The sequence below is a fragment of the Shimia sp. R9_1 genome (genome assembly GCF_017743775.1).
GTDB lineage: Bacteria > Pseudomonadota > Alphaproteobacteria > Rhodobacterales > Rhodobacteraceae > Shimia.
In genome coordinates this window covers 1,190,091-1,305,137 of record NZ_JAGHRN010000001.1, presented here as the reverse complement: position 1 = coordinate 1,305,137, position 115,047 = coordinate 1,190,091, and the positions used below count along the sequence as shown (strand labels likewise).

Here is a 115,047-nt window from a genome sequence, read left to right as displayed (position 1 = left end):
GCTCGACCCGTTTGGCGTCAAAATGCAACGCCGCTGTCCCGTCTTTGACGGCCACGGTCATCGCTGCGCCTCCAATGGGTCCGCCGCCCAGATGTACCGCTATATCGGGCACTTGCAGGGCGGAAAGCGCAGGATCGCGTGCAATCAGATCGCGGGCAAAGCCACCGCTGTCGTCCGCTTTGGTCACCAGCGCAGCCATCCGCGCATCTGCTTCTGCGGTGGTATCGCTCATTAGATCGCTGGGCAGCCGCATTGGTACCCATGGGCAAACCAAAGCTGTCGCAGACAGTGTCGGGCCGCGATAGGCCACGCCGCAGACCTCTGCAACGCCTGATCTCAGCGCCCATACCGCCACAGCTGTCAGAACGCTTTCGGCAGGTGTCTCGGACAGATTGAGCGTCAGGCTTTGCATCTCCGCTTTCGCATTGGCATCGCTTGCCATAGGCAGCGTGGCGGGCACAAATTCCGCCAGGCGTTCGCGCCAGTATGGCTCCGCCTTTGCCACCGGCATCATGGCGGCGGTCCAGGCCTCGCGCGCCTTAAGGTCGAGCGAAGACAAAACCTCGCCCCCCCGCAACACAGACGAGAGGCTGAGCTGCGCGCCGTCCAGATCTGTCAGCCCGCCCAGCCGCACCGCGCCTTCACCGCAAGCGATGGTCAGGGTGTCGTTGTCAAAAGCGAGCACAGTGCCCGCGGCAGCGGCTGTCGGGTTTGCAACGGGATCGGCGGTGCTGACCAACAGGATGCGATCCACAGCCGCGATTTTCGGGGCCCAGAGCGGATTGTAGTAATCCCCGTGATCCAGTGCCCGCACCAACGCCACAATCGCCTGCGCGCTGTTTGTGAAATCAAGCCGTCCGCCCGCTTCAGGGCGCGCAGTCCGACCAAAATAGCTGCGCGCGCCCAGATCCTGCGCCTCTGCATCCGGCAGCCCCGCTGCCAGAGCGTGCACCACATCCGGAAAACTCTCCATCGCTGCGGTGTAGCATTTGGTGTTCAGCGTCAGCGCAGTGTCACTCTCGGCGACATCAAACAGGCGCTGGGCCACGATTTTGCCGGTGTCGGCCTGCGCCTCCATCGTGTGCCAGGTGATGCCGTGACGCGGCTCCTGATGGATGCGTGCCCAGACCGGCGCATTCAGGCCAGCATATTGGGGCAGCGGCCCATCGTGAAAATTCACAGCGCCCTGAGAGGGCAGATCCAAAACCGCTTGCGGCAGCATATCCAGATTGGCGACACTCAGCAGCCAGTCAAATTCAACGCCGCTCAGCGCCGCCACCAAATCCTCATCTGAGGAGAGCATCCGCAGCCCTTCGGCCTCGGCCCACTGGCGAATGTTTGCTGTCCTTGTGACCACCGCCTCAAGACTGTGTCCCATGTCCCGCCAAAGGCTCGCGCATTGCACAAGCAGGCTCTCATTGCCAATCATGACGCCGCGCATGGGCGGGCGATCCATCAGCCGATCAAGGCTCATTTGACAGCCTCCTCAATTGGGGGCAGGGCCGGTGTCTTGGCATCTGCCGCGCCCGGTGCGCTTGGCCACATCCGAACTGCATGGGCGATCAAATCCCGCAGAAAATACTCAGGGTCACGGCGCGGCTTGCGCCCGACAGCGCGCCGCAGTTTCCAAAGCAGGCTGCCAAGCACATGGGCCACCGTCGCCGCTACGGCGTAGGCGGTGCCGTGGTTCTTGCGGAAATAATGCTGCCTGCTGTCAAACCAATACTGCGGCATCCGCTGCCAGTTTTTCATTCCGGTGGAGACCGAGCCGATATGCGTGACCTCACTCGCGCGCACATAGTCCACATGCCAACCGGCCCGCCGCGCGCGCAGGCACAGATCGGTCTCCTCAAAATAGAGAAAAAACGTCTCATCAAAGAGGCCGATGTCTTCCAGAACCTGCCGCCGCATCATCATCGACGCCCCCGCGAGCCAATCCACCCGCGTGGTTTTTGTCGGGAGGGGCAGCGGCACCACATGGCGCGCAAACAGCCGCGTGATCAGGCCGACCCGCGCAGCGCCCTCAAGCTCGCTCCAGACCGACGGGAAACGGAACGCCGTGATATGCGGCGCTTGATCTTCGCCATGGATGTAGGAGCCGGCAAAGCCGCACTCCGGTGTTTGATCCAGATGATCCACCAGCGCCGCAATGCTCCCCGCGTCCGGGAAAGCGTCAGAGTTCAGGATATAGATGTAGTCAAAGCGGCGCTGGGCCAATCCATGCCGCATGCCAAAATTATTGCCCGCGCCAAAGCCCCCGTTGTGGCCGGATTGCACGACCTCAACGCGCCCCTGCGCCCAATTTGCCGCCGCAACCGCGTTGCGCATCTGTTCAAAGGAGCCATCACCGCTGTCGTTGTCGACAATCACGATATGCCCTTCAAGCTGCGCCATTTCCCGTGCCGCAGCCTGCGCCGCCTGCAGCGTCATCTCCGGTGTGCGCCAGTTGAGGATGACAGTCAGCACAGAGGAGGGCATACTCATTCCGCGGCCTCCCGAAGCATTTGCGGCGCAGCCTCAGCTTCCGCCGCTGCAATCACCGCCTTCAGCCGCGTTGCCAGCACCCGCACATTGGGTTCCAGCACCATGGAATCATGATCGCCCGGCACCTCAAAGACCTGCACATCCGGTACCCATTGCCCCCAATCATTGTCGTGGAACACATAGGCACGGTCCTGATCCACCAAGCGTCCATTGCCTAGGGCCCATTTACCCCGAAGCGGCGGACGGAAGAGGGCGAGGTTGCCGCTCCAACTCTGCACCTGATAGCGCGCCACAGCCTGCAAAAAGGCCGCTTCGATCTCCGCATCATGGAACTGCTGCCCCTGCGCCTCGGTTTCCTGCGCGGGTTGGCGTTTTGCGATTTCCCAGGCGATGCGATTCTTGGCCCAGATCACCGGATAGGCCACACCTTTGGTGCGCAGCTCCTTCAGCTGAATGCGCATCCGGTCGGCGCGGCTCAACGCACGGCGCACGGGCAAAGGGGTATCGAGCATCGCCACCAGCCGGACGTCATCGCCCATGGCCTCAAGCTGTCGCGCGATTTCATAAGCGGTGATCCCGCCCCCAGAGAAACCTCCCAACAGATAAGGCCCTTCCGACTGCACCTGCTTCATCTCCTTGATGTAGTCTGTGGCGGCGTCCACCAGATCATCATGGGGCTGTGCATCCCCAAACAACCCGCGCGCCTGCAGGCCGTAAAACGGGCGGTCCGCGCCGATCAGATGCGCAAGATGGCGCAGGTTCAACACATTGCCAAACATTCCGGCCACAAGGAAAAACGGCGTTTTGGAGCCACCTTCCCCCTGATGCATCGGCACCAGATGGGTGAAGCGCGTCGTCGGTTTGGTGTCGTCAAGGTTATCTGCGTTTTGCGCGGAGGTCTGTGGTCCCTGATCCCCGACACGATCCGCGATCAGCGCGGCACAGGTCTCAATGGTCGGCGCTTCAAACAGAACCGAAATCGGGAAGTCGATCGACCAGGCTTTCTTGACCATGGCAAACAGACGCACCGCAATCAGGCTGTGCCCGCCGAGATCAAAGAAACTGTCCTGCACGCCAACCTGTTCAACACCCAAAAGCTCCTGCCAGAACCCGGCCAGAGTGCGTTCAATATCCGTGCGTGGGGCGATGAAATCAGTCTCTAATTCAGGCCGTTCAAAGCTTTGCGTCGGCCCTGCGTCTTCCTGAACACCGGCCTCCGCCTGCTTGACCAACACGGCAAGATCCAGCGAGGACACCACCAGTTGCGCGCGTCGATCACGCAGCGCCGCCTCAAACATCTGGGCGCCAATTTCTGGGGGAATGCCTTGGGACAGATTGTGGGCCAGCCGCTCCTCTGCGGCAGAGAGCGGGGCGAGCGCTGCGCCCGGGTCTGCAAACTGAACTTCGCTCTTGCTCAAGGGCTGTGCCTTTGTGAAACCGGCAGCGGTTTCCACTTGGCGCAAGGCAAGCCCGTTCACTTTGACACATATGTTGCCCGCAGCATCTGCCAGCGACACATCAAACCGTGCCGAGCCTGACGCGCTGTCTCCGCTCACCAGCCGCACATGGCTCACCACAGTTTCAGGCAGTGGGGCAAACTGGGCCAGTCGCGCATATCCCACCGGCACCCACAAATGCCCTTGCGCATATCCGGGGATAAGGTCCATCGCCCAACCGGTGGCAATATCCAGCAGCCCCGGATGCATCTGCAAACCGACCCCGTCAAACTGGGCATCAAGCCGCAGCTTTGCCAGGCCTTGCTTCTCGCCCAGAGCGGTTTCGCGCAGCACCTTCCAGCGCGGGCCAAAGCGCATATGTGCTTCCTGCGGCGCGCGCAACGCTGCGCCAAAGCCATCGTTGGTGATCGGACAAGACGCCGTGAGTTCAGAAACATTCAGCCGCGCTGCCGGTGTTTCGCGCACAGGAACCAGCTGCGCTTCCGCATGTGTCTGCCATCCCTCTTGCCCGTCAAACAGCACCGCTGTTTGCACGGCAAAGGCATAGCCTGCAGGGCTTCGTCGCAGGGTGACGCGCAGCGCGCAATCTGCATCCTCCGCCACATGCAAGGGGCGCAGGAACAGCAGGTCCTCGATGGCAAAATTCTCGGTTTCCCCCTGCGCAGCCAATGCCTCATACGCCAATGCGATATAGCCCGTGCCCGGCATCACCGCCGCACCGTCTCCGGTGCGATGCTCATCCAAAATCCAGTCCTGCGCTGTCAGGTCGGCGGTGAAGATGCGGTTGCCCTGCGCATCAAATCCGGCCCCTGTGAGCAAGGGCGTGTCAATCGCATCAACCGGTGCCTCAGGTGGGGGGGCTTGCCGCGCCGCCACGGCGTCTGCCGCCATGCCAACCTCTGACCAAAGCCCCCAGTTGATCGCGCGCACCCGCGTTTTTCCGCCTGCGCGCGCCTGTGCGTAGGCATTCAGATAGGCATTTGCTGCCACATAGTCGAGCTGCCCCGCAGGGGCTGTGGCGGTAGAGGAGGAGGCAAACAGCATCAGCCAATCAAGGCTGCCGTCCGGGAACAGCTGCTCCAGCACCTGCGTGCCGTGCAGCTTGGGCGCCAGCACATCTTCAATACTGGCTGAGGTCTTTGCCAGCAGGGGACCGTCATCAATCACACCCGCCGCATGGATCACGCCGTTGATCTCGCTAAAAGCCTCTCGCGCGGCGGCGACCGCTGTGGCCATCTCATCACTGTTGCACACATCCGCCGCCAGCGGCAGCACGCTGCCACCAAGGCTTTCGAGCCGCTCTACCGCGCGCATCCGCTGCGCCACGCGATCGTGTGGAGCATGGTTTTGCAGATAGTGCGCCCAGCTTTCACGCGCGGGTAGGCTCTCGCGTCCCAGCAGAACAACATTTGCACCGGCTTCGCGGATCATGCGTTCCGCCAATGTGAGGCCAATGCCGCCAAATCCACCGGTGATGAGATAGGTGCCACCCTGTTGCCAAACGGGCATGTCTTCGCCTTCAAGCGCAACTGTGCGATAGTCGCGCTCAAACCGTTTAGCTCCGCGCCACGCCGCGATCTGCGCTTTTGGCGGGGCCAGCACTTCTTCAAGCAGGCGGGGGATTAGCGTGCCACGTGTCTTTCTACTCGGTGTCTCTACATCCAGCAGGCTTGCGCTTACCCCGGGCAGCTCGCGGCCCATCACCTGCACCGCCCCAAGCACGGTGGCTTTCTCCGGATAGGGCAGGGCTTCTGCGCGCGCTTGCACGGCGCCATTGCCTACGGCTGTGATGTGCAGCGGGGTTGGCAGGTTTTCTTCGCTCACCGCCTGCGCGATGAAAAACAGGCTCATCAGCCCCTGTTCCTGATTGCGATGGAAGAAGCTTGATCCGGGGCGATGGCTTTCATCTTCGGTGAGCAGCCACAGATGCACAATCCGATCCGGCGCGCGCCCTTTGGCCATCAGGCTCTGCATCAAAGCATCATAGCCCTCGCGTCCACGTTCCGGTGCCAGCGCATATGCATCCGGGCCAAGCTCGGCAAAGGCATCACCGGTGATGACTGTCACCACATCCTGACCTGCGGCGCGCAGCTTGTCTGCCAAGGCCGACCCCGTGCCACCTTGATCGACAAAGATCAGCCAGCTGTGCCGCTCTGCCCGCTCCAGTTCGGTCTCAACATCAATCTCGCATTCCGCCAGCCGCGGCGTCCATACGGGGGCGTAGGTCCAGTCGGCGGTGTCCTGCAGCCGCATCAGCAGCTCATCTGCCGCGTCAGCCTGTCCTTGCCCCGGCTCAATGAAATAGCGGCTGCGCTGGAACGCATAGGTGGGCAACACAACTTTCTGACGGGGCAGCTCTCCCCACAGATGCTCAAAATCCACATCCACCCCGAAGGTCCAAAGCTGGGCCAACACGGTCAGGAAATAGAGATCATCGGCGGTCTGTTCTTCCGGGTGGCGCAATGACGACAGCACCTGATCCGCCTTCACATCAGCATGCATTTTGCTGAGAGATGACAGGGCTTTGCCGGGGCCGACCTCCAGATAGATCCGTCCGGATTTTCTGGCCAGCTCAGAGATGCCATCAGCAAACAACACGGTATGGCGCAGATGCCCGACCCAGTATTCTGGGTCCGTCGCTTCGTGATCCAGCAGCGCTTTACCGGTGCGGTTGGAAATGATCGGCAAGGTTGGCGCAGTGAGGTCAATACTGCGCAGATAATCGCCAAATTCCTCTAGGATCGGTGTGAGCATCCGCGAGTGTGCGGCGATGTCGATCGGCACACGCTGCGTGTCGATCTTCTTCATCGCCAGCTTGGTTGCGAGCACATCCAGCGCCACGTCTGAGCCTGAAACCACGGTGAGTGTGGGGGCATTCACCGAGGCAATATCCAGATCTTCGCCCAGATACGCCTCAAGCTCCGCCAGCGGCAAAGGCACCGACAGCATCCCGCCTGCGGGCACCCGATCAAACAGCTGTCCGCGCAGATGTACCAGCTCGAGACAGTCCTCAAACGACATCACGCCAGCCAGACAGGCGGCCGTGTTCTCGCCCATGGAATGCCCGATCAGTGCGGCGGGCGTCACACCCCAGCTGATCCACAGCTGCGCCAGCGCGTATTCCACCATCATGATCAGTGGCAGCTGCAGGCTTGGCCGTTTCAGCCGCTCTTCAGCCTTTGCAACATCCTCGCCCGTCGCAAGCCATAACGCCCGCAGCTCTTCGCCGCCTTTGTCCGCCAGATGGGCAAAGCCGCGCTCCATCCAATCGGCAAAAACAGGCTCTGTTTCAAAGAGATCACGGCCCATGCCCACATATTGCGCCCCGCCGCCCGGGAACATGAATACCACCTCCGGCGAAGCTTCTGCACGGCGCGTAAACACCCGCCGCGGATCATTACTTTCCAGCAGCATCGCCGCGTCCTCATGGCTCTCTGCCAGCACGATACGGCGATTTTCAAACGCACGCCGACCGGTCAATAGGGTGTAGGCCACATCCGCCAGCGGCTGCTCCGGGTACTCTCTCAGATGTGCAGCGAGGTTGGCTGTATTGGCTTCCAGAGCCTTTGTGCCGCGCCCTGACACCGCAATCAGTTGCAGCGGCCAGTCACTTTCAGCGCTGTCCGGGCGGTCCGGGGCTTCTTCGATCACCACATGGGCGTTGGTGCCCCCCACGCCAAGGCTGTTCACCCCGGCGCGTCGTGGCCCCTTGCGCCGCTCCCAGTTCCGCAACGCGGCATTCACCGCAAAAGGACTGGTTTCAAAATCAATCGCCGGATTGGGCGCTTCAAATCCAAGACTTGGCGGCATCTCTTTGTGATGCAGCGACAGCGCCGTTTTGATCAGGCTCGCAGCACCTGCCGCTGTGTCCAGATGGCCGATGTTGGTTTTCACTGACCCGATCCGGCAAAACCCTGTCTCCTCAGTGGTTTCCCGATAGGCTTCGGTCAGCGCGGCCACTTCAATCGGATCACCCAGATAGGTGCCGGTGCCATGGCACTCCACATAGTCCACCGTGTCCGCACTGACATCCGCAATCGAAAGCGCATCCGCTACCACCGCCGCTTGCCCACCCACAGAGGGGGCCAGATAACCCGCCTTGTCAGAGCCATCATTGTTAACCGCAGAGCCTTTGATCACGGCCCAGATGTGATCGCCATCAGCAATCGCATCGCTGAGCCGGCGCAGCACAATCGCGCCCGCGCCCGAGCCAAACACCGTGCCCTGCGCACGATGGTCAAAAGCATGGCATTCCCCATCGGGTGACAGGATTTCGCCATCCTGAAACACATAGCCCCGCCCGTGGGGCAGCTCGATGGTGACACCGCCCGCAATCGCCATGTCACACTCGCCATTCAGGATCGACTGCGCCGCATAATGCACCGCGACCAGCGAGGTGGAACAGGCGGTCTGCACGCCAAGGCTGGGGCCTTTCAGGTCGAGAATATGGCTCAGCCGCGTGGCCAGAAAATCCTTATCGTTCCCGGTGTGACGCAGCAGGAACATGCCGGTATTGTCCACCAGATCGCGGTTGCTGCAGAGGTTAAAATAGAAATAACTGCCCATACCGCAGCCCGCGAAAACCCCGATGGGGCCGCCAAAGTGCTCCGGCATATGGCCAGCGTTTTCAAGCGCTTCCCAGCTTACCTCAAGAAACTGGCGGTGCTGCGGGTCCATGATCGCGGCTTCTTTGGGAGACAGGCCAAAAAACTCCGCATCAAACTCGGCAAACCCGTCCAGCATCGCCGCCGCTGGCACGTAATTTCGGTGGTTGAGCCGCGCCTGGCTTTCGCCATTCGCCAGCAGGTCCTCTTCGCTGAGCTGTTTGATAGAGCGGATGCCGTCGCGCAGATTTTGCCAATATTCCTCTATGCTGGCCGCGCCGGGCAAATGCGTCGCCATACCGACAATGGCAATATCCGTCGCTTGGACAGTCTTCGTTACAGTGTCGCTCAAATTCTTGCCCGCCAAAGTCACCTGCGCCAAACGCGCGTGAGATCAGCCTTTCCTTTACAAAAAAGCTCTTTCATTTCGCTTAAAAGTAAAATCACAACCATACTTCAGAAAGGTCAAATCAGGGCAAATTGAGGGCAGAAAGTGCGAAAATGGTCTTTTGATGCAAGACCCATACCAATGCACCGACCCCAATGCCCACGGCCCAGAACAAAGCGTCGTGGCGCGCGTCCCACGCTGCATGTTTGCGCGCCAACCAGATGACAACCGGATAGGCCAGCAGCATCGCCAAGCCTTGCCCGATCAGCGCTCCCGCCAGGCCGAACTGCGTCCCTCCCATAGTGAGCCCCGTCATCACCAATCCGGCGCGTGTCGCGGCAAGCAGGAAAAATCCTCGGCTGTCACCGGCCGCCAGCGCCGCATTGTCATAGGTCAGCGCGATCATTTGAGGGATCTGCATCAGCGCGAGCAACACAACAACCCCGCCAGCCAGCGCATAGCGCGGGTCATAAAGCGTCTCGACAAGCCACGGCCCAAGCAGCGCAAAGCTCGCTAGCAGCGCAAACAATCCGCCGCTCAGTAACAGCCGCATCTTGTGTAAATGCGCGCGGTTCTCCGCGCTCTCATGCGGAGGCTTTTCGCGGTAAATCGGGATCAGCAATCGCCCCGCCAGCATCCCGCCCAACAGCCATGGGAAGGAGGCAAGGAAATAGCCGATGTTGTAGATGCCAAGCGCACTCAGGCTCAGGAATTTCCCCAGAACAATTTTGTCCCCCTGACTCAGCAGAAACCCGGCCGCCGTAGAAAGAAAGATCCATTTGCCAAAGTGGATCAGTTCCCGTGCCGCCGGACGCTCCCAGCGGACGTGATTGCCCGCTCCGGGCAGCAGAAGATGGTAGGAGATCAGCTGAATGATCAGCGTGGTGACCGCGCTGGCCACCAATGCCCACACAGATCCGGTGGCCCAGGCCACCAGCACGCCCACCACCAATCCAATCACCTGCGCGCCCAGATCAATCGCCGTGAGGCGGCCCAGAACCAGATTGCGGTTGGCGCTGTCTTTCTTGGTGGGGAACAGTCCGGAAATCAGCAGAGTGACCCCGACCACGGGCAGGATCTGCGCCAGCTCCGGTGCGGCATAAAACGCCGCTGCCGGTGCCGCCAAGGCACAGGTCATCACCATCAGTACTGCGCCCCGCAACACCTGAATGGTCCAGGCCGTGTTGAGAAACGCCGGATCCTCGCCCCGCTTGGATTGCAGGATCGACTGGCTCACGCCCATATCACTGAGGTTGTTCAGCCCCTGCAAGAACACCCAGACAAGGCTCATCAGGCCAAAGGCTTCGGGGAACAGAAGCCGCGTCAAAATCAGGTTGGAGGCCAGCCTGAGCGCCTGACTGCCACCATAACCCAAAATGGTCAGCCCGCCGCTGCGCAACGCGCGCGCGGCCAGCGATTGTCCTTTCGTGATCTGTTGCAGGCGGCTCATCGCCCGCGCTCCCAGCCCTGCGCCCTCTGCGGGGTGAATTTCACAACCAAGGCCACCGCCGCATAAGTACCAAACCCAATCGGATCACGCAGCGCCATGGCCAGCATTTGCCCCGCATTCACCGGCAATTTGTTGTCGTTCTTCGCCAGTTCTGGATAACGCGCAAAAACCTCATGCACCCCGGCATTCTGCCGCCGCCGCACCCGAACCAGGGCACCAAAGCCTTCCACCAGCGGCCAATCATACCCGGCTGACACGCCCACCCGTTCTGCGGGGGCAAAGGACAGCCGCACAAAGGTGTCGTCAGAGATGATGTCAGGGAAATCTCCCCAGCGCGCGCGCCCTGCGGCATTCACCGCAAACAGCCCCGCGCCGGGCACGCCTTCGGTGATGAAAGGCACTTTGGCATAGGTGCGCGCATAGGCCCGTGTCGCCCAGGTCGCGGCCTTGCTCAGGCGCAGTTGCCCGCTGGCATAACGTGGCGCCTCGGTTGCCAGAACATCTGCCAGCTCGCCAAAAACTGCCGCATCGACGAGCACATCCGCATCCAGATAGGCACGCATCTCGTAAGCCGCCGCCGCATCCGCCGCGTTCAATGCGCCAATCTTACCGATGGCAGGCAGGTCCAGAACAACCAGATCCCAGCCCTTCTGTGCAGCGCGCTCCGCAAAGCCTTTGGCGATTGTCACAGTGCTGTCGCTGCACCCATTGGCAGCCACCACAATCTGCGCACGCGCCAGTCCCTCTGATGCCAGCACAGCCTCAAGGCAGGTCCCGATATGGGCCGCTTCATTGCTCGCTGGAATGAGGATGCTCAACACCGCGCGGATGCCTTCTTCTGATCAATCGCGGCGACCCTAACAGAGCCAATCACACACGGGCAGGGGGATCTGCCTGCATTATCAACCCTGTGTCTCAATTGCCCTCTACAGAAAGCCCGACAGCGGCAGCACCAATGCCGGTGCATCTTCAAAGGCCACCGCCTCGATCTCGGTCAGAAGATAGTCCCGCCCTTCCGCGCGGACACGCACCCGCGCGCCGTCACGTTCCCAGCTGTAGTCTGCACGGGTGCCCGGCAGCAGCACGCGATCCAGACCGGCACCACCATGCAGCAAATCGCCCCGTCCGCGGGCGACCAGAATATCATTGCCATCCCCGCCCAGCAGCACATCGCGCTTGCCGGTGCCTTCCAGCCTGTCCCGCCCGTCGCTGCCCAGATAAATCCCGCCGTGCAAAAACGCATCCCTGTCGCGGGTTTCGGCCCAATGCGGCCCGTCAATGTTGTATGCGGTCAACCGGTCTTGGCGCGGGGTCTTATCCCACAGATGCCGCAGATGCCCCCAACTGCCCCATTTGCTGGGCCGCCCCACGTCGCTGTAGGCGTTAAAGCCGCGCCCACCCAGCCGCCGCCACGCCACCAGCATCTCATCATAAACCTCCGCCAGCTCTTCGCTTGTGCTGAAGGCGGTGAAGAAATCCGTGAGCGCTTCGTCATTGGCCTCAACACCAACGCCCACCACATGGCTGCCGCCCTCATACATCAGGAAATCCAGCCCGGCTTTGCGCGCGCGCTCTGCGTGGTAAGGCAGATACTCCTGCGTCATCCGGCGCAGATCGCCTGACCGCAGCGCCTCTGCGGCTTTGGCAAACAGACCGTCATGACGCCGCTCCGCCACAAACTCACGCAATGCAACCCGTTGCAGGCCTTCCGCACTGCCCGCTGCCTCCGCCGCCGCGCGCGCCTCTTCAAGCCAGCCGCGCACGGTTTCCGCGCCCTCTTCAACGCCAAGCGAAACGCCAAAATATCCGGTCACAGCATAGGCCTCAAACAGGCTCACCGGAGCAGGATTGCCCTCTGCCTGCCACAGCGGGGCCTCAAGCAACCCGTCCTCATAACCGGGCCAGCCGGTATGCACTGCGATCACCCGGCTCAGCCGCGCCTCTGCCGCCTCCCCAAAGACATCCCCCCAGATCTGCGCCATCTCGGCGGCTTTCATCCCGGCAAACTGCATCTGCACATCGCTGCCTTTGCCCCAGCGGGCTTCGCCTTCGCGCAACACCCATTGCGCCTGCTCAAAGCCCCAGTTCCAAAGCTCGTTGGAATACTCCACATGCGCCAGCAGTTCCGGGTCCAGATGGTCGCGCACATAGGTGGCAAAGCGCGTCATATAATCAGCCTCCGCGAGGTGAGGCATGTTGAACCAAGGGTCCGCACCGATCTGATTGGCCAGCGCAACCATCACCTCAACCGGTACACCGCGCCAGGCATAGGTGAAATCGCTGGGCAACGGGCGTCCGTCCCAGCGCGATTGCGAGGAGCCATTGGTCTGCATCCAATCCATGAACCGGACCTGACGCAGATCATCCACCACGTTCAGCCAATCCGGATTGAAAAGCACACCTGCGTTCCAAAGCGGGATATGCGCCATCGACAGCACTGTGATGTCGCGCACATAGTTGCCGGACAGCTCCGGATCCGGGTTGCGGATCTTGATCCCCACCAGCCCATCACCGGGTGTGTAGTCAAACCAGATCTCTCCGGGGGCTTCCCGCACCACACGCGCACGCCCGGTGAGCTCGATTGCGTCGCTGCCCTGCCAGGTGACGCGGTAGCGCCCGGCGAGTCCTGAGGACTCCTTCGGCTGATCGGTGAACAGCACCGTTTCAATCGCCTCGATCTCCTCAGGCAATCCCCAGACCCAGCCGTCCTCATCGACCAATCCGCGATCCTGCAGGTCTTCAAAACTCAGGGCACCCCAACGCCCGTCCACATGGCCAACCCAGGGGCGTGCGGTCTTCATACGGTTGAGAAACGGATGCTGCGTTGCCCAATCGCTGACCTCGCTCAGCCCCATGGACAGTGCCGGATCGGCCAGCCCCAGTCCCGCCAATTCCGAAGGGCTGTCTGCTGCGTCGGAAAATCCGCTTTGCTCCAGCGCCGCGCCTTTGTTGGCCGCCTCAATCGGGCGCAGCACCAGACGGTGAATTTCGTCGCGCACGGCCTCCCAATAGGTGCGCACATCCGGATGGATCGTGTTCGGCAACGCAACCGACAGCGGCAGTTCGGATTCAAACAGCCAGACATAGGTGATCGCGCCCGCCAGCAGGTAAGTGGTCGCCGTGCCATGAGGCGCATCATCGGAGTAGAGCGCCTCAGACGGCATGCCCTCCAAAACGCCCCCATCCAGCAATTGCGCCATCACGCTGGCCACGGGGATCAGGTCAATTTGCACCTCAGGCCGCGCCGCACGCAGCTGATCCACATAGTCTTCAAACCACGCATGATAGTCTCCGGTGTTGAACCGCTGATATTTGCGCAACTGGCGCGCATTTGGTGGGAAGCGGCGCACCTGATTGCCCATATAGGCCCAGCCCTCATAGATCGCATAGCGCACCGCATCTGCGTCACCGAACCGTTCCTGCAGATTGTCGATCACGTCCAGCGTCGCCGTGACCGGGGAGTAATTGTCCGGATTGTCGCCCTCATAAGGCTGCTCTGGTGCGCGATACTGAATGAAGTTTGCAGGCGTGATCAGCACACTGTCCCAGCCCACATCGGCAAAGTTGCGATAAGCGCGTGCCCAGCCGCGTTGCACCTCTTCAAATCGCCAATTGGCGGAAGGCCGGCCACTTTGGGCAAAATCGCGCAAAAAGCCCCATTGGCCATCCAGTCGAAGGTCGGTTCCAGCGGCTTTGGCAAACACCGCCATCCAATGAGGTGCGGTGGTTTCATCGCTGTCGGTCAGGTGGTGCACCAGACTGTTGCCATAGACATAAACCGCCTGCGCGGTCTTGCCGTCTGTCGTGTCCGCAGTCTGTGAGCTCGTCTGCGTAGCGGCAAACTGCACCGTGCAAAATGTGGCCAACACAGCAAGGCCGCGTCTGATCCACTGTGTCGTCTTGGTCATGCTCTCTCCCTGAGCGGCGTATTCTACAGCCCGGATGGTCATCCGTGGGGCCACTATGCTGTGATTCCCCAAGCGCATCAAAGCCGATCAGGCTTAACAGAGCGTGGCTTTGCGTCACCTTTCAAAAACTGGAACGCTTTTCTGGCCTTGCTCAATTTGATGGCATAGAGGCAGTGTGAGGCATGACAATGAGGAGCAGCACCATGATCGGCACAGCGTTACCCCAAGACAGAGGGTTTGATGTCGGCCGGTTGGAGGTGCTCTCCGGCTGGATGGATCAGCTCGTTGCGGATCGCAAATATGCCGGTTGCGCCCTGCTGATCGCCAAAGAGGGCGATGTGGTGTTTGATCATGCCACCGGCCTGCGCAGCCTGTCGCGCAACCTTCCGTTTGAACGCAACACTGTTGCCCGCATCTATTCCATGACCAAACCGATCACCACGGTGGCGCTGATGATGCTGGTGGAACGCGGCCTTGTTCATCTGGACGCCCCGGTTTCTGAGTTCATCCCCGGCTTTGCCTGCAGCCATGCCCTGATCCCCGGCGCGACCTCGCTGGATCAGGTGGAACCCTGCGCCAGCCCGACCCTGCACCAGCTTGCCGTCCACACCAGCGGTCTCACCTATCCGTTTAACCCGGGTCTTGTTGCTGAAGCGATGGATGCCGAAGATCTGCTCTTCAAACCCACCCAAGGCAAACTCGAAGACGTTGTGAACAAAGTCGCCGCCCTGCCGCTGGCCTTCGCACCGGGGCAGCGCTGGGAATATTCCGTGGGCATCGATGTTCTGGGTCGCGTGATCGAGGTGGTCTCCGGCAAATCGCTGGAGAGGTTTTTCCGCGATGAAATTCTGGATCCGCTGGGCATGACCGAAACCGGCTTTTCAGTTGTGCCGGGAACGGAGTCGCGCTTCGCCGATCTTTACACCCCGCTTGAGGGGGACGCGATGGCGCTCAACGCGGCAAAGGTCGGTGCCAACACGCTGCGCGAAGTGGACAATGCAGAACGGTCTCCTTTCCTGAAAGCGGAAACCTTCTCCGGCGGCGGCGGTCTTGTGGGCACCATGGATGATTACCTGCGCTTTGTCGAAATGCTCCGCTGCGGCGGCGCGCTGGGCGACACGCGCTTGCTTGCGCCACGCACCGTTCCCTTCATGATGGACAACCATCTCCCCGACGAGATCGCCGCCATGGGACCGCAGAGTTTTGCTGAACAGCCGATGGAAGGCATGGGCTTTGGTCTTGGCGGTGCGGTGGTGCTTGATCCTGCCCGCGCCCGCTGTCCCGGCAGTTTTGGCGATTTCAGCTGGGGCGGAATGGCCTCAACCTTCTTTTGGACCGACCCGATGGAGTCGCTGTCGGTGGTCTTCTTCACCCAGCTCTCTCCGTCCAGCAGTTACCCAACCCGTGCACAGCTCAAGGCTCTGGTGCAAGCGGCGCTCACCTGAGCCTGCCATAAGTGTTAACGCGGATGGTGACACTGAGATGCACACCTCCGCGATACAGCCGCAATACCGACGCGATACAGACGTCTGCGAAAATTGGTTAATTCTGCGCTGGGCGCAGCAGGCGGCCAAGCACTGTCATCACCAAAAACAGCGCGGCGGCGACGCAAACCACAGACGGTCCGGCAGGCGTATCCATCTGATAAGACAGTCCCAATCCGCCCACCGCAGCCGCCGCGCCGATGCCCGCAGCCCCAAAGGCCATGACTTCTGGCGAGCGTGCCACCGCACGTGCCCCTGCCGCCGGAATGATCAGCATCGCCACAATCAGCAAGGCCCCAACCACCTTGATCGCCACCGCCACCACAATGGCCAACGCAAATGTCATAAGCTGTTGTTCACGCTGCGGATTTAGCCCGCTGGCATAGGCAAGGTCCCGGTTCAATGTGGCCGTCAGTAGCGCCTGCCAGCGCCAGGCCATCAGCCCGACAACCAGCGCCGCGCCGCCCCAGATCACGATCAGATCGGTTTTGCTCACCGCCAGAATATCGCCAAACAGGTAGGACATCAGGTCCAGCCTTACCCCTTGTAGAAAAGACACCGCCACAAGACCGAACGCCAATGCCGAATGCGCCAACACCCCAAGCAGCGTGTCGACGCCAAAGCCTTTTTCCGAGAGGTTGGACACCGTCAGCGCCATGGCCAGCGCAATCGCCATCGCGCCAGCAAAGATCGAGACCCCGAGCGCCAAAGACAGCGCCACCCCAAGGATCGCCGCATGGGCCGTTGCATCGCCGAAATAAGCCATCCGTCGCCAGACCACAAAGCAGCCGAGAGGGGCCGCCGCAAGCGCAACGCCAACGCCGGCGAAAAGCGCGCGAACGAGAAAATCATCAAACATATCAGCGAGATCCGTGATCGTGGTGGGCGTGATCACCGTCATGACTGTGGTCATGGTCGTGATGATGGTGGTGATCATGCTCATGCCGGTAAAGCGCCAGCGCCCCATGGGTACCGGTGCCAAACAGCGCCCGATATTCCGGGGCAGAGGCGACAATTTCCGGCGTGCCATGGCAGCACACATGCCCATTGAGGCAGACCACACGGTCTGAGGCGCTCATCACCACATGCAGCTCGTGGCTGACCATCAACACAGCGGCTCCAGTGCTGCGCCGCACCTGCTCAATCTGGGTGTAAAGATCTGCAGAGCCGGGCTGATCAAGGCCCGTTGTCGGCTCATCCAAGATCAGCAGGTCGGGCTTATCCATCAAAGCCCGCGCCAGCAGAACGCGCTGGAATTGCCCGCCCGAAAGCCCCGCCATGGGCCGGTTTTGCAGGCCTTCCGCGCCAACCTGCGCCAATGCTTCCTCCACCTGCGCCTTGCTGCGTTTGGTGGGAAGCGACAGAAAACGGGCGGCGGTCAAAGGCATGGTGGCATCAATCGCCAACCGCTGCGGCACATAACCGATGCGCATGCCCGCCGCACGCAGAATGGTGCCCTGATCGGGTTTGAGCGCCCCAATAATGCAGCGCAGCAAAGTGGATTTGCCACTGCCATTAGGGCCAACAATGGTGACAATCTCACCTTTGTCGATGGCCAGATCCACGTTGCTCAGCGCCTGATGCGACCCGCGTTTCACCGACATTTTGCTGACGGTGACAAGTCTCATGCCGGTGTCTCCGCTGTGGGCGCGCAATCCGGGCAGAGCCCCTCCGCCTCCACCACCGTGCTTTCCACCACAAAGCCCATCGCCTTGGCCGCTGCGCCCAATGTGGATTTCAACGACGCGGCGGTTTCTCCAACCGTGTTGCAGCCGCGGCAAATCAGGAAGATGGGCGTGTGGGTGTCACCGGGATGGGCGCAGGCCACATAGGCATTGAGCTTCTGAACCTTATGCACAAACCCGTTGAGCACCAAAAAATCCAAAGCGCGATAGACGACCGGGGGCTGCGACGCATAGCCTTCCTCAGATAGGATGCCCAAAATGTCATAGGCCCCCATCGCGCGGTGTTCCTGCAGCAAGATTTCCAGCACCCGCCGACGCCCCTTGGTCAGGCGCAGCCCTTTGGCCGCGCAGGTTTCTTCTGCGGCGCGCAGCCCGCTGCCCACACAGGCGGCGTGGTCATGGCTTTGAAATCCCACGGTTTGCATGGAGCCTCCTGACGGTCCTCAAGATTTGATGCTTGATATAGTATAACATTTCAACTAGAGCCAGCCCCTGTAGCAACAAAAGGAGCGCTGACGTGCGATTCATTCCTATGGTCTTTGCGGCGACCGTTCTGGCCGCGCCGGTGCGGGCGGAAGCGCCACGCGTTGTGACGGACATCCTACCAGTCCAGGCGCTGGTCGCCAAGGTCATGCAAGGTGTTGGCGAACCTCAGCAATTGCTGCCCGCCAACCAATCGCCACACAGCTATGCCCTGCGTCCCTCCGAGGCGCGCGCGCTCCAAAACGCGGATCTCGTGGTCTGGATCGGTGCGGAGCTGTCTCCTGCGATGGACGAGGCCATCGACAGCCTTGTGAATGACGGAGAGGCGTTTTCTTTGCTGCATCTGAATGGCACAAGAGAGCTTGCCTATCGCGAAGATGAAACCTTCCTTGAGATTGCTCTGGGTGAGGGGGATGATCATCACGACGATCATGATCACGACCACGATGCGCATCATGACGACGATCATGAGGGGCACGATGACCATGCACATGACGAAAAGCATGAAGACCATGATGATCACGGTCACGACGATCACGACCATGACGATCATGCGGATGAGCACGGCCATGATGAGGGCCATGAAGAGCATGACGCACATGATCACGACAAACATGCCGACCACGAAGGTCATGACGACCAGGATGACCATGCGGATGAGGCCCACGCGGGCCATGAGGGGGAACACCATCATGACCACGATGGCGTTGATCCACACGCCTGGCTTGACCCGCAAAATGCCAAGTTCTGGATGGGTGCGATTGCCGAAAAGCTCGCTGCCCTTGATCCGGAAAACGCTGCGACCTACCGGGCCAATGCCGCCGAAGGTCAGGCAGAGCTAGAGGCGCTGACAGCAGAGATCGCCGCAGACCTTGCCCCGCTGAAAGGGCACGGTTTCGTGGTGTTCCACGACGCCTACCAGTATTTTGAAACCCGCTTTGATCTGTCGGCTTCCGGAGCGATCCTCTCTGCAGACGGTGCAGCCCCAAGTGCCGCACGTCTGGATGCGGTGCGCGATGTCCTGCACAATGAAGGCGTCACCTGCGTTTTCACCGAGCCACAGTTCAACCCCAAAGTTGTGAAGGCGATCAGCTCCGGTCTGGATCTGCACTCCGAAGAGCTGGACCCGCTTGGCGTCAATCTGGACAGCCCGGATTATCTCGCTTTGATCCGCAACATGGCGGAACAGTTTGAGCACTGCCTTGAGGGCCACGATCACTAAGAGGGTGGCTTGCCCGCTTTAGGTCCAACGCAATTCCGCGGGGCGTATTTCAAAGGAAATATGATGCGCCCCGCCAAGCAGCCCCTCAACCGTATGGTTGGCCAAAGAGCGCCAATAGGGCTGTAGGGTCACCGCATCTTCCTGCAAGATCCGTTCCCCTCGTTCCACAAGCGCCCGCCGTTTGTTCAGATCAAGCGTGCCAAGCGCCTCATCCAAAATGGCGTCAAAATCCGGATTGGCATAGCCGAACTCATTCCACGCTTCACCGCTGCGATAGGCCAGCGCCCAGATCTGTACGCCGAGCGGGCGGTGGTTCCAGTCGGTTGCACTGAATGGGAATTTGTCCCAGTTGTCCCAATAGATGCTGCCTGGGACAATGGTGGTTTTGGCCTGAAATCCCGCATCACGCAGCTGCGCCACCACAGCATCCGTTGTGTTTTTGCGCCAGAGATCGTCGATGGTGTGCACTTCCATCTCAAACCCTTCCATGCCCGCTTCCTGCAGCAGCGCAAGTGCGCCGCGCGGATCATGGGGCGGCAGGCCGATGTCGGTATATTCCGGATGCGCAGGGCCGATATGGTGGTTCTCTGCGGTGCGGCCGTGACCGCCGTTGCCAAGCTCGAGCAACACCTCATTGTCCACCGCCATCGCAATGGCCCGCCGGACACGCGGATCGGCATAGGGCATCTGCCCGCCCACTTCGGCCAGCTGATTGGGGCGCACCACCACCGTCGACATGGAGATCACATCATTTTTGACCCAACCTTCGGTGGCACCGATCAGATCGGCATATTCGCCGTCCACGGAATAGGTCATGTCGACTTCACCGGCTTTGGCCGCACGCGCCCAAACCGCCGGATCAGTGCCAAAATCAATAAACTCGATGCGGTCCATCCAGGCGCCGTTGCCGTCGTTCCACCAGCTATGATCCTCATTGCGCATCAACACACCACGCGTGCCGACCTGCAAATCCACCGGCAGGTAAGGCCCTGTGCCCACGGGATTTTCCAGCATGGTGGCCGGATCAAAGCTCTTATGCACAATCGCGGCGGGATAATCCGCCATACCGGGGATCAGCGAAATATCCGCCTTGGGCAGGTTCAGGCGCACCGTGTGGTCATCCACCACCTCAATCGCGCCGTCCAGCGCACGGTCGGTGGCCGGATCAATCAGCGTGGCAAACCGCCCCGCCATGGAGTTCCCCGCCAGATCGCGCGCGCACCAGCCTGTGATGTTGCGCGCCACATCCTGTGCCGTAAAGGCATCGCCATTGTTCCAGCGCACCCCTTGGCGCACATTCAGCGTATAGGTCTTGGCATCCTCGGAAATTTCCCAGCTCTCCAGCAGAGCGGGTTTAAACGTGCCATCGTTTTCATAGGTGACGAGATATTCCAGCCAGCCGCGCGTGAAATTCGCAATCTGCGGCCAGTCAAACAGGCGCGGATCTTTGAGCGCCCGCACTTCCTGCTGAATGCGCACCACGCCCCCCGCCGAGGAAGCCGCCGTCTGCGCGGCCACTGGCTTTGCGCTTCCAAGCAGCGCATAGGCCGTCGCGGAACTTGCCCCAAAGGCGCTGGCCAGCGTCAGAAATTCGCGTCGCGACATCTGGTCCGGTCCAATATGGGCCGCCTGATCAATCAGGCCTTGCGGCAATGGCGCTCCGGTGCGGTTTTGAAAGGACATCGGTGCCCTCCAGTTTGGCTGGGGTTGCGAAATTTCTGAATGCCACAATGTTTGGCTTCTATGAAAGAAATGTCAAAGGCCGGAAATCCCGACCGGTTTTCAAGATCATAGGGCAGTTGTGCCACACAGCAATTCACATTCCTGGGTGCCCGCGCACGAGGTGTTCCTCGGAAGACTCAACCGATGAGGATTTCGCGCCAAAGCCTGTCCCGTCAGGATCACTGTGCTATGCAAAGACCATGATCACGGCACAAGACACGTCTTCATTGCGCATTCTCAGCGTCACCTCCGTGCGCAACGAAGCGCCGTATTTGCTGGAATGGATCGCCCATCATAAGGCCGCAGGCGTCACCGACTTTCTCATTTTTTCAAATGATTGCGTCGATGGCACCGATGCATTGCTTCAGGTGTTGGACGCGGCAGGGGTCATCACCCATGTGGACCACAAGCCAACGTCCGGCAAAAGCATCCAGTGGCAGGCTTTAAGGCAGGCGTGGAAACACCCTCTGCGCAAAGCTGCTGACTGGATTTTGGTCACCGACGTTGATGAATTTCTCAATATCCACGTGCCGGGGCACCGCATATCCGATCTGCTCGCCAAGCTTGATGAGGCGACGGATGCGGTGGTTCTGCCTTGGCGCCTTTTTGGCAACAACGGCAAAGTCGCGATCGAAGACAGCCCTGTCACCGCACAATTCACCCGAGCGATCCCGGCAGACGCGCAATATCCGGTGGCGGCCAGCCTGTTCAAAACCCTTTTTCGGGCCAAAGGGCCGTTCAATCAATTGGGCGTACACCGCCCCAAGCAGAAAGATCCGGAAAAAGCGGGCCTGCCAAACATCCGCGATGGCTCCGGCAACCCCGTGCATCCCTTTCTGGCCGAAAATGCGTCGCGACTGTCGCTCTATGGTCTTGGCGTGGCGCGCGATCTTGTGGAGCTTAACCACTATGCCGTGCGCTCCGCCGCCGCATTTGTGGTCAAGAACGAGCGCGGGCTGCCCAATCGCGCCTCCAAAAAAGTCGACCTGAGCTATTGGGTGGAGCGGAACTTCAACACCGAAGAGAACACTTCCATCGCTCAAATGCGCCCGGCAACAGAGAGTGTTTTGGCGCAGCTTCTGGAGATTGACGTGGTCGCCGCGCTCCATGCCGCCGGTGTGGCGTGGCATCAGCAACGCTTCCTCACCCTTGTGACCCAGCCCGCCGGACAAGAGCTGATGTCCCAAATCCTCACGGCCGGTGGCAGTCAGGTGCCGCCACGACAATTGCAGCAGCAGTTGGTAAGATGGTATCAACAGGCAACAGATAAAATATCCTGACGCCATTGCGTGATCGGGAAGAAGAGAGAGCAGGGGCAAACCCATGGGGAAGGCCGCATTCCAACTGTGCGAAGTGACAACCGCTGATCTGGCGGGGGCGACGCTTTTGTCTTGCGTGACCGCTGAAAGCAGCGATGGCACTGAGGCGCAGGCGTTATTCAAAACCGGCGTCGATGCCGGTGCGATTTCGGCTGGATCCGGCACCGAGATTCTGGAACGACGCAGCATCGGCGATGGCGCCATCCTGCTCTTGCGTTTCGCGGGCTCTGCGCCCCGGTTGGTGATCAAGGATGCCCAGTCAGATGTTTCCGTTGCACAACCAGATTTGGACGGGTTTGAGGGCCTGAATGTTGCCCTCGCGGTGCGCAATGGCGAAACCGCTGCCGCAACGCTCGCTTGGCTGCGCTATCACGCGGGGCATCACAATCTTCAGGGCGCGGTGATTGTGGATCGTGCGCAACCGGGGAAGGACACGGGCTATCTGAGCGCGCTTGAGGCAGGTCTGCCGGATATCAAAGGGCTGAAGCAGGTCTTGGTTGTGCGGTTTGATGTGCCTCTGGGCCACGCGGATTTGCCGCCGGAGGCACACCCTTTCAACGCGCCAGACGCGCCGGGCAAAGACCGGATGGAAATCCCTGCGGCCTCTCCGTGGGATGCGCCTTTGGGCGAGGTGCAAATCTTTGAGCTGATCCGCCACCGCTGGCTGAACTGCGCCCGCGCCGTTGCGCTGCTGGATATTTCTGATCTGGTCAGCCAAACCAAAGGGGCGGGCACCAAAGGCCGTACGCTCTTTGATATGGCGGTCAAATCCGAGAGCGGTGCCATCACGCTTGTGGGGCAGCATTGCTACCCTTGGCGCGTGCGCAACGGGCAAGAGGCCAGCCACGCTGATCACATCTGCGTACAGTTTGACGCCACCAAGATGCGCCGCCGCTGGGTGGTCGCCCCCAAGAAAGCGCCTTCTGATGTGGTCTGGCGGCTGATCCGCGTGGTGGGCGCGCGCACCAAGCCTGACGAATGGGTGAAGTTTTATCGCTGCATGGCGCTACGCCATCCGGCTAAGAACGTCGGGCAGATCGTGCCCAAGACCTCGCTGATCGAAGAAGACGAGCTTCTGAAAATCGCGCGCAAGAAGTTTGATCACAAACCGCTCCGCATGCCCGAAATTCCTGCGCCCAAGGTGGATCCGGCGGACAATGACGTGGCCATCATCACCTGCATGAAGAACGAAGGCCCGTTCATTCTCGAATGGCTCGCCTATCACCGCGCCATCGGTGTGAAGAGCTTTCTGGTCTACACCAACGACTGCAATGACGGCACCGACAGTTTTCTGGATCTGCTGCAGGAAAAAGGCTTTGTGCAGCATCGCGACAACCCGTTCAAAGGCACCAATCTGAAGCCTCAGCATGCGGCTCTGCAGGCGGGTGAAAGTGAGCCTGTGATCCAGAACGCGGATTGGGTCATCTCGATGGATGTGGATGAATTCATCAACATCAAAACCGGAGACGGCACTTTGCCCGCGCTCTTTGAGGCGGTGGGGGATGCCAATCTGATCTCCTGCACATGGCGTCTCTTTGGCAACTCCGATGTGCATGGATACAGCGATACGCCGTTGATGGCGCAGTTCACCCGCTGCGCGCGCGAGCAAACGCGCAAGCCGCATCAGGCCTGGGGCTTCAAGACGCTTTACCGCAACATCGGGCTCTTCAAAAAGCTCGGGGTGCACCGCCCCAAAGGCCTCAATCCCCAGCTTTGGTCTCACATCCACTGGGTGAATGGCTCGGGTCAGCCCCTGCCCAAAGACATGTATCGCAACGCTTGGCGCTCAACCGCCACCACGGTGGGCTATGATCTGGTTCAGCTTAATCACTATGCCGTGCGCTCCGCAGAAAGCTTTCTGGTGAAGCGTGACCGGGGCCGCGTGAACCACGTCGATCGCGACCAGGGCATGGCCTATTGGTTCCGCATGAACAACAACACCGAAGAAGACACCTCCATCCAGCGCATGATCCCGGCCATGCAGGCAGAAATGGATCGGCTCCTGTCTGATCCGGAGATCGCAGAGGCCCATGCCTTCTCTGTGGATCGCCACCGCGCCAAGATCGACGCGCTGCGCCAGACCTCCAACTACGCCAAGTTCTACGAGGATCTCACCAGCGCCAGACAAGAACGCCTTGCTAGATTGCATCCGCATTTTGGGGCCAATGTCTTCCTTGCCGGGCCTGAGGTGATCCCCGATTGGGTTGTGGAGCGCGATTTACCAGATGATTTCTTCTTTACGGTAGAGAAGCAGGACACAGCCCATTAATGGAGGCTGTAACGGATTTTCGGAGACAGGACCGGTGTTTCGGCCTAGACTGTTTCCAAATTAAGAACAAAGGGTTGGGGCAAAATGGCAAAGCTACCTGAGATCGCATCGCTGTGGATCGGCGGACGCCTGTCGTGGCTGGAACAACTGTGTCTCAAATCCTTTGCCGACGCGGGGCATCACACGACGCTTTACAGCTATGAGGAAATCCCCAATGTGCCCGAAGGGGTGCACACCGCCGACGCAGGCGAGATCTTTCCCGGCGAGCCAATGTATCGCCACATGCGCACCGGCAGCCCGGCCATTCACGCCGACATCTGGCGGCTGAACCTGCTCAAAAAGACCGACAAGATCTGGGTGGATGCCGATATCTACTGCTACCGACCGTTCAACTACACCCGCCAATCGATCTTTGGCTGGGAGAAAGAGGGCCTCTTGTGCAACGCGGTACTGGGGCTGCCCAAAAGCTCCAGAGCGCTCAACGCCATGTTGGACTTCTTTGAGGACGAATATGCCATCGGCCCTTGGCTGAAGCCGTGGCAGCAACGCGAATTGCAGGCCGAAAAGGATGCCGGACGCCCGGTGCATATGACCGCGCAAAACTGGGGGTTCACCGGCCCTGCGGCGGTCACTTATTTCCTCAACCAGTCCGGAGAAATCAAATACGCCGAGCCGGAAGCGGCGTTTTATCCGGTGTCTTTCAAAGACCGGAACAAGATGATCCAAAGCCGGTTTGACATCGAAAAAGACTGGCTGACCGAAGACACCCGTGGCGTGCATTTCTGGGCGCGCCGGATGAAGCCCCGTCTGGAGGAAAAGGAAGACAACCGTCCCCGGCGCGGCTCCTTCATGCACGGTTTGCTCAAAAAGCACGACATTGATCCCGACGCGGCCCTGATCCTGCCAAAGAAGAAAGCCCCTGATGCCTCAAGTACAGCGAGCAGCCCATCCGAAACCTCCGCATCTCTTCCGCAAACGGAGCAAACTGCCTATGTGAGCCCCGTTCTGGAAAAGCCTAAAGCCGCCACCTTGCCGGAGGCGCTTGATATTTCCAAAGTCGAGGCAAAACCTGCCGCGCCAAGCCGGTCTGATTGGAAGCGCAACCTGCAAGAAGTCGGCGAAGAGCAGGGCTTCTTTGAAGAGTTGGGAGAGGAGCACTCCGCGCTCTATATCGAGCAGGGCAAGACGCTGATTGTCACCTTTGAAAATCTGGACCACGTGTTTGAGGACAGCGCGGAGCGGATGCCCTGGGGGCATAACTTTGTCACCTCGCGCGGCTGGTCGATGCTTGGCCTGATGGCGCATGGCTGGACATGGTATCGCGACGAGGCCGTTTTTGATTTCTTTGACCGTTTGCGCGACGAAGGCTTTTTTGAGCAGTTCGACAAGGTTGTGTTTTACGGCGCCTCAATGGGCGCCTATGCCGCGGCGGCCTTTTCCTCGGCAGCGCCCGGTGCCACGGTGATCTGCATCTCCCCGCAGGCCACGCTGGATCGTGAAACCGCAAGCTGGGAAACACGCTACCGCCGCGCATGGCACCGCGACTTTGGCGGGCGCTACGGTTATGCTCCCGATCTGATTTCAGAGGCCAAAGAGGTGAACCTCTTTTATGATCCGCGCATGCCAGCCGATGCGATGCACGCAGCGCTCTTTCGGGGGGACAACCTGCGCAAATATCGCTGCCGCTTCATGGGGCACCGGATTGCGTCGTTGTGGATCCTAATGGGGCTGCTGAAGCCGGTGATCGAGAAATGCGTGGCAGGCGACATGAATGCCACCACCTTCTACGGGCTCATGCGGCAGCGCCGCGAAGTGCCGCGTTATCAAAAAGAGATGTTGCAGACGCTCAACAAGGATGGCCGTCCATGGATGATCGCCAACTATTGCGCGGCTGTTCTGGCGCGGCGGCGTGGGCCGCACTTCCGCAAAGCTCTGCGCGCGGCGCGCGCAAAGCTCTGATCCGTTCTAAGTGAGATAGCTTGCAGCTTAGGCGTCGCGCAATGTGTCGCCAAAGCTGATCGTTGGGGCGAGGGTCACAGTTGTGTCCTTGTCTTTGCCCTCGGTGCGCGCGGCAATGATTTCAGCGGCCTTGATGCCGATTTCACGGCGGCAGGCATCCATGGTTGCCAACTGGCGCGGTAGACCTTGCAACAGTTCCACACCGTTAAAGCCCGCAAGCCCGATCTGGCCAGGCACATCAATGCCCTTCTCCAGAAGGTAAAGCAGCCCGCCCGCGCCGATCATGTCATTGCTGTAGTAGATGAAATCCACATCCGGGCTGCGCTCCAGCACTGCTTGGGTCATCTCACGGCCCTTCGCAAGCGCGGAGCCGCCAGAGTAAAACTCGCGATCAACCACCTCGACGCCGGATTTGGCGAGCACTTCGGTAAAGCCCTCAAAGCGTTTGCGCGCCCGGTGGTCCAGCGGCATCTTGGTGCCAAGGAAGGCAATCTTCTTGTAGCCGGCCTTCAGAATCGCCGCCGCCATCTCGCGCCCGGCGCGGCGGTGCGAAATGCCCACCATAGCGTCCACAGGTTCGCCGTCGGTGTCCATGATTTCCACCACCGGAATGCCGCTCGCGTTCAGCATCGCGCGGGAGGCTTCGGTGTGCTCAAGCCCGGCAATGATCACGCCGGAAGGCCGCCAGGACAGCATTTCATAAAGGACTTTCTCTTCCTTTTCAGGAAGATAGTCGGTCACGCCCACAACGGGCTGCAGCTCGGTGTCTTCCAGCACCTGACTGATCCCGCTCAATACTTCCGGAAACACCATGTTGGACAAAGACGGGATGATCACCGCTACAAGGTTCACGCGCTGACTGGCCAACGCCCCGGCAATTTTGTTGGGAACGTAGCCGAGCTCTTTGGCTGCGGAGAGCACCTTTTCTCTTGTCGCCGGAGAAACATCACCACGGTTTCGAAGCACGCGGCTGACTGTCATTTCAGACACCCCCGAGGCTTCAGATACATCACGAAGGGTCAAAGAGCGATTTTGTTGAGTCACAGACAGTCATCCCCATAAGGTCATGGGAATGTTACCGCGATCATAAGCGCAGGTTCAAGCGTCTGCGGCTGTGAGACGTCGCGCAATTTAGCAATCCGCGAGCTTATCGGCGGAGACTGCGAAGCAGGAGACCGGCTCTTTCACGTTGCGCAGGGTGATATCGCCCAAGGGTTTGCGGTCCAGATCATGGCGCGCCACCTCATCAGACACAACAATCCGATGGCCAACTTTTTTCCCAAAATCCCCAAGCCGCGCAGCCACATTGGCGGGGCGGCCAATTACCGTGAAATCCAGACGCTCGCGCGATCCGACATTGCCATAGGTGACCCGTCCATAGGAGATGCCGATGGAGCAGTCACAACAGCGCGGCGGATCTTCATCCCGCAGCGCTTCGAGTTGCTGCACAATCTCACGCGCGGCCTGCAAGGCTTCTGCCCCGGCATCCGCGCCGTCCTCCGTGTCGGGGAAAACGGCCAGCACAGCGTCGCCGATGAACTTCAGGACTTCGCCGCCATGGGCCTCGACGATGGCCGATGTGGTCTCAAAGAAGGTGTTGAGCAGATCAATATAAGCGGCGCGTCCAAGCTCTTCTTCCATGCGGGTGGAATCGCGCAGGTCACAGAACATGATCGCCGCATCAATATCGTCCCCATCCCCGCGCCGGATTTCGCCTCCCAGCACGCGCGCGCCTGTGCGCGCACCAACATAGGTTTCCAGCAGCGATTGCGCGTTTTCTTTCTGCGTGAAGACTTCAAAGAACCGGCTGATCACACTTGAGACCTCAAAGATCAGCCCGAGGTTTGCCGTGGTGAACCCTTTGGGGTGATCACTGGTCAGGGTCAGCACGTTGATTTGCCCGTTGGAGAAGATCAGCGGCATTGCCACATAATCCGTCGCCCCCTCGGCCCGCAGCTCATCCATGATGGGGAATTTCATATCAAGGCCCGGCACGTCCAGCTTCTGGCGTACTCCGCCCAGCCCTTGAGAGACATGGTAGAGGGGGCTGTTTGTGTAGGCAGGGTGTTCATGCAGATCGTAGGATGGCGTGTAGGTGACGATTTCATCCGCATCCCGCGTCCAGATATAGTGACGCCCCGCGATCATCGGATGCAGCGACCAGATCATCGCGGACATCCGTTTGACGGCAATGCCGCTCTCTTCCATCTTCCGGCCCAAGGCACCGATGAAATCTTGCGGCGTTGTTTCAAACGCGGCGCCGCGCATCAGCCAATCCACCAGAGGGCCCGTGATATTGCCATCCGCAACCGGTTCCAGCTCGGCACCGCCAAAATCCACCTCAACACCCGCATTCGGCATAAAGCCGATATGGCCGTTGATGGCACGGCTTTCGGGCATTGCGTCGTCATAGGACCACACACCATTGGGGATAATTTCCCCATCAATCAGAATGTCGCGATAGCGCGCGGTGCCTTTGAAGGGGCAAAAGGTTTTCAGCTCGTTTTGGTCTGACAGTGCCACAAGGATGTCGTCGCGCGGTATGTAAATCTGCGGCTCTAGGCGCGTCTCATACATGACCTTGGCGCGCGCGCTTTGCGCCAGCACCACGCCGTCGCGCAGCACTTTTACGGTTGCATCTATCGGTTTGATGTCGAGGCCGTAACCGGCGTTTGCCCCAAATCGTGAGCCTTCCATAGCAAGATCTCTCCCTGCCGCGCGTGGTCCGTCCCAATGTGGTGTGTGAACAAAGGGTAAACAAGCCCTCAGTGAGCGGTTTCAACAACTTTTGTTCAGCAGACCGGCTCAGCGGCTGCTGTCGCAGGCCGCGGGCAGGGGGGCTAGAGCACCTCGATCACATCCTTGTCGATCGACAAAACATAGCCTTTGCGCGCGATGTTTTTCACCAAAAGCTGGCTCACCATCTGATTGCCCAAAGAATCCCTGAGCCGCTTGATCCGCGTCGCCCCTGCCGCCTCATCGCAATCCGCTGACGGTTTGCCGGAGATCACACTTTCCAGCGCAATGCCCGAAAGCACCTCGTCATCCATCCGTGCTTCCGCCAACACTGAAAGCGTTTCCATCGCGGCATCGGTCAGTTTGAAGCCCATCTCGTTTAGGTAAACGGTCTTCTCTTCGCGACTGACGATCAGCGAGGTGACCTGAATGCCCGCCCGCTCGATCTGCGCCATCCGCCGGTTCAGCATCATCAGCGCCACAAGGCACACAAGCGCAGCGATCATCATCGCGGTGGCAAACACCAGCAATACGAGGATCACCAGACGATAGCTTGAAAGCGTGTCAGCAAAGGCCGTGCCCGATTGCGCAAGGATTTCCAGAAGCTTGATTTCCGCCTGCCCGGTGAGCGCGTCATTCTCCATGAACAACTGCTCCACCCGCGCGTTAAACGCATTGGCATCCGGCAAGGTCAGAAGCAGGACAGCCGCGCAAATCAACAGGATCGAAACAACCGCCCCAACCCCGAAAATCACAATCCGCCCGCCGCTGCGCCGCGTTTCAATAACGGAGGTAGAATTGTCCTGCACTGTCTTTTTTCCCGGAGAGTTTTGAGGCGTCAAACACGGATAGGACGTTTAACAGCGTCCACCCGTCCTGCCCAATGCGCGCGGCAACTTCCTGCTTGGCAGAGGCTTTGTCACAGCTGCCCTGCAGCGCAACGACACCATAGTGCAGCCGCAACGGGCCGTCCTTTTTGGCTTTGTAATCGGCATAGCAATCCGCCGCGCTTGCCAGATTGGGCAGGGCGAGGGAGGCCGCAAGAGCTGCCGCACAAATCGGGTATCTGATCCTGTTTTTCATGGCGCAACACTGCTCTCTGGGCGTTTGATATTCAATAACCAATCCGCTTTTGTGATCGGATATAGGATAACAACACCCTGATATTGTACGATTTTCACATCTTGACGGAAACAGAAGATGTCTTCCGGTCAACGCACCGGTCTCATCGAACAAAAACCGCAGAGGATGTTGTTATGACTTCAAAAACTTTCATTGCCGCCGTGCTGAGCGCCGCGCTCGTGATCACCGGCCTGTCTGCTCCCCGCGCGCATGCCTTGGATGAAGACGCGATTGGTGCATTGCTGTTTGGAGGCTTGGCTCTGGCGGTCATCGGGGCGGCGGTGGCCGACCACAAGGACGATAAGAAAGAGAAGCCACGCTACACCTATCAGCCGAGCAAACCTGAACAGCCCAAGAAGCCGAAGAAAGCCAAAAAAGCCAAGCACAAGCATAAGTCCTGGCTGCCAAGTCATTGCTCCAAACGGTTTGAAACCCACCGCGGCAAAGTCATTCAGGCCTACGGTCAGCGGTGCCTGTTCCGCGCGGAATACCCTGCCTATCGGTTGCCCGAGAAATGCTATTTCCAGGCGCGTGGCAAGCACCGTACGATCTCCGGCTATCGCACGAATTGCCTTGATCGCAACGGTTACCAAGTGGTGTGGCGTTAATCGGTCCCATCGAGCAGGGAATGGCCGAGACAGGGCGGCCACTGGCTGGACAGCGCGAGGGGCTGTCCAGCCTTTTTTGTTGCGCAATGGGCGGGAAGATGATTGTCACAGTGGCCATGACAACACCTGATTTTTTGCTGGAAGAGGCCGCTCTCAGTGGCGGTGCAACACGTGTGGCAGGCGTGGATGAAGTGGGGCGGGGCCCATTGGCCGGGCCGGTGACGGCGGCGGCTGTGGTGCTTGATCCAGACAACATCCCCGAGGGGCTGAACGACTCCAAGAAACTCTCCGCCAAACGGCGCGATGCCTTGGCCGAAGAGATCTTGAAGGTGGCCGATGTCTGTATCGCCCACGCCTCGGTCGAAGAGATCGACGAACACAACATCTTGCGTGCCAGTCATATCGCCATGGAGCGCGCTGTGGCTGGATTGGCCGTGGCTCCGGATCATTTGCTGATCGACGGTAACATGATCCCGCGCGGATTGACGCTGAAATCGGAGGCAATTGTCAAAGGCGACGCCAAATCGCTGTCCATCGCAGCGGCTTCTATTGTTGCCAAAACAGCGCGTGATCACATCATGATGGATTTGGCGCAACAGTTTCCCGGCTATGGGTGGGAAACCAACGCCGGATACCCGTCCAAAAGCCACAAAGCGGCTTTGCTGGAGCTGGGGATAACCCCACACCATAGACGTTCATTCAAACCTATCCACAACATGTTGTATCAAGCTAAAAACTAACGTCTTGATTCAAAAAAGAAATTGACGCCGAATCTCGTTTGACTCAAACTTATCCACATCAACGAGCGCACTAAAAAAACCGCGCCGTAATGAGGCAGAGAATGAAAACGATGACAAAAGCGAAGGGCGCATCCGCGCTCCCGATCAATAGTATATTGTCTGGTGACTGTATCGAGGTGATGAACAGTCTGCCGGAAAACTCTATCGACCTGATTTTTGCTGACCCGCCCTATAACCTTCAGTTGAAGGGCGAGTTGCACCGTCCCGACAATTCCAAAGTCGACGCTGTCGATGATGAATGGGATCAGTTTTCCAGTTTCGCAGCGTATGACAAATTCACCCGCGAATGGCTGAAAGCGGCGCGTCGCCTGCTGAAGCCACACGGCGCAATCTGGGTGATTGGCAGCTACCACAATGTGTTCCGCATGGGTGCTGAGCTGCAAAACCAGGGCTTCTGGATTTTGAACGATGTGGTTTGGCGCAAATCAAACCCGATGCCGAACTTCCGCGGCAAGCGTTTCACCAACGCCCATGAGACCATGATCTGGGCCTCCAAATCCGAAGGCGCCAAATACACCTTCAACTACGAAGCGCTCAAGGCGCTCAACGAAGGTGTGCAGATGCGTTCTGACTGGGTGCTTCCGATCTGCACCGGCCATGAGCGTCTGAAAGACGAAAACGGCGACAAGGCGCACCCGACCCAGAAACCGGAGAGCCTGCTGCACCGCGTGCTGATAGGCGCGACCAACCCGGGTGACGTTGTGCTTGATCCGTTCTTCGGCACTGGCACCACCGGTGCTGTGGCCAAGATGTTGGGTCGTGAATTCATCGGCATTGAGCGCGAGGCGGCTTACCGCAAGGTGGCGCAGAAACGCATCGCCAATGTGCGCAAGTTTGACCGTGAGGCACTTCAGGTGACCACCTCCAAGCGCGCAGAGCCACGTGTCCCATTTGGCCAGCTGGTCGAGCGCGGCATGCTGCGTCCGGGCGAAGAGCTTTATTCGCTCAATGGCCGCTACAAAGCCAAGGTCCGCGCGGATGGCACCCTGATTGGTGGCGACATCAAAGGCTCCATCCACCAGGTTGGCGCACATCTTGAAGGCGCACCCAGCTGCAACGGCTGGACCTACTGGTCTTACAAGCGTGAAGGCAAGAAAGTGCCGATCGATCTTCTGCGCCAACAGATCCGCGCAGAGATGGCCACACGCCCGAACTAAGCGCAACGCATTCAGAAGACAGGAAAAAGCCGGTAGAATACCGCCGGTGCCTGTTGCCGAACTGACTGAACAGGCACCAAGACTTCCCCGCCGGAAACGGCGGGGTTTTTTGATCTTTATAGCGTTTCGGGATTAAGCTGCGTCACAACTTGATGTCATAGCGCCTATGACGTCGATACGTTCCGAGCGTTTCGGCTTATTGTCAGATCTCAACACCAAATCGAAACATTTTGGGGTGTGTAAGAATCTCGCGAATACCTATCTAAGAGGACGAGACGGAGGGCTCTGAAGATGACAGAGGGCGTAAGATCAGACCCCGGCGACGACATCGCATCTGCAAGCGGTGGCCAGGCTGACCGCGAAGACCGCTACACCGAGGCTGTGCTGGAGCATCACAAACGCGAAGGTCTCGCGCTTGCGGTGAAAGCGCGCTGGTGGGCGATGGGTGTTGTGGCCGTCTTCCTGCTGTTTGTCGCCCCGTGGCCGCAGGTTCTCTATTATCACTTCATACTGGCTCTGCTCTGCGCCAACGGCTGGCTCATCCAACGTATGGGTCGCGTCGGTCGATCGCGCACAGAGCTGTTGCTGATCTTTTTTGATCTCTTGATCATGACCATTGGCATCGTCGGTCCCAACCCGTTGGGAGAGCATGACTGGCCCTCTGCCATGCGCTTTCAATATGACAACTTCCAATATTTCTATCTGATCCTTGCAGCGGGCACTTTGGCCTATTCCTGGCGCACGGTGATTGCGATTGGCACATGGACCGCGATGATCTGGTGCGCGGCGCTGGCGCTGTCATTCTGGTTCACCGAGCCGATGGAAGCGCTTAGCGAAGCGGTGATCACTGCGTTGCCAAATCATCCCGAGCTTGGGCGGATGCTCGACCCAAACAGCTTGCACCTTGATCTGCGGTTTCAGGAAGCCTTTGTCTTCATTCTTGTGGCACTCACGCTCGGCCTGACAGTGCGCCGGTTCAACACTTTGCTGCGCTCCAACGCGGCTCTGGAGCGCGAGCGCACCAACCTGTCACGCTATTTCTCGCCCAATGTGGTCGAAGAGCTGAGCCAGAATGATGAGCCGCTCAAACAGATCCGATCCCATGATATCGCTGTGCTGTTTGTCGATATTGTCGGCTTCACCGAGTTTGCCGCTGCCCGTAAACCTGAGGAAGTCATCGAGACCCTGCGCGAATTTCACGGCCTTATGGAAGGGGCAGTTTTTGCCCATGAGGGCACGCTCGACAAATATCTCGGCGACGGGTTGATGGCGACCTTTGGCACTCCAAGCCCCTCTGAGCGCGATGCGCAAAACGCGCTGCGCTGTGCGCGCCAGATGATGCGCGACGTGGATGATTGGAACAACGCTCGCATCGGTAAGGGGCTCCCCCCGTTGCGGGTCGGGTTTGGCGCGCACTACGGGCCGGCGGTTCTGGCCGACATCGGCGCCAACCGACTGGAGTTTGCCGTGGTCGGCAACACCGTCAACGTCGCCTCCCGCCTTGAGAGCATGACCCGTGGGCTCAACGCCCGCCTTGTGATCAGCGATGGCATGCGCGTCGAAGTGCTGCGCGAGGGCGGGGATGAATGTCTGGATGGGCTGCAGAAATTCACCGATCAGGACATTCGCGGTGTCGCGGAAAAGCTCACCGTCTGGGCCTATGAGCGGCCGCGCGACCACGGCATTACAGGCTAACGCGGCATCGGGTTCTTGGCCTTGTTATAGGGCTGCCAATTGGTGATCTCGGGATAATACATCTCCCGCCATCTGCGCACGCGCGGGTTCATAACCTGCTTCCACACCGGCGGGATCATCGCCGCAACCGTCATGATCGGATAGCCAAAGGGCAGCTGCGGTGCCTCCGCATCGCTGTAGTTCTGCAGGAGCGGAAACCGCCTGTCCGGCTTGTAGTGGTGATCGGAATGACGCTGCAAATTGATCAGCAGCCAGTTTGAGGCCTTATGCGCCGCATTCCAGCTGTGATGCGGGCGCACATGCTCATATTTGCCCTCTCCCAGATGTTTGCGCGTCAGCCCATAGTGCTCCACATAGTTCACCAGCTCCAACTGCCAGATCGCGATATAGGCCTGCCAGATGAACAGCAAAACGCCCAGCCAGCCGCCAATGATGCCGGCCAAGATCAACATCGCCCCCTGCATCGCCCAATAGCGGAAGAAAGGATTGGAGAGGTCGGTCCAAGGCAGATTTTTGCGCGCCAGCATCTCTTTCTCCGCGCGGAAGGCGGATTTCAGGCAGCCGATCAAAACCCGCGGGAAGAAGCGGTGAAACCCTTCATTGTAGCGCGCCGTGACCGGATCACGCGGCGTGCCGACATAGCGGTGATGCACCAGAAGGTGCTCACTGCGGAAATGGGAATAGAGCACCATGGCGAGCAGAAAATCCCCCAGCCAGCGCTCATATTTGGGCTTCTGGTGCATCAGCTCATGGCTGTAGTTGATCCCCACAGTGCCGGTGAGCACACCGACGCCGAAAAACAGACCGATCAACGCACCTGTGCTCAAATGGTCCGCGCGGGTAGCATACCAGATCATACCAAAAATCGTTGCAAACTGCAGCCATGGCCAGATTATGGTCACCAGCCGATACCACTTCAGGTCCGCCTCAGCGGTGTCGAGATCGGCGTTTTGCAGGTTGAGCCCGGTCACGGCGTCAAGCGCGGCAAACAGATACCACGTGGTGATTGGCACAAGCAGCACCCACCAGCTGCCCAAACCCGCGGTGATCCACACCAACGGGATCAGCAGTAGCGAACACCAAAACGGTAAGGCACTGGAGAAACGGGCCAATTGTGCGGAGGGGATCATGGCGCAAACCTCTTTCATCGTCGCAAGGACTATGCGGGCAAGCGCGTCTTATCGCAATGCGCTCAAGCGCCGCGATAGAGATCAAACGCCTTGCGCATCGCCGTTGGCAGATCCCCCGGGTCAAATTCCTCAGCGTCCACAAAATGCCCGGTAACCGGCTTGCGATCCATCGGCACCAGCGCGCTGCAGACCGTCAGGCGCAGATGGAAATGGGTAAACGTGTGCCGCGCTTCGGCGTTGAGCGTTTTCCATTCCGCTTTGATCGGGGCTTCATGCGCCGGGGCTGCTGTCTCCTGCCACTCAGATCCGGGCCAGCCCAGCATCCCGCCCAGCAACCCGCTGTCCGGGCGGCGCTCCAGCAGAAAAGCTCCGTCCACCCGGCGTGCGATATAGACCACGCCATGGCGAATGGGTTTGGGCTTCTTCGGTGTCTTCTTGGGCAGCTCCGCCGCGGTGCCCGCTTTCTGCGCCTGACAGGGTGCGCGCCACGGGCAAATGCCACAGGCCGGGTTGCGCGGGCTGCAAATTGTCGCGCCCAGGTCCATCACCGCCTGCGCATAGTCGCCGGGACGCTCCTGCGGCGTCAGGCGCTCAGCCAGCTCTGTCAGCTCCGGTTTGGCGGCGGGCAGCGGCGTGTGCACATCAAACAGCCGCGCCATCACCCGCTCCACATTGCCGTCGACCACTGTGGCAGGCTGGTCAAAGGCAATCGAGGCCACAGCCCCTGCGGTATAAGGCCCGACACCGGGCAATTTCAAAAGCGCCTCGACCGTATCGGGGAACACACCTCCCAATTCAGTGCTCACAAAGCGCGCGCATTTCAGCAGGTTGCGCGCGCGTGCGTAGTAGCCAAGCCCGGCCCATTCCGCCATGACGTCTTCATCCGCCGCCGCAGCCAGATCCTTGACCGTCGGCCAGCGCGCGGTAAACCGCTCAAAATAGTCCTTCACAGCGGCAACGGTTGTCTGTTGCAGCATAATTTCGGACATCCAGACACGATAGGGATCAGGTTTTATGCCCGTTTTGCGCTCTGCCGGGCCAATCCGCCACGGCATCTTGCGCGCATTGTGGTCATACCAAGCCAGGAGGTCGGAGCTTTGGGGCAAATCACGCAAGTTTTATCCTCGCCTAGAGTCGGTTTCGCTGGCACAGCTGGGTCGGGCCACTAAAATAGCTCTCGACCAGAGGATGCAAGATCAACATGCGCCGTACCACGACCAAAGGGTTCAAACGCACCTCCTCGCTCCTGCGGGATCGCATTCGCAAAGCCAGCGAAAGCAAGGGGTTTGCGGAGACCCGCGTACTCACCCATTGGGCAGAGATCGTGGGGCAGGATATCGCGCGCATTTGTCGGCCCGTGGATGTGAAATACGGTCGCAAAGGCTTTGGCGCGACGCTCACGGTGCTCACCACCGGGGCCAATGCGCCCATGCTGGAAATGCAGAAAGAGACTTTGCGCAACCGCGTGAATGCCGCCTACGGCTACAACGCCATTGCCCATCTGCGCATCACCCAAACCGCCCCCACCGGCTTTGCCGAAGGTCAGGTACAATTCTCGGCCCCGCCCCCAAAAGAGGCGGCCAAACCCGATCCCGCTACCCAGCAAGAGGCCGCTCAGGTCGCAGCCCCGGTGCAGAACAACGAACTGCGGCAAGCGCTTGAACAGCTTGCCGGCAACGTGCTTATGAAAAATAAAAATGCTAAGAAAGGTTTCTAAATGAACCGTTTTGTTCCCCTTATCGCCGCTGCAGCCATGGCTGTTGCAGGCGGGGCCTACTGGATGACTGCGGGCCAGCCGACGTCCACCGCCGTCTCCACCATTCTGCCAGCGGTGTCCAACATCCAGACCGTCTCCTCTGAAAATGCGGAGAGCTCCGAGATTGTGGAGATGGCGATTGGCGCTGAAGACGCCCCGATCACCATCATCGAATATGCATCCTTCACCTGCCCGCACTGTGCGAGCTTCCATGAGAACGTCTTCAAAGACCTCAAAGTGGACTACATCGACACCGGCAAGGTGAAGTTCATCTTCCGCGATGTCTACTTTGACCGCTACGGCCTCTGGGCTTCCATGGTGGCACGCTGCGGCGGTCAGGAGCGTTTCTTCGGCATGACCGACATCCTGATGGAAACCCAGCGCGAATGGACAAGCTCCGGTGATCCGGTGGCCATCGCGGATGCGCTGCGCAAAACCGGTCGCCTTGCAGGGCTGGAAGACGACACGCTTCAGGCCTGCCTGCAGGACGAAGACAAAGCCAAGGCGCTTGTGGCTTGGTTCCAGGAAAATGCAGCGGCGGACAATGTTCAGGCCACGCCAACGCTCATCATTGATGGCGAGCAGCATTCCAACATGAACTACGCGGATCTGCGCGAGATTCTGGACGGCAAGCTGGGTGAATAAGCCCTCTTTCCCAAGTCTGAGCGGTCTAGGATCGCTCAGGCACGCCAATCCGGGCCAAGAGCGTTTCAATCGGCTGCCAATCCGAAATGGCCAGTCGCACGGGCAATGTCAGCACCTGCGCCCGCATCTCCATTGGCAAACGCACCGCATCCTTTTCCGTCGTGACCAACTGCGCCCCAAGCGCGCGGGCCTCTGATGTGAGGCGGGTCAATAGCGACGGCGGCAGCGCCTGATGATCATCCAGCGCTTCTGTGCGCACCAGAGTCGCGCCAAGTCCCCGCAGAGTGTCAAAAAACTTTTCCGGATGCCCAATCCCGGCAAAGGCCAGAAACGGCGTTTCCCGCCAATCCATGCCGGTTGGAAGTGGCTCTAAAGCGCCTGTGAGATGGGGGAGGGAGACTGCCTGTCCCCAGCGCGCTGCAAACTGTGCTTGGGCCTGCTCAGAGCCAATGGAAAGCAGCACATCCGCCCGCGCCAGACCTGCCGCGACGGGTTCACGCAAGGGGCCTGCGGGAATGCAACGCCCGTTGCCAAATCCGCGCGCCGCATCCACCACGATGATGCTGGCGTCTTTCTGCACCGTGGGGTTCTGAAAGCCGTCATCCAGCAGGATCACATCGGCCCCCGCCGCCTCTGCAGCAGCCACGCCTTTGGCGCGATCCTTGGCCACCCAGGTTGGGGCAAAGGCTGCCAACAAGAGCGGCTCATCGCCGGTTTGCGCGGCGCGGTGGGCGCGTTCATCCACCTGCACAGGCCCTTCCAGCGCGCCGCCGTATCCACGTGAGACCACATGCGGCCTGTTCCCGCGCGCCTGCAAAAATTGCACCAAGGCGATGGCAGTGGGGGTCTTGCCCGTACCCCCGGCGTTGAGGTTGCCAACACAGATCACCGGCACATTGGCTTTGTGGCCGTCAGAGCTTTGCCGGATGCGTTTGCGCGTCGCTGAGGCGTAAAGCGCGCCCAAAGGTGCAAGCAGATGTGCCTGCCAGCCGGGTTTGTCCGGAGCATTGGACCAGAACTTTGGCTCTTTCATGAAACGGCCTCTTGCTGATCCAAAAGCGCATGTGCGTGCTCAATCACCATATCGGAAACCGCGGCACTGTCAGAAACAACCTGCCAGCCCGCATGCGCCATCGCCGCCGCCTGATCCGGCGCGGCCAGAAACATCAGCGCGGCGGTCAGGCTTTCAGCGTCTTTCACAATCCGCGCCGCGCCCACATTGGCCAGCCGCGTGTAGCTGTTCAGATAGCGCCGCACCGACGGGCCATAGAGGATTGCACTGCCAAGTGCCGCCGGTTCAAGCGGATCACGCCCGCCAGCTCCGGCAACCAGCGAAGAGCCCACAAGGCTGACCGGGGCAAGCCGGTACCACAGGCCCAGCTCATCAGGCGTCTGAGCAAACAGCACCTGCGTATCTTCACCGGGAAAATCCCCGGCCTCCCAATCGGCAACCCGCCACCCGTCTTCCTGAATGGTCCGGTGCATATCTGGGGCATCTTCGGCATTGTCAGGCACAACCACCAGCAATGTGCGAAACGACAGCCGCAGCATCTGGCGATAGGCGTTGAGCACCAGCGGCAACTCTTTGGGCTGCAGTCGCGCGGCCAGCCAAACCGGGCGGCCGGAAAGCGATCCGCGCAACTCCTCCAGATCGCTGTCCTGAACCGGCAAGGCCTGCGCCTCTTCCATCAGCTCGCCGCTCAGCGTGATCTCTGCCGTTTCCGGCAGCAGTTTCTTGAACCGGCTCCGCGCCTCTTTGCCTTGCGCAAAGATCTTGGTGAACCGCATAAGGGTCGCGCGGGTTGGCTCCGGCCCCCAGCGGCGTTTCTGGTCAATCTTGGTGCGATTGGCCTCCAGCAGCACCGAAGGGATATTCCGCTCAAACACCGCATCAATCAGCGCGGGGCGCAGCTCCGGCCCCAGCCAGAGGCACAGATCAGGCTGCCAATGGGTTAGAAAAGCTTTGATATCGTTGGGGTTCTCTGAAGGGCAGCTTTGCCAGATCGCCTCCTCCGGCAACCCTTGGGGGGGCTTGGTCTGCGGCGTCGTGATCAGAAACGCGCTCGCCCCGCGCTGCCGGGTCAGGCGCTGACCAAGCTTTGCGAGGGTCCGCACCCGTTTTGGATCCGCACAATGTAGCCAAACCATTTCACCCGCCGGTCGTGGCGTGGTGATGGCAGCCAGCTGTGGCGGTTGGCGGCGCGCAAACGCAAGATATGTCGTCAGACCAAGCGAGCGCGGCATGCCAGTTTTATCCGAGTTCTTCCGTGGAGGAGGCTTCTGCGCCTTCGTCACGCAGGCGGTGCAAATGGGCGATGAAATACCGCATATGTGCGTTGTCTACGGTGCGCTGTGCTTCGGCTTTCCACGCGTCATAGGCGCTTTCATAGTTCGGAAAGATGCCCACAACGTGAATGTTGTCCGCGTCTTTGAATGCGGTTTTTGTGGGGTCGATCAACTCGCCGCCAAAGACGAGGTGCAGTCGTTGTGCCATGGGCCACTCCTTTGTGGTGCGGATTTGCGCGCAACCTAAGCCGCTTACGTCGCGGTCTCAAGAGGGCAGATTATAGAGAAATAGGCGGAATTTTTCCCGTTTCCCAAAGGTTTTTGCGGTTTTGCCTATTGCGGCGCATGGGGTGGCGCCAGAGCCGCACAAATCTTGGACTGCAGGGTGGCATTGCCCGCCACAACGCCCGCAAGCCGGGGATCGGGATTGTTGAACACCAAAGGATTTCCGTGCCGGTCAGAGGTCGCTGCACCGGCTTCGCGCAAGATCAGATCGCCAGCGGCAATGTCCCATTCCCACGTCGGGCGCAGGGTCAGCATGGCGTCAAACCGGCCCTGTGCCACCAGCGCCATGCGATAGGCCAGCGAGGGGCGATAGCCGCGATTGAAATCTGGAGGCGTGTCTTTCCACAGCGCGGCCTCCATTGCGGGCCTAGCTGCTAGCACCTTGGCTCCGGCGAGCGCTTCCATGGTGGTTGTTTGGATCGGCTCGCCGTTCAGCGTCGCGCCTTGGCCCTTTTCCGCGACATAAAGCCGGTCCCGCCGCGGCAGATAGACCACCGCTGCGGTCACTTCGCCATGTTCCGCAATCGCAAGCGAATGGGCCCAGGTGTTGGACCCTTCAATAAAGCTGCGGGTGCCATCAATCGGGTCGATGATAAAAACCTGCGCGTCCTGCACCCGGTTGCCTTCATCAAGTGACTCTTCGCTCAGCCAGCCATAGTCGGGCCGCGCCCCGCGCAGCTCCCGCTCCAGCATGTCATTCACCGCCAGATCCGCCTCGGTCACGGGGCCAGCGCCCTCCGGCTTATGCCAGGTCTTTGCGTTTTGCCCGTCATAGCGCTTGGCAATCTCACCTGCCTCCAGCGCCGCATCGATCAGGAGCTGAAGGTCAGGCGCCGGCAAGGGTCATCCCTTCCACCAGCAATGAGGGCACCTCGCGCGACAGGTAGCCGCGCGCATCATTGGCTGGCACGATATGGCGCAGCATGTCATGCAGGTTCCCGGCGATGGTGCATTCATTTACCGCATAGGCGATCTCGCCGTTCTCAATCCAGAACCCGGCCGCCCCGCGTGAATAATCCCCGGTTGTCGGGTTGATGGTGGAGCCAATCAGCGATGTCACCAGCAGGCCGCGCCCCATGTCTTTGACCAGCGCCTCACGCGACTGCGCGCCTTGGGTCAGCGCCACATTCCAGCTGCTCGGGGAGGGTGGGCTTGAAACGCCGCGCGCGGCATTGCCGGTTGAGGCCATGCCCAGCTTGCGCGCATTGGCCAAATCAAGCGTCCAACCGGTCAGCACGCCTTTGTCGACAATCGCGCGTTTCGCGGTGGGCAGCCCTTCCGCATCAAACGGGCGCGAGCCGGAGACACGCGGGCGCAGCGGATCTTCAATCAGGGAAAGCGCTTCGGGCAGAACCTGCTGGCCTTGCTTTTCGCGCAGCCAGCTTGAGCCACGCGCCACCATGGCCCCGTTTGCTGCCGCCAGCAGATGCCCGACCAACGACGAGGAAATGCGCTCATCAAACAGCACCGGGAAAGCCCCGGTTTCTGGCTTGCGCGCGTTCAGGCGGGCGATGGCGCGCTGTCCGGCTTCGGTGCCGATCTCGGAAGCGGAGCGCAGATCGCTTTGAAAAATGCGCGAATCTCCGTCGTAGTCGCGCTCCATGGCCTCGCCGGTTCCGGCAATCGCAGTGGTGTAAACGGCGCGGCTGCTGCGGTCATATCCGCCGGAAAACCCGTTGCTCGCCGCCAAATGCACGGTTGTGTGGCTATATCCGCCAGTGGAGGATTGCACCTGCGTCACGCCGTCGACCGCCATGGCCGCGGCTTCGGCTGCCAAAGCATCCGCCTGCAGCGCATCAGGCGCGGGCTCGGCTGTCGGGTCACTCAGCTCAAGTGCAGCAATATCAGGGTCGCGTACAAGCTGGTCCGCCGCGGCCAGTCCCACATAAGGATCCTCGGGCGCTTCTTTGGCCATGGCCACCGCCCGCTCTGCCATGGTCGCAATGCTTTCCGGGCGCGTGTCGGAAATGGACACATTGGCCTGACGCTGCCCGATCAGCACACGCAGCCCGAGGTCCACCCCCTCAGAGCGCTCGGCCTGCTCAAGCTTGCCTTCGCGCACTTCGATGGACACCGACGTTCCAGAGACCACCATCGCATCCGCCGCTTCCGCACCGGCTTTCCGCGCGGCCTCCAGCATCATTCCTGCAAGCGTTTCCGGTGTCTGCGACATATCCTGTGCCCCTTTTTAAGTTTGTTATCAGGTAGTCGCCCTGACGCAGCGACGCAAGCGCGTTGGCCTGGCTCAGTTGCGCCGCAACACCTGGAACGCGGCAGAGGCCAGCCATCCTGCGGCAATCGCAATAGCCAATGACATGATCCCGTAAATCAAGGGTTGATTGCGCGACAAATCATAGAGCCAGCGCTCAAGTCCCACCTTGTTCACGTTGATCACCGTCTCAAACTGAGACACCACCTTGCCATCCCGCGTCAGGAAAATGCGCGTGGGATAGTCGCCTTCCGTCAGGTTGGCAGGCATCTGGATTGAGGTGCGAAACAGGGTCTGCTGCTCGATTTCCACGGTGTTTTCGCGCAGCTGATACAGGCCTTCATCGGTGCGGATTCGGATCACCGCTTCGCTGAAGCTTTGGGCGTCCTCCACCTCCATAGGCGCGCCCACAGAGCGGATCGCACGAGGGATCGACACTTTGTGGCGCTGGTCTTCGACGTTGGAAATCGCTTCCGTAAACGGCGCAGAGGTGGCCACCGCATAAAAGCTCGGGGCGGCGTCAATCTCCACCGCATCGGTGTTCACCCAGATGCCAAACTTGCGCTCCTTGCGCCGCACGGTGAGCGGGCTGGAGGGGCCGGACACGGCAATCACCACGTCTAGCGGCTCTTCCGGAATGGGGGCCTCGCGTTTCACCGCACCAAACAGCAGGATCTCAGAGCCGTCAAAGTTTGTGGTGATCGCCACCTGATCCTGGCTCAGGCCAAGCACCACTTCCTCAGCGCTCAGTGCGCTGGCGGCAAGGGCCAAGCAGAAAGAGAGTATCCGCAGCATCAGTGCCCCTCCACCGCGCCAAGCGAAAAGAGCTCGCTGGGTTGAAGCAGCAGGTCGAGCGCCAGTTTGGCACAGACCATCATCACCAGAAGTGCCAGCAAGATGCGCAGCTGTTCGGCCTTCAGGTAGGTGCCAAGCCGCGTGCCAATCTGCGCGCCGATCACACCGCCCACCAGCAACAGAACCGCCAGCGCGATGTCTACGGTGAAGTTGGTGGTGGCGTGCAAAAGCGTGGTGAAGCCGGTGACGAAGATGATCTGAAACAGCGAAGTGCCCACAACCACTTTGGTTGGCATCCCCAGCAGATAGATCATCGCGGGCACCATGATGAACCCGCCGCCAACGCCCATGATGGCTGACAGGATGCCCACCAGCACGCCCACCATCATCGGCGGGATCACAGAGATGTAGAGACCGGACACACGAAAGCGCATCTTCAGCGGCAGACCATGCACCCAATTGTGTTTCTTGCGTTTGGGTGGTCCAGCGTTCTTGCGCGATTTGCGGATCGCATTGAGGCTCTCGATGAACATCAGAGAGCCGATCACGCCCAAAAAGACCACATAGCAAAGCCGCACCAGCAAATCGACCTGACCCTGCGACTTCAGATAGTTGAACACCACCACCCCAAGCGCGGCCCCTATGAGGCCGCCAGACAGCAGCACCGTGCCCATTTTGAGGTCGACGGTTTTTCGCTTCAGATGTGCCAGCACACCACTGAACGAGGAAGCCACGATCTGGTTCGCTTCCGTCGCAACCGCGACGGCCGGCGGGATGCCGATGAAAAACAAAAGCGGCGTCATCAGAAATCCGCCACCAACCCCGAACATCCCCGAAAGAATGCCCACCATGCCGCCCAGTCCAAGCAGCAGGAATGCGTTGACGGAAACTTCGGCGATGGGGAGGTAAATCTGCATAATTTTTGATAGCGCTACAGGGCTCTCAAAAGCAACCTGCCAGCGTCGATAAAACGCTGGCAGGACAGATCATTGACCGAAAACTGGACTTATCGTCCGGTTGCGGATTTAGCGCTCTTTGACGTAAGGCTCGCCGCTGGCACGTGGCGGGATCGCCTTGCCGACAAAGCCTGCGAGGATCACCACGGTCAGGATATAGGGCAACGCACCCAGGAGTTGCACCTGAACCTTGATGCCGGAAACACTCTCGATGATGTCCGGACGCAGCTCCAATGCCTGGAACAGACCAAAGAGCAGACAGGCCCAAAGCGCATAGACCGGACGCCATTTGGCAAAGATCAGCGCCGCGAGCGCGATAAAGCCACGACCGGCGGTCATATCTTTCACAAAGCCCGCCTGCAGCGCGGAGGAGAGATAGGCCCCGGCCACACCGCACAGCACACCGCAGATCAGCACAGCCGCATAGCGCAGCCAGACCACCGAAACGCCAGCCGTATCCACAGCTGCCGGATTTTCCCCAACCGCGCGCAGGCGCAGGCCAAAGCGGGTGCGAAACAACAGCCACCAGGTGAAAGGCACCGTCAGCAGCGCCAGATAAACGAGGATCGAGTGGCCGGAGATCAGTTCGGAGTAGAACTGCTGCAGCGGGCTTGCTTCTGCGATCAACTGGCTCAGCGGACGGCCTGCGGCTTCCGCGTCGGTCGGACCAATGGCGAACGGCAGCTCAATCGGGTTGAACCGCGCAGCGCCTTCCAGCGGCGGCGTGCGGCCCCCTTGGCGGAACCAGCTTTGCGCCGCCAGAACGGTCATGCCAGCCGCAAGAAAGTTGATCGCCACACCGGAGATCAGCTGGTTGCCGCGGAAGGTGACGGATGCCAGCCCGTGGATCACCGCGAGAATGATCGACGCGCCAATCCCGGCCAGCAGGCCCACCCAGGCATTGCCGGAGTAATAGGCGAATGCAGCAGCAAAGAACGCCGCTGCCAGCATTTTGCCCTCAAGGCCAATGTCGACCACGCCGGAGCGTTCGGAATAGAGACCTGCGAGACAGGCCAGTAGCAGAGGTGTTGCCAGACGCACAGATGTGTCCAGCACCTGAAGCAGTGTCAGAAAGTCCATCAGGCGTTCCTCCGGCGCAGCGCGATAAAGAGTTTCTCAAGCGGGTGACGCACCATATTGTCCAGCGCACCGGTGAACAGGATCACCAGAGCTTGGATCACCACGATCAATTCACGTGGGATGCTGGTCCAGAGCGCCAGTTCCGCGCCGCCCTGATAGAGGAAGCCAAACAGGATGGCTGCGAGGAACACGCCAAACGGATGGTTGCGCCCCATCAGCGCCACCGCGATGCCGATAAAGCCCGCGCCTTCAGTGCTGTTGAGGATCAGACGTTCGCTTTCCCCCATTGTGGTGTTCACAGACATCATCCCGGCCAGCGCACCGGAGATCAGCATGGCGATCACGGTGATGCGCACAGGGCTGATGCCGGCGTATTTGGCGGCCGTTTCCGATTGGCCAAAGGCACGGATTTCATAGCCAAGCCGCGTGCGCCAGATCAGCGCCCAGACCACAAAACAGGCAATCAGCGCGAGGAAGAAGGTCACGTTTGCAGGAGCGCCACGGAACATGGGTGTCTCTGCGGTGGAGAACATATCCTGAAAAGACGGCAGATGGGTTGCATCCGGGAACTTGGCTGAGGCCGGGTCCATCGCGCCCACAGGCCGCAGCATTTCCACCAGCACATAGTTCAACAGCGCCGCAGCGATGAAGTTGAACATGATGGTGGTGATCACGATGTGACTGCCGCGTTTGGCCTGCAGATAGGCCGGGATCAGCGCCCAAAGCGCGCCAAACAGCGCCGCACCCACAGAGGCACCCAGGATCGACAAAGACCAATGGGGCCAGGGGATATAGAGGCACACCAGCGCCACACCGAGGCCGCCCAGCATCGCCTGACCTTCGCCACCGATGTTGAAAAGGCGCGCATGGAACGCGACCGAGACCGCAAGGCCGGTGAAGATGAAGTTGGTGGCGTAATAGAGCGTATAGCCCCAGCCCGCCGAGCGCATCAGCGCCCCGTCAATCATCAGTTTCAACGCTTCAATCGGGTTTTCGCCAATGGCCAATATCACCAATGCGGAGAAAAAAGCCGCCAATAGCAGCGAGATAAGGGGGATCAGGACGATGTCAGCCCATTTAGGCATCTTATCCATCGGCGTGGACCTCCTGTTCAGTGGTGTCATTGCCGCCGTTGCCTGCAACTGCGGAGGTGTCGGTGATCCCGGCCATCAAAAGGCCCAGCTCTTTTTCATTGGTCTGCGCCGGATCGCGCTCGCCCATGATGTGGCCGTCAAACATGACCGCAATCCGGTCAGAGAGGGACATGATCTCATCAAGTTCCACAGACACCAGCAGGATCGCCTTGCCCTGATCGCGCAGGTTCACGATCTGCTGGTGGATGAACTCGATTGCGCCGATGTCCACGCCGCGGGTCGGCTGGCCAATCAGCAGCAGGTCCGGATTGCGCTCGATCTCACGCGCCAGCACGATTTTCTGCTGATTGCCGCCAGAGAAGTTCTTGGCCGCCAGTTTTGGATCGGGCGGGCGCACGTCAAAGCGCTCCATCTTGGCTTCGGCATCCTCATAGATGGCTTTGTTGTCCATCAGAACGCCGTTCTGGATTTCCGGTTCCAGATGGTAGCCAAACACGGTGTTTTCCCAGGCGGAAAACTCCATGATCAGACCTTCACGCTGCCGGTCTTCCGGCACGTGACTCACCCCGGTCGCGCGGCGCGCCTGTCCGTCAGCGCCATGGCCGCTCAGCGGGATCGGCTCCCCATTGACCAGAATGGTGCCGGTGCCGTCAGCATAACCGCCGAGCACTTCCAGAAGCTCGGATTGGCCGTTCCCGGCAACCCCTGCAATCCCGACAATCTCACCAGCGCGCACATTGAGGTCGATGCCTTTGACACGCTCAACGCCCGCGTCATCCACAACGCGCAAGCCTTGCACATCCAGAATGGTGACACCCGGCTCCGCCGGTTTTTTGTCAACGCGCAGAAGCACTTTGCGACCCACCATCAGCTCGGCGAGCTCTTCAGGTGAGGTCTCCTTGGTCTTTACCGTGGCGGTCATCTGACCACGCCGCATCACCGAAACCGTGTCGGTGTATTCCATGATCTCACGCAGTTTGTGTGTGATCAGGATGATGGTTTTGCCCTCTTCGCGCAGCCGGTCCAGAATGCGGAACAGCTGATCCGCTTCGGCTGGGGTCAGCACGCCGGTCGGCTCATCCAGAATCAGGATTTCCGCCTTGCGATACAGCGCCTTGAGGATTTCCACGCGCTGCTGATGGCCCACAGAGAGGTTTTCAATCACCGCATCCGGGTCCACGTTCAGGCCGTATTCATCCGCCAGATGCTTCAGCTCGCGGCGCGCATTGCCCAAAGAGGTATTGAGCATCGCGCCGTCTTCGGCCCCCAGAATGATGTTTTCCAGAACCGTGAAGTTCTCCACCAGCTTGAAGTGCTGGAACACCATCCCGATGCCTGCGCTGATGGCGGCTTGGCTGTCCGGGATCGGGGTCTTTTGTCCCTTGATAAAGATCTCCCCGGCATCCGCTTTGTAAAAGCCGTACAGGATCGACATCAGCGTGGATTTCCCCGCGCCGTTTTCGCCGATGATGCCGTGAATGGTGCCAGGCTGCACCGAGATCGAGATATCCTTGTTGGCCTGAACAGGGCCAAAGGCTTTGGATATGCCTTTTAGTTCAATGGCAGGCGCCGTCATTCAGGCTCTCCCAGTCCTGCGAAGCCGACCATGCGCGTTGCGCGCCCGTCGGCGTCAAGTTCCACGAAATATTGGCCAAGCTGCTCTTTGCCGTCGGCCATGCGAAAGGCAACGGTCACCCTGTGGTGGCCTTTGGTCTCGCTGGTTCTGACCACCTGCGCAGTCGCGCCGGGGGCATATTGCGTGAACATGCCGATATAGCTGCTCAGCGCGTCCAGATCAGAAATCGTCTCTGGGGCATTGGGATCGCAATAGGAGAAGTTTTCAGCCATGACGTCGGCTAGTGTGGCGCTGCGTGTGTTAGCGTCTGCCTCTGCCCAGGTGGCGAAGAAAGCGGTCACGTAGTCTGGCATGAACTTGTCCCCCTTTTACGTTTTAGGGGCCGCACCGCCATGGCACGGCCCCCTTAAAGAGCTCCGGGATGGATCCCGGGCGCCTGTTATTCCACTGGGCAGCTGTTGTCACTCATGTAATCGTGCACAGCCAGCTCACCGGAAGCAATTTTACCGCTTGCTGCATCAACTGCGGCAGCCATGTCCGCAGAAACCAGCTCAGCGTTGTATTCGTCCATCGCATAGCCAACGCCGCCGTTGGACACGCCCATCACGTTGAAGCCGGTTTCCAGCGCATCACCCGCCTTCATGGCTTCGTAAACCGCGTTGTCCACGCGCTTCATCATGGAGGTCAGGACTTTGCCTGGGTGCAGGTGGTTCTGGTTGCTGTCCACACCGATGGAGAGGATGCCCTCATCCGCTGCGGTCTGCAGAACGCCAACACCGGTGCCGCCTGCCGCTGCATAAACAACGTCCGCACCCTGGCTGATCTGCGCTTTGGTCAGCTCTGAACCTTTGACCGGGTCATTCCATGCGGCAGGTGTTGTGCCGGTCATGTTCTGGATCACGGTTGCGTCCGGGTTCACCGCTTTCACGCCCTGAACGTAGCCACAGGCGAATTTACGGATCAGCGGGATGTCCATGCCACCGATGAAGCCCACGGTGCCGGATTTGGACGCCTGCGCCGCCATCATGCCGACGAGGTAGGAGCCTTCGTGCTCGTTGAACACAACGGAGCGCACGTTTGGCGCGTCAACCACCATGTCGATGATGGCAAATTTGGTGTCAGGATAGTCGCCCGCCACTTCGCCCAGCACGTTGCCGAAAGCAAAGCCAGCCATAACGATTGGGTTGGCACCGGCTTCTGCAAAGCGGCGCAGAGCCTGCTCACGCTGTGCTTCAGACTGCAGTTCGATCTCGCGGAAGCTGCCGCCGGTTTCTTCTGCCCAGCGGGTTGCGCCGCCAAAGGCCGCTTCGTTGAAGGATTTGTCGAACTTGCCGCCGAGGTCAAAGATCAGCGCCGGTTCTGCCAGGGCTGCACCCGCAGAAAGGGCCGCAGCTGCCGCAGCGCCAAGAAATTTGTGCATCAGGCTCATTTAAGTCTCCCAGTGTTGAGCGGGGCGGTCGTTTCGTTGCGAGTGCCGTCCCGTCTATTGTTCATGTCCCGCCGGACCATCATGTAACTAAGGCGATTGATACCGAAGCGGTCAACTTTATTTTGACCATTTGGCCAAAAAGGTGACATTCGAATCAGGCCCCCGATCAGTTTAGCGCCTTTTTTAGGAGGCATGCAGCGATTTGCTGCCCGTCTGTGCGTGTGTAGTAGCCGGGCCGCGTGCCATATATTTCGTAGCCGCAGCGCTCATAGAGCGCAAGCGCAGCCGCTTTGTCCTCCGCCACTTCCAGAAAGCTTGTGGCCGCCCCGCGTGCGCTGGCTTCCGCCTCGTATTTTTCCAATAATAACAAGCCGAAACCACGCCGCCGCGCGTCAGGATGCACAGCCACTGTCAGGAGTTCGCATTCGTCTGCCACCGCACGACCCAAAGCGAACCCAGCGTCAACCGAGACAAAAAACACCAGTCGTGACTGAAGCAGCCCGCTTATTTCTTTGGCATCCCAGGCGCGGCTGTCCGTGAAAGCGGCGCTGTGGATCGCGGCCATGGTCTCAGGCGTCATGGCGGATCACTGATCCAGAATGACCGGAGCAGGGTCCTTGGGCGGCGCCGCGTCAGCAGGCTTGATGTAGAGCGGTGCCGGGGCAGGGGGGCTGCTTTGATAGCGTTTTGCTGTCAAACGCGCGATTTGCACGACAAGACTAACGGGTACTGGATTTGCGAGCGGGGCATCTTCCATGATATCGAGGAGCTCGTCCTGCGTCGCCAGATAGGGAGTTTTTCCTTTGGGAGCGAGGTATCCTTGGCCGCGAGGTCCGGGCACAACAGGTATAGCCACGCGGTCTAACCCGGCTTCAATCGCGTCAAAGCTGTTCACGCCCACCGCCGGAATACCCAGCCCCAGCGCGAGGCCCCGCGCGGCGGAGACGGATATGCGGATACCGGTAAAATTGCCGGGGCCAACCCCCACGCCAATCGCATCCAGATTTTGCCAGCTTTTTCGGGCCTCTTTCAAAACCTCTTCCAGCATCGGCATCAGGCGCTCCGCCTGCCCGCGCTTCATCTCTTCGACCTTGAAGCCGATGATGTGCTCACCAGACAGCAAAGCGGCCGCGACATGCGCGGCCGATGTGTCAAAACTCAGGACCAGTGGGGCCGTCATGGGGAGAAATTACACCGCGACCGGACGCACTTCGGTCACTTCAGGAATGTAGTGACGCAGCAGGTTCTCGATGCCCATTTTCAGGGTCAGCGTAGAGGAGGGGCAGCCAGCGCAAGCGCCCTGCATGTGCAGATACACCACACCGCGGTCAAAGCCGTGGAACGTGATGTCGCCGCCATCCTGTGCCACTGCCGGACGCACGCGGGTGTCCAGAAGCTCTTTGATCTGGCCAACAATCTCGCCATCTTCGCCGGTGTGCTCTGCGTGACCGGAGGGGGCTGTTGCCTCACCTGCCATCACAGGCTGGCCAGACTGATAATGCTCCATGATCGCGCCAAGGATCGACGGTTTGATGTGATCCCACTCAATGCCGTCCGCTTTGGTCACGGTCACAAAGTCATTGCCGAAGAACACGCCCGCAACGCCATTCACTGCAAAGATGCGGGTCGCCAGAGGGGAGGCTGCCGCGCCATCCGCAGTCGGGAAATCGGCGGTGCCCATTTCCAACACAGTCTGCCCGGGCAGAAACTTCAGCGTTGCAGGGTTCGGGGTGGATTCCGTTTGAATGAACATTGGCAGACCTTTCCTATCAAGATTTGATATGCGCCTGCGGTTGTGATTAGTCAAGGTTTAGATTCATTCTAAAGTAAACGTGGCGACCGCTGCGCAAGTGATGGCAGCGCTCGCCAGACTTTAAGGTGTCGGGCAGCCCAAAACGCGCAGCTGCGCGCGTGTTTCCGCGCTCAGCACTGCATCGGGTTTCACGATGGACCCGTCCACCCCGCAAATGCGCACCTTGTCTTGGGTCATCACATCGCCGCGTTGCTCTGTGTAAGACGACAGCCCACTGCCTGCGACAGTGTAATGCCCGGTGGCAGAGACCACCGAAAAATAGCCCTCCGCGAGCACCAGCGCCTTTGGAGCGTCAAACACGCCAAGGCGCATATCGCGCACCTCAAGCCCGTCGTGCTGCGCTGTGCCATAGACCCGCAGGATCTGCCCCTCTGTCGCATGTTCCGGGCGCGGCCCGTTCATAGTCACGGCACCCAGTTTCCATGATGGGGTGTCCTCAGGGGCGGAGGCATAGCTGCCCTGCACGCTGGCCTGCGCCTGCGGGGGCACCACCTCAATGGCGGTGGCGATCACTGTTTCGCGGTTCCAAAAACCACTCACTGCAATCCAATCGCCCACGGCCACCTCAGGCGCGCGCGCATCCTTCAGGATGCGTGCGCCCATCACCACAAGCGCATCTGGATGCACCTCGCTCACAGGGCCGACAATCGGATGCACCTGCGTGATCGCATCCGCGGCCCAATGGTCGCCGTCCCTCTGCACGGCCACGGCCACGGTTTGCCCGGGGCGCAACGCGCTGGCCGGTTTGGAGCCAGCCGCAGAGCTCACCTGCATATCGGGCGCAAAGGTGATGCGCTGCGTGTTCACGATGATGCTGCCCAGTTTGACAATTTCGCCGACAATACCCGTGCCGGTGAGACCGCCTTCACGCGCCTCCTTTTCTTCGCCAGCAGAGATGGGCAGGGCGCTGCTGGCTATCACAAACGCGCATAATGCGCTCAGTTTCAGAAAACCGCTCATGTTTTGGTGTCTTCCTCGGAATTCTTCTCGGGGGTGGCCACGCCTTCTGGCGTGGAAGTATCGGTCGGATGTATCGGCGCAATGAAGGCACCGGTGACAAAACGGCCGTTTGCCAACTGCCCGGACGCATCGTCTTCGCTTTGCAAACGGTGCGCCATGGCGTTGAGCGTCTCAAGATAGCTTTGTGCCATCTTGCGCGCCTCTGCTTCCAGCGCGGCAACCGAGCTGGCAGAGAGATGAGAGTAGCGCAGCACCTGATCAAACTGGCGCGGCGCACCGGGCGGGGACAGCACGTTTTCCGTGGCAATCCGCAAATGGTCCCCCACCGTCGCCTCAAAGGCATCAATCGCCGCATCACCGGATTGCGCCACAAAGGTCGCTGACAGCAATTCTAGCTGCCCATCCGGATGGCGTTTGATCAGATCCTGTCGTTCAAGCTCTGACAGGACGGTGGCCGCCGCAAGGTCGACCTTGCTGGCTTTGATCAGCTCGTCAAACCCGGGTACATCGGGTTGGCCCTTGCGCGGCAGCAGGCGCGGCTGGCCTGCCGCATCGCAAAAAGGCGGCTCCTGAGACCAGGTTGTCAGCACCAAAGCGATTCCCCTTGTGGGAATCTTTTTCGTCTGCCCGCTCTCAATTTCAGCACGCAGCCGCTTAACATCTTTGCGGTGCACGCCGGTGCGCAAACTCACCTGACTGTCGGTGGCGCTCTCATCTGACAGCCCTTCTGTCACCAAAGCACGTTTCAGGGCTTCGGTGGCTGTTTGCACGTCCAAATTGTTTTTGATCAGCAGTTTAGACAGGGGTTTCAGCAAGGCTGAGAGCGCGCGTTCCATCCTGTCTGTCGTGGTGCTTCGTGTCGTATTTCCCATTCCAAGTCCCAAAAATCCCCGCAAACATATGCGCTTTTTTCCCCTGAGAAGAAAGGAAATTCACGAAAACGTGAGTTGTCGTGGGAAAAATTCCCATGAACATTTACGTGAGCATAGCGGAAGGACAGCAGGATGCACAACTTGGCCCAGAATTTTGAAAACGGGTTCTCCCTCTCTTTGACAAAAGACGGCGCACCCCTCGCAGAAGAGACACCAACCATCCCCGACGATTGGTTCACCCGTTTCGGCTTTGGCCCGACAGTCGCGCCACGCTTTGCCTCTGTGCTGGCGGGCTTTGCGCATTACGCCGCGCTACAACCGGAGGCGGTTGCGCTGGAATGCGAAGGCGAGACCATGACCTATGGCGCGCTGGATGAGGCGTCTGACCGTCTGGCTCAAAAGCTGCGCGATCTCGGCATTGGCCATCAGGATGCGGTGGGCCTCTATCTGAAACGCTCCATTCCGATGGTTGTGGGCATTCTGGCCATCATGAAGCTTGGCGCGATCTATGTGCCGCAGCACCTTGGCGTCGCCACCGAGAGCGCGCTGCGCCATATCTCCACCGTCACCAAGGCCAAGGTTGTCCTGACATTGGAGGCCCGGCAGGGCGAAGTGCCTCTGGAGGAGGGCCAGCACCTTCTGGCGATCGAGGAGGTGATGCGGGATGCCTCTTTGCCGCGCCTCAAAGGGATGGCGGATCTGCATGGTGACGACATTTGTATGGTGCTCTTCACCTCCGGCACCACGGGGGTGCCCAATGGGGTTCAGGTTACCCATCAGAACCTCGCCAACATCCTTCTGACCGCGCCGGGTGATCTCGGCATGCGCCCCGGTCTGCGCGTCGGGCAAATCCTCTCCATCGCCTTTGACATGGCGGCTTGGGAAATCCTCGGCTGTCTCTCAAACGGCGCAACGCTGGTGATCCGGGGCTGCGATATTCAGGCCACCGCAGAAACCGTGGACATTCTGATCTCCACCCCTTCTATCCTTGGCTCCCTTGACGCCACCGCCTGCCAGCAGGTCAAAGCCGCCGCCGTGGCGGGCGAACCCTGCCCGCGCCCTCTGGCGGACAAATGGGGCAGCTTCTGTGATTTCTACAACTCCTGCGGCCCAACCGAGACCACCATCATCAACACCGCCATGCGTCACCACCCAGAAAAGGCCGATCTGACCATCGGCAAGCCGACCCCCAACAACACGGTCTATATCCTTGATGAGGCGTTGAATCCGCTGCCATTTGGCGCGACCGGCGAAATGTGGGCCGGAGGAGATTGCGTCACGGCAGGCTATCTCGCCAATCCGGAGCTCAATGCACAGCGCTATCGCCTTGATCCGTTCCGCCCCGGCCATCTGATGTTCCGCACCCGCGATCTGGGCGCCTGGACCGAAACCGGAGAGCTGCTGCACTTCGGCCGTGTCGATGATCTGGTGAAAATCCGCGGCTTCCGCGTGGAGCTTGATGGTGTTTCCCGCGCTCTGGAAGAAACCCCCTGCTGCGAACAGGCGGTGACCCTCAAATTTGATGACCGCACGCTGGTCTCCTTTGTCAGCCCCGCAGATGTCTGCCCCAAAGAGGCGCGTGCGCGGGTGGAAAACAAACTGCCCTACTACTGTGTGCCCAAAGTGGTGCTGCCCATGGCGGATCTGCCCAAAACCCCGCGCGGCAAACTCGACAAACGTCTGCTGTTGCAGCGCGCCGAAGAGGCGATCCGCCTCAGCGGTCAGGAGGCAGCGGAATGACAACGCAGACCACCAACATCAAGCCGACCCGCCGCTTCAACTTCCGAAACATCACGCGGCACCCCTCTCTGATTGAATACCGACGGCTCGCCGCCGTGGTCGCCATCGTGAACCTCTGGGTCTTTGTGCAGGGCATCACGGGCGGCGTTTGGCAGAGCGCTTCAGGCTTTCACACCGCCGCGATTGCGCAGGTGGCCCTTCTGAACTTCACACTGGCGATCCTGATCCGGCAACAGCGCGTGGTGAACCTGCTATTCTGGCTCGCCACTCGCATCCCCACCAGCTGGCCGCTCTGGATCCGCTGGGGGGCGGGCAAGGTCTTCCATTTTGGCGGGCTGCATTCCGGCGGCGCGGTGGCCGGGTCGATCTGGTTTGCCTTCCTGCTCTTTGCCCTTGTCTCAAACGCGCTGAACGGCACCGGCGGAGCCTCGCTGCAGACGCTGTGGCTGACCGGCATCATGGTAGGTCTCATGACCCTGATGATCCTCTCGGCCATCGGCCCCATCCGTCAGAAGTTCCACAACCGCTTTGAGCACATCCACCGCTTCGCGGGCTGGTCGCTGCTGGGGCTGTTCTGGCTCCACAACGCCTCCATGCTGCGCGATGCGGGGCAGCCGATGACCGAGGGCCTCGCCTTCTGGCTGCTCTGCGTGCTGACGCTGTCGATTGTCTCGCCATGGCTGACCCTCAAGAAGGTGCCTATCGAGGTGGAAAAGCCCTCCAACCACGCGGTTGTGGTGCGCTTTAACTATGGTGACACCCCCTTTGCCGGCTCCTCCAACGCGCTCAGCCTCAGCCCGCTGCGCGAATGGCACTCCTTTGCCAACATCCCCACGCCGGGGGAGGCAGGCTACCGTCTGGTGATCAGCCGGGCAGGGGACTGGACCGGGCGCTTCATCGACACGCCCCCCAGCCACGTCTGGGTCAAAGGCATCACCACCTCGGGCGTGGCCCGCATCGAGGTGCTCTTCAAAAAGGTGGTCTATGTCGGCACGGGCAGCGGTATTGGCCCGATCCTGCCGCATCTTTTGGCCCATGAGGTGCCCAACAAGCTGATCTGGTCGACCCGGTCGCCGCGCAAGACCTATGGGGATGCGCTGGTGGATGAGATCGAAAGCAACACCCATGATCCGCTGATCTGGGACACCGATGCCCGTGGCAAACCCAACCTCTCCGCTCTTGCGCTTGAGGCGGTGCGCCAGAGTGGGGCGGAGGCGGTGATTGTGATCTCCAACCAGAAGCTCACCCAACAGGTGATCTACGACATGGAACGCGAAGGCATCCCCGCTTTCGGTGCAATTTGGGACAGTTGATATGCGTGATGATGTCCAAGGCTATGAAACCATTCTGACAGAGAAGGTGGGGCGTGTTCTGACGATCACGCTCAACCGGCCCAAGGCGCTGAATGCGCTCAACTCTCAGGTTCTGGAGGAGGTGCTGGATTGCGCCTCCATCCATGACACCGACCCCGACATCGGCTGTATGGTGTTCACCGGCAACGCCCGCGCCTTTGCGGCGGGGGCCGATATCGCCGAACTCAATGTGCAGGATTATGGCTCCATGTATGAAACCGCCTTTTTCGCGGGCTGGGATCGCTTTGCATCCCTGCGCACGCCCAAGGTGGCGGCGGTTTCAGGCTATGCGCTGGGCGGCGGCTGTGAACTGGCCATGATGTGTGATGTGATCCTTGCCTCAGAAACCGCGCGCTTTGGTCAGCCGGAGGTCAAGATCGGCTGTATCCCCGGCATTGGCGGCACACAGCGGCTGACCAAACTTGTGGGCCGCGCCTGCGCGATGGATATGATCCTCACCGGTCGCATGATTGACGCACCCGAGGCGCAGGCCATCGGTTTGGTCAGCCGCGTGGTGCCTGAAGAGGATCTGCACAGCACCACGCAGGAGGTGGCCGCGACCATCGCAAGCTATCCCAAAGACATTGTCATGATGGCGCGCGCCTGTGTGAATGAGGCCGAAGAAGTAGGGCTCAATGCAGGCCTGCGCTTTGAGCGGCAGATGTATCACGCCCTCTACGGCCTTCCGGCGCAGCGCGAAGGCATGACCGCGTTCCTTGAAAAACGTCCACCCAAGTTCAGGTAGAAGGCGCTCAAACCCCTTTCCTGCAGGGGTAGAACGCACAAGGAGAACTGCAATTCCCAAGGACAATCAGGCGCATTTGTGGTAGATACTAAGAGGCGATTTGCCGTTTGAGGCACTTTGCGTTTTGCCTGCTGCATGCGGTCAGATTTTGGCATGCAGCCCTTGGGGAGAGCCTTGACCAAGGAGTTTCTACCAAACGCAGAGTGCTCTGAAACGCTTTTAGTGATTTTGATGTGCGTGAGGAGTGCCGTTTGGAAGGCCTCGTTAGTTCTTGTTCACAATGCGATACAGAGAACCCGGTTGGCGCCAATTTCTGCCAACACTGCGGGAACTCGCTGCGACTGGCGTGTTCAAACTGCGGCCACCAGACCACGCCGGGCGCGAAGTTCTGCACCAATTGCGGCACCGCGCTGGAGGAAGAGGCGCGGGAAGATCTGCTGAGCGCCACGCCTGCGCCTCAGGATGCGATCTTTAAGGTGCCAACAACCCCGCCACCGGAGGATGTGGCAGAGCGGCGGTTGCTCACGGTCTTGTTCAGCGACCTTGTTGGCTCCACCGCTTTGTCCTCCCAGCTCGATCCTGAAGACTACCGCGATCTGATCACCCGCTACCGCACGCTGGTGGAAACTGTGGTCGACAAATTTGGCGGCAAGATAGCCAATTTTGCCGGAGATGGCGTAGTGGCGGTGTTCGGCTATCCGGTGGCCAAAGAGGGCAGCCACTATGCCGCCGCCGTCTGCGCGCTGGAAATCAACGACCGTGCCGCAGAGATCGCCAGCGCGCTGAGTGACAGCTCCGTCAGCACACAGGTGCGTCTCGGATTGCACACCGGCCCCGTGGTGGTCGGCGCCGCCAACAGCGCCTCTCTGGATGAGAAAATGTGGCTCTTCGGGGATACGCCAAATGTCGCCGCGCGGGTGCAGTCCGCCGCCAAGGTTGGACAGGTGGTGGTGACGGAGGTGACACGCAGATTGATCGGCGACCGGCTGGAGTATGCCTCGCTTGGCAGCCCGGAACTCGCCGGTGTCGAAGCCCCGCTGGAGCTCTTTTCTGTGTCGATCAGCCACGGCGTCTTTCAGACCCCACGCAGGGAAGTCTTGCAAAGCGACACCCCGATCATTGGGCGCGGGGCAGAGATCGCTCTGGTGAAGTCGCGCTGGGATGACGCGCTGGAAGGTGACGGGCAGGTGCTTCTGCTCACCGGAGACGCGGGTGTTGGCAAAACCAAAATCGCCTTTGCGCTCAATCAGGATATCAGCAACGCCACCTTCAGCAGCCTCACCTTCTTTGGCTCCCCCATGCACCAAAGCAGCGCGTTTTTTCCGGTCAAAAACGCTCTGGCCTCCGTGATGAACCTCACCCCCGGCGCCGAGGTGTCTGAGAACCGGGCGCAGGCCATCGCCTTCATGCAAAAGCTTGGCCTTGATGTCACCATCAGCGGTGCGCCGGTTCTGCGACTCATGGGCTTTGAAGAGGAGACCGGCAGCTCGGCCCCGATGGCACCAGAACGTGAAAAAGCCGCTCTTGTCAGCGCGCTTTTGCAAATCTGCTGCGCGATGGAGGCAGAGCACCCGCTGCTCCTGCTTCTGGATGACGTGCACTGGATGGATGCCTCCACGCTGGATTTTGTCGATCAATGGATCGCCCGGCTTGCGGAGCGGCGCTGTCTGATCCTGATGACTGCACGCGGAGAATTTGACTCCCCCTGGCGCAACCAACCCCATGTCACCACGCTGGAACTCAACCGCCTTGGCCGCGCCGACACCTTCAAACTGGTGGAAAGCATCGCCGGGATGCGCCCGCCCACCGCCATCCTCAACCAGCTTGCGGAGCGCACCGACGGTGTGCCGCTCTTTGTGGAGGAGCTGACCAAAATGGCGATGGAGACCGGCCTCTTTGAGGATCACTCCCAAAGCACCGCCGAGCTGTCCCTTGCAATCCCGGAATCCCTGCAGGACTCGCTGATGTCACGTCTGGATCGGCTCTCCGCCAGCCGCGAGGTGGTGCAGGTCGCCGCCGCAATCGGGCGCGTCTTTGGGCATGACATCCTGCGCGAGGTGCTGGATTGGGACGAGCTGGAAACCCGCGACGCGCTGGATCAGCTCTTGGAGGCCGAACTGATCGTGCCCGCTGGCCTGCCGGGTGATGTGCAGTCGTACAAATTCCGCCACGCTCTGGTGCAGGATGCGGCCTATCAATCCATGCTGCGCGCCACAGCGGCCAAATGGCACGGTCGGATTGCCCGCGTGCTCGACACAGGCGACCCCAGAGAGCCGGGGGCAGAGCCGGAAATCCTTGGCTATCACTACCAAAAGGCGGGCAATTTTGCCAAAGCCGAAGGCTTCATGCTCTCCGCCGCGCGGCGCGCCACCTTGCAGTCCGCCAATGTCGAGGCGATCTCACATCTGCAGAACTCTCTGGAATGCCTGCGCGAGCTGCCATCGTCCCAAGAACGCGATCACCGCGAGATCGATCTGCAAATCCTGCTCGCCGTGCCACTGGCCTTTGTGCGCGGCTATGCCCATGAAACCGTGATCACCGCTTATGCCCGCGCACAGGAACTCTGCCGCCAATATGGTGAAATGGAGCGGCTCTTCAAAGTCATCTACGGCCAGTTCCGCTCCATGATGCTGGGAGGGGAATACGCCACCTCGCAAAACAACGCAGACCGGTTGGTGTCTCTGGCCCGCGACCTTGGCAGCCCGATGACACTGGCTGCGACCGAGCGCTCTATGGGCGCGTTGCAGACCTATTTGGGCCACCCGCACAAAGCCATTTCCTTTCTGGATGCCGGCATCGCCGTGGATCTGACATTGGAGGACCGCAAGCGCGGGCTGGATTTTGATGTGGTGGATCTGTCCGTCGCGCTCAACGGCTACCTCGGCCTGTCGCGCTGGCTCGCAGGGGATGTGATCGGCGCCCGTGAGGCCAGCGAGCGCTGCCTTGTCCACGCCGAAGAAACCGCGCATCCCTTCAGCGTGTCTTTTGCCAATGCCTTTGCCGGATGGCTTGGACAATTCAGCGGCGACGAGGCCCGCGTGGCCGAAACCTCCGCCCGCCTGATCACCCTGTCGGAAGAGTATTCCTTCCAGTTCTGGCGCGGCTGGGCGCGGGTGATGAACGGCTGGGCGCAGCGACACGACCCGCAGGTCAACGCATTGGCCGAAATCCGGCTTGGTTTGGATGAATGGCGCGAGACCGGTTGCCGCCTTGGCCTGAGCTATTTCCTCTACCTTTACGCCGACGTGGCGCTGCTGCGAGAGGAGTTCGATCTGGCCGAAGACCTGCTGGCGGAGGCCAATGATTTTGTCACCATCAGCGGGGAGAAATTCTGGGTTGTCGGTCTCGCCGGGTTGCAGGGGCGGGTGGCGCTTGCCAAAGGCAATCGCACCGCGGCGATCACCCATCTGGAGCGGGCCATCGCGCTGGCGTTTGAGATGGGCCACCACGGGGCCTTGCCCTCTGCCGTGACCGATCTCGCCGCCATCCCCTCGGCGGCAGACAGGCTGCGCGACGCAAGCGACAACATGAAAACCAAGCTTGGCAAGGCCAAGGCCAAAGACCCGGCCCTGACCCAGGCGTGGAAGGCCTTGGCCAAGCTGGCCACCTGAAACACGGACAAGACGGAGAGAAGATCAAGCACATCGTCAGCCGCCAGAAAGGCGGCGCATAGGGAGGGACCAATGACAGACGACAGCCAGACTGAAAAACCGTGCAAACAGATCAATATCGCGGGCGTGATGCCCAAGCTGCCCAAAGAGTTTGACACCTTCCCCTTCTTCTACGCCTCCCTGCAATGCCAATGGATGTACTGGTACACCGACCCGGACGTCGCCGAAGCCTTTGTCAAAGACACCGGTCTTTGTGTGGCCAGATTTCCCGATGGAAAAGGCAACGACAAAGCTGTCATCCTTCTGAATTTCCAACGCTACACCGCGCATTACGACAACTCGCTTGGCTTTGTGAACGAGGTGGAATTCAACCTTCTCGCCTATCCGCAAAACCGTGTCCCCGGCGTGCCGCAAGTCTCGCTCTGGGAGTATCTGCACGGCCGTGACCAAACCAAAACCATTGGTCACTTGCGCGTGCATGTGGCCGCTGACAACGCCATGGCAGTGAAAGCCGGGCGGGAGGCCTTTGGCGAGCCGAAGTTTCTGGGCCACTTCAATTACAAAGTGCCTGCGCTCAATGCCAAGATGAAGGGGGAGCCGCCCCGGCAAAGTAAGAAATGGTGGATACAGCTGGTCAATCCCGATGATCCTGAAACCATCGTCTACGATCTGAGTGCCGATTTCGGTCTGCTGACCGGCGATCAATGGGCGATCACCAATTGCACGCCGATCCCCGAATTTGCCGCCGGCTTGGGGCGCACGGTCTGGACCCGCTGGACCATCTCCGGACTGTTTGAAACCGCCTTGTTGACCGATGAAGCAGGGCAGGAGATTGCCAAGACCTTCGAGCTCAAGCTCGGGGAGAATGACTTCCCCATGACGCGGGACATGCGCACACTTTTCACCGACATGACGCCGGTCGCCATTCAGGTCTTTGAAAGTCCGCCCGCCTGTTTTGAGCCGCGCGGCTTTTACGTCGACGCCATTGACGGAGACCGCCATGACACAGTCTGATCCCGCCTTTGACGCCTTCCTCACCATCAGCTCTGTGCTGACCGGTTATTCGCCTGCTGAATTGCAAGGCACAGGCTGCGCCCCCGAATATTGGCATCAATTTCAGCAGGTCCTGTCAGAGGAGGTCCGCGAAAGCTTTCTCGCGGGCGCTGCCAAACTTGGATGCAATGACCCGGATGCCGTCGTGCGCGACCACTTTCTTTCAGACAAATGCCACGGCCCCGTCGCCCGCGCCCTGATCCAGCTTTGGTATCTCGGCCAATGGGCACCGCTGCCTCAGGACTGGACCGACGCCTACGGCGCATCCCGCTTTGACACCGCGCGCATCCTCTCCAGCCGCGCCTATAAGGAAGGCCTCGTCTGGGATGCCATCGGCGCGCACCCTATGGGCGCCAAACAACAGGGTTTTGGCGCTTGGGCCATGAAGCCTCCTGCGGGGAGGGCCGGATCATGAGCGCTGATGTGTTTGAAGAAGACCGGTTTTATGATGTGGTCATCGTTGGCGCGGGCATTGCCGGCGGGATCGTCGCCAAAGAACTCGCCGCCGCTGGCCAGACCGTGCTCATTCTGGAAGCGGGCGCTGACCACGGCGAAACGTGGCAGACCTACCGCAGCTATCTTGACCAATACTACATGTCGATGGCCAAGACCCCCAATTCGCCATATCCCAATCTGCCCACGTTGCCTTCGCCCTCGGTGCTCGACATCACCGCCGTGCGCGGCACCCAGCCCGACACCAACGGCTATTTTGTGCAGAAAGGCCCGCTGCCCTTTGGCAGCAACTACCTGCGCGCCTATGGCGGCACCATGCTGCATTGGCTCGGCACCAGCCTGCGCATGATGCCTGCCGATTTTGAGATGCAGACCCGCTTTGGCAAAGGGGTGGACTGGCCGATCTCCTACCAAGACCTGCGCCCTTACTATGAGCGTGCCGAATGGGAGATTGGTGTTTCTGCCGATGTGAAAGAGCAGACCCCCAAGGCGCTGGGCATCAATCCCACCCAGCCGGAGGACAACGAAGGCTATTTTGCCAAAGACTATGAATACCCGATGCACCCGATCCCCTCGTCTTACGTGGATGGGTTTTTTGCCAAGGCCGATGATATGCCGATCAACATCGGCCATGATGATAGCCCGGTGCATCTGAAGGTTTCCAACACGCCACAAGGGCGCAATTCGACCCCGCGCAGGCCCAAAGAGAAAGATGGAACTTTTCTGGTGGGCAATGAGGCGCGCGCGCCTTTTGTGCCGCGCGGCGCAACCGGTGCTTTTGCCTTCATGGGGCAGCGCTGTGAAGGCAATTCCAGCTGCATCCCGATCTGCCCCATTCAGGCCAAATATAACGCCATGAAAACGCTCGGCGATGCGATCCATCTGGGCAAAGACCGTCTGCGCAAGGTCACGCAAGCCGTGGTCTCCAAAGTCGAAGTGGGAGAGGACGGCAAGGTCTGTGGCATCATCTACAAGAAATACCCGTTCCCCGGTGTGGCACAGTTTGATCTGCGCCGAGTGCGTGCCCGCCAATATGTGCTGGCCGGTGGCGCGGTGGAGAATGTCACCTTGGCGCTGGCCTCAAACCTCTGCCGCAGCAGCGGCGAGCTCGGCCGCAACCTGATGGATCATCCTTATATGATGTGCTGGGGCACAGCGCCGGAGCCTGTCGGTGCTTTCCGTGGCCCCGGCTCAACCTCTTCTTATGCGAACTTCCGGGATGGCAACTTCCGGGGCCGCAAAGGCGCGTTCCGTCTGGAAATCGGCAACTGGGGGTGGAACTTCGCGGCGGGCTCTCCAAATGCGGACGTCACCCGGCTTGTGGAGCAGGACAACCTCTATGGCACCGCTCTGCGGGACAAACTCCACCATGATGTGCAGCGGCAGGTCCGCCTTGGCGTCTTGGTCGAGCAGCTCCCCCGCGCCTCAAACCGCGTGACAATTGATCCGGCCTACCGCACCCCCATGGGCGATTTCCGACCGGTGATCGCCTATGATCTGGATGATTACTCCCGCGCCGGTCTCGCCGCCGCACGCGATGTCTGCAAACAGATCTTCCAGCGCCTCGGCGTGAAAGACCACACCGCCTATGATCCCAATTCTGCAGGCTATTTCACCTACAATGGCAAGGGTTACACCTTCTGGGGCGCAGGCCACCTTGTCGGCACCCACCGCATGGGCACGTCGCGCGACACCTCTGTCACCAACAGTGTGTCCCAGACGTGGGATCACGAGAACCTCTGGATGGTTGGCTGCGGCTCCATGCCCACCATTGCCACCTCCAATCCCACGCTGACCCTCGCCGCTCTGGCCTTCCGCGCAGCCGATGCGCTCAAAGCGGCGCTAAATCAGGAGGCCGTGGCATGACACAGGATCTCTCCGCCGCCCGCCACGAGCTCTGCACCCTTCTGCAACAGGCACTGATGCTGGAGCTCTCCACCATCCCGCCCTATGCCACGGCGCTCTATTCGATCCTGCAGGAGGGGCAATACAACCGCTCCGACCCGGAGCTGGTGAATGCCGAGCCGATTGAGGTCATCCGACAGGTCATGGTGGAGGAAATGCTGCATATGGTGCTGGTCGCCAACGTGCTGAACGGCATCGGCGGCACGCCGCAGATGACCAATCCGGACCTCTTGCCAACCTACCCGCATGCGCTGCTCGGCGGGCGCGGCCCAACGGTGCATCTGCGCCGCTTCACGCCGGATCAGATCAAAACCTTCCGCCAGATCGAAACCGCCCCCGAAAGCCCCTACCCGGGGGAGCACGGCGATTATCACACCATCGGGGGCTTCTACATCTTCATCAAAACCCGCCTCAAAGACATCTGCGACACCTTCGGCGTTGAAGCGATCTTCATCGGTGCCGAAGACCGCCAGATCAGCAATGATGACTACTACGGGGCAGGGGGGCATGTGATTGAAATCATCGGCTCTCCAGAGGAGCGCTACGCCGCCGCGATAGAGGCCATTGATGAGATCATGGAAGAAGGCGAAGGTGCCTGTCTCGGCCATCGCGCCGGTGACAATGACCCCATCCCCGGCCCAGCAGACCACGAAGACGTCGCGCATTACTTCAAGTTCAACGAAATCCTGCACAGCCGATACTATCACCCCGACGATCCCGTCGACGGCCCGCCCACGGGCAAAGACCTGATCGTGGATTGGCGCGCGGTCTCCCCGATGCGCGATGACCCTGCGCAGGATCACATTGCGGGCCAAAAAGACATCGAAGCCATGTCACACGCCTTCAATGTCACATGGTCCAAGCTGCTCAGGGGGCTGGAGCGCGCCTTTAACGGCGAGCGCGCGGCGCTGCGCCAACTGGTGCCGGTGATGTATGACCTCAAGTCAGACGCTACCAAGCTGATGCGCACCCCACTGCCGGACGGCTCCGGTGAAACGGTGGGTCCAACGTGGACTTATCTGCCAGATTGCGGGACGTAGAGGCGCAGGTGCGCCATCCTCAGGCCGCCGTCACCAACCCTTGCGGATCGGCGCGCCCCAGTGACGGCGCATAGCCTTCCAGCACCGCCCGATGGTTCTTTTGCAGGCGGCGGACCAGCTGTTTCTGCCGCGGATTTTCTGGGATCACATAAGCGCTCTTGGCGTCAAACGCGGCATCGCGGGTTTCCGGAAAGATCGCCTTGATCTCCGCAACCGCCTCACGGGACAGCGCGCATTCCGTCATCTTGCCAAACAACAGGCTCTCGCTCGGGCAGCCTTCGGCAAAGACCACCTCATGCTGATCAAACAGCAGATGCACATAGTCCACATCTGAGGTCGGGCGATGCAGGGAAATGCCGGGCAGACCGCACAGCCGGATGGCAGCCACAAGCGCTGTCTTCTGTCCGAACATACGCTGACAAATCGGCGAATGCACAGCCATGCGGTGCTGACGGGAGACAAAGAGGTCACGCTTCGGCAGACCCTGACCCAGCGCACCAGCCGCGATTCTCACCGGATGCAGCTTCTCGTCCTGCGCCAATTCTTCGGCGGTAAGCTGTCGGCGGCCAACCCAGCGCACGGGTTTGAGGCCGGTCTCCGTGCGGACAACATCCCCAATCTCGATGTCGCGCGCGGCCTTTGTGCCATTGGCCGTGGCTATCCGCGTGCCGCCTGCAAAACAGACCATCAGCGAAATATTGTCGACAATCGCACCAAGGCTGTCATTGGGGCCGCGCTCGGTAAACCGCAGCGTATAGGTGCCGCCTTTGGGGAAAGAGACCGGCAGCGAAAACTCCAACAGCTCATTGGCTGTCGGGCGCACTTCCATGGAGGCAATGACTTTGTTGTCTGCATCCAGAATTTCGACGTTGAAGCCTTCTTTGCCCGCGTTGCGATTCGAGGCGTTCCGCAGGGCAGAATCAAAGGTCAACTCTGTATCGGTGCCGTGAGACACCTCAAAACTCTGCTCAAGAACAGTGGTCAGCCCACGCCGCCCATCCAGCTCGGACACCGCGTTTTGCGAGCCATTGTGCAGATACGCCGTCTCTCTGTGGTTTGCCTCAATATCACTGCCGCTCCATCCGGATGCACCCGCATCGAATGTGCCGTTAATGATTAAATTCTTTGGAGCCATGAAAATTACCCATCACCATAAGGAACCTACTAACACACGAAGTATTTGATTCAAGTTTGAACCAATTTAATTGGTTAACGCGTTCAAACGTGAAGTCTTAAATTTATTGGGTTGTGGCTGTCATTTTACGCCCCAAAAGTTAACAGAATCTGCTGGGGCGGTTGGGGCTGCCTTTGGGGGCTTTGTCAGGGGGCTGATCGCAAGCGATCAGCGGGCAACAAAAGGCCGCCCGAAACTCGGACGGCCTCTTAATTTTCTTAAGGCGGAGTCTATTACAGACCGGTGGACACGTCGATCGTGTTGCCTTCTTCCAGGGTCACGTAAGCCTTTTTCACGTCTTTCCGCTTGCCGAGCTGGCCGCGGAAACGCTTGACTTTACCCTTGGTGATGGTGGTGTTGACCGCTTTGACCTTCACACCAAAGAGCGCTTCAACAGCTTCTTTGATCTGTGGTTTGTTGCTGTCGATCGCCACTTCGAAAACCACTGCGCCGTTCTCAGACGCCATGGTGGATTTCTCGGTGATGACCGGCTTGCGGATCACATCGTAGTGTTCTGCCTTCGCGCTCATTTCAGACGAGCCTCCAGTGCTTCGATCCCCGCTTTGGTGATCACCAGAGTGTCACGCTTGAGGATGTCATAGACGTTCGCGCCCATGGTCGGCAGGATGTCCAGACCGTCGATGTTGCGCGATGCTTTCAGGAAGCCTTCGTTCACGGATGCACCGTCGATGACCAGAGCACGTTTCCAGCCGAGGTTTTTCACCTGCTTGGCCAGAGCTGCGGTCTTGCCTTCAGCTGCTGCATCTTCGATCACAACCAGCTCGCCTGCTTTCGCTTTGGCGGACAGGGCGTGCTTCAGGCCCAGCTTGCGGAACTTCTTAGGCAGATCGTGGCCGTGGCTGCGAACAACCGGACCTTTGTAGATACCACCACCACGGAAGATCGGCGCGTTGCGGTCACCATGGCGTGCGCCACCGGTGCCTTTTTGGCGATAGATCTTCTTTGTGGAGTAGGAAGTTTCCGAACGGGTCTTCACCTTGTGGGTGCCGGCCTGCGCGTTGTTGCGCTGCCAACGGACCACACGGTGCAGGATGTCCGCGCGTGGTTCCTGACCGAAGAGATCTTCGGACAGTTCAACTGAACCAGCTTTGGAGCCGTCGAGTTTGATCACGTCAAGTTTCATGCTTCACCACCTTCCGCAGGCGCTTCTGCTGCTTCGGTTGCTGCTGCCTTGATTGCCGCCGGGAATGGCAGACCTTCAGGCGCTTTCTTCTTCACGGCGTCCTTAACGGAAACCCAGCCACCTTTGGAGCCAGGCACAGCGCCTTTGATGAAGAGCAGACCACGCTCGGCGTCGGTTTTCACGACTTCGAGGTTTTGGGTGGTTACGCGAACCGCACCCATGTGACCGGCCATCTTCTTGCCTTTGAAGACGCGGCCCGGGTCTTGACACTGACCGGTGGAACCGTGCGAACGGTGGCTGATCGAAACACCGTGTGTTGCGCGCAGACCGCCGAAGTTGTGGCGTTTCATGGCACCGGCAAAACCTTTACCGATCGAAGTGCCCGCAACGTCCACTTTCTGACCTTCAACGAAGTGCTCTGCGGAGATTTCCGCGCCCACTTCAATCAGGCCTTCTGCTGGAACGCGGAACTCAACCAGCTTGCGCTTTGGTTCCACTTTCGCTGCTGCGAAGTGGCCACGCATGGCTTGGGAGGTGCGTTTGGCCTTGGCGGAGCCAGCGCCGAGCTGAACGGCGGTGTAGCCGTCTTTCTCTTCAGTGCGCTGTGCAACAACCTGCAGGCCGTCGAGGTGGAGAACGGTCACAGGGATCTGCTTGCCGTCTTCCATGAACAAGCGGGTCATGCCCACTTTCTTTGCGATAATACCGGAACGCATCAGATATTCTCCTTAAACAGAGATCTGCACGTCCACGCCGGCCGCCAGGTCGAGCTTCATCAGCGCGTCTACGGTCTGCGGGGTCGGATCAACGATGTCGAGAAGACGCTTGTGCGTACGGATCTCGAACTGATCGCGGGATTTCTTGTCTACGTGAGGACCACGCAGAACGGTGAACTTCTCAATCTTGTTGGGAAGCGGGATCGGGCCACGAACCTGCGCGCCGGTGCGCTTTGCAGTGTTCACGATTTCCTGTGTGCTGGCATCCAGGACACGGTAATCAAAAGCCTTCAGCCGAATGCGAATGTTTTGACTTTGCATTTCGTCAGCCTTTTTTAGGCGTTAGAGTTGAGAGGAGGACCTGCGACCACCGCAAACCCTCATCGAACTCAAAAAGCGGGAATCACCCCGCCTTCCTATTCCCATAGGGAACCAGCGCCCTTTACAGCCGATTTGCTAAGCGGGCAAGGGGTATTGTGACATTCAGAGGCTTTGGCCGCTGACCGGTAAGAGCGGACCTGCGCTAACTCTTAATCGCATGTAGCAAATCCAAGAGCCCTTTGCGGTCGTTATCATCGGAGAAATCGCCATTGGCAGATCTGTAATGAGGCGGCCTCAAGGATTGGGATCACAAAGTGTGATTTCAAACTCGCCCAGATGAAGGTGGCCCGCAAGCACAGGCTTTTGAGGCGTGCGCGACAAAGAAGGAGAAAGGCTCTTACGTAATCGCCTCAAGCTCTTCTTTGGTCAGGTCGCCGGGCACCACGGTGATCGGGATCGGCAGGCTGCCGGAGTTGCGCGACATCTGCGAAACCAGAGGGCCGGGGCCCTTGCGGTCGTTGCCTGCGCCAAGGACCAAAACGCCGATTTCAGGGTCTTCGCGGATTTCAGACAGGATCTCCGTCACCGCTTCGCCTTCACGGATCTTCAGCTCTGGGTCGACGTTCTGGCGATCACGCATCCATTTGGCAAACACCTCATAATGCACCTCGATCCGCTCCCGCGCCTCTTCGCGCATCAGATCGCTCACACCAATCCAGTGATTGAACTCTTCCGGCGGAATGACCGACAGGATTTTCACACCGCCACCGGTGCTTGCCGCCCGCATCGCGGCAAAACGCATCGCATTTAGACATTCCCGGCTGTCATCCAGCACCACGAGGAACTTGCGCATCACATTTCTCCCTTTCGGAGATCATGCCGCTTAGGGTGGGGCGGCGCAACATCTGTTTGCGCCGAAATCCCCAACGTCTTAGGCCGGTTAGCGCCGATCACGCCGCGCTTGAGGCGGCCCAGTCCCAGTAAAGCTCGCGCACACGCCGTGTGATTGGTCCGGTCTGATACTGGCGGTCATCAAAGGCGCTTACAGGCGTCACTTTGTTCATATTGCCGGACATGAAGACCTCATCGGCCTCTTCAAAGTCCTGATAGCCAAGCACCGTTTCATGCACGGTCACACCATCTGCGCGCAGGTTTTCAATGTGACGCGCACGGGTGATGCCTGCGAGGAAGGTGCCGTTTGGCACCGGCGTGAACACTTCACCGTCGCGGACCATAAAGATATTGGCGGTCGCGGTTTCCGCCACATTGCCCATCGCGTCACAGGTCAGCGTGTTGGAAAAGCCTTTGTTGCGGGCCTCACGCAGCATGCGCGCGTTGTTTGGATAGAGACAGCCTGCCTTGGCATTGACCACCGCGCTTTCCAGCACTGGGCGGCGGAACCGGGTTTTGGTCAGGGTGGCGGCGGCTTCTGGCGCAGCCATCGGGATTTCCTCAAGGCAGAGGGCAAAGCCCGTTGTGTCTGCGCTTGGCACGATGGCTGTCGCGTCGCCATCAATGCCCCAGTACATTGGGCGGATGTAAACCGCGGCGCCGGGGGCATAGGCTTTCAAGCCGTCTTTCGCGATCTCCACCATTTCCTCTGCGCTGACCGTTGGTGTCAGCAACAGCGCCTCGGCGGAACGGTTGGTGCGCGCGCAGTGTTTGTCCAGATCCGGGGTCAGACCATTCACCATCCGCGCGCCGTCAAAAACAGAGGATCCCAGCCACGCGCCATGATCTGCGGCGCGCATAATCGGCGCGTCGCCGTCATGCCAGCTGCCGTTGAAATAGGTGCGAATGTTGCTGCCGGTTGCCATGGTATAACCCCTCTCAAGCTTGCTCGGACACTATGCCGCGCTTTACTCAACGTCCAGCCCGACAATGGCAAAAAAGCTGACCCATTCCTTTCGATGGTGGGCACCCAAAAAAGAAAAGCCCCACCGGGGTCGGCAGGGCTTGTCAGTGATCTCGGGACCGCGCTTAGCGCAGGCGCTGACCATTGGCCATCACATGGCCTTTCTCGTTGACCTCGATTTTGGAGGTCAGAGTGTCTTCACCTGCACCCGGTTTGGTGAAGGTGCCCATCATAAAGCGGGCTGCCAGAGCCTGATCTTCAGGCAGCAAGCCCATGCTGACCAATGTGTCCATCAGCCCGTTGACGCCGTTGATGGTCAGGTCTACCGCGCCTTCCGGACGTGGCAGCCCGTCAAAGGTTTCCAGATCGCTGTTGTCAAAGACAAAGTCGCCTGCGCCTTCCACGCTCGCACCGGCCAGAGTCAGGCGCAGTTCGTTCAGGCTAAGGGTGTTCAGCTCGCCGGGCACCTCAGTGGTGTTCTCATCCAGCGTGAAGAGATCGGTCAGAATGGTGCCCTTACCGGCGATGTCGACAATCAGTGTTGCCGGGTCGCGTGGCAGCGCTTGGGTCGGGTCAAACATGCTCCACAGCAGCTCGGAGACCGAGAAGTCTTTGAGCGCAAGCTTCAGGCCAAAATCCTGCGCCTCATCAGAGGCGGACAGCGGCACATCAAACCCATAGGAAAATTCGCCAAAGGTCACATCCACCGGGATCGGCAGCTCGCCACCTGCACCGCTGAAGTTCGTGTCCGTGGCGCTGCCTTCGTAAGAGACATGATTGCTGTTCATATCCAAGGTGAGATCACCTTTGCCGCTGCTCAGCGCGAATTTGCCCGGCGCACGCCCGTCGTTATAGGTCAGATCGGCGGTCATGCCGTCATAGGTGTAGCCGCCGGTGATGCTGAATGTGTCGGTGAATAGGGCTGCCGCATCATCGTCAAAATCAACATCCGGCAGGGTGCTTTCCGCCTGTGCTTTCAACCCGCTCAGCGTCACAACCGCATCCAGCGCCTCATCGCCTTCCGGCTCGCGCGCCATCACATTCAATGTGAAGCTCTCGATCTCAGACGTGCCACGGTTGGTGGTGTCCTCCCCAAGGATCAGCTCTGACATGCCGGTCACACCCGCCAACACCATGCCAATGTCGATCCCTTCGACCGCCTCATCGTCCACCACCAGCTCGGTGACGTCGATTGTAGCTTCGCTGGCCCCATAAGTGTAGGTCAGCGCCTCAGGCTTGCCGGAAACAACGGTGCTCAGATCGCCATTCAGCGTCAGCGTGATCGCAAAGGATTCTTCCGTGGTGTCAGAGCTCACCGACACCGCCTTGTTCTCCGGCAGCACAACCGACACGGTGCCATCGCCGTTTTCCACCAGCGCCATATCGCCAAAGTCGACAACCGCCTCGGCCTCCTCTTCCGGGAAGGCCATCAGGATCTTCATGTCCGAAATCGACAAGGTGTTCCCGACTTCGGCTTCGGTGGCCTCAATCGAATAGCCGGAGGCGGCCATATAGTCTTGCCAATGTTGCCAGACGTCGCGCGCGCTGACATCCGCCACTGCAGACTGGGCAAAAAGGACCGTCGCCAAAGCTGTGGTCGAAAAGACGCCAGAGGCTGAAATATGCATAACTTAGTCTACCTTTTCAAAGCATTTGGCCTAACCTCTGATGAAGATTAAGGAGGGTCAAGGCCCAAGCGCCTCCAAATCAATTTTCCGAGTGCCATAGGGCTGGACGGATCGACATCAGCCCCTTACCAGTTGACCAAAGCGACACTACAAGGAATGTTTTTATGAGTGATTTTTCCGGAAAAACTGTTGCGATCACCGGAGCGAGCCGCGGTATTGGCGCGTCTGCTGCGCGGCTTTTTGCCGAGGCGGGCGCAAATGTTGTGCTCCTGGCACGCAGTTCCGGCGACATTGAGGCCATTGCGGCCGAGATTGGCGAGAAAGCCCGCGCCATCCAGTGTGACGTGGCGGATTATGCCGAGGTTGAGGCGGCCTTGAAATCCACAGTCGAAACCTTCGGCAGCCTGGACGTTCTGATCAACAACGCCGGTGTCGTGGAGCCGATCTCTCATCTGGCGTCCTCAGATCCAGCGGACTGGGGCAAGGTCATCGATATCAATCTCAAAGGTGTCTACCACGGCATGCGCGCAGCCATGCCGATCATGGAGGCCGCTGGCGGCGGCACCATCCTGACCATTTCCTCCGGCGCGGCGCACGGCCCGGTTGAGGCTTGGAGCCATTATTGTGCCTCTAAGGCGGCGGTGAATATGCTGACCCGCTGTGTGGACAAAGAAGCGCGCCACAACGGCATCCGCGCCATTGGCCTCAGCCCCGGCACCGTGGCCACCCAGATGCAGCGCGAGATCAAGGCCAGCGGCATCAACCCGGTCAGCAAGCTGGACTGGTCTGACCACATCCCGCCAGAGTGGCCTGCGCGCTGCCTGATGTGGATGTGCGGGTCCGAGGCTGACGAATGGCTCGGCGATGAAATCTCGCTGCGCGCCGAAGACATCCGTCGCAAAGTTGGACTGATATGATCAATCTGACCAAAGAAGACTCCGGGCTGTGGATTGTCACCATCAACCGCCCGGACAAGGCCAATTCCCTGACCGAGGCGATGCTGACCGAGCTGGCGGAGATCGCCGAAGCCGCCCAAGAGGCGCGCGCGCTGATCCTGACCGGCGAAGGCCGCGTCTTCTCCGCCGGAGCTGATCTGGAGGAGGCCCGCGCCGGCCTCGCCACCAGCCCTGTGTGGGAACGTCTCTCCAGCGCCATTGCCGCGTTGCCGGCGCTGACCATCGCCGCGCTGAACGGCACGCTTGCAGGTGGGGCCAACGGTATGGCGCTGGCCTGCGATCTGCGTCTGGCTGTGCCCGCCGCCAAATTCTTCTACCCGGTCATGAAGCTGGGCTTTCTGCCACAGCCTTCTGATCCTGCCCGTCTCGCGGCACTGGTGGGTCCGGCACGTGCCAAGCTCATCTTGATGGGCGGTGCCAAAATCACCGCGCCTGAGGCTTATCAGTTTGGTCTGGTCGATCAGCTTGTGGAAGACGGCGACGTGGTGGCCGCCGCCCGCGCTCTGGCAACAGACACGCTGGCCGCCGACCCAAAGATCGCCGCGGGCATCAAGGCGATGTGCATCTGACACTTTTGCAGCGGGCAGGAGGGGGCATCCGCTCTTGCCCGCGCAGCCAAATCTTCCCGCCATCGGGGCCGCCGTAAGCCCTTTACCGCTTGCGCCGCCCGCCCGGTGTTTTGGAATGAAACGTCGGCGGGCGCTTTCCCACCCAGCGAATGAACTTTGCGAGCCGCGGATGCGCCTGCAGCGCGGCGATGGTGTGAAAGCTCTGCGCCAGCTCGGTTTCTGACAGGGTGGCGTGGATTTCATTGTGGCAAATCTGATGCAACAGCACCGTCTCCCCGCCCTTGCCACCACGCAATCTGGGGATCAGATGGTGCTTGCTCTGGCGCGCTTCAGGAGGGATCGGGCGGCCACACAGCGGACAGATCAGCATCCCGCCACTATCCGATGCGCCTTCTGCCATAATTTTCCCCCTCCGATCCGACGCGGTTTTTGATTGAGTTGCGTGCAACAGGCAGGCAAGAGGATAAGCCATGGAAATCACACAGCAAGCAGGCATCTCATGAACCAAGCGGAGATTCTGGACACAGCATTGCAAGAGGCCACGCGCCTTTGGGGCATCGCAGAAGGCTGGCTTCTCAGCCCCGCCGCCTGGTCGCAATTTGCGCTCCTGCTCATCGCCTATCTGGTCGCGCTTTACACGAGCCGTAAACTGCACCCGCTGCTGGGCCGTCTGCTGACCCCGCCTGAGGGGCAAGACAGCTACATCGCCCGCGCCCGCCGCTTTGTGGCGCTGTTTCTGCCGCTTCTGCTGCCTCTTCTCGCCTATGTCTTCACCGGTCTGGGGGAAAGCGTCACCCGCTCGCTCTTTGGCTCCGGCGCGGTGATCGCCTTTGGCAAACGGGTGTTTCTCTTCCTCGCCGTGCGCATTCTTGTGCGCGAGGTGATCTCTGATCCGGTGATGCAGGTGCTGGGCCGCTACATCCTTGTGCCTGTGGCCGCGCTCTATGCGCTGGGGCTGCTGGACCCCGCGATGGCCTATCTGGACGCCACGGTGGTGCCGCTGGGCAACCTGTCGTTCTCCGTGCTCTTTGCGATCCGCTTTGTGGTGGTCGCTGGCGCGATCTTCTGGCTCGGGCGCTGGTCCAACGACCAGTCCAGCCAGTTCATCAAGAAACAGGAAGAGATGCGCCCCGCCATGCGCGAGCTGATCGCCAAAACGATCGAGATCGCCATCTTCGGCGTCGCCTTCCTTCTGGTGATGAACATCATGGGCATCTCGCTCACCTCTCTGGCGGTGCTGACTGGTGTGATTGGTGTCGGCCTTGGCTTTGGCCTGCAAAAGATCGCCTCAAACTTCATCTCCGGCGTGATCCTGCTGCTTGAGGGGCAGGCCACCGTGGGTGATTATGTGGAGCTTGACGGCGGTGAGGCAGGCACCATCATCAAGATGACCGCCCGCGCCACCATTCTGGAAACCTACGATGGTCGCTGGATCGTGGTGCCTAATGAGGATTTCATCACCACCCGCGTGGTCAACTACTCAGACAGCGGCTCCGCCAACCGCTATGAGGCACCTTTTTCCGTCAGCTATGACACTGACATCAACAAGGTCCCCGCCATCATCGAGGCCGCTGTGGCCAAACACCCCGGCGTGCTCACCACCCCGTTTCCGCCCGATTGCGAGCTGCGCGGCTTTGGCGACAGCGGCGTGGATTTTGCCGTCGAATTCTGGGTCGAAGGCATTGATGACGGTAAAAACAAATTCATGTCCGATGTGCTCTTCCTGATTTGGAATGCGCTCAAGGCCGAAGGCATCACCATTCCGTACCCGCACCGCGTGGTGGAGTTAAAAACACCCCTGCCGGAACAGACCGCATGAGCGACGCGCTGATCATCGGGGCTGGCCCTGCCGGGTTGATGGCCGCAGATATGCTCTCCGCCAAAGGCCACAGCGTGCTGGTTGCCGAGGCTAAACCCTCTGTGGCGCGTAAGTTCCTGATGGCAGGGAAATCCGGCCTCAACCTCACCAAAGACGAGCCTTTCGCGCCTTTCCTTGCCCACTATGCAGAGGCCGCGCAGCCTCTCCTGCCGATGCTGCAGGCCTTTGGCCCGCAACAGGCCATCTCATGGGCAGAAGATCTGGGGCAGGAGATGTTCACGGGCTCCTCTGGCCGCGTTTTTCCCAAAGCTATGAAAGCCTCCCCCCTGCTGCGCGCCTGGCTGCACCGGCTCTCTGCACAAGGGGTGGAGATCCGCACCCGCTGGCGCTGGACCGGCGGGGCCTTTGCCTTTGATACCCCTGATGGACCACAGAGCCTGTCGCCCAAAGTCTGCGTTCTGGCCTGCGGTGGCGCAAGCTGGGCGCGGCTCGGCTCTGACGGCGCTTGGGCTGATTGGCTGGAGCTGCCTCTGGCCCCGTTTCAACCCGCCAATATGGGTTTTGTGGTGCCCTGGTCTGCGCACATGAGCCGCCATTTTGGCACCCCGGTCAAAAACGTGATCCTGCACGCCGGGGATCAGGCGCTGCGCGCGGAATTTGTGATCTCAGAGCGCGGTCTGGAAGGCGGTGGCATCTATGCGCTCTCCCGCCCCATGCGCGACGGGGCGCAGCTCACGCTCGATCTGCTGCCAGACATGTCCCTTGAAGACATCCGCACACGGCTCGCCAAACCACGCGGCAAAGCCAGCCGGGCCAATCACCTGCGCAAAACCCTGAAGCTCAGCCCGGAAAAACAGGCGCTGCTGATGGAGTTTGGCCAGCCCCTGCCCGAAGACCTCGCCCCCGTGATCAAGGCGCTGCCGATCACCCATACCGGCCCCCGCCCGATGGATGAAGCCATCAGCACCGCCGGTGGCCTGCGCTTTCAGGATCTTACTGCCGATCTGATGCTCAAAACCCGCCCGGGGGTCTTTGCGGCTGGCGAAATGCTGGATTGGGAGGCCCCCACGGGAGGCTATCTGCTGACCGCCTGCCTCGCCACGGGCCGCTGGGCCGGCCTCGCCGCGGCCGATTGGCTCGCCACCTCCTAAGCGGTTCTCATTCGGCAAATATCCCGGGGTGACTTGGCCCGTCAGGGCCAAGAGGGGCTGGCCCCTCAGCTCTTCTTTGGCAACAACCGTTGAAACGCCGGGCGGGCGCGGGTGTGTTTGATGTAAGGCACCAGCTCCGCATTGTCGGTGCTGAACCCCTCAAATTTCGCCCAGGTCGCGCAATGGGTCAGGATGATGTCAGGGATCGTGATCTCCTCGCCCATCAGATAGGGTCCCTTGCGGCGCGCCATCACATTGTTGATGCCGCGATTGTACTCCCAGATCAGCGTCTCTTTGATCGCAGGCACCCTGCGTGCCTCGGGCAGGATGAAGTTGTGGCGGCTCGCGGTCCACAATCCCGCCTCCACCTCATCGAGAATTTGTTGGGTGAGACTGTCCTGATGCGCCCGCGCCACCGTGCCCTTGGGCGCCGTCAACGCACCGTGCTTGTCCGCCAGATAGGTCAGGATGGCGGTGCTGTCGGTGATCTTTTCCGTCCCCTCAATCAGGATCGGAATTTTCCCGCTCGGATTGTGGGATTTCACCAGGTCGGTCTGCGGCTGCTCCGGATGGAGCTTATAAGGCTGGCCTAGCTCCTCCAGCATCCAAAGCACGCGAATGGCGCGGCTCGTCGGGCTCCCGATAACTTCATACATGGCTGCTCTCCCTCTCCACGCCAGAAGGCTGCCCGCCTCAGGGCAGGCAATCAAGCGCGAGGACGAAAAACTGACGTGTGGTCGCGAAGGTTAGCGCCGCGCCAGCATGGCAAGGCGCAGGAACAGCCTCTCAACCAGCGCCATCTCCGGAGCGCGTTGTCCGGCGGAGCGCAGCTGCAGATCGGTGTCCGTCAGCCCGGTCAGAGCTTGCTCGAGCTTTGCTGCGCCCCAGCCTGAGGCCTGACGGGTCATCCGGTCGCGGCGCGGGCCAAAGATCGGCGGGCGCATCTTGGCAATGCCCGCCGAGGCCCCGCCTGGGTCAGCGGCCGCGCTGTAAAGTGCGCGAAAATGGCGGGTCGCGGAGATGATCAGCAAAACCGGGTTCACCCCTTGCGCCTCAAGCTTGCGCAACACCGGCCCCAGCTCCTGCGCGCGCCCTTCCGCGACGATGTTGAGAACATCATCCAACGCCGCCTCCGTGGAGACCGGCGCGCAGGCCATCACATCTTCTGAGGTGACAGGGGTGTCATCTTTGAATTTATAGAGCGCGAGCTTCTCACAGGTCTGGCGGAAGTCGCCCGGATCCAGCTCTTTGGCGAGGTTGGCCAGATCGGTCATCGCCTCCCCCTGAATGTCACGCAATCCGGCGGTTTTGAGGTCGGCTTCAATCTCTTCGCGGCTGGGTGGATCATTATAGATCCCCACCGCATAGGCATTGTTGTGCCCTTCAAAGGCTTTGCGGATCTTGGAGCTCGCCTTGAGCTGCCCCGCGGTGATCACAATCTGCGCATCCCCCGGCGCCCAGTCTTCCAACGCGGACAGGATGGCAGGGGCGGTGGCATCGGTGGCATCCTCCACAAAGGCCACGCGCGGGCCGGGAAAGAAGCTCACCTCTTTGATGGCATCATTCAGCCGCGCCTTGTCTTTGCGCAGCTCCGCGCCGGGAATGCGTGTCAGGCGCATTTCTTCTTCGCCCTGCGGGCCAATCAGCGCGGCAATCAGCTCCTGGCGCTTCAACGCCACGCGCATCGCATCAGGCCCGAAAATCAGCACACCGGTGCGATCCGGCTCCGGCTTGCCAAAATACCGGTTGGCCTCGCGCGCGCTCATTTTCATGTGGCTGCAGCCGCCTCAAACGCCTGAAGTTCCGCCACAATCCGGTCCGCCAGAATAACGCTCAGGCGCTCATAGGCATCCTGACGCGCCGCCAGTTCTGAAACGGTGCTGCCGCTGGCGGAATAGCTCACAAAAGAGGAGACCTTGCCTGAGGTGCGCACCTCTTTGCTGTCGATCCCGCGCAGGGCATAGGTGGCAGATCCGATCACATCAAAGCGGTCGGTTTCCTGCGCCACGGTACGCCCCACCGCGCGTTCTGACAGATCAAGCGCCAGCGACAGGCCGTATTCGGCATTCACACTGGGCTGACCCAGCCGGTCTTCCAGCTCTCGCACCAGAAGAAAGCTCTCATTGGCGTTGGGCTCATCCACCAACACATTGTTGAGCAGGTTCTGCCCGCCACCCCCCGGCCCATAGACCGGCGTGAAGCCACAGCCGCCCAAGGGGATGCCAAGGGCGGCGGCTGACAGGAGAAAAGAGCGGCGGTTAAACGACGACATTCACGATCCGACCGGGGACAACGATCAATTTCTTGGGCTGGGCCCCATCCAGCGCACGTGCCACAGCTTCATGGGCCAGCGCCAGTTTTTCAACCTCTTCTTTTGCGAGGTCTTTGGCCACGGTGATTTCGCCACGGCGTTTGCCGTTGATCTGGATCGGCAAGGTCACATTTGCCTCAACCAGCATCGCTTCATCCGCCACAGGCCAGGCCGCATCCACAACCATGCCTTCGCCGCCCAGCATCTGCCAGATGTCTTCTGACAGGTGCGGTGTCATCGGCGACATCAGCTGTGCCAGTGCCTTGGTGGCTTCACGCTTCGCGTCCCCACCGGCTTTGGATTTCGCCAGTGTGTTGGTGAAAGCATAGAGTTTCGCGATGGAAGCGTTAAAGCCAAAGCTTTCCACACCCAATGTCACATCACGGATCGCCTTGTGCATCTCGCGCAGCAGGGTCTCATCATCCTTGCCCGCGCCCGCAGGTAGTGCCGCCACCTCGGTGGCAATACGGTGTACGCGGCTTAGGTGCTTATAAGCCGCTTCCGCGCCAGACGCCGTCCATTCCACATCGCGCTCAGGCGGGCTGTCAGAGAGCACAAACCAGCGGGCGGTGTCCGCCCCAAAGGACGTGATGATGTCCACCGGATCCACCACGTTGTTTTTGGATTTGGACATCTTGGCAGAGGGGATCACCTCCACCGCCTCGCCGGTCTCTTTCACAAATGTGCCGCCGTCGCGCTCTTCCACTTCCGCAGGGTAGTGGTAAATCGTGCGGCCATTGTCATCGGTGCGCTCGGCGTTTTTGTAGATCGCGTGGGTCACCATGCCTTGGGTGAACAGCGCATCAAACGGCTCTTTGGCGCTTTCCGGCAGGTGGCCACAGATGTGCATCGCCCGCGCAAAGAAGCGCGAATAAAGCAGGTGCAAAATCGCGTGCTCAATGCCGCCGATATACTGATCGACGTTCATCCAATAAGCCGCGTCCTCCATGGAAGTCGGCGTGTCCGCCTGTGGCGCGGTGAAACGCGCAAAATACCAGGAGCTGTCCACAAAGGTGTCCATGGTGTCTGTTTCACGCTGCGCAGGCGCGCCACAGCTTGGGCAGGCACAGTTGCGCCAGCTTGGGTGACGGTCGAGCGGATTGCCGGGGACGGAGAAATCAATCGCCTTGCCGTCCTCATCATAAGGCAGCGCAATCGGCAGGTTCTCTTTCTTCTCGGGCACCACGCCACAGCTCTCGCAATGCACAACCGGAATCGGGCAACCCCAATAGCGCTGACGGGACAGGCCCCAGTCGCGCAGACGGAAATTGGTCACACCTTTGCCCCAGCCGGCGCTCTCGGCAAAGTCGATGGTGGTGTCGATGGCCTCTTGGCCGGTGGCCTCATCCAGACCGGCAAAATGGTTCACCCATTTCACCTTTTCGTCTTTGCCGGGCACAAAGGCGGTTTTTTCCACCGGCACTTCGTTGCCAATGGCAAAGAATGTGTCTATGACCGGCAGGTCATACTTGCGGCAGAAATCAAGGTCGCGCTGGTCATGCGCCGGGCAGGCAAAAATCGCGCCAGTGCCGTAATCCATCAGGATGAAGTTCGCGATCCAGACCGGCAGCTCCCACTCCGGGTTCAGCGGGTGCTTCACGCGAATGCCGGTGTCATAGCCCAGCTTTTCTGCAGTTTCGATCGCCTCTTCCGTGGTCCCGCCTTTGCGGCACTCCGCCACAAAAGCTGCAACCTCGGGGTTTGAGACCTCAAGCTCTTTGGCAATCGGGTGGTCCGGGGAAATACCCACAAAAGACGCGCCCATCAGCGTGTCAGGGCGGGTGGTGTAAACGGTGATCGGCGCGCCGCCATCCACACGCTCAAAGCCAAATTCCAGACCGCGCGACTTGCCGATCCAGTTCTCCTGCATCAGGCGCACTTTCGCAGGCCAGTTTTCCAGCCCGTCCAGCGCGGTCAGCAGCTCATCTGAGTAGTCCGAAATCTTGAAGAACCACTGGGTCAGCTCGCGCCGCTCCACCAGCGCACCAGAGCGCCAGCCACGGCCGTTTTCCACCTGCTCATTGGCCAGAACGGTCATGTCGACCGGGTCCCAGTTCACCACAGCGTTCTTACGGTAGACGAGGCCTTTTTCGAGGAAATCCAGGAACAGCGCCTGCTGCTGGCCGTAATAATCTTCATCACAGGTGGCAAACATGCGCGACCAATCGAGCGACAGGCCCAGCGGCTTCATCTGCTCCACCATCGTGTCGATGTTGGAATAGGTCCAGTCTTTGGGGTGGCCGCCGCTCGCCATCGCCGCGTTTTCCGCAGGCATACCAAAGGCGTCAAAGCCCATCGGATGCAGTACATTGTGCCCGGTGGAGATTTTGTAGCGCGCGATCACGTCGCCCATGGTGTAGTTGCGCACATGCCCCATATGCAGCTTGCCCGACGGGTAGGGGAACATCTCAAGCACATAATACTTGGGTTTGCTTTCATCCCGAACGGCTTTGAAAGTCTCGGTCTTGGCCCAGGCTTCCTGCCAGCGGGCTTCAATCTCGGCGGGGCTGTAGCGCGACATAGGGTGTCACCTTTTTGATTCTGGTCTCTGCCACCAAACACGTGGCGCGGGTTTTGGAAGGTGATAGGCCGCTCTGCGCCCTTGGTCCAGCAAGAAGCGGCGCATTTTAGGCGTCTGCTTGGCTTCTCAGCGCCGATTTCTACGTTATACAGTTCAAAACAGAAAATTTTGACAGGTACATTCGTTTGAAGATCCTTTTCATTCACCAGAATTTCCCTGGGCAGTTTAAGCATCTTGCGCCAGAGCTGGCCGCGCGCGGTCATGACGTGCGCTGCATCACCCTGCGTGTCACGGAGCCGGGAAATTGGAAGGGTGTTCAGATCTACCCTTACGGGATCAAGCGCAAACCCTCTCAGGGCTTGCATCCGTGGCTGGTGGATTTTGAAACCAAGGTGCTGCGGGCAGAGGCCTGTTTTGCTGCGGCGCGCAATCTACGTGATCAGGAAGGCTACGTGCCCGATGTGATTGTGGCGCACCCCGGCTGGGGCGAGCCGATGTTTCTGCGCGATCTCTGGCCGACCGCGCGCATCGGTCTCTATAGCGAACTCTATTATTCGCTCAATGATCAGGACACCGACTTTGATCCGGAGTTTCCCAAGGCCAATGCGGACACGGATTCCATCCGCCTGCGCCTGAAGAACCTCAACAATATGATGCACCGGCAATCAGTCGACCTCTGCATCAGCCCGACCCGTTTTCAGGCCTCGACCTTCCCGGAGGAGTATCAAGGGATCATCAGCGTGATCCATGATGGCATAGACACCGAGGTTGTGCGCCCCAACCCAGATGCGCAGCTCACGCTTCCGGACGGAAGCGTATTGTCCCACGACGATGAGGTGATCACTTTTGTGAACCGCAATCTGGAGCCGTACCGCGGCTACCATGTCTTTATGCGCGCGCTGCCGGAGCTGCTGAAACGCCGCCCCAACGCACAGATTGTGATCGTCGGCGGGGATGAGGTGAGCTACGGCTCAGCCCCACCCAAGGGCCAGACATGGAAACAGATCTACATCGATGAAGTGCGCGGCCAGATTCCGACCCCCAATTGGGAACGTGTGCATTTCCTTGGCAAAGTGCCCTATGACCAGTTTCTTTCGATGCTGCAGATCAGCCGGGCACATGTCTATCTGACCTACCCCTTCGTGCTCAGCTGGTCGTTGCTGGAAGCCATGGCCATCGGCGCACCGATTGTGGCAAGTGATACCGCCCCTGTGGCCGAGGTCATCACCCACGGCGAAACCGGCCGGCTATTCCCGTTCTTTGAGAAGGAACAGATGGTGGATGAAATCTTCACCGTGCTTGAGGATTCCGAAATGCGCGCGCAGATGGGGAAGGCCTCCAGAGAGTTTGCCGTCACGCATTATGATCTGCAGACCCAATGCCTGCCCGAGCAACTGGCCTGGATCGACAAGCTTCACGCCATGCCCCCCGGGGCCTTGCGCAGCTAAGATCCGGGGGGTGCGCTGAGCGGTTATCAAGACCGCCGAGTCGCAAACAAAAAAGCCGCAGCGAAAACTGCGGCTCTTGTCTTTCAGATCTCGCTTCGGGATCAGATCTTCTTATCTTCAATCCGCAACTGGCGCGCACGTGTCAGAATCGCGTCTTCCACCGCACGCGCCGTGCTCTCAGGCACCGCGCGGCCACCATTGGACTGCAGCGCCACATTCAGCGACCGCGCATCAAGCGCTGCATCCCGCACAAACACAGTGGCCCGGTAAGAGCGCCCGCCACCCGGAGGCGTGCCATAACCGGTTGAAATCACACCGCTGAAGGGGTCAACCGTCTGCACGGGCAGAAAATCCAGAACCTCAAGCGACGCCGCCCAAATATACTTGTTCACGCGCACCGTCTGATCCGCATTGTCCGGTCCAAAGGCATCCCAGAGGGTATCTTCTTCCGCTGTAGTATCTGCGGGACGCACTTCTCCCAACAGGCCGGATCCATTATTGCGGTTTCCGCAAGCGGTCAGGGTGGTGGCCGCCACAAGAGCAACCAAAAGCGCGGGACGACGTAGAAGTTCCATAAAACTGCCTCAAGACGTGGTTTGTAACCGTCCTAGCCAAGCTGTGCCTGTTGAGCAAGGCTCTTGGGAGTAAAGTGCCTGTTATGGTCTAGTATCTTGGTACGTTCCTGTGAAACTTGCCTTTGCGTAAGGGGCTTTTCAGCGGTGAGAAATAACGATGCGATATAGGAAGTATCGAGCGTTGTGGCAGGACTGTGGCATGTCTGCACCATGTCGGCTTACAATCTCTTAAAGCTTTGCGCTGTGCTTGCCAAAATACCCCCAAAAGAGCGAGAGACTACCACATACCCAATTACGGATTCTCCGGGTTGGGCGCATGAATTGGAAATCCGAGGGAAAAATCATGAAAAAGATTCTCTTCGCTTCTACTGCTCTGGTTGCAACCGCATCCGTTGCAGCAGCAGACGTAACTTTCGGCGGTGCAGGCCGCTTCGGTCTGGTTTACGACGAAGGTCTGGCAGACGAAACCATCCTGGATCACCGTATCCGTGTGAACATCACCGGTCTGACCGAAACCGATGGTGGCGTTAAGTTCGAAGGCCGTATCCGTCTTCAAGCACAAGAAGATGACGGCTTCGGCTCTAACGGTACTGGCCCTGGCGGCGTTGGCTTCGCAGTGTCCACCGGCGGCATCCGCGTTGACGTTGGTTCCGTATCCGACGTATTCGACTCCGGCGACGTCCTGAACTGGTCCGGCTTCGAAATCGGTTACACCGCGATCTCCGGTCAGACTTCCAACTTCTCCGGCTTCGACCGTAACGGTTTCGCAGGCTCCGGCGACGACGACAACCAGACCATCAAACTGCGTTACACCGCAGGTGACTTCACCGGTTCTGCTTCCTACTCCATGGAAACTGGTTCCAACGGTGCAGGCGCAGGTGACGCATACTGGCAGATCGGTGGCGGCTACAACTTCGGCGCACACAACGTTGGCGTAATGTTCGGCGACAGCGACGCAGACAACCAGCAGTGGGCAATCGGTGTTGACGGTTCCTTCGGCGACTTCGGTTACTCCGTACTGGTTGCTGACAACGACAACATGGACGACGTAGCATTCGGTGCTTCCGGTTCCTACACCATCTCCGCCGCAACTTCCGTGAACGCGCACATCTCCACCGGTGGTAACGACGCAAACGACACCGCATACGGTGTTGGCGTTTCCCACTCCCTGGGTGGCGGCGTTTCCCTGGGCGCAGGTGTTGCATCCAACGCTTCCGGCAACACCGTTGGCGACCTGGGTGTGGTCTTCAACTTCTAATAGTTGATAGACACCAAGTCTTTGGGGCGGGCTCGCAAGAGCCTGCCCCTTTCTTTTTGTGCCAAAGCATGATTTGTCGCGCCCCAATACCATTGATAGAGGCCGCCCATGTCGCTGACCGAAATTTCCCAACGCATCGCCAAAGCTGAAGCCTCCGCAGGGCGGGCCTCTGGCGCAACCCAGCTGATCGCCGTGAGCAAACGTCAGCCGGACGACCGTGTCGCCGAAGTGCTGGCGCAGGGCCACCGCCTTTTTGGAGAAAATCAGGTGCAGGAAGCGGCCGGCAAATGGCCCGCCTTTCGCGAAACCTATCCGGATGCCAAAGTGCATCTGCTGGGGCCTCTGCAAACCAACAAAGCCCGACAGGCGATGGGGCTTTTTGACGCCATCCATTCGCTCGACCGCCCTAAGCTGGCCAATACTCTGGCGCGTCTGGCGCAGGAGGAGGGGCGCTGCCCGGATCTGTTCATTCAGGTCAACACTGGCGAAGAGCCTCAGAAATCCGGCATTCTGCCGGCCGATACCGATGCCTTTGTTGCCGAATGCCGTGCGTTGGACCTGCCCATCGTGGGGTTGATGTGCATCCCTCCGGTGGATGAAGAGCCCGCGCTGCATTTTGCGCTGCTCGCCAAATTGGCCAAGCGCAATGATCTGGCGGGCCTGTCCATGGGGATGAGCGGTGATTATGAGCGCGCGGTGGCGCTTGGGACGACCCATGTGCGCGTGGGATCTGCCATCTTTGGCGCGCGGACCACATAAGGCACGACCGTCCGATGAGGTGGGATGCCTCCGGCGGGGATATTTCAGGAATGAGAATGCGCGTGCTTAGGGCACAATCACCCGCGTGCCAGGGAAAACCCGCGCGGCGATCCAGTGAAGATCAGCGCGGCTAAAGGCGATGCAGCCCTCTGTGGCATAGCCGGGGCGGCGCCATTGATGCAGGAAAATAGCTGAACCGCGCCCCGAAACGGCCTCTTGCCAGTTCCAATCGGTGATCAGGATCAGATCATACAGCGGATCTGCGCGGCGCATCACTTCATGGCTGGCGGCAAATGGCCCGCGCACCTGCTGGTTGTAGTCTGTGTGATCCGGAGCATCACACCACAGATCGTCTTTGCCAATCGGGAGCGCCCATGGGCGCGGTTCCGCAAGGCGATCAGCGCGGTAGAGCATGCCGACGATTTTGTGCACCCCGCGGGGCGTGGCCCCGTCACCCTCGCGCTTGGTGTTGCTGATGCCGCCTTTGCCGATGCTGCAGGGGAAATATCTGCCGTGAAAGCGCACCCCGCGCGGGGTCAGCACCAGATCATTTGGGGTCATAACATATGGCCGGATTTATGGGCTTTGGTGGCGAGATAGGCTTGGTTGTGGGCGTTTTCCCCCACTTTCAGCGCCACGCGCTCGGCCACGGAAACACCAGCCTTTTCCATCATATCGATCTTGCGCGGGTTGTTGGTCAGCAGACGCACCTGGGCAAATCCCATCTCTTGCAGGATTTTGGCGCCAATGCGGAAATCGCGCTCATCATCCTCAAAGCCCAGCCGGTGATTGGCCTCAACCGTGTCAAACCCCTGATCCTGAAGCGAATAGGCGCGCATTTTATTGGCGAGCCCAATGCCACGGCCCTCTTGATTGAGGTAAAGCAGGACGCCTTCGCCCTCGATGCCCATTTGATCCAGCGCCGCGTGCAGCTGCGGGCCGCAGTCACATTTCAGGCTGCCCAGCACATCACCGGTGAAACAGGCCGAATGCAGGCGGGCAAGCACTGGCTTGTCGCGGGCAGGGCGTCCGATCTCAATTGCGTAATGTTCTGCGCCACCGTCTTCGGGGCGGAAAATATGCAGGCGCCCCGCCTCTGCCGCCGCCATGGGCAGGCGCGCATGCACCACCGGATGCAGCGGGCTTGTGGCTGCGAGATGGGGCGCGGCAAGGGTCACCGGTATCACCGTGAGGCCATGATCGAGCGCGAATTGCGCCGCGTCGGGCAAAGACACCGTGAGGGCTGCGGGCAGAAGCTGCGCGGATTTCACCAGTTTCACCGCGGCACGGTGCAGGTCGGCATCCCCGTCACGCGCTGTGGCCAGCGGCCCCTTCATTGGGCTTTTGAGATCATCCTCAGGGGCGGCAATGCTCTGAACCCATTTCAGCCCTGCATCCTTTGGCAGCGAAATCCGCGCCACATCGCCGTCATAGGCCCGGGCCTTGAGGGTTTCGGCGCGCCGCGCGGTGATCACCAGATGCGGCTCTTCGGCCAGCCCGCGTACATCGTCAAGCCGTGCGTCGGTCAGGGTTTCTGCCGCCAGCACCAGCAAAGGCACAGCGCCTCCGGTCAAAACAATCGGCACCCCCATGCGCAGATCTGCACGCGCGCGGGCCAGTCGTTCGATGATGTCAGGTGCAAAACTCATGAGATTCTCAATTGGTTGGGCCACACATGTAGCGTCCCTTGCAGCAATATGAAACATTTGCCGCTGCTGAAACACGAGGGCGTGAGAGTTTTGCAGCAAATCTTGTTGTAAATGAATTGGTACCTCAAATCGTCTACCAAGCAATTCAAACGAGGAGGCGGCACATGGCGCAATTGAAAAAAATCCTGCTGGTAGACGATGATGACGATCTGCGCGAGGCGCTGTCTGAGCAGTTGGTGATGACCGAAGACTTTGACGTGTTTGAAGCGGCCAACGGCGCAGATGCCATGAGCCGTGTCAAAGAAGGCCTGTATGACATCATCATTCTGGATGTGGGCCTGCCTGACACCGACGGCCGCGAGCTCTGCCGCCTGATGCGCAAGCAGGGCGTGAAAAGCCCGATCCTGATGCTGACCGGTCACGACAGCGACGCGGACACCATTCTGGGCCTTGATTCGGGCGCAAATGACTATGTGACCAAGCCGTTTAAGTTCCCGGTCCTGCTTGCGCGGATTCGTGCGCAGCTGCGCCAGCATGAGCAATCTGAAGACGCGGTCTTCCAGCTTGGGCCATATACGTTCAAGCCGTCCATGAAGCTCTTGACCACCGAGGATGATCGCAAGATCCGCCTGACCGAGAAAGAGACAAACATCCTGAAGTTCCTCTACCGGGCAACCGAAGGTGTTGTGGCGCGCGACGTGCTGCTCCACGAGGTCTGGGGGTATAATGCCGGGGTCACCACCCACACACTGGAAACCCACATCTACCGTCTGCGCCAGAAGATCGAGCCCGATCCCTCCAACGCACGGCTGCTGATCACCGAAAGCGGCGGTTACCGGCTGGTGGCATAAAACCGCCGATGGATTGCCGTGGGACTTTGCACAACCACGGCAGCCCCTAAATATGTTACAATGGTTCGGTGACAAATTTGAAACGCGCACCATTTGCAAAGACCAAAGAGTTCCCGCCCATGTCCGGGTTATGACATGAACCTCCCTGTTGGACTGGCCCGGGCTCCGGCTCGGGCCTTTTTTTGTGTCTAGGGTCTGGACGCCTCTCTCTTGGCGCAGCTTTCGGATTGGCAGCACCCGCCCGCCCGCGTAGGGTCGCGTCAAACATCTGAGGGAGAGCTCCATGTCATTCACGCTTGCCACCTGGAACATCAACTCCGTGCGTCTGCGCGAGCCGATTGTGCAAAAGCTGATGCAGGAAGAAGCCCCCGACGTGCTCTGCCTTCAGGAGTGCAAAAGCCCCGTTGATAAGATCCCGATGGAAGGCTTTGCCGCCCTTGGCTACACCCACATGGTCGCGCGTGGCCAGAAGGGCTACAACGGCGTGGCGATCTTCTCCAAAATCCCCATGGAGGAGGCGGGCAGTGAAGATTTTGCCGATCTCGGCCATGCTCGCCACATCGCAGGTCGGCTGGAAAACGGCGTCACCGTCCACAATTTCTACGTACCCGCAGGCGGCGATGTGCCAGATCGGGAGCAGAATGAGAAATTTGGCCAGAAGCTCGATTATCTGGCGGACATGCGGGACTACTTCAAACGCGAAGACATGAGCAAATCCATCATGGTGGGCGATCTCAACATCGCCCCGCGCGAAGATGACGTCTGGGATCACAAGAAACTGCTGAAAGTGGTGAGCCACACCCCGATCGAAGTCGAAAAGCTTGCCGAAACCCAGGAGGCGGGCGGCTGGGTCGATATCACCCGGCAGGACATCCCCGAAGGCAAGCTCTACAGCTGGTGGTCTTATCGCGCGCGCGATTGGGACGCGGCGGATAAGGGCCGCAGGCTGGATCACATCTGGGCCACGCCCGACATTTCCAACGCCGCGCATTCCAGCCGCGTGCTGCGCGCCGCCCGTGGCTGGGAAAAGCCGTCAGACCACGCGCCGATCTTTGCCACCTTCGACCTATAGCCGTTTGCGTTTGACTTGAATCGCTTGTTCGCTGCCTCTCCCTTTCGGTCGAACGCGAAAAGCGATCCCTTTGCCTCACATTAAACGCAAACGGCATTATAAAACACCCGCGACTTTGCCCGCTTTTGCTGCGCGCCAAAACCAACTCCTCCCTTGGTTTCTGCGCTGCATCCCGCCATATAGGGGGCAAGGTCCAGACGGAGACAAAAGATGATGGATATTCTTGGCGGAGGCGCACAGACCGCGCCCGCAAATGGTGATCTGATCAAAGACGTATCTGAAGCCACTTTTATGGCCGATGTTGTGGATGCCTCCATGACCGTGCCGGTGATCGTGGACTTCTGGGCGCCATGGTGCGGCCCCTGCAAAACCCTCGGCCCCGCACTTGAGGCGGCAGTGACCGCTGCAGGCGGCGCTGTGAAGATGGCCAAGGTCAATGTGGACGAAAACCAGATGATCGCAGGCCAGATGCGCGTGCAATCCATCCCGACCGTCTATGCCTTCTGGCAGGGCCAGCCGGTTGACGGTTTCCAGGGCGCGTTGCCACCCAGCGAGATTGATGCCTTTGTGGCGCGTGTGGTTGAGGCTGGTGGCGGCGCCATGCCCGATGGCGGTCTGGCCGATGCGCTGGCCGCAGCGGAAGAGATGCTGGGCGAGGGCGATGCCACCTCTGCGGCGGAAACCTTTGCCGCCATTGCCGAGCAAGATCCTGAAAACGCAGCCGCATTTGCGGGCATGGCGCGTGCCTATCTGGCGCTTGGTCAGACCGATCAGGCTGAGGCCGTGATCAACGGCGCGCCGGAGGCCATCTCCGAAGCCGCTGAAATCGAAGCGGTGCGCGCCCAGATCGAGCTGGCCCGTCAGGCAGAAAACGCTGGCCCTGTGGCAGAGCTGCGTGCGGCTGTGGAGGCGGATCCCGACAACCATCAGGCGCGTTTCGATCTGGCGCAGGCCCTGCATGCCGCTGATCAGGTCGAAGATGCCGTGACCGAGCTGCTGGAGCTGTTCCGCCGGGATCGCGAATGGAACGACGGCGCAGCCAAGGCCCAGCTCTTCACCATCTTTGAGGCGCTTCCGGCCAATGATCCTGTGGTGCTCAATGGCCGCCGCAAACTGAGCTCGCTGATCTTTGCATGATCGCGCTTTGCGGATCAGGCGTTCCAGAGTAGGCTTCTGCCATGTTCAAAGCCGCTGACCTTCCGGAAACGCTGGCGGTGTTTCCTTTGCCCGGGGCGCTGATGTTGCCCCGCGCGCGCCTCCCGCTGCACATCTTTGAACCGCGTTATCTGGCGATGTTGGATGACGCGCTCAAGACCTCGGAGCGCTTGATCGGGATGATCCAGCCCAATGAGGTGCCGGGGCGGGACGGCTCCGGCCTGCACACCATCGGCTGCGCCGGGCGCATCACCCAGTTTTCAGAGACCGATGACAATCGCTATCTGATCACCCTCTCGGGCGTGTCACGCTTTCGCGTGCTGCAGGAGGTCGAAGGGTTTGCGCCTTACCGCCGCTGTCAGGTGCTATGGGACGGTTTTGAGCGCGATCTGGGCGGCACGGAAAATGATCCGGGCTTTCAGCGCCCGGCCTTCATGGATCTGCTCAAGCGGTATTTCGACCAGCGCGAGCTGTCGACCGATTGGGACACGCTCAAAGATGCCGATGACGAGTTGCTGATTAACTCGCTGTCGATGCTTTTGGAGTTTGGCGCAGAGGACAAACAGGCGCTTTTGGAGGCGCCTTCGCTGACCACGCGCCGCGAAACCCTTGTGACACTTTTGGAATTTGCACTGCGCAGCGGTGACGGAGAGGACTTGATACAATGATGGATGCGCAAACCGAGCCGCAGCTTGACCCGAAATTTGACCGCCGGATGCTGGAGGCTTTGGTGTGTCCTCAGACTGGCCGGACCTTGGAATATGACTCGGAAAAGCAGGAGCTGATCTCCCGCGCGGCTGGTCTTGCCTTTCCGATCCGCGCAGGCATCCCTGTGATGCTGATCGACGAAGCGCGTGTGATTGAGTGATCGGCCAAGCGCAATCCCAAAAGCGCGATCCCAAAAGTGGGCACCGGTTTTGGGATCAAATTGCGCGGAATAATTAAAAGGTTGAGGGGCCAGCCCCCTCGCGCTTTGCGCTCACCCCCGGGATATTTGACGAATGAGAAGCGCTGGCGCCTCTACTGCATCAGCTTGGGCAATTCACCATTGAGGCCCGCAGCCTCACGCATGAAGGTGCGGCGCAGGCCGGGCATTGCCCCCACAAGCCCCATGCCCACATCCCGCGCGGCACGCAGCAGCGGGTTGTCGTTGGAAAAGAGCTTGTTGGTCAGATCGGTTGCGGCCACCAGCGTGGCGGTGTCAAAGCGGCGCCATTCCTGATAACGCCCCAACACCAGCGGAGAGGCGATGTCTTCGCCGCGCTGCTGCGCTTCAGTCAGGATCTGCGCAAGCGCCGCCACATCGCGCAGACCGGCGTTGAGGCCCTGTCCGGCAATCGGGTGCATGCCATGGGCCGCATCCCCCACCAGCGCCACGCGCTCTGCGATGAAGCTGTTGGCCACCGACAGGCTCAGCGGATAGGTGAAGCGGTTGCCCGCCAGCTCAATCTCTCCAAGGAAATCGCCAAAGCGCGGACGCAGCACCGCCATATAGTCGTCATCAGACAGCGCATGAATGGCAGCAGCAGCCTCGTCGGTTTCTGACCAGACAATCGAGCTCATATTGTTTGGCAGTGGCAGGATCGCCAGCGGGCCGGGGGGCATAAAGAACTGATGCGCCACGCCATTGTGGGGCTTTTCATGATTGATCGCGCAGACCAGCGCGGTCTGTCCATAACCCCAACCGGTACGCTTGATACGCGCGCGTTTGCCAACACCGGTCTGCCGCCCGTCACAGCCCACCAGCAGCCTTGCACGCCGTGTCGTGCCATCACTCAGCGTGACCGTGACACCGCTGACATCGACGGTTTGATCCGTGACCTCTGTGCCGGAAATCAGCGTGATCTTCGGCTCGGCCTCCATCGCGGTGAGGAAGGCGCGGTAGAGAAAGCGGTCCTCCAGCATAAACCCCATCGGGCCTTCTTCGATCTCGCGGTGGTCAAAATGCATGAAGAACGGTGCCGGCCCTTCGCCCGCGCGCCCGTCTGAGACCTTGATGTCGCGCATCGGCTCGGCCTGATCCGCCACCTGCTCCCAGACACCAATCGCACTCAGCAGCCGCTTGGAGGCCAGCGCCAGCGCATAGCCACGCCCGTCAAAGTTGCCTGCCGCCCGTGCAGGTGCAGGGCGCGCATCCACAACGGTCACATCAAAGCTCGCCTGCGCGAGCGCCAGTGCCAGAGCAGGGCCGTTCAGCCCGCCACCAGCGATCAGAATATCGGTGTCAAAACTCATGACGCCAATATGGGTGTCGGTTCGGGATTGTCCATGCGCGATTGCGCCGCTACCGTCGCGCTGATCAGAGGTTTGGAGAGCAAAATGTTGGAATGGCTGAAAATGGGCGTTGCGGATCTGGGGCGCGGGATTGAGGCTGGGGCAATTGATCCGGTGGCGCTGACCGAAACCTATCTGACCGCCATTGAAGGCCATACCCTGCGTGATCGCATCTATTCTGCGATCACCCGCGAGCGCGCGCTGGCAGAAGCCACCGCCGCATCCGAGCGCGCCCGTCTGGGGCTCCGCCTGTCGCCGCTTGATGGCGTGCCGATCAGCTGGAAAGACCTGTTTGACAGCGCCGGTGTGGTGACGGAAGCCGGGTCTGCCCTGCTTAAGGGGCGCGTGCCGCAGGAAGACGCCGAAGTGCTCGCCAATGCCACCGCCATGGGTCTGATCTGCCTTGGCAAAACCCATATGAGTGAGCTGGCGTTTTCAGGTCTTGGTCTCAATCCGATCACCGCCACACCGCCCTGCGTGAACGATCAAGATGCGGTGCCCGGCGGCTCCTCGTCCGGGGCGGCCACCAGCGTGGCGTTTGACCTCGCACCTGCGGGCATCGGCTCTGACACCGGCGGCTCGGTGCGCATCCCGGCGGCGTGGAATGATCTTGTCGGTCTGAAAACCACGCCGGGGCGGATTTCCTGCAAAGGCGTGGTGCCGCTGTGCCGCAGCTTTGACACCATCGGCCCGATCACCCGCACCGTCGAAGACGCCGCTCTGCTCTTTGCCATGCTGGATGGCAGTGCCCCTGTGGATCTGCGCGGCGTGTCGCTGAACGGCAAGCGTTTTGCGGTTCTGGAAACCATCGCGCTTGAGAATTTACGCAAGGCCCCGCTTGCCGCCTTTGAGCGCGCCACCCACCGGATGAGCGTCGCGGGCGCCACGCTGGAGTTCATTCAGGCGCCGGAGATTGCCGAGGCCATGTCCCTCACCGCGCCGCTCTATACGGCGGAAGCCTACGGCGAGTGGAAAGACACCATCGAGGCCGCACCGGACAAGATGTTTGACCAGATTCTGGAGCGGTTCCGCGCAGGGGCCACCATCACCGGGCCGGATTATGTCGCCGCTTGGCAGCGCTTGCATGAATTGCGCGAGATCTGGGAGGCCCGCATTGCCAGCTATGACGCTGTGGTGCTGCCCACCGCGCCGATCCTGCCGCCCAATGTGGAACGCCTGATGACCGATCAGGAGTATTACATCACCGAAAACCTGCTCGCCCTGCGCAACACCCGCATCGGCAACCTCATGGGCAGTGCGGGCATCACCCTGCCCACGGATGTGCCCTCTTGTGGCGTTATGCTCTTGGTCAAAGGCGGCGATGAAGCGCGTCTGTTGCGCTTGGCCGCCGCCGTGGAGCCGCTTTTTCATGCAGACTACGCCTCGCGTCACCTGACAAAGCCCGCTACAAGCGGCGCATGAAAAAATTTGAAATCTTTGTGGTGACCGCGCCGGGGCTGGAAAAGCCTCTGGCGGCGGAAATGGCGGATCTGGGCTTCAAAAAGCCCAAAATGATGCCCGGCGGCGTGCGCTTTCGCGGCAACTGGCAGGATGTCTGGCGCGCCAATCTGAGCCTGCGCGGCGCGGTGCGCGTGCTGGCGCGGATCGACAATTTTCAGGCCATGCACCTCAACCAGCTGGAGCGTCTGATCGCCGATATGCCATGGCGGCAATTTCTGCGCACCGATGTCCCGCTGAAGGTGGATGTCGCCACGCAGAAATCCAAAATCTACCACGCTGGCGCCGCCAAAGAGCGCATCGAGCGGGGCTTGGCCACCGCTGTCGGCGCGCCCATTTCGGCTGAGGCCGACGTGGTGGTGAAGGCGCGGATCGACAACAATATGGTCACACTCTCGCTCGACACCACGGGCGAAAGCCTGCACAAGCGCGGCCATAAATCCGCCGTCGCCAAGGCCCCCATGCGTGAAAACATGGCCGCCATGTTCCTGCGCCAGCTTGGCTTTGATGGCAGCCAGCCGGTCTATGACCCGATGTGCGGCTCCGGCACTTTTGTGATCGAAGCGGCCGAGATCGCCGCCGGGCTTCTGCCGGGGCGCTCCCGCAGCTTTGCCTTTCAGCAGCTCGCCAATTTTGACATCGAGGCGTTCCAAGCGCTGCGCAATGGCGAGGCAACAGCGCCCAATGCACGCTTCTTTGGCTCTGACAAAGACGCCGGTGCGATCCGCATGGCAGGCGAAAACGCCAGCCGCGCAGAGGTGGCGGATTGGGCCAGCTTTGCCCAGAAAAGCGCAGGCGAGATCACACCACCAGTTGGCCCTCCCGGTATCGTCGTGGTGAACCCGCCTTATGGCGCACGCATTGGCGACAAAAAAGGGCTGTTTGCGCTTTATGCAAGCTTTGGCAAAGCGCTCTCGCAGCATTTCTCCGGCTGGACCGTGGGCATCGTCACCACCGACACAGGGCTCGCCCGAGCCACCGGTCTGCCACTGGAAACACCCTTTGCCACCGTGGCCCATGGCGGTTTGAAGGTGCAGCTCTACACCTGTGAGGTGCCTTAGGAGCCGCAAAGCGATGAGCCATCCACCTCTGCATCTCTGGGGCCTCCATGCGCCGCTTGAAGAGCTCACGGGTGGCCATCGCAATACGGTCTGGCGTACGTGCGGCCTGCCCAGGGATCTGGTGTTCAAATCCACCCAACGGTCAGAGGTAGCCATGGCCTGGCTTGCAGAGGTGCAGACCATCGCCCGCAGCGCAGGGCTAAATGTGCCGCACATGCGCCGCAGCCTGTCCGGCGCGTGGATCGCTGAGGGCTGGATATGTGAGGAGCTTGTCGAGGGGGCGGCGATACCGCCTGCTGCGGCCTCTGACCTCTCCGTCCCGCTCAACCGGTTTCACGAAATGAGCCGCGCTGTGTCCCAAAGGCCGGGGTTTTGTGCCACCGCCGACCTGCTGACCCGCGCGGCGGGCGGCGACGTTGACCTCTCGCAGATGCCCGCCGATCTTGTGGCCCTGTGTCGGACCGCTTGGGCTGGCGTGCAAACCACGCCGCTCTGTGTGGTGCATGGCGACCTTGCGCCGGGCAATCTGCTGCGTGATCCGCTAGGTCATCTCTGGCTGATTGACTGGGATGAATGCCGCCGCGACCTGCCGCTGTTTGATCAGGTGATGCTTGAGCCTTTGGGGGCGGTTGCGCGTCGTGCCCATCTCGCATGGGAGGTGGCCTGCGGCTGGCAGCGGGAGCCGGAACACGCCCGTCAACTTGCTCAAGATCTGCGCGGATTTTGAGCTGTGAAATCCACGCAACGCCCGTTGGGGTAACCTTTTTTCGGACCGAAATTTCGCACCTACGCGATACAGCCGCAATACAGACGCGATACCGACGTTGTTTTTCATGGTTAACGCGGCTTTTGGCGCGCGCAACAAATGTGAAGATCGCGTGAAAAAGTGCTTTGAAATTTCACCAAACTGAGGCACCGTGAAATTCGAGGGAAAAATTTCACGACTGGATTCGCGCTATATGCTGCACGATGTGCCCCAAAACCCCCAGACGCTTGGCGCCGATCTGCGCGCGCTGCGCAAGGCGCGCGGCCTGACATTGACGGATATGGCAGAAGCGCTGGAACGGTCTGTGGGGTGGCTCAGTCAGGTCGAGCGCGACAAGTCCGAACCAACGATTTCCGATCTCCGTCAAATCGCGCAAGTCCTTGAAGTTCCTATGTCTATGCTGTTCGGCCAGTCCTCCGCGCTGGCCCATGAACAGGGCTATATCGTCCGCGCAGGCGCCCGCCGTCCGATGGGTGGCAGCGAGGAAGGGCTGATCGAAGAGCTGCTCTCACCTGATCTCACGGATGATTTTGAGATGGTGCATTCCACCTTCGCGCCCCGCTCCGAGATGCAAGTGCCCGCCACCCGACCGACGCAGGAAGTGGGCTATGTGGTTGAAGGCAAACTGAATTTGCGGATCGGGACACAGGAATTCTCGGTCGGTCCAGGCGACAGCTTCCGCATCCGCGGCGAGGAGTACCACTGGTCCAACCCGCACGACGACCCCTGTGTCGCGATCTGGGTGATCGCCCCGCCGGTCTATTGATGTTCTGACACATCAATCTGAGAAACGCTTTAAAAACAAGGAGGAAGGCCATGCTTGAGACATTCGCAAATATGGAAAGCGTCACGCTCTGGGCCTTCATGGCGGCCTCGCTGGTGATGTATCTGACCCCCGGCGCGGATATGATGTTCACCATTGCCTCTGGCATTGCGGGCGGGCCCAAAGCCGGGTTTGCCGCCACCGTTGGCGTAACGCTCGGCTTGCTCATGCACATCACTTTGGCCGCCGCAGGCCTTGCCGTTGTGATCGCTGCAACCCCCACGGCCCTGCTGGTGATCCGTTATGCAGGGGCAGCCTATCTTCTTGTTTTGGCTTGGCAATCCTGGCGTGCCTTACCACCTTCTGAGGAGACTGACGGCCGCGCAAACGTCGCGCGCGCGCTGCGTCGCGGGTTCCTGACCAATATGATGAACCCCAAGATCATCCTCTTCATCCTCGCCTTCTTGCCCCAGTTCACCACACCTGAGGCCGGCCCCATTTGGCACCAGATCGCCATCTTGGGCCTCATGTTTTCCGCTGGTGGCTTCGTTGTGGTCTCCATGATCGGCCTCTCCGCAGGCTTGGTCGGAGCCAAGCTCAAGAAGGCCACCGGGGTTCTAAACAAATGCGCATCCATCATTTTTGGCGGCCTCGCTGCCAAACTGGTTTTTGACTAAGGGAGACCAACATGTCCGATTTTCCAACCAAGGCCCGCGTGGTCATCATCGGCGGTGGGGTCGTTGGCACCTCAAGCCTTTACCACCTTGCCAAGAAGGGCTGGACCGATTGTGTTCTGCTGGAAAAGAACGAGCTGACCGCGGGTTCCACCTGGCACGCGGCCGGGAATGTGCCCACGTTTTCAAACTCTTGGGCCATCATGAATATGCAGCGCTACTCCACCGAGCTTTACGTCCGCTTGGGTGAAGAGGTGGACTACCCGATGAACTATCACCAGTCCGGCTCGATCCGGCTGGCGCACACCAAAGAGCGTGTGCAGGAGTTTGAACGGGCCATGTCCATGGCCCGCTATCAGGGCATCCCGATGGAGATGTGGACCCCGGAAGAGGCCAAGGAGCGCTATCCTTTCCTTGAGACCCACGATCTCATGGGCGTGCTCTATGACCCCACCGACGGTGACATCGACCCGGCCCAGCTCACCCAGGCGCTGGCCAAAGGCGCGCGGGACATGGGCCAAAAGATCATCCGTTTCTGCCCGGCGACCGGTGTGACCCAGCAGGAAGACAAAAGCTGGATTGTGCACACCGACAAAGGTGACATTGCCTGTGATTATGTAGTGAACGCAGCAGGTTACTACGCTCAGCGCGTGGGCGAATGGTTCAAGCCTTACGGCGGCCGCTCCGTGCCGATGATGGTGATGAGCCACCAGTACCTGCTGACCGAAGAAATCCCCGAGGTGGAAGAATGGTCCAAAGCCAACGGTGGTGTGAAGCTGCCGCTGCTGCGCGACGTGGATATCTCTTACTACCTGCGTCAGGAGAAACACGGCTACAACCTCGGCCCCTATGAGCCCAACTGTAAGGCCCATTGGGACACAGACGCCGACCCGATGCCGGATGATTTCTCCTTCCAGCTCTGGTCTGACGATCTGGACCGGATCGAGGACATCGTGACCGACGCCATGGAGCGTGTACCGCTGATGGCCACCTCCGGCATCAGCCGTGTGATCAACGGCCCGATCCCCTATGCGCCAGACGGTTTGCCACTGATCGGCCCCATGCCTGGGGTGGAAAATGCCTTTGAAAACTGTGTGTTCACCTTCGGCATCGCTCAGGGCGGCGGGGCTGGCAAAGTGCTCGCAGAGTGGATCGTGGATGGCCACACCGAGTGGGATATGTGGGCCGTCGATCCGCGTCGCTACACCGATTACACCGATCATGATTACTGCGTGAAGAAAGGCATGGAAGTTTACGGCAACGAATACGCCATGCATTTCCCGCATCACGAATGGCCCGCCGCGCGCGACAAGAAGCTCTCCCCCGTCCATGACCGGGTGGTTGCACAAGGCGGTGTTATGGGGGCCTACAACGGCTGGGAGCGGGCCAACTGGTTCGCCAAAGATGGCGACGACACCTCGCTGGATGCGACCCACACCTGGGGACGCTCCGGCCCTTGGGAGCAGCGCATAAAAGAAGAGTGCGAAGCGGTGCGCGATCACTGCGGTGTGCTTGATTTGCCGGGCTTTTCCCGCTTCATGGTCAAAGGCGAGGGCGCGGCCGAAGCACTGCGTGGCCTCGTGACAGGTGGCCTTCCAAAGGTCGGTCGGATGAACCTTGTTTATGTCTCAGATGACCGCGGCCGCATCCTGACAGAGATGTCTTGCATTCGTTTGGGTGAGGATGAATTTGTGATGATCACAGCGGCCACTGCGCAATGGCACGACCGCGATATTCTGACCAGAGTCATGCCTGCTGGCGTGACGGTTGAGGATGTCACCACCACCCGCGACACGCTGATCGTCACAGGTCCAAAATCGCGTGAGATTCTGGCAAACCTGACCGATGCGGATCTGCAGAGCGGTTGGCTCACCCACCAAAGCGCGACCGTCGCAGGGCAACCTGCCTATCTGATCCGTGTGTCTTTTGCGGGTGAGCTGGGTTGGGAAGTGCATGCGCTGAATGAGCATATGCCAGCAATCTACGATGCCATCATCGCCGCTGGAGCGACACCGTTTGGCATGTATGCGCTGAACTCGCTGCGCCTTGAGAAAGGCTACCGCGCGTGGAAAGGCGATCTCTCCACGGATTACTCTCTGCTCGAAGGGGGCCTTGGCCGTTTTGTGAAGCTTGACAAGCCGCAGGCGTTCCCGGGCAAAGCCGCGATCCAGAACGAGCTGCAGCAAGGCGTCAAAAAATCCTTTGTTACCTTGGTTGTAGAGGCCGGTGATGCTGACGCGCCTTACATGTCTTGCATCTGGCACGGCGATCAGATTGTGGGTGAAACCACTTCTGGCGGCTGGGGGCATCGGGTGAATGCGTCCATCGCGCTGGGCATGGTGCAGGCGGATCTGGCGAAGCCCGGCACCGAGCTAGAAGTTGAGATCTACGGCGAGAAATACCGCGCCGTGGTGCAAGAGGATCAGCCGCTCTGGGATCCGGCCAACGAACGCCTGCGGGCATGACGCAGGTCATCTTGAAAGATGGTGGATCGGGTCAGGAGCTCCTGGCCCGGTCATCCATGTCGGCCCATCCGCTTTGGTCCACCAAGGTGATGATGGAAGAGCCGGAGACCGTGCAGGCAGTGCATGCGGATTTTATCCGGGCTGGCGCGCGCCTGATCACGCTCAACACCTATTCCGCGACGCCTGAGCGGCTGACGCGGGAGGGTGTCGGCGATATGTTTGAAACGCTTCAGAAGCGGGCGATTGACCTTGCCAATGCTGCACGGGATGAAGTTGAAGCGGACGGCGTCAAACTGGCCGCCTGCCTGCCACCGCTGCACGGGTCTTATCGCCCGGATATGTCACTCGGCCACGCTGATTTGCTGCCAGCCTATCAGGAAATAGTCGCGGCGCAGGAAGCGGCGTGTGACGTCATCCTCTGCGAGACCTTGTCCAGCATTGCCGAGGCAACTGCTGCAGCTCAGGCTGGTGTCGAAACAGGCAAGCCAACATGGGTGTTTGTCACGCTCAAGGACGACAACAGCCAGACCTTGCGTTCCGGAGAGCCGCTTGAGGCCGCGTTGGACGCGCTCAAGGGCATCAAAGTCGCGGGCATTGGCCTGAATTGTTCCAAACCCGAAGTTGTGTCCGGCGGGCTTCCGGCCGTGTCGGCGTCCGCAGGTGCAACCGGTGCCTACGCCAATGCTTTCACGGGCATCGATCCGCTTGAAATCGGCGGTACCGTTGACGGGCTGCGCGCCCGCGATGATGTGACGCCCGCACGCTACGCGGACTTTGCCATGCAATGGGTCGCGGATGGCGCTCGCTTTGTTGGCGGCTGCTGCGAGGTCGGCCCGGGTCATATCGCCGAACTGGCAAACCGTTTGAAAGAGGCAGGTTATGACTTGGTCGGGGCCTGACTTCATCTTGCTGAAATTACGCCGGGTGTCCGGGGGCAGCGCCCTTGGCCGGCCTTGGGCCTAAGCCTGTGAAATACCTGAAAGGACATCGTAATGGCTGATCTTCCAAACAAAGCACGCGTGGTGATTATTGGCGGCGGTGTGGTGGGCTGTTCTGTGGCGTACCACCTGACCAAATTGGGCTGGAAAGATGTTGTGCTTTTGGAGCGCAAGCAGCTGACTTCGGGCACCACGTGGCATGCCGCAGGCCTGATCGCGCAGTTGCGCGCCACGGCAAATATGACCAAGCTCGCGAAATATTCCCAAGAGCTCTACGGCAACCTGGAAGCCGAAACGGGTGTGGCCACAGGCTTTAAGCGATGCGGCTCGATCACGGTGGCTTTGACCGAAGAGCGCAAGGAAGAGATCTACCGCCAAGCGGCCATGGCACGTGCCTTTGGGGTTGAGGTCGAAGAGATCTCCCCGGCTGAGGTGAAGGCGCGTTATGAGCATCTCAACATCGAGGATGTGAAAGCTGGCGTCTGGTTGCCGCTGGACGGTCAGGGAGACCCGGCCAATATTGCGTTGGCTTTGGCCAAAGGTGCGCGGCAGGGCGGTGCCATCGTCAAGGAGCGTATCAAAGTCACCAATATCGCCAAATCCGGTCGCAAGGTGACGGGCGTAGATTGGGTCTCTGATGACGGCAACGCCCAAGGCCACATTGCCTGCGATATGATTGTGAACTGCGCGGGTATGTGGGGCCATGAAGTGGGCCGCATGGCGGGCGTGAACGTGCCGCTGCACGCCTGTGAGCACTTCTATATCGTGACCGAAGGCATTCAGGGCCTCACACAGATGCCGGTGCTGCGCGTTCCCGATGAATGCGCCTACTACAAGGAAGACGCAGGAAAAATCCTGCTCGGCGCCTTTGAACCCAACGCCAAGCCTTGGGGCATGAACGGCATTCCCGACAGCTTTGAGTTTGACCAGCTGCCGGAAGATTTTGACCACTTTGAGCCGATCCTGGAAGCGGCTTGCAACCGTCTTCCTATGCTGGCTGAGGCGGGCATCCACACCTTCTTCAACGGGCCGGAAAGCTTCACTCCGGATGATGCCTACCATCTTGGGCTGGCACCTGAGATGGACAATGTCTGGGTGGCGGCTGGCTTTAACTCCATCGGCATTCAGTCTGCGGGTGGCGCCGGTATGGCGCTGGCGCAATGGATGAATGATGGCGACAGGCCCTTTGATCTGGGGGATGTGGACATCAGCCGCATGCAGCCATTTCAGGGCAACAAAACCTATTTGTTTGAACGCTCCAAAGAAACGCTAGGGCTGCTTTATGCAGATCACTTCCCCTATCGCCAAAAGGCCACCGCGCGCGGCGTGCGGCGCACACCGTTCCATCATCACCTCAAAGAGCAGGGCGCGGTTTTTGGCGAACTTGCGGGGTGGGAACGGGCCAATTGGTTTGCGAATGAAGGCCAAGAGCGCGAATACCAGTACACTTGGAAACGCCAGAATTGGTTTGAGAACTCCGCCGCTGAACACCGCGCCGTGCGTGAGAATGTCGGCATGTATGACATGTCGTCCTTTGGCAAAATCCGCGTGGAGGGCCCGGATGCCGAAGCCTTCATGAACTACGTTGGCGGCGGCGATTATTCGGTGCCAAATGGCAAGATCGTCTACACCCAGTTCCTCAACCGCAGCGGCGGGATTGAGGCGGATGTGACCGTAACGCGGCTGACGGAAACCGCCTATCTTGTTGTCACGCCTGCCGCAACGCGGCTTGCTGATCAGACTTGGATGCAGCGTCACAAGGGCAACTTTAATGTGGTGATCACAGATGTCACCGCGGGCGAGGGTGTACTGGCCATCATGGGGCCAAACGCGCGCACGCTTCTTGAGAAAGTGTCTCCGGCGGACTTCTCCAATGCGACCAATCCGTTTGGTACAGCGCAGGAGATTGAGCTGGGCATGGGCCTCGCGCGGGCACATCGTGTGACCTATGTGGGGGAGCTTGGCTGGGAGATCTATGTGTCCTCAGATATGGCAGGACATGCCTTTGAAACGCTCTGGGACGCAGGACAGGACATGGGGCTGAAGCTTTGCGGCATGCATATGATGGACAGCTGCCGGATCGAAAAAGGCTTCCGCCACTTTGGGCATGACATCACCTGCGAAGATCACGTGGTGGATGCGGGTCTCGGGTTTGCTGTGAAGACGGACAAAGCAGACTTCATCGGCAAAGAGGCGGTGATCGCACGCAAAGAGAGCGGCCCCAAGAACCGGCTTTTGCAGTTCAAGCTCACGGAGGCTGAGCCTCTGCTGTTTCACAATGAGCCGATCCTGCGTGATGGCGAATATGTCGGGTATCTGAGCTCCGGAAACTACGGTCACACCTTAGGTGCTGCCGTGGGGCTAGGCTATGTGCCGTGCGAAGGAGAAAAAGCCGCAGACGTTCTGGCGTCGACCTACGAAATCGATGTGATGGGCACAAAAATTCGCGCCGAGGCCTCTTTAAAGCCCATGTATGATCCCAAGTCCGAGCGGGTCAAAGTCTAAGAGCGGCGGGGTCATCATCAAGATTGGTGATGGCCTCCCTCACAAAATCGGGCGTTTCCTTCCGAAGGGCCGGGCGGTATCAAGGCACGTCGCGGCTGAAGGAGACACCCATGGCGGCAACCAGCAACACACCCGAGAATGTGGACACGCCCAGAGGTTTTGCCTTTGCGATGGCGGCTTATCTGCTTTGGGGGTTCCTCCCGCTCTACATGAAGCTTCTCGCGCATATGCCAGCGCTTGAGGTTGTGGCGCATCGGGTCATTTGGTCTGTGCCGATTGCCGGGGCTGTTCTGATCATTCTGCGGCGCACGAGCGATTTGATCGCGGCATTGCGCAATCCCCGCACGCTTGCCATGGGCTGCATAACAGCGGCGCTGATCACGGTGAATTGGGGGATCTATGTTTGGTCGATCGCCAATGATCGCGCGCTTGATGCGGCGCTTGGCTACTACATCAATCCGCTGTTCAGCATTGCCCTCGCAGCTTGTCTGCTGGGGGAGCGGCTCTCGCGTCTGCAATGGATTGCCGTGGCTCTGGCTGCTGGCGCTGTGGCCGTGCTTTGGGCGGATGCCGGCAAATTGCCTTGGCCAGCATTGGCTCTCACCGTGTCCTGGGGCTTTTATGCCTTTTTCAAGAAGTCGTTGCCCATTGGACCCAACCAAGGGTTTTTGCTGGAAATTTTGATCCTGTCCGTGCCTGCAACGGGATATCTGGCCTGGCTGATATCAAGCGGGCAGGGGCATTTTATGCAGAACGCATACGATACCTGGCTGTTGCTGGGATGTGGCGTGGTCACGGCGGTGCCGCTGCTGTTTTACGCCAATGGCGCCAAGCTCATGCGGCTGTCGACCATTGGAATCATGCAGTACATTGCCCCGACAATGATCTTCCTCGTTGCGGTGTTTGTGTTTGATGAGCCCTTTGGCCAGGCAAGGATGATTGCATTCCCGATGATCTGGCTGGCACTGGTGGTCTATTCGATCCCGATGCTGAGAGATTTGCTGGGCAAGCGCGGCTGAGGATCATCCAAGTCGCGCGCGAATGTGGTCTGCAAACAGCGATGCCCAGAGCGTGTAGGCCTCTTCGGAGGGATGATATCCGTCAGACGCCTGATAGCGGGTTTCAAAGGGCAGATTGATGGGCAGGTGGCTGAGTATCGGGTGTGTGGCCGCCAAACCTGCCAGTGCGTCGTCAAGGCGCGTGGCCTGTGCCCCCAGCACCCACCGCAAGGGTTGAGGTACCTGCGGGTAGGCGCCCATTGGCGGCAAGCCGGATGCCACGATGCAACGCGCACCAAACTTCGTGGACAGTAGATCCGCGAGCTCTGTCTGCCGCTTTAACCATTTGCGTCGGCTGCTGCCGCGGGTGACGTCGTTCACACCGAGAGCGGTGATCGCTAGATCAAATGAGGCCGCTGGCAGGGCGTTCAGGCGGTTCAGCATACCCGTGGTGGTGATGCTGCTTTCACCAATCAGTTTCCAAGTCACCTGATGATCTTGCGCAAGGTTTTGCACCAATCGTCCGGACAGGGCCTTTTCCTGTGAGGTTGCGCCCACTCCTGCGGCGGAGCTGTCTCCGACGATCAGCAGTCTGAGAGGCTTGCCGGAGCCGCTTTGCCCTTCGCGCGCACCCGGCGGTTCACTGAGCGTGTTGGCCCGCTGTCGCACACCCAGCCCCTGCGCCACCAAAACCGGGGTCAAAGGAATACGGGCAAGTTGATCAGCAGCGGGCAACATGAGTTAGCTTAAAGCCTCTTTGAATTTCAGGAAACGCGGGTCCGTCATGACACGCTTGTTCATCGCATCGCGCAGCGCACCAATGGTTTTATATGGGCGCATCACCACTTCGAAATGCTTAATGTCGCCCGCATCATCAAGGGTGATCAGATCAACACCCACACAGTCAAATTCCCCCACTTTGCACTGGAACTCGAGTGCCCAGTCCTTGCCGTCTCCCATCACGCGGCGATAGCGAAAGTCGGTGAAGACATTACCCACGTGCCCAAGCACCGCTGCCACCGGGTCCCGTCCGGTCCAAGTGGCCCAGTAAGTTGGCGGTTGAAATGTTACATCTTCAGCCAGCAGCGATTTGATGTCGTCTTCGTTGCCCTTGGCGACAACCTCTCGCATGCGTGTGATTGTGGGGTGCATCTGTGGTCCTCCCTTACTCTCCCACGTGTAGCCTGCGCATCTATAGAGGCAACTCAAGCCTGACGTCGGGTTGCTCAACATGCCTCAAAGCCCTATGTCCGGCTCCATGACTGAAATCACCCCCTATGATCCGCCCCAAGATCCACTGGTGATCTTGCATGAAGACAGCGACATTGTTGTGGTCGACAAGCCCTCTGGCCTGCTGTCGGTGCCAGGGCGGGGTGAGCATCTTTCAGATTGCCTGATCAGTCGCGTACAGGCGGCTTTTCCAACCGCTTTGTTGGTGCATCGACTGGATCGGGACACATCAGGTGTGATGGTGTTTGCCTTGACCCCACACGCACAGCGTAACCTGTCGATGCAGTTTGAAAAGCGCAAAACCAAGAAGACTTATGTCGCGCGGGTCTGGGGAAAGATGTCGGAGAAATCTGGCACGGTCGACCTGCCGTTGATTGTGGATTGGCCCAACCGGCCACGTCAGATGGTAGATCATGAGAATGGCAAGCCTGCGATCACCGATTGGCGGGCGCTTAAGGTTAGTGAGACCGAGACGCGCGTGCGCCTGAGCCCCAAAACCGGACGCAGCCACCAGCTGCGGGTGCATATGCTGGCGCTGGGGCATGTTATTTTGGGAGATCCGCTTTATGCGGAAGGGGAGGTCTTGGCGTTCCCCCGCCTTATGCTGCATTCAGAAGAGCTTCGGATCAACCATCCTGAGAGCGGGAAGGGCATGGCGTTTCGCGCGAAGGCGCCCTTCTAGAATTTAGGCGGCGTTCTTGAACGCGGCTGCGAGAATGGCGGTGAGCTGATCGGCGTCTTCTTGGGTGAAAGCGTCGGGCTGGTTGCTGTCGATGTCAAACACGCCAAGAAGATCGCCATTGCCGTTCCAGACCGGCAAAACCAGTTCAGAGCGGGTGCTGCTCGCGCAAGCGATGTGGCCGGGGAAGGCATCTACGTCAGGGACGAGCTGTGTTTCACCGGTGCGCGCCGCTGCGCCACAGACGCCGCGCGAGAAAGGGATCACAAGACAGCCGTGACCACCTTGATAAGGGCCGATCTTGAGCAGTTCAGGCGCGACGACGCGGTAGAAGCCCGTCCAGTCAAAGCGGTCATCGGCGTGGTGCACTTCGCAGGTGACTGTGGCCATGAGCGCGACGGCATCAGTTTCGCCTTCGGTGAGCGAGGCGATCGTGGCTGCAAGGGTGGTGTAATCCAGAGACATGAGCGTACTCCAAAAAGAAACCGCGCCTCAGCGATGGGCCAAGGCGCGGTTGTGATGTGAGTTTAGATGCCAGCGTCGACGATGGCTTTGGCCAGAACCGGCACAGAATTCTTGTTCAGGCCAGCGATGTTCATGCGGCTGTCGCCAACCATATAGATGGCGTTGTCGACACGCAGCCTCTCGACCATCTCTGGCGTGGTGCCCAACTGGCTGAACATGCCCCGGTGCTGTGCAAGGAAGCCAAAGCGATCAGAACCGGACAGGCGCTGAAGTTCGCTGGCCAGCTGTTCGCGCAGCGCGAGCATGCCAAGGCGCGTTTCTTCCAGTTCTGCCATCCAGTCCGCTTTGAGCTCTGGATCAGTCAGAATCGTGGTGACCACCCGTGCGCCATGGTCTGGTGGGAAGGAGAAGTTCTGGCGGTTGAGGTGGTTGAGGTTGCCTTGGGCGATGGCGGTGTTCTCCGCCTTTTCGCTCATGGCAATCAGCAGACCCGTACGCTCACGGTAGATGCCAAAGTTCTTGGAACAGGAAGCCGCGATCAGCAGTTCTGGAACTGACTGGGCCACCAGGCGCGTTGCGGCAGCGTCTTCTTCCAGACCGTCGCCAAAGCCCTGATAGGCGATGTCGATCATCGGTGTGCAGCCTTTGTCGGTGATCAGATCGATCACGGTCTGCCACTGCGTCAGGTTAAGGTTGGCGCCGGTTGGGTTGTGGCAGCAGCCGTGCAGCAGAACCACGTCGTCGCGGGTCACGCCGGCAAGATCTTCCATCATGCCGTCAAAGTTCACGCCACGGGTCTCGGCGTCAAAATAGCGGTATTTCACCATTTCGATGCCAAGGTGGTTCAGAATGCTGACGTGGTTGGGCCAGGTTGGATCAGACACAAAAACGCGGGCTTTTGGATTTGCAGTCTTGATCAGCTCAAAAGCCTGACGAATGGCGCCAGTGCCGCCTGGAGTGGCCACGGCGGCCAGACGATCGCGCGCCACGGTGCCAGACAGCAGCATGTCTATCATGGCGTCCGCATAGGCCGGATCACCCGCCAAGCCGGTATACGCCTTGGTGATCTGCTCCTCGACAATCTTCTGCTCTGCCGCTTTCACAGCACGCATGACCGGGGTCACACCTTCGGCGTTTTTGTAAACGCCAACACCCAAGTCCACCTTGGTGGCACGAGGATCTTCGCGATACATGGCCATGAGGCCGAGGATCTTATCTTTGGGCTGCTCTTTCAGGTTGGTGAGCATCAGGCTTCTCCGGTTGCTACGGGCACAGTGGGGAACGCCCCCCATTCGGCCCATGATCCATCATAAAGGGAGTGATCGGTCTTTCCGAACCGTTCCATCGCGAGGCACAAAACAGCCGCAGTCACACCGGAACCACAGGTGGTGATGGCCGGTTTGCTGAGATCGACGTCTGCGCTTGCAAAGACGCCGCGCAGCTCTTCTGCGGTTTTCATCGTGCCATCTGAATTCAGCGTATCTGTGAACGGTACGTTTTTGGAACCGGGGATATGGCCTGAGCGCAAACCTTCGCGGGGCTCTGGCGCGTCGCCGCGGAAGCGTGCTGCGGCGCGGGCATCAATGATTTCGTGATCCCCGAGTTTGGCCGCATGAGAAACCTGCGTCACGTCGCGCACCATGTGGTTCTGGCGGCGCACGGTCATGTGGCGGTCGCGGATAATGGGCGGCAGATCCTCAACAGGGCGGCCTTCGGCGATCCATTTGGGAAGCCCACCGTCCAGCACCGCGATGTTGTTTTGACCCATCAGTTTGAAGAGCCACCAAACCCGCGCTGCAGAAAACAGGCCTGCACTGTCATAGACCACCACTTGATGGCCGTCTCCGACGCCCATTGCGCGCAGTCGTGACATGAATTTTTCGACCGGCGGCACCATGTGAGGGAGGTTGCTGCGCCCGTCTGAGATATCGTCAATATCAAAATAGCGCGCCCCCGGGATGTGGCGCTCCAGATATTCAGCGCCCGCCGTGTTCTCCATGCCAGCGGGTGACATAGAGCCATCCAGAATGCGGAGATCTGGGTCTTTCAGGTGGGCGGCCAGCCATTCGGTGGACACCAATGTCTTGGGATCGTCGCTCATCTTATCCCTTTCCAGTAACACTAGAAACACTGCCTACATCCCGCACCCGCAAGAGGCAAGTGGCGGGGTGGCGCAGGGCTATGCTGGCGTCCAAAGGTCGGTCGCAAATCTAAATTCGATGAGTGAACCACTTTTGGTTGAATGTCGTAATCTTCCTCGGTTCTATTCAGGTGCCGCGTGTAAAGATGAGGGAGCAAATTGTGATGGCGGGAAAGGTCCTGATAATCGGCAGCGGTCCCAACGCACCATTGGCCGCCGATTGGCCAAGGGAACAGTTTGACCACATCGTTGTCATCAACAATGCATGGCGAGTGCGCCCCGATTGGACACATGTGATCTTTCCTGAGGACTTTCCCATAGATCGGCATCCACCTGAGATCAGAAACGGGCAGAGCGTGGTGCGGTATACGGAATATGTGCCTCAAAATAATGCCTTTGGCGGCGTGCTGTTTGCGGGCGGCACTATGGCCTTTACCGCTGGGTATTGGGCGCTGGGTGCTCTGAAGCCGAAGGTCATGGCCTTCATCGGGTGCGATATGGTTTATCCCAAGCAGGGGAACACGCATTTTTATGGGACTGGGGCCGCAGACCCGCTGCGAGAAGATGTGTCCCTGCAAAATCTCGAAGGGAAATCGGCACGCCTCGCGTTGCTTGCGGTGCAAGAGGGATGCGCCTGTGTGAATCTGTCTGTTGAGGAAAGCCGCATGGTATTCTCAAGGGCTGATTTGCCAATGCTGAAAGATGCCTGCGCCAGTGCGAGTGCGTCGTCTGCTGATATCGCTGCGCTTCGCTCTAAAGAGGCATCACTGGGTTATGAGGCACCAAGTGGACGCTATTGGGAGATTCTTGAGCAGATTGATCCCAAAAAACTCGCCGAAATTGACGCAGAGTGGCTTGCGCTGTTTAGGCAGGTTTAGTCGCCGTGACGCAGTAGGCGCTGCTTTTGGCGGCCCCAGTCGCGCTTTGCTTCCGTCGCGCGTTTGTCGTGGTTTTTCTTACCTTTGGCGATGCCTATCTTCATTTTCACAAAGCCTTTGTGATTGAAGTACATCACCATGGGAACCAGCGTCATGCCTTTGCGCTGGGTCGCACTCCACAGGTCAGAAAGCTGTTTCTTGCTGACCAGAAGCTTACGTTTGCGCCGCTCGAGGTGTGGGAACATCGCGCGCTCATATGGGGCGATATAGGAGTTCACCAACCACAGTTCGCCATCTTCCACAGCAGCATAGCTTTCTGCGATGTTGCCGGACTTCTCGCGCAAAGACTTCACTTCTGATCCCGACAAAACAATGCCAACTTCGATGTCATCCTCGATGGCATAGTCATACCGCGCCCGCCGGTTCTCGGCGATCACCTTATAATTCGGATCAGAGTTCTTTTGCTTCTTGGCCATAACCCGCGTGGCATAGCGCGCTCCTAAGGCAGTGTCCATCCTGAGCGTGCTTTGGCGTTTACGATGTGGTGGCGCGAAGGCCACAAGCTCAAATGTCCCCGGCATTTTAGTGGACGCAGACTCAGGCTTTGGATAGTTTGGGCACAAACGGGGCGCAATGATCCCGAACTTGAGGCAGTTGAATATGATTTTCCCCGAGCGGTTTTCGAACCTACCGGCTTATGCATTCCCGCGTCTGCGTGCGCTATTGGATCACTTGGAACCAGGTGGCCCAGTTGTCCATATGACCATTGGTGAGCCAAAGCATGCTTTCCCTGATTGGGTGACAGACGAAATTGTTGCGCATTCTGCGACCTTCAATCGCTACCCTCCAAACGAGGGTGCACCCGAACTGCTTGAGGCCATCGCAGGGTGGGTGGAACGCCGGTATGGCGTCCCTGTGGATGCCGACACCGAAGTGATGGCGCTTAACGGCACCCGTGAAGGGCTTTATAATTCCGCCATGGCGTTGTGTCCGGAAACCAAGAATGGCGAACAGCCTCTCATTCTGACTCCCAATCCGTTTTATCAGGTCTATGCGGTGGCGGCGATCTCCGTGGGTGCGGAAGCGCTGTTTGTCCCTGCGACCGAAGCCAGCGGCCATCTGCCGGACTTTGCCGGTCTCTCTGAGGCGCAGCTCCAACGCACAGCAGTTGCTTATGTCTGCTCTCCTGCAAACCCGCAGGGTGCAGTGGCGGATCGCGCCTATTGGGAACAGTTGATCGGCTTGGCCGAAAAATATGATTTCAAGATTTTCGCGGATGAGTGTTACTCGGAAATCTACCGTGGCGAAGCACCTACCGGCGCCATTCAAGTCGCGCGCGATATGGGGGCAGATCCCGAACGTGTGCTGATTTTCCACTCTCTGAGCAAACGCAGCAACCTCGCTGGCCTGCGCTCCGGATTTGTTTGCGGCGGCCCGGAGAGCATTCGCCGGATCAAACAATTGCGATCCTACTCAGGTGCGCCTTTGCCGCTTCCGTTGCAAATGGCTGCGGTCAAGGTTTGGCAGGATGAAGAGCATGTGATTGAGAATCGCAGACTCTATGCGGAAAAATTTGAGCTCGCCGATGAGATCTTTGCGGGCATTGAAGGATATCAGAACCCCAACGCAGGTTTTTTCCTCTGGCTGCCCGTTGAAGACGGTGAGGCCGCAACGGTCAAACTTTGGACTGAAACCGGCGTGCGCGTGTTGCCGGGGGCTTATCTGAGCCGCGATGCAGACGGAGAAAACCCTGGGAAGGGGTATATTAGGGCTGCACTGGTGGCTCCAAAAACCGAGGTGGCAGAGGCGCTGGTGAAGCTGCGCGACTGTCTCTACGGGCAAGAATAATAAAGAGGTGGAGTATGGCGTATCAGGCGAGAGGACGTGGGCCTTTGTTGGATAGCAACACACAGGCGGCAGTCGAAAAACGTGGTAAAGAGCTGATTGGTATCGTGCTGTTGGGCCTGGCGATTATGTCGGCCGCCATGATCCTGTCCTACTCCCCATCCGATCCCAGCTGGCTGTCCGTCACCGATGCACCGGTGCAGAATATGCTGGGGCGATTTGGGGCTTCGATCGCTGCACCACTGTTTATTATTGTCGGCTGGGGCAGTCTTGGTCTCGCTTTGATTTTTGGCGCGTGGGGGTTCCGCTTTGCCTTTCACGCTGGCGAAGAGCGCGTGCAGAGCCGTATTATCTTTGCGCCGATTATGCTGGCATTGGGCGCAATTTACGCCTCGACCCTGACACCTGGCTCGGACTGGATTCACGCATTTGGCCTTGGCGGCCTGTTTGGCGACACGGTCATGGGCGCCCTGCTGACCATTTTGCCGATCGGGGCCCAGTCGGGTGTGAAATTCATGTCGCTGCTGACCGGGATTGCCTTTGTGGCTGTAACGGGCTTCGTGCTTGGTTTCACCAAACTGGAACTCAGCCGTTTGGCGCAAGGGCTCGTTGTTGGTTTGGTGCTGGCCTATGATGCATTGATGCGGTTGCTGGGGCGCGGGGCAACCGGTGCGGTGCAAGCTGCGAAGGCCGCGCAAGAGCGTCGGAATGAACGCCGTGAGCTTGCGGCTCAGAATGACCACATGGCTGCTGAAGCTGGATGGCAAGACGATGTTCTTGAGGATGCTGACGATTTCCAAGACGCAGTGGTTGAGGCAAAACCAAAGCCCCGACTGCGCATTCCAGGGTTGATCAAGCGCGCAGAGCCGACGCCTGAGGATTTGCCTGAGCAGGAACTCGTCGAAAATCTCTTTGCCGAAGATTTTGGCGAGCGTCCGGAAGAGGCCCGTATCAGCGCCAAAATTGCCGATGTGATGCGTTCGCGCGCGCGGCGCGGCGTCCCTGTAGCACCACCTGAGTTGCACAAAGACAAACCGTTGACCAAGGGACGTGGCAGAGGCCCGGACCCGCTGTTGTTGGGCGACAATGAACCGACATTGACCGCCGTGCCCGAGCCTGAAGTCGTTGCTGCTCCCTTGGCCGGTCTGCGCGCAGAGCCGCCGCTTTCCATGCAGCAGCCTGCCTCTCATAACCCCGAGCCAAGCGTTGTCGCATCTGAAGCACAGCTGGAAGAGAGCACAGTCGCGGGTTTTGAGATTGTGTCCGACGCCTCAGCAGCCACCCCGGCGCCGGTCGCACCAATCGCCCCGATTCCGGTTGCCGAACCGAAGAAAGTTGTACAGCCGCGCCAGAACAAGGTGGTTCAACCCTCAACCCGGGCGCAGGCAGAAGCACAGCCTTCCTTGGCCTTTGAAGAGGAAAGCTCTCATTACGAATTGCCGCCGCTTGGCCTTCTGGAGAATCCGCTCGATATCAAGCGCCATCATTTGAGTGATGAGGCGTTGGAAGAAAACGCGCGGATGCTGGAAACCGTGTTGGATGACTACGGTGTCAAAGGCGAGATTGTGAGCGTGCGCCCCGGTCCCGTTGTCACCATGTATGAACTTGAGCCGGCACCGGGTCTAAAGGCGAGCCGTGTGATTGGTCTGGCAGATGACATCGCGCGCTCGATGTCTGCGTTGTCTGCGCGTGTGTCGACTGTGCCGGGTCGCAGCGTGATCGGCATCGAATTGCCAAATGAAAACCGGGAAAAGGTGGTGCTGCGCGAGATCCTCGCTGCGCGTGATTTTGGCGACAGCAATATGAAGCTGCCGCTTGCGCTCGGCAAAGACATCGGCGGCGATCCCATTGTCGCCAATCTCGCGAAGATGCCCCACCTGCTGATTGCGGGGACAACCGGTTCGGGTAAGTCGGTTGCGATCAACACCATGATCCTGTCTCTGCTTTATCGTCTGACGCCTGAAGACTGTCGTTTGATCATGATCGACCCGAAGATGTTGGAACTGTCTGTGTATGACGGCATTCCACATCTGCTGTCGCCTGTTGTGACCGACCCGAAGAAAGCCGTTGTGGCTTTGAAGTGGGTCGTTGGCGAGATGGAAGACCGCTACCGCAAGATGTCCAAAATGGGTGTGCGCAACATTGATGGCTACAACAGTCGCGTGAATGATGCGCTCTCCAAGGGCGAGACGTTCAGTCGAACTGTGCAAACAGGGTTTGATGATGAGACCGGCGAACCCGTGTTTGAGACCGAAGAAATCGTGCCGGAAAAGATGCCCTACATCGTGGTCATCGTCGATGAGATGGCGGACCTCATGATGGTGGCGGGCAAGGAGATCGAAGCCTGCATTCAACGTCTGGCACAGATGGCGCGTGCCTCGGGTATTCACCTGATCATGGCCACGCAGCGCCCATCGGTGGACGTGATCACGGGTACGATCAAGGCGAACTTCCCGACGCGGATTTCTTTCCAGGTCACGTCGAAAGTGGACAGCCGCACGATCCTTGGTGAGATGGGGGCTGAACAGCTCCTTGGCATGGGGGACATGCTCTACATGGCTGGTGGTGCGAAAATCACCCGCTGCCATGGTCCGTTTGTGAGCGACGAAGAGGTCGAAGAGATTGTGAACCATCTCAAGAGCTTTGGTCCGCCGGATTACATCGGTGGCGTTGTTGAGGGGCCGGAAGATGGCAAGGCTGACGATATCGATGCTGTGCTCGGGCTTAATACCGGTGGCAACACCAATGGCGAAGATGCGCTCTATGATTCTGCCGTTGCGATCGTCATTCAGGACCGCAAGTGCTCCACTTCCTACATCCAGCGTAAGCTGGCGATTGGCTATAACAAGGCCGCACGACTTGTGGAACAGATGGAAGATGAAGGCCTTGTCAGCCCGGCTAATCACGTTGGCAAGCGTGAGATTCTGGTGCCGGAGCAGTGATTTTCCGCTGAGCGCACGAGAAAGTGTGCTCAGCCTCTGCGCAACCCGATAGGGCGCGCCTATATTGGGTTTATGAAAATGGTTAGATTCACACTTGCAGTGCTTCTCGCTGTGACCACCGCGGCACCGGCGTTTGCCGAAAAGCTCTCCCTGAATGCGTTGAGCACCTATCTAAACGGCTTGAAAACGGCTGAGGCCGCATTTGTTCAGACATCTGATGATGGTTCTGTTCAAACCGGGCGTCTGTTCATTCAGCGGCCGGGTAAAATGCGATTCGAATACGCGCCGCCTCAAAAGGCACTCGTTTTAGCGAGCAACAATGCCGTTGCGATTTTTGATGACCGCGCCAATGGAGCGCCGGAGACCTATCCGCTGCGCCGCACGCCGCTGTCATTGATCTTGGCGAGAAACGTCAATCTGGGAGCTGCCAATATGGTGGTCGGGCACAGCTTTGATGGCACGCATACTGTGGTGACAGCGCAAGATCCTAAGAGCCCGGAAAGCGGCCAGATTCAGCTCAAGTTTTCTGATTCGCCTGTCTCTCTACGAGAATGGGTGATTCTGGATGCCTATGGCTCGCAAACAACGGTGCGGCTGGATGATGTGACAACCGATATGAGTTTTCCGCGCAGCTTGTTTGACATCGACACCGAGAGACGCAACCGAGGTCAATAAGTAGCGTGCCAATCAGGCAATG

The 115,047-nt window shown here is 59.7% G+C and carries 102 protein-coding genes (2 of these 102 running past the window's edge); 45 read left to right on the top strand and 57 right to left on the bottom strand.

The genetic code is table 11. The features are described 5' to 3' along the window. The 6 genes from J7399_RS06270 to J7399_RS06245 form a co-directional block, all read right to left on the bottom strand. Positions 1–1,474, bottom strand: partial view of a MupA/Atu3671 family FMN-dependent luciferase-like monooxygenase gene (locus tag J7399_RS06270; protein WP_247742737.1) — the 5' end (the start) only. The gene continues 3,182 nt to the left of window position 1, outside the view; 1,474 of the gene's 4,656 nt are visible here — the first part of the coding sequence; the start codon lies at positions 1,472–1,474; its stop codon lies beyond the left edge, outside the window. After that, positions 1,471–2,478, bottom strand: a complete 1,008-nt coding sequence (locus J7399_RS06265; RefSeq protein ID WP_209084834.1) for a glycosyltransferase family 2 protein — start codon at positions 2,476–2,478, stop codon at positions 1,471–1,473. Before J7399_RS06265 ends, J7399_RS06270 begins: the two co-directional genes overlap by 4 nt. Before the next feature lie 2 nt (positions 2,479–2,480). Then, positions 2,481–8,897, bottom strand: a complete 6,417-nt coding sequence (locus tag J7399_RS06260; RefSeq protein WP_209084668.1) for a type I polyketide synthase — start codon at positions 8,895–8,897, stop codon at positions 2,481–2,483. Between the two features lie 118 nt (positions 8,898–9,015). Further along, positions 9,016–10,383, bottom strand: coding sequence for an oligosaccharide flippase family protein (locus J7399_RS06255; RefSeq protein ID WP_209084667.1), 1,368 nt, complete (start codon positions 10,381–10,383; stop codon positions 9,016–9,018). Next, positions 10,380–11,204 carry a glycosyltransferase gene (locus J7399_RS06250; RefSeq protein WP_348539436.1) on the bottom strand — a complete coding sequence of 275 codons (825 nt, stop codon included), beginning with the start codon at positions 11,202–11,204 and terminating at the stop codon, positions 10,380–10,382. Before J7399_RS06250 ends, J7399_RS06255 begins: the two co-directional genes overlap by 4 nt. Positions 11,205–11,309: 105 nt before the next feature. Beyond that, entirely contained in the window at positions 11,310–14,291 is a 2,982-nt protein-coding gene (locus J7399_RS06245; protein ID WP_209084666.1) for a calcium-binding protein, read from the bottom strand. Positions 14,292–14,563: 272 nt separating this feature from the next. Here J7399_RS06245 and J7399_RS06240 point away from each other — a divergent pair, with 272 nt between their 5' ends. After that, the gene (locus J7399_RS06240) at positions 14,564–15,736 is read left to right on the top strand and encodes a serine hydrolase domain-containing protein (protein ID WP_209084832.1); all 1,173 of its coding nucleotides are present in this window, start codon (positions 14,564–14,566) and stop codon (positions 15,734–15,736) included. A 97-nt stretch (positions 15,737–15,833) separates the two neighbouring features. Here J7399_RS06240 and J7399_RS06235 read toward each other — a convergent pair whose 3' ends face one another. From J7399_RS06235 to J7399_RS06225, 3 genes are read right to left on the bottom strand one after another with little or no spacing between them, the layout of a single operon-like run. Further along, positions 15,834–16,634 carry a metal ABC transporter permease gene (locus J7399_RS06235; RefSeq protein WP_209084831.1) on the bottom strand — a complete coding sequence of 267 codons (801 nt, stop codon included), beginning with the start codon at positions 16,632–16,634 and terminating at the stop codon, positions 15,834–15,836. 1 nt (position 16,635) lies between these two features. Then, positions 16,636–17,403 carry a metal ABC transporter ATP-binding protein gene (locus J7399_RS06230; RefSeq protein ID WP_209084665.1) on the bottom strand — a complete coding sequence of 256 codons (768 nt, stop codon included), beginning with the start codon at positions 17,401–17,403 and terminating at the stop codon, positions 16,636–16,638. Further along, a complete protein-coding gene (locus J7399_RS06225; protein ID WP_209084664.1) occupies positions 17,400–17,885 on the bottom strand; it encodes a transcriptional repressor in 486 nt (161 codons plus the stop codon). The genes J7399_RS06230 and J7399_RS06225 overlap by 4 nt, the downstream gene beginning before the upstream one ends. A gap of 92 nt (positions 17,886–17,977) precedes the next feature. Between J7399_RS06225 and J7399_RS06220 the strand changes: the two genes are divergently transcribed. Further along, positions 17,978–19,165 (top strand): zinc ABC transporter substrate-binding protein, encoded by a 1,188-nt coding sequence (locus tag J7399_RS06220; protein ID WP_348539435.1) that lies wholly within the window; start codon positions 17,978–17,980, stop codon positions 19,163–19,165. Between the two features lie 18 nt (positions 19,166–19,183). On the opposite strand, the gene J7399_RS06215 is transcribed toward J7399_RS06220, so the two are convergent. Beyond that, positions 19,184–20,848 carry an ABC transporter substrate-binding protein gene (locus tag J7399_RS06215; protein WP_209084663.1) on the bottom strand — a complete coding sequence of 555 codons (1,665 nt, stop codon included), beginning with the start codon at positions 20,846–20,848 and terminating at the stop codon, positions 19,184–19,186. Positions 20,849–21,087: 239 nt separating this feature from the next. Between J7399_RS06215 and J7399_RS06210 the strand changes: the two genes are divergently transcribed. The 3 genes from J7399_RS06210 (at position 21,088) to J7399_RS06200 (ending at position 26,434) form a co-directional block, all read left to right on the top strand. Then, a complete protein-coding gene (locus tag J7399_RS06210) occupies positions 21,088–22,167 on the top strand; it encodes a glycosyltransferase family 2 protein (RefSeq protein WP_209084662.1) in 1,080 nt (359 codons plus the stop codon). Positions 22,168–22,210: 43 nt separating this feature from the next. Then, positions 22,211–24,475, top strand: coding sequence for a glycosyltransferase family 2 protein (locus J7399_RS06205; RefSeq protein WP_209084661.1), 2,265 nt, complete (start codon positions 22,211–22,213; stop codon positions 24,473–24,475). A gap of 84 nt (positions 24,476–24,559) precedes the next feature. Beyond that, entirely contained in the window at positions 24,560–26,434 is a 1,875-nt protein-coding gene (locus J7399_RS06200) for a hypothetical protein (RefSeq protein WP_209084660.1), read from the top strand. Positions 26,435–26,461: 27 nt separating this feature from the next. Here J7399_RS06200 and J7399_RS06195 read toward each other — a convergent pair whose 3' ends face one another. The 4 genes from J7399_RS06195 to J7399_RS06180 form a co-directional block, all read right to left on the bottom strand. Beyond that, positions 26,462–27,478, bottom strand: coding sequence for a LacI family DNA-binding transcriptional regulator (locus J7399_RS06195; protein ID WP_348539434.1), 1,017 nt, complete (start codon positions 27,476–27,478; stop codon positions 26,462–26,464). 87 nt (positions 27,479–27,565) lie between these two features. Continuing rightward, complete coding sequence (locus tag J7399_RS06190) at positions 27,566–29,131, bottom strand: DUF427 domain-containing protein (protein WP_209084659.1); 1,566 nt, start codon at positions 29,129–29,131, stop codon at positions 27,566–27,568. Positions 29,132–29,274: 143 nt separating this feature from the next. Further along, positions 29,275–29,979: a hypothetical protein gene (locus tag J7399_RS06185; protein WP_209078399.1), complete on the bottom strand. Its 705-nt coding sequence runs from the start codon at positions 29,977–29,979 to the stop codon at positions 29,275–29,277. Next, the gene (locus J7399_RS06180; protein WP_209084658.1) at positions 29,951–30,253 is read right to left on the bottom strand and encodes a hypothetical protein; all 303 of its coding nucleotides are present in this window, start codon (positions 30,251–30,253) and stop codon (positions 29,951–29,953) included. The genes J7399_RS06185 and J7399_RS06180 overlap by 29 nt, the downstream gene beginning before the upstream one ends. Before the next feature lie 173 nt (positions 30,254–30,426). Here J7399_RS06180 and J7399_RS06175 point away from each other — a divergent pair, with 173 nt between their 5' ends. The 4 genes from J7399_RS06175 to J7399_RS06160 all read left to right on the top strand — a co-directional run bounded on the left by J7399_RS06175 (position 30,427) and on the right by J7399_RS06160 (position 34,552). Next, the gene (locus J7399_RS06175; RefSeq protein ID WP_209064633.1) at positions 30,427–30,900 is read left to right on the top strand and encodes a hypothetical protein; all 474 of its coding nucleotides are present in this window, start codon (positions 30,427–30,429) and stop codon (positions 30,898–30,900) included. A gap of 116 nt (positions 30,901–31,016) precedes the next feature. Further along, positions 31,017–31,640 carry a ribonuclease HII gene (locus J7399_RS06170; RefSeq protein WP_209084828.1) on the top strand — a complete coding sequence of 208 codons (624 nt, stop codon included), beginning with the start codon at positions 31,017–31,019 and terminating at the stop codon, positions 31,638–31,640. A 101-nt stretch (positions 31,641–31,741) separates the two neighbouring features. Continuing rightward, positions 31,742–32,857 carry a site-specific DNA-methyltransferase gene (locus tag J7399_RS06165; protein ID WP_209078400.1) on the top strand — a complete coding sequence of 372 codons (1,116 nt, stop codon included), beginning with the start codon at positions 31,742–31,744 and terminating at the stop codon, positions 32,855–32,857. A gap of 291 nt (positions 32,858–33,148) precedes the next feature. Beyond that, complete coding sequence (locus J7399_RS06160; RefSeq protein WP_209084657.1) at positions 33,149–34,552, top strand: adenylate/guanylate cyclase domain-containing protein; 1,404 nt, start codon at positions 33,149–33,151, stop codon at positions 34,550–34,552. On the opposite strand, the gene J7399_RS06155 is transcribed toward J7399_RS06160, so the two are convergent. Next, entirely contained in the window at positions 34,549–35,682 is a 1,134-nt protein-coding gene (locus J7399_RS06155; RefSeq protein WP_209084656.1) for an alkane 1-monooxygenase, read from the bottom strand. The genes J7399_RS06160 and J7399_RS06155 overlap by 4 nt on opposite strands. Before the next feature lie 62 nt (positions 35,683–35,744). Continuing rightward, complete coding sequence (gene mutY, locus J7399_RS06150; protein WP_209084655.1) at positions 35,745–36,797, bottom strand: A/G-specific adenine glycosylase; 1,053 nt, start codon at positions 36,795–36,797, stop codon at positions 35,745–35,747. 80 nt (positions 36,798–36,877) lie between these two features. On the opposite strand from mutY, the gene J7399_RS06145 reads away from it, so the two are divergent. After that, positions 36,878–37,399 (top strand): DUF721 domain-containing protein, encoded by a 522-nt coding sequence (locus tag J7399_RS06145; RefSeq protein WP_209084826.1) that lies wholly within the window; start codon positions 36,878–36,880, stop codon positions 37,397–37,399. Further along, on the top strand, positions 37,400–38,083 hold the full coding sequence (locus tag J7399_RS06140) for a DsbA family protein (protein ID WP_209084654.1): 684 nt from the start codon (positions 37,400–37,402) through the stop codon (positions 38,081–38,083). It begins immediately after the preceding gene. A gap of 25 nt (positions 38,084–38,108) precedes the next feature. On the opposite strand, the gene lpxK is transcribed toward J7399_RS06140, so the two are convergent. From lpxK to J7399_RS06055, 17 genes are all read right to left on the bottom strand, one after another. Continuing rightward, entirely contained in the window at positions 38,109–39,116 is a 1,008-nt protein-coding gene (lpxK, locus tag J7399_RS06135) for a tetraacyldisaccharide 4'-kinase (RefSeq protein WP_209084653.1), read from the bottom strand. Next, positions 39,113–40,327, bottom strand: coding sequence for a glycosyltransferase N-terminal domain-containing protein (locus tag J7399_RS06130; RefSeq protein ID WP_209084652.1), 1,215 nt, complete (start codon positions 40,325–40,327; stop codon positions 39,113–39,115). Before J7399_RS06130 ends, lpxK begins: the two co-directional genes overlap by 4 nt. A 7-nt stretch (positions 40,328–40,334) precedes the next feature. Continuing rightward, positions 40,335–40,577 carry a DUF4170 domain-containing protein gene (locus tag J7399_RS06125; RefSeq protein ID WP_209084651.1) on the bottom strand — a complete coding sequence of 81 codons (243 nt, stop codon included), beginning with the start codon at positions 40,575–40,577 and terminating at the stop codon, positions 40,335–40,337. A gap of 125 nt (positions 40,578–40,702) precedes the next feature. Then, complete coding sequence (locus J7399_RS06120) at positions 40,703–41,494, bottom strand: 3'(2'),5'-bisphosphate nucleotidase CysQ (protein ID WP_209084650.1); 792 nt, start codon at positions 41,492–41,494, stop codon at positions 40,703–40,705. Next, positions 41,481–42,827 (bottom strand): TldD/PmbA family protein, encoded by a 1,347-nt coding sequence (locus J7399_RS06115; RefSeq protein WP_209084649.1) that lies wholly within the window; start codon positions 42,825–42,827, stop codon positions 41,481–41,483. The genes J7399_RS06120 and J7399_RS06115 overlap by 14 nt, the downstream gene beginning before the upstream one ends. Positions 42,828–42,899: 72 nt before the next feature. Continuing rightward, a complete protein-coding gene (locus J7399_RS06110) occupies positions 42,900–43,658 on the bottom strand; it encodes a TIGR02186 family protein (protein WP_209084648.1) in 759 nt (252 codons plus the stop codon). Then, positions 43,658–44,575 carry a sulfite exporter TauE/SafE family protein gene (locus tag J7399_RS06105; RefSeq protein WP_209084647.1) on the bottom strand — a complete coding sequence of 306 codons (918 nt, stop codon included), beginning with the start codon at positions 44,573–44,575 and terminating at the stop codon, positions 43,658–43,660. Before J7399_RS06105 ends, J7399_RS06110 begins: the two co-directional genes overlap by 1 nt. A gap of 108 nt (positions 44,576–44,683) precedes the next feature. After that, positions 44,684–45,694 (bottom strand): ABC transporter permease, encoded by a 1,011-nt coding sequence (locus J7399_RS06100; RefSeq protein ID WP_209084646.1) that lies wholly within the window; start codon positions 45,692–45,694, stop codon positions 44,684–44,686. After that, positions 45,694–46,788 (bottom strand): ABC transporter permease, encoded by a 1,095-nt coding sequence (locus J7399_RS06095; RefSeq protein WP_209078411.1) that lies wholly within the window; start codon positions 46,786–46,788, stop codon positions 45,694–45,696. The genes J7399_RS06100 and J7399_RS06095 overlap by 1 nt, the downstream gene beginning before the upstream one ends. Continuing rightward, the gene (locus J7399_RS06090; RefSeq protein WP_209084645.1) at positions 46,781–48,364 is read right to left on the bottom strand and encodes an ABC transporter ATP-binding protein; all 1,584 of its coding nucleotides are present in this window, start codon (positions 48,362–48,364) and stop codon (positions 46,781–46,783) included. The genes J7399_RS06095 and J7399_RS06090 overlap by 8 nt, the downstream gene beginning before the upstream one ends. Further along, positions 48,361–48,717: a molecular chaperone GroEL gene (locus J7399_RS06085; RefSeq protein ID WP_209078413.1), complete on the bottom strand. Its 357-nt coding sequence runs from the start codon at positions 48,715–48,717 to the stop codon at positions 48,361–48,363. Before J7399_RS06085 ends, J7399_RS06090 begins: the two co-directional genes overlap by 4 nt. Before the next feature lie 86 nt (positions 48,718–48,803). Continuing rightward, entirely contained in the window at positions 48,804–49,793 is a 990-nt protein-coding gene (locus J7399_RS06080; RefSeq protein ID WP_209084644.1) for a BMP family ABC transporter substrate-binding protein, read from the bottom strand. Between the two features lie 166 nt (positions 49,794–49,959). Further along, positions 49,960–50,373 (bottom strand): GNAT family N-acetyltransferase, encoded by a 414-nt coding sequence (locus J7399_RS06075; protein WP_247742734.1) that lies wholly within the window; start codon positions 50,371–50,373, stop codon positions 49,960–49,962. A 6-nt stretch (positions 50,374–50,379) separates the two neighbouring features. After that, positions 50,380–50,973 carry a tRNA (adenosine(37)-N6)-threonylcarbamoyltransferase complex dimerization subunit type 1 TsaB gene (gene tsaB, locus J7399_RS06070; protein WP_209084643.1) on the bottom strand — a complete coding sequence of 198 codons (594 nt, stop codon included), beginning with the start codon at positions 50,971–50,973 and terminating at the stop codon, positions 50,380–50,382. A 9-nt stretch (positions 50,974–50,982) separates the two neighbouring features. Beyond that, a complete protein-coding gene (locus J7399_RS06065) occupies positions 50,983–51,546 on the bottom strand; it encodes a NifU family protein (protein ID WP_209064673.1) in 564 nt (187 codons plus the stop codon). Positions 51,547–51,666: 120 nt separating this feature from the next. After that, positions 51,667–52,566: a DUF5666 domain-containing protein gene (locus J7399_RS06060; RefSeq protein WP_209084642.1), complete on the bottom strand. Its 900-nt coding sequence runs from the start codon at positions 52,564–52,566 to the stop codon at positions 51,667–51,669. Then, entirely contained in the window at positions 52,563–53,402 is an 840-nt protein-coding gene (locus J7399_RS06055; protein WP_209084641.1) for a DUF6502 family protein, read from the bottom strand. Before J7399_RS06055 ends, J7399_RS06060 begins: the two co-directional genes overlap by 4 nt. A gap of 168 nt (positions 53,403–53,570) precedes the next feature. Here J7399_RS06055 and J7399_RS06050 point away from each other — a divergent pair, with 168 nt between their 5' ends. From J7399_RS06050 to J7399_RS06015, 8 genes are all read left to right on the top strand, one after another. Beyond that, positions 53,571–55,178, top strand: a complete 1,608-nt coding sequence (locus J7399_RS06050) for an AMP-binding protein (protein ID WP_209084640.1) — start codon at positions 53,571–53,573, stop codon at positions 55,176–55,178. Further along, entirely contained in the window at positions 55,175–56,491 is a 1,317-nt protein-coding gene (locus J7399_RS06045) for a hypothetical protein (protein WP_209084639.1), read from the top strand. The genes J7399_RS06050 and J7399_RS06045 overlap by 4 nt, the downstream gene beginning before the upstream one ends. A gap of 1 nt (position 56,492) precedes the next feature. Next, positions 56,493–57,275, top strand: coding sequence for an enoyl-CoA hydratase-related protein (locus J7399_RS06040; protein ID WP_209084638.1), 783 nt, complete (start codon positions 56,493–56,495; stop codon positions 57,273–57,275). Positions 57,276–57,526: 251 nt separating this feature from the next. Then, positions 57,527–60,886, top strand: a complete 3,360-nt coding sequence (locus tag J7399_RS06035) for an adenylate/guanylate cyclase domain-containing protein (protein ID WP_209084637.1) — start codon at positions 57,527–57,529, stop codon at positions 60,884–60,886. 72 nt (positions 60,887–60,958) lie between these two features. After that, positions 60,959–61,900: a hypothetical protein gene (locus J7399_RS06030; protein ID WP_209084636.1), complete on the top strand. Its 942-nt coding sequence runs from the start codon at positions 60,959–60,961 to the stop codon at positions 61,898–61,900. Beyond that, complete coding sequence (locus J7399_RS06025) at positions 61,887–62,354, top strand: hypothetical protein (RefSeq protein ID WP_209084635.1); 468 nt, start codon at positions 61,887–61,889, stop codon at positions 62,352–62,354. The genes J7399_RS06030 and J7399_RS06025 overlap by 14 nt, the downstream gene beginning before the upstream one ends. Further along, a complete protein-coding gene (locus tag J7399_RS06020; protein WP_209084634.1) occupies positions 62,351–64,258 on the top strand; it encodes a GMC family oxidoreductase in 1,908 nt (635 codons plus the stop codon). Before J7399_RS06025 ends, J7399_RS06020 begins: the two co-directional genes overlap by 4 nt. Beyond that, positions 64,255–65,337, top strand: coding sequence for a ferritin-like protein (locus J7399_RS06015; RefSeq protein ID WP_209084633.1), 1,083 nt, complete (start codon positions 64,255–64,257; stop codon positions 65,335–65,337). Before J7399_RS06020 ends, J7399_RS06015 begins: the two co-directional genes overlap by 4 nt. 19 nt (positions 65,338–65,356) lie before the next feature. Here the strand turns inward: J7399_RS06015 and J7399_RS06010 are convergent, their stop codons facing one another. From J7399_RS06010 to J7399_RS05975, 8 genes are all read right to left on the bottom strand, one after another. Next, complete coding sequence (locus J7399_RS06010) at positions 65,357–66,472, bottom strand: Hint domain-containing protein (RefSeq protein WP_209084632.1); 1,116 nt, start codon at positions 66,470–66,472, stop codon at positions 65,357–65,359. A 272-nt stretch (positions 66,473–66,744) separates the two neighbouring features. Continuing rightward, positions 66,745–67,041 (bottom strand): 50S ribosomal protein L23, encoded by a 297-nt coding sequence (locus J7399_RS06005; RefSeq protein ID WP_058238271.1) that lies wholly within the window; start codon positions 67,039–67,041, stop codon positions 66,745–66,747. Continuing rightward, positions 67,038–67,655 (bottom strand): 50S ribosomal protein L4, encoded by a 618-nt coding sequence (gene rplD, locus J7399_RS06000; RefSeq protein ID WP_209064698.1) that lies wholly within the window; start codon positions 67,653–67,655, stop codon positions 67,038–67,040. The genes J7399_RS06005 and rplD overlap by 4 nt, the downstream gene beginning before the upstream one ends. Next, positions 67,652–68,371 carry a 50S ribosomal protein L3 gene (gene rplC, locus J7399_RS05995; RefSeq protein ID WP_209064700.1) on the bottom strand — a complete coding sequence of 240 codons (720 nt, stop codon included), beginning with the start codon at positions 68,369–68,371 and terminating at the stop codon, positions 67,652–67,654. The genes rplD and rplC overlap by 4 nt, the downstream gene beginning before the upstream one ends. 12 nt (positions 68,372–68,383) lie before the next feature. Next, positions 68,384–68,692 carry a 30S ribosomal protein S10 gene (rpsJ, locus tag J7399_RS05990; RefSeq protein WP_044028221.1) on the bottom strand — a complete coding sequence of 103 codons (309 nt, stop codon included), beginning with the start codon at positions 68,690–68,692 and terminating at the stop codon, positions 68,384–68,386. A 397-nt stretch (positions 68,693–69,089) separates the two neighbouring features. Next, the gene (locus J7399_RS05985; protein WP_209064702.1) at positions 69,090–69,545 is read right to left on the bottom strand and encodes a universal stress protein; all 456 of its coding nucleotides are present in this window, start codon (positions 69,543–69,545) and stop codon (positions 69,090–69,092) included. Positions 69,546–69,642: 97 nt separating this feature from the next. After that, the gene (locus J7399_RS05980; RefSeq protein WP_209078427.1) at positions 69,643–70,509 is read right to left on the bottom strand and encodes a branched-chain amino acid aminotransferase; all 867 of its coding nucleotides are present in this window, start codon (positions 70,507–70,509) and stop codon (positions 69,643–69,645) included. A gap of 163 nt (positions 70,510–70,672) precedes the next feature. Then, a complete protein-coding gene (locus J7399_RS05975; RefSeq protein WP_209084631.1) occupies positions 70,673–72,175 on the bottom strand; it encodes a DUF2125 domain-containing protein in 1,503 nt (500 codons plus the stop codon). A gap of 164 nt (positions 72,176–72,339) precedes the next feature. Here J7399_RS05975 and J7399_RS05970 point away from each other — a divergent pair, with 164 nt between their 5' ends. Further along, on the top strand, positions 72,340–73,092 hold the full coding sequence (locus J7399_RS05970) for an SDR family oxidoreductase (protein ID WP_209084629.1): 753 nt from the start codon (positions 72,340–72,342) through the stop codon (positions 73,090–73,092). Then, positions 73,089–73,700: an enoyl-CoA hydratase/isomerase family protein gene (locus J7399_RS05965; RefSeq protein ID WP_209084628.1), complete on the top strand. Its 612-nt coding sequence runs from the start codon at positions 73,089–73,091 to the stop codon at positions 73,698–73,700. Before J7399_RS05970 ends, J7399_RS05965 begins: the two co-directional genes overlap by 4 nt. A gap of 82 nt (positions 73,701–73,782) precedes the next feature. On the opposite strand, the gene J7399_RS05960 is transcribed toward J7399_RS05965, so the two are convergent. Then, positions 73,783–74,100: an HNH endonuclease gene (locus J7399_RS05960; protein WP_247742733.1), complete on the bottom strand. Its 318-nt coding sequence runs from the start codon at positions 74,098–74,100 to the stop codon at positions 73,783–73,785. A gap of 99 nt (positions 74,101–74,199) precedes the next feature. Between J7399_RS05960 and J7399_RS05955 the strand changes: the two genes are divergently transcribed. Both J7399_RS05955 and J7399_RS05950 read left to right on the top strand, forming a co-directional pair. Then, on the top strand, positions 74,200–75,519 hold the full coding sequence (locus J7399_RS05955; RefSeq protein WP_209078431.1) for a mechanosensitive ion channel domain-containing protein: 1,320 nt from the start codon (positions 74,200–74,202) through the stop codon (positions 75,517–75,519). Then, entirely contained in the window at positions 75,516–76,670 is a 1,155-nt protein-coding gene (locus tag J7399_RS05950; protein WP_209084627.1) for a TIGR03862 family flavoprotein, read from the top strand. The genes J7399_RS05955 and J7399_RS05950 overlap by 4 nt, the downstream gene beginning before the upstream one ends. Positions 76,671–76,735: 65 nt before the next feature. Here J7399_RS05950 and J7399_RS05945 read toward each other — a convergent pair whose 3' ends face one another. The 4 genes from J7399_RS05945 to leuS form a co-directional block, all read right to left on the bottom strand. Next, complete coding sequence (locus tag J7399_RS05945; protein ID WP_209084626.1) at positions 76,736–77,326, bottom strand: glutathione S-transferase family protein; 591 nt, start codon at positions 77,324–77,326, stop codon at positions 76,736–76,738. 90 nt (positions 77,327–77,416) lie between these two features. Beyond that, positions 77,417–78,442 carry a DNA polymerase III subunit delta gene (gene holA / locus J7399_RS05940; RefSeq protein WP_209084625.1) on the bottom strand — a complete coding sequence of 342 codons (1,026 nt, stop codon included), beginning with the start codon at positions 78,440–78,442 and terminating at the stop codon, positions 77,417–77,419. After that, entirely contained in the window at positions 78,439–78,942 is a 504-nt protein-coding gene (gene lptE / locus J7399_RS05935; RefSeq protein WP_247738829.1) for an LPS assembly lipoprotein LptE, read from the bottom strand. Before lptE ends, holA begins: the two co-directional genes overlap by 4 nt. After that, positions 78,929–81,502, bottom strand: a complete 2,574-nt coding sequence (leuS, locus tag J7399_RS05930; protein ID WP_209084624.1) for a leucine--tRNA ligase — start codon at positions 81,500–81,502, stop codon at positions 78,929–78,931. Before leuS ends, lptE begins: the two co-directional genes overlap by 14 nt. A gap of 185 nt (positions 81,503–81,687) precedes the next feature. Between leuS and J7399_RS05925 the strand changes: the two genes are divergently transcribed. Further along, the gene (locus tag J7399_RS05925; protein WP_209084623.1) at positions 81,688–82,950 is read left to right on the top strand and encodes a glycosyltransferase family 4 protein; all 1,263 of its coding nucleotides are present in this window, start codon (positions 81,688–81,690) and stop codon (positions 82,948–82,950) included. A gap of 101 nt (positions 82,951–83,051) precedes the next feature. Here J7399_RS05925 and J7399_RS05920 read toward each other — a convergent pair whose 3' ends face one another. Continuing rightward, positions 83,052–83,525, bottom strand: coding sequence for a DUF3576 domain-containing protein (locus tag J7399_RS05920; RefSeq protein WP_209084621.1), 474 nt, complete (start codon positions 83,523–83,525; stop codon positions 83,052–83,054). 316 nt (positions 83,526–83,841) lie between these two features. On the opposite strand from J7399_RS05920, the gene J7399_RS05915 reads away from it, so the two are divergent. Together J7399_RS05915 and J7399_RS05910 are read left to right on the top strand one after the other, a co-directional pair. After that, a complete protein-coding gene (locus tag J7399_RS05915; protein WP_247742732.1) occupies positions 83,842–84,783 on the top strand; it encodes a porin in 942 nt (313 codons plus the stop codon). Between the two features lie 108 nt (positions 84,784–84,891). Then, positions 84,892–85,542, top strand: a complete 651-nt coding sequence (locus J7399_RS05910; RefSeq protein ID WP_209084619.1) for a YggS family pyridoxal phosphate-dependent enzyme — start codon at positions 84,892–84,894, stop codon at positions 85,540–85,542. Between the two features lie 66 nt (positions 85,543–85,608). Here the strand turns inward: J7399_RS05910 and J7399_RS05905 are convergent, their stop codons facing one another. After that, positions 85,609–86,103 (bottom strand): L,D-transpeptidase family protein, encoded by a 495-nt coding sequence (locus tag J7399_RS05905; protein ID WP_209084617.1) that lies wholly within the window; start codon positions 86,101–86,103, stop codon positions 85,609–85,611. Further along, on the bottom strand, positions 86,100–87,191 hold the full coding sequence (gene ribA, locus J7399_RS05900) for a GTP cyclohydrolase II (protein ID WP_209084615.1): 1,092 nt from the start codon (positions 87,189–87,191) through the stop codon (positions 86,100–86,102). The genes J7399_RS05905 and ribA overlap by 4 nt, the downstream gene beginning before the upstream one ends. A 164-nt stretch (positions 87,192–87,355) precedes the next feature. Between ribA and J7399_RS05895 the strand changes: the two genes are divergently transcribed. From J7399_RS05895 to J7399_RS05875, 5 genes are all read left to right on the top strand, one after another. Then, on the top strand, positions 87,356–88,042 hold the full coding sequence (locus J7399_RS05895) for a response regulator transcription factor (protein ID WP_209064738.1): 687 nt from the start codon (positions 87,356–87,358) through the stop codon (positions 88,040–88,042). 283 nt (positions 88,043–88,325) lie between these two features. After that, complete coding sequence (xth, locus tag J7399_RS05890) at positions 88,326–89,114, top strand: exodeoxyribonuclease III (RefSeq protein WP_209064740.1); 789 nt, start codon at positions 88,326–88,328, stop codon at positions 89,112–89,114. Positions 89,115–89,324: 210 nt separating this feature from the next. Then, on the top strand, positions 89,325–90,251 hold the full coding sequence (locus J7399_RS05885) for a co-chaperone YbbN (protein ID WP_209084613.1): 927 nt from the start codon (positions 89,325–89,327) through the stop codon (positions 90,249–90,251). Positions 90,252–90,292: 41 nt separating this feature from the next. Continuing rightward, positions 90,293–90,937, top strand: a complete 645-nt coding sequence (locus J7399_RS05880; protein ID WP_209064744.1) for an LON peptidase substrate-binding domain-containing protein — start codon at positions 90,293–90,295, stop codon at positions 90,935–90,937. Then, positions 90,937–91,137, top strand: coding sequence for a Trm112 family protein (locus J7399_RS05875; protein WP_209084820.1), 201 nt, complete (start codon positions 90,937–90,939; stop codon positions 91,135–91,137). The genes J7399_RS05880 and J7399_RS05875 overlap by 1 nt, the downstream gene beginning before the upstream one ends. A gap of 152 nt (positions 91,138–91,289) precedes the next feature. Here the strand turns inward: J7399_RS05875 and J7399_RS05870 are convergent, their stop codons facing one another. After that, entirely contained in the window at positions 91,290–92,504 is a 1,215-nt protein-coding gene (locus J7399_RS05870; protein ID WP_209084611.1) for an FAD-dependent monooxygenase, read from the bottom strand. An 84-nt stretch (positions 92,505–92,588) separates the two neighbouring features. Here J7399_RS05870 and J7399_RS05865 point away from each other — a divergent pair, with 84 nt between their 5' ends. From J7399_RS05865 to rarD, 9 genes are all read left to right on the top strand, one after another. Next, a complete protein-coding gene (locus J7399_RS05865) occupies positions 92,589–93,965 on the top strand; it encodes an amidase family protein (protein ID WP_209084818.1) in 1,377 nt (458 codons plus the stop codon). Further along, positions 93,962–95,062 carry a class I SAM-dependent RNA methyltransferase gene (locus J7399_RS05860; RefSeq protein WP_209084609.1) on the top strand — a complete coding sequence of 367 codons (1,101 nt, stop codon included), beginning with the start codon at positions 93,962–93,964 and terminating at the stop codon, positions 95,060–95,062. The genes J7399_RS05865 and J7399_RS05860 overlap by 4 nt, the downstream gene beginning before the upstream one ends. Before the next feature lie 13 nt (positions 95,063–95,075). Next, positions 95,076–95,789, top strand: a complete 714-nt coding sequence (locus J7399_RS05855; RefSeq protein WP_209084607.1) for a phosphotransferase — start codon at positions 95,076–95,078, stop codon at positions 95,787–95,789. 232 nt (positions 95,790–96,021) lie between these two features. Beyond that, entirely contained in the window at positions 96,022–96,594 is a 573-nt protein-coding gene (locus tag J7399_RS05850; RefSeq protein ID WP_209064755.1) for an XRE family transcriptional regulator, read from the top strand. Between the two features lie 50 nt (positions 96,595–96,644). Beyond that, on the top strand, positions 96,645–97,268 hold the full coding sequence (locus J7399_RS05845) for a LysE family translocator (protein ID WP_209084605.1): 624 nt from the start codon (positions 96,645–96,647) through the stop codon (positions 97,266–97,268). 11 nt (positions 97,269–97,279) lie between these two features. Beyond that, positions 97,280–99,730 (top strand): FAD-dependent oxidoreductase, encoded by a 2,451-nt coding sequence (locus J7399_RS05840; protein WP_209084603.1) that lies wholly within the window; start codon positions 97,280–97,282, stop codon positions 99,728–99,730. Then, positions 99,727–100,629 carry a homocysteine S-methyltransferase family protein gene (locus tag J7399_RS05835; RefSeq protein WP_209084601.1) on the top strand — a complete coding sequence of 301 codons (903 nt, stop codon included), beginning with the start codon at positions 99,727–99,729 and terminating at the stop codon, positions 100,627–100,629. Before J7399_RS05840 ends, J7399_RS05835 begins: the two co-directional genes overlap by 4 nt. A 93-nt stretch (positions 100,630–100,722) precedes the next feature. After that, on the top strand, positions 100,723–103,173 hold the full coding sequence (locus J7399_RS05830) for an FAD-dependent oxidoreductase (protein ID WP_209084600.1): 2,451 nt from the start codon (positions 100,723–100,725) through the stop codon (positions 103,171–103,173). A gap of 110 nt (positions 103,174–103,283) precedes the next feature. Further along, positions 103,284–104,192, top strand: coding sequence for an EamA family transporter RarD (gene rarD, locus J7399_RS05825; RefSeq protein ID WP_209078452.1), 909 nt, complete (start codon positions 103,284–103,286; stop codon positions 104,190–104,192). Between the two features lie 3 nt (positions 104,193–104,195). Here rarD and J7399_RS05820 read toward each other — a convergent pair whose 3' ends face one another. Together J7399_RS05820 and J7399_RS05815 are read right to left on the bottom strand one after the other, a co-directional pair. Then, a complete protein-coding gene (locus J7399_RS05820; protein ID WP_209084598.1) occupies positions 104,196–104,909 on the bottom strand; it encodes an SGNH/GDSL hydrolase family protein in 714 nt (237 codons plus the stop codon). A gap of 3 nt (positions 104,910–104,912) precedes the next feature. Next, positions 104,913–105,323: a nuclear transport factor 2 family protein gene (locus J7399_RS05815; protein WP_209084596.1), complete on the bottom strand. Its 411-nt coding sequence runs from the start codon at positions 105,321–105,323 to the stop codon at positions 104,913–104,915. Between the two features lie 106 nt (positions 105,324–105,429). Between J7399_RS05815 and J7399_RS05810 the strand changes: the two genes are divergently transcribed. Next, the gene (locus J7399_RS05810) at positions 105,430–106,083 is read left to right on the top strand and encodes an RluA family pseudouridine synthase (protein WP_209084594.1); all 654 of its coding nucleotides are present in this window, start codon (positions 105,430–105,432) and stop codon (positions 106,081–106,083) included. A gap of 3 nt (positions 106,084–106,086) precedes the next feature. Here J7399_RS05810 and J7399_RS05805 read toward each other — a convergent pair whose 3' ends face one another. The 3 genes from J7399_RS05805 to sseA all read right to left on the bottom strand — a co-directional run bounded on the left by J7399_RS05805 (position 106,087) and on the right by sseA (position 108,646). Further along, positions 106,087–106,545, bottom strand: a complete 459-nt coding sequence (locus tag J7399_RS05805) for a GAF domain-containing protein (RefSeq protein WP_209084592.1) — start codon at positions 106,543–106,545, stop codon at positions 106,087–106,089. Positions 106,546–106,607: 62 nt separating this feature from the next. Further along, positions 106,608–107,792: an amino acid aminotransferase gene (locus J7399_RS05800; protein ID WP_209084591.1), complete on the bottom strand. Its 1,185-nt coding sequence runs from the start codon at positions 107,790–107,792 to the stop codon at positions 106,608–106,610. Further along, positions 107,792–108,646 carry a 3-mercaptopyruvate sulfurtransferase gene (sseA, locus tag J7399_RS05795; protein ID WP_209084589.1) on the bottom strand — a complete coding sequence of 285 codons (855 nt, stop codon included), beginning with the start codon at positions 108,644–108,646 and terminating at the stop codon, positions 107,792–107,794. Before sseA ends, J7399_RS05800 begins: the two co-directional genes overlap by 1 nt. A 203-nt stretch (positions 108,647–108,849) precedes the next feature. Between sseA and J7399_RS05790 the strand changes: the two genes are divergently transcribed. Next, positions 108,850–109,563 carry a hypothetical protein gene (locus J7399_RS05790; RefSeq protein ID WP_209084587.1) on the top strand — a complete coding sequence of 238 codons (714 nt, stop codon included), beginning with the start codon at positions 108,850–108,852 and terminating at the stop codon, positions 109,561–109,563. Here the strand turns inward: J7399_RS05790 and smpB are convergent. Then, on the bottom strand, positions 109,560–110,039 hold the full coding sequence (gene smpB, locus J7399_RS05785) for an SsrA-binding protein SmpB (protein WP_209084816.1): 480 nt from the start codon (positions 110,037–110,039) through the stop codon (positions 109,560–109,562). The genes J7399_RS05790 and smpB overlap by 4 nt on opposite strands. Before the next feature lie 184 nt (positions 110,040–110,223). Between smpB and J7399_RS05780 the strand changes: the two genes are divergently transcribed. The 3 genes from J7399_RS05780 (at position 110,224) to J7399_RS05770 (ending at position 115,025) form a co-directional block, all read left to right on the top strand. Further along, positions 110,224–111,411, top strand: a complete 1,188-nt coding sequence (locus J7399_RS05780) for an aminotransferase class I/II-fold pyridoxal phosphate-dependent enzyme (RefSeq protein ID WP_209084586.1) — start codon at positions 110,224–110,226, stop codon at positions 111,409–111,411. A 14-nt stretch (positions 111,412–111,425) separates the two neighbouring features. After that, entirely contained in the window at positions 111,426–114,350 is a 2,925-nt protein-coding gene (locus J7399_RS05775) for a DNA translocase FtsK (protein WP_209084584.1), read from the top strand. Positions 114,351–114,428: 78 nt separating this feature from the next. Continuing rightward, a complete protein-coding gene (locus tag J7399_RS05770) occupies positions 114,429–115,025 on the top strand; it encodes an outer membrane lipoprotein carrier protein LolA (protein ID WP_209084583.1) in 597 nt (198 codons plus the stop codon). 12 nt (positions 115,026–115,037) lie between these two features. On the opposite strand, the gene J7399_RS05765 is transcribed toward J7399_RS05770, so the two are convergent. Then, a protein-coding gene (locus J7399_RS05765; RefSeq protein WP_209065011.1) for a DUF465 domain-containing protein crosses the window boundary here: on the bottom strand, positions 115,038–115,047 show its end. 215 nt of this gene lie beyond the right edge of the window; the window shows 10 of its 225 coding nt (coding positions 216–225); its start codon lies beyond the right edge, outside the window; it ends in the stop codon at positions 115,038–115,040.

Excerpts from the sequence above, each read along its gene's own strand:
- J7399_RS06265 (WP_209084834.1), bottom strand. The coding sequence starts at position 2,478 with ATGCCCTCCTCTGTGCTGACTGTCATCCTCAACTGGCGCACACCGGAG.
- J7399_RS06255 (WP_209084667.1), bottom strand. The coding sequence starts at position 10,383 with ATGAGCCGCCTGCAACAGATCACGAAAGGACAATCGCTGGCCGCGCGC.
- J7399_RS06245 (WP_209084666.1), bottom strand. The coding sequence starts at position 14,291 with ATGACCAAGACGACACAGTGGATCAGACGCGGCCTTGCTGTGTTGGCC.
- J7399_RS06240 (WP_209084832.1), top strand. The coding sequence starts at position 14,564 with ATGGATCAGCTCGTTGCGGATCGCAAATATGCCGGTTGCGCCCTGCTG.
- J7399_RS06235 (WP_209084831.1), bottom strand. The coding sequence starts at position 16,634 with ATGTTTGATGATTTTCTCGTTCGCGCGCTTTTCGCCGGCGTTGGCGTT.
- J7399_RS06230 (WP_209084665.1), bottom strand. The coding sequence starts at position 17,403 with ATGAGACTTGTCACCGTCAGCAAAATGTCGGTGAAACGCGGGTCGCAT.
- J7399_RS06225 (WP_209084664.1), bottom strand. The coding sequence starts at position 17,885 with ATGCAAACCGTGGGATTTCAAAGCCATGACCACGCCGCCTGTGTGGGC.
- J7399_RS06215 (WP_209084663.1), bottom strand. The coding sequence starts at position 20,848 with ATGTCCTTTCAAAACCGCACCGGAGCGCCATTGCCGCAAGGCCTGATT.
- J7399_RS06210 (WP_209084662.1), top strand. The coding sequence starts at position 21,088 with ATGATCACGGCACAAGACACGTCTTCATTGCGCATTCTCAGCGTCACC.
- J7399_RS06205 (WP_209084661.1), top strand. The coding sequence starts at position 22,211 with ATGGGGAAGGCCGCATTCCAACTGTGCGAAGTGACAACCGCTGATCTG.
- J7399_RS06200 (WP_209084660.1), top strand. The coding sequence starts at position 24,560 with ATGGCAAAGCTACCTGAGATCGCATCGCTGTGGATCGGCGGACGCCTG.
- J7399_RS06190 (WP_209084659.1), bottom strand. The coding sequence starts at position 29,131 with ATGGAAGGCTCACGATTTGGGGCAAACGCCGGTTACGGCCTCGACATC.
- J7399_RS06180 (WP_209084658.1), bottom strand. The coding sequence starts at position 30,253 with ATGAAAAACAGGATCAGATACCCGATTTGTGCGGCAGCTCTTGCGGCC.
- J7399_RS06175 (WP_209064633.1), top strand. The coding sequence starts at position 30,427 with ATGACTTCAAAAACTTTCATTGCCGCCGTGCTGAGCGCCGCGCTCGTG.
- J7399_RS06170 (WP_209084828.1), top strand. The coding sequence starts at position 31,017 with ATGACAACACCTGATTTTTTGCTGGAAGAGGCCGCTCTCAGTGGCGGT.
- J7399_RS06165 (WP_209078400.1), top strand. The coding sequence starts at position 31,742 with ATGAAAACGATGACAAAAGCGAAGGGCGCATCCGCGCTCCCGATCAAT.
- J7399_RS06160 (WP_209084657.1), top strand. The coding sequence starts at position 33,149 with ATGACAGAGGGCGTAAGATCAGACCCCGGCGACGACATCGCATCTGCA.
- J7399_RS06155 (WP_209084656.1), bottom strand. The coding sequence starts at position 35,682 with ATGATCCCCTCCGCACAATTGGCCCGTTTCTCCAGTGCCTTACCGTTT.
- J7399_RS06140 (WP_209084654.1), top strand. The coding sequence starts at position 37,400 with ATGAACCGTTTTGTTCCCCTTATCGCCGCTGCAGCCATGGCTGTTGCA.
- lpxK (WP_209084653.1), bottom strand. The coding sequence starts at position 39,116 with ATGAAAGAGCCAAAGTTCTGGTCCAATGCTCCGGACAAACCCGGCTGG.
- J7399_RS06130 (WP_209084652.1), bottom strand. The coding sequence starts at position 40,327 with ATGCCGCGCTCGCTTGGTCTGACGACATATCTTGCGTTTGCGCGCCGC.
- J7399_RS06125 (WP_209084651.1), bottom strand. The coding sequence starts at position 40,577 with ATGGCACAACGACTGCACCTCGTCTTTGGCGGCGAGTTGATCGACCCC.
- J7399_RS06115 (WP_209084649.1), bottom strand. The coding sequence starts at position 42,827 with ATGTCGCAGACACCGGAAACGCTTGCAGGAATGATGCTGGAGGCCGCG.
- J7399_RS06110 (WP_209084648.1), bottom strand. The coding sequence starts at position 43,658 with ATGCTGCGGATACTCTCTTTCTGCTTGGCCCTTGCCGCCAGCGCACTG.
- J7399_RS06105 (WP_209084647.1), bottom strand. The coding sequence starts at position 44,575 with ATGCAGATTTACCTCCCCATCGCCGAAGTTTCCGTCAACGCATTCCTG.
- J7399_RS06100 (WP_209084646.1), bottom strand. The coding sequence starts at position 45,694 with ATGGACTTTCTGACACTGCTTCAGGTGCTGGACACATCTGTGCGTCTG.
- J7399_RS06095 (WP_209078411.1), bottom strand. The coding sequence starts at position 46,788 with ATGGATAAGATGCCTAAATGGGCTGACATCGTCCTGATCCCCCTTATC.
- J7399_RS06090 (WP_209084645.1), bottom strand. The coding sequence starts at position 48,364 with ATGACGGCGCCTGCCATTGAACTAAAAGGCATATCCAAAGCCTTTGGC.
- J7399_RS06085 (WP_209078413.1), bottom strand. The coding sequence starts at position 48,717 with ATGCCAGACTACGTGACCGCTTTCTTCGCCACCTGGGCAGAGGCAGAC.
- J7399_RS06080 (WP_209084644.1), bottom strand. The coding sequence starts at position 49,793 with ATGAGCCTGATGCACAAATTTCTTGGCGCTGCGGCAGCTGCGGCCCTT.
- J7399_RS06075 (WP_247742734.1), bottom strand. The coding sequence starts at position 50,373 with ATGACGCCTGAGACCATGGCCGCGATCCACAGCGCCGCTTTCACGGAC.
- tsaB (WP_209084643.1), bottom strand. The coding sequence starts at position 50,973 with ATGACGGCCCCACTGGTCCTGAGTTTTGACACATCGGCCGCGCATGTC.
- J7399_RS06065 (WP_209064673.1), bottom strand. The coding sequence starts at position 51,546 with ATGTTCATTCAAACGGAATCCACCCCGAACCCTGCAACGCTGAAGTTT.
- J7399_RS06060 (WP_209084642.1), bottom strand. The coding sequence starts at position 52,566 with ATGAGCGGTTTTCTGAAACTGAGCGCATTATGCGCGTTTGTGATAGCC.
- J7399_RS06055 (WP_209084641.1), bottom strand. The coding sequence starts at position 53,402 with ATGGAACGCGCGCTCTCAGCCTTGCTGAAACCCCTGTCTAAACTGCTG.
- J7399_RS06050 (WP_209084640.1), top strand. The coding sequence starts at position 53,571 with ATGCACAACTTGGCCCAGAATTTTGAAAACGGGTTCTCCCTCTCTTTG.
- J7399_RS06045 (WP_209084639.1), top strand. The coding sequence starts at position 55,175 with ATGACAACGCAGACCACCAACATCAAGCCGACCCGCCGCTTCAACTTC.
- J7399_RS06040 (WP_209084638.1), top strand. The coding sequence starts at position 56,493 with ATGCGTGATGATGTCCAAGGCTATGAAACCATTCTGACAGAGAAGGTG.
- J7399_RS06030 (WP_209084636.1), top strand. The coding sequence starts at position 60,959 with ATGACAGACGACAGCCAGACTGAAAAACCGTGCAAACAGATCAATATC.
- J7399_RS06025 (WP_209084635.1), top strand. The coding sequence starts at position 61,887 with ATGACACAGTCTGATCCCGCCTTTGACGCCTTCCTCACCATCAGCTCT.
- J7399_RS06020 (WP_209084634.1), top strand. The coding sequence starts at position 62,351 with ATGAGCGCTGATGTGTTTGAAGAAGACCGGTTTTATGATGTGGTCATC.
- J7399_RS06015 (WP_209084633.1), top strand. The coding sequence starts at position 64,255 with ATGACACAGGATCTCTCCGCCGCCCGCCACGAGCTCTGCACCCTTCTG.
- J7399_RS06010 (WP_209084632.1), bottom strand. The coding sequence starts at position 66,472 with ATGGCTCCAAAGAATTTAATCATTAACGGCACATTCGATGCGGGTGCA.
- J7399_RS06005 (WP_058238271.1), bottom strand. The coding sequence starts at position 67,041 with ATGAGCGCGAAGGCAGAACACTACGATGTGATCCGCAAGCCGGTCATC.
- rplD (WP_209064698.1), bottom strand. The coding sequence starts at position 67,655 with ATGAAACTTGACGTGATCAAACTCGACGGCTCCAAAGCTGGTTCAGTT.
- rplC (WP_209064700.1), bottom strand. The coding sequence starts at position 68,371 with ATGCGTTCCGGTATTATCGCAAAGAAAGTGGGCATGACCCGCTTGTTC.
- rpsJ (WP_044028221.1), bottom strand. The coding sequence starts at position 68,692 with ATGCAAAGTCAAAACATTCGCATTCGGCTGAAGGCTTTTGATTACCGT.
- J7399_RS05985 (WP_209064702.1), bottom strand. The coding sequence starts at position 69,545 with ATGCGCAAGTTCCTCGTGGTGCTGGATGACAGCCGGGAATGTCTAAAT.
- J7399_RS05980 (WP_209078427.1), bottom strand. The coding sequence starts at position 70,509 with ATGGCAACCGGCAGCAACATTCGCACCTATTTCAACGGCAGCTGGCAT.
- J7399_RS05975 (WP_209084631.1), bottom strand. The coding sequence starts at position 72,175 with ATGCATATTTCAGCCTCTGGCGTCTTTTCGACCACAGCTTTGGCGACG.
- J7399_RS05970 (WP_209084629.1), top strand. The coding sequence starts at position 72,340 with ATGAGTGATTTTTCCGGAAAAACTGTTGCGATCACCGGAGCGAGCCGC.
- J7399_RS05965 (WP_209084628.1), top strand. The coding sequence starts at position 73,089 with ATGATCAATCTGACCAAAGAAGACTCCGGGCTGTGGATTGTCACCATC.
- J7399_RS05960 (WP_247742733.1), bottom strand. The coding sequence starts at position 74,100 with ATGGCAGAAGGCGCATCGGATAGTGGCGGGATGCTGATCTGTCCGCTG.
- J7399_RS05955 (WP_209078431.1), top strand. The coding sequence starts at position 74,200 with ATGAACCAAGCGGAGATTCTGGACACAGCATTGCAAGAGGCCACGCGC.
- J7399_RS05950 (WP_209084627.1), top strand. The coding sequence starts at position 75,516 with ATGAGCGACGCGCTGATCATCGGGGCTGGCCCTGCCGGGTTGATGGCC.
- J7399_RS05945 (WP_209084626.1), bottom strand. The coding sequence starts at position 77,326 with ATGTATGAAGTTATCGGGAGCCCGACGAGCCGCGCCATTCGCGTGCTT.
- holA (WP_209084625.1), bottom strand. The coding sequence starts at position 78,442 with ATGAAAATGAGCGCGCGCGAGGCCAACCGGTATTTTGGCAAGCCGGAG.
- lptE (WP_247738829.1), bottom strand. The coding sequence starts at position 78,942 with ATGTCGTCGTTTAACCGCCGCTCTTTTCTCCTGTCAGCCGCCGCCCTT.
- leuS (WP_209084624.1), bottom strand. The coding sequence starts at position 81,502 with ATGTCGCGCTACAGCCCCGCCGAGATTGAAGCCCGCTGGCAGGAAGCC.
- J7399_RS05920 (WP_209084621.1), bottom strand. The coding sequence starts at position 83,525 with ATGGAACTTCTACGTCGTCCCGCGCTTTTGGTTGCTCTTGTGGCGGCC.
- J7399_RS05915 (WP_247742732.1), top strand. The coding sequence starts at position 83,842 with ATGAATTGGAAATCCGAGGGAAAAATCATGAAAAAGATTCTCTTCGCT.
- J7399_RS05910 (WP_209084619.1), top strand. The coding sequence starts at position 84,892 with ATGTCGCTGACCGAAATTTCCCAACGCATCGCCAAAGCTGAAGCCTCC.
- J7399_RS05905 (WP_209084617.1), bottom strand. The coding sequence starts at position 86,103 with ATGACCCCAAATGATCTGGTGCTGACCCCGCGCGGGGTGCGCTTTCAC.
- ribA (WP_209084615.1), bottom strand. The coding sequence starts at position 87,191 with ATGAGTTTTGCACCTGACATCATCGAACGACTGGCCCGCGCGCGTGCA.
- J7399_RS05895 (WP_209064738.1), top strand. The coding sequence starts at position 87,356 with ATGGCGCAATTGAAAAAAATCCTGCTGGTAGACGATGATGACGATCTG.
- xth (WP_209064740.1), top strand. The coding sequence starts at position 88,326 with ATGTCATTCACGCTTGCCACCTGGAACATCAACTCCGTGCGTCTGCGC.
- J7399_RS05885 (WP_209084613.1), top strand. The coding sequence starts at position 89,325 with ATGATGGATATTCTTGGCGGAGGCGCACAGACCGCGCCCGCAAATGGT.
- J7399_RS05880 (WP_209064744.1), top strand. The coding sequence starts at position 90,293 with ATGTTCAAAGCCGCTGACCTTCCGGAAACGCTGGCGGTGTTTCCTTTG.
- J7399_RS05875 (WP_209084820.1), top strand. The coding sequence starts at position 90,937 with ATGGATGCGCAAACCGAGCCGCAGCTTGACCCGAAATTTGACCGCCGG.
- J7399_RS05870 (WP_209084611.1), bottom strand. The coding sequence starts at position 92,504 with ATGAGTTTTGACACCGATATTCTGATCGCTGGTGGCGGGCTGAACGGC.
- J7399_RS05865 (WP_209084818.1), top strand. The coding sequence starts at position 92,589 with ATGTTGGAATGGCTGAAAATGGGCGTTGCGGATCTGGGGCGCGGGATT.
- J7399_RS05860 (WP_209084609.1), top strand. The coding sequence starts at position 93,962 with ATGAAAAAATTTGAAATCTTTGTGGTGACCGCGCCGGGGCTGGAAAAG.
- J7399_RS05855 (WP_209084607.1), top strand. The coding sequence starts at position 95,076 with ATGAGCCATCCACCTCTGCATCTCTGGGGCCTCCATGCGCCGCTTGAA.
- J7399_RS05850 (WP_209064755.1), top strand. The coding sequence starts at position 96,022 with ATGCTGCACGATGTGCCCCAAAACCCCCAGACGCTTGGCGCCGATCTG.
- J7399_RS05845 (WP_209084605.1), top strand. The coding sequence starts at position 96,645 with ATGCTTGAGACATTCGCAAATATGGAAAGCGTCACGCTCTGGGCCTTC.
- J7399_RS05840 (WP_209084603.1), top strand. The coding sequence starts at position 97,280 with ATGTCCGATTTTCCAACCAAGGCCCGCGTGGTCATCATCGGCGGTGGG.
- J7399_RS05835 (WP_209084601.1), top strand. The coding sequence starts at position 99,727 with ATGACGCAGGTCATCTTGAAAGATGGTGGATCGGGTCAGGAGCTCCTG.
- J7399_RS05830 (WP_209084600.1), top strand. The coding sequence starts at position 100,723 with ATGGCTGATCTTCCAAACAAAGCACGCGTGGTGATTATTGGCGGCGGT.
- rarD (WP_209078452.1), top strand. The coding sequence starts at position 103,284 with ATGGCGGCAACCAGCAACACACCCGAGAATGTGGACACGCCCAGAGGT.
- J7399_RS05820 (WP_209084598.1), bottom strand. The coding sequence starts at position 104,909 with ATGTTGCCCGCTGCTGATCAACTTGCCCGTATTCCTTTGACCCCGGTT.
- J7399_RS05815 (WP_209084596.1), bottom strand. The coding sequence starts at position 105,323 with ATGCACCCCACAATCACACGCATGCGAGAGGTTGTCGCCAAGGGCAAC.
- J7399_RS05810 (WP_209084594.1), top strand. The coding sequence starts at position 105,430 with ATGACTGAAATCACCCCCTATGATCCGCCCCAAGATCCACTGGTGATC.
- J7399_RS05805 (WP_209084592.1), bottom strand. The coding sequence starts at position 106,545 with ATGTCTCTGGATTACACCACCCTTGCAGCCACGATCGCCTCGCTCACC.
- J7399_RS05800 (WP_209084591.1), bottom strand. The coding sequence starts at position 107,792 with ATGCTCACCAACCTGAAAGAGCAGCCCAAAGATAAGATCCTCGGCCTC.
- sseA (WP_209084589.1), bottom strand. The coding sequence starts at position 108,646 with ATGAGCGACGATCCCAAGACATTGGTGTCCACCGAATGGCTGGCCGCC.
- J7399_RS05790 (WP_209084587.1), top strand. The coding sequence starts at position 108,850 with ATGGCGGGAAAGGTCCTGATAATCGGCAGCGGTCCCAACGCACCATTG.
- smpB (WP_209084816.1), bottom strand. The coding sequence starts at position 110,039 with ATGGCCAAGAAGCAAAAGAACTCTGATCCGAATTATAAGGTGATCGCC.
- J7399_RS05780 (WP_209084586.1), top strand. The coding sequence starts at position 110,224 with ATGATTTTCCCCGAGCGGTTTTCGAACCTACCGGCTTATGCATTCCCG.
- J7399_RS05775 (WP_209084584.1), top strand. The coding sequence starts at position 111,426 with ATGGCGTATCAGGCGAGAGGACGTGGGCCTTTGTTGGATAGCAACACA.
- J7399_RS05770 (WP_209084583.1), top strand. The coding sequence starts at position 114,429 with ATGGTTAGATTCACACTTGCAGTGCTTCTCGCTGTGACCACCGCGGCA.